The organism is Streptomyces sp. NPDC094448 (genome assembly GCF_044763775.1).
Classification (GTDB): Bacteria; Actinomycetota; Actinomycetes; order Streptomycetales; family Streptomycetaceae; genus Streptomyces.
The window spans coordinates 248,023-361,999 of record NZ_JBIWGU010000002.1 but is presented as its reverse complement, the minus strand read 5'-3'; the positions used below and the strand labels follow the sequence as shown (position 1 = coordinate 361,999).

Sequence of the window (113,977 nt, the reverse complement as noted above, 5' to 3'; positions counted from 1 at the left end):
CGTGGGGCGGGATTTGCACTGACCGGTCGGAACCCCGTAGAGTGAGGTCTACCGACGCGGGGTGGAGCAGCTCGGTAGCTCGCTGGGCTCATAACCCAGAGGTCGCAGGTTCAAATCCTGTCCCCGCTACTCAAGATCGAAGGCCCGGATCCCTTGGGATCCGGGCCTTCGGCGTTCCCGGACGCAAAGCGCATCCCGCGAAGCCGCCGGAAGTCCCCGAGGTTCCCGGAAGTCCGATGAAGCTGCGGGCCGCCGACGCCGCTCCGGACGGCCGGGCTGCGGCCATCGGCCGTCGCGCGGCACACACAGCAGTCGGCAGATGTGTCAGGCGGCGCAGTTCGGGCAGATGCCCCGGTACGTGACCTCGACATTGGAGACCGTGAAGCCGAAACGCTCGGAGTCCGGCAGATCCGCCAGGGGATTGCCCGCCGGGTGGACATCGCGGATGGCGCCGCAGCCGGCGCACACCAGATGGTGGTGGGGGCGGTGCGCATTGGGGTCGTACCGCTTGGCGCGGCGGTCCGTGGCGACCTCCAGCACCTCTCCCAGTGCGACCAGCTCGCCGAGGGTGTTGTACACCGTCGCCCGGGAGATCTCCGGGAGTCTCTCCACCGCCCGCGCGTGCACCTCGTCGGCGGTCAGATGGACATGGTCGCCGTCGAGGACCTCGGCCACGACACGCCGCTGCGCCGTCATGCGCCAGCCGCGTCCACGGAGTCGTTCCAACAGGTCACTCATAAGGGCCAGCCTAACAGTGGGGGGACCAGATCCCGAACGGGTGTGACTTTGGAAGTGGACTTGACTTAGACAAAGTCTATCGTAGGATCGGGTACCGGCGAACGCCAAGGGACAGGACAAGCAGGGATGACGCAGGAGGCGCACGTGACGCAGGGACCGCTCACCACGGAGGCCGGAGCCCCGGTCGCCGACAACCAGAACAGCGAGACCGCGGGCGTCGGCGGTCCTGTTCTCGTTCAGGACCAGCTGCTGCTGGAGAAGCTCGCGCACTTCAACCGCGAGCGGATCCCGGAGCGCGTCGTCCATGCGCGCGGCGCCGGCGCGTACGGCACGTTCACCCTCACCCGGGATGTGACGCAGTGGACCCGGGCGGCCTTCCTGTCCGAGGTCGGCAAGGAGACCGAGACCTTCCTGCGCTTCTCGACCGTCGCGGGCAACCTCGGTGCCGCCGACGCGGTGCGCGACCCCCGCGGTTTCGCGCTGAAGTTCTACACCGAGGAGGGCAACTACGACCTCGTCGGCAACAACACCCCGGTGTTCTTCATCAAGGACGCCATCAAGTTCCCGGACTTCATCCACACCCAGAAGCGTGACCCGTACACGGGCTCGCAGGAGCCGGACAACGTCTGGGACTTCTGGGGTCTGTCGCCGGAGTCGACCCACCAGGTGACGTGGCTGCACGGCGACCGCGGCATCCCCGCCTCGTACCGTCATATGAACGGCTACGGCTCCCACACCTACCAGTGGACCAACGAGGCCGGCGAGGTCTTCTGGGTCAAGTACCACTTCAAGACCGACCAGGGCATCAAGACCCTGACGGCGGCCGAGGCCGACCGGCTGGCCGGCCAGGACCCGGACAGCCACCAGCGGGATCTGCGCGAGGCCATCGAGCGCGGTGACTTCCCGAGCTGGACCGTGCAGGTGCAGATCATGCCCGCGGCGGAGGCGGACGGGTACCGCTTCAACCCCTTCGACCTGACCAAGGTCTGGCCGCACGAGGACTACCCGCCGATCGAGATCGGCAAGCTGGAGCTGAACCGCAACCCGGAGAACATCTTCGCCGAGGTCGAGCAGTCCATCTTCAGCCCCGCCCACTTCGTGCCGGGCATCGGCCCGTCCCCGGACAAGATGCTCCAGGGCCGGCTCTTCGCCTACGGCGACGCCCACCGCTACCGCGTCGGCATCAACGCCGACCATCTGCCGGTGAACCGTCCGCACGCCACCGAGGCCCGCACCAACAGCCGGGACGGCTTCCTCTACGACGGCCGTCACAAGGGCGCCAAGAACTACGAGCCCAACAGCTTCGGCGGTCCGCACCAGACCGACCGGCCGCTCTGGTCGGCCACCGCGGCCGGCGGCACGACCGGTACCCACCCGGCGGCGATCCACGCCGAGGACAACGACTTCGTGCAGGCGGGCAACCTCTACCGGCTGATGCCGGAGGACGAGAAGGCCCGGCTGATCGAGAACCTCGCCGGTGGTATCGCCGGGGTCTCCCGCGACGATATCGCCGAGCGGGCGATCAACAACTTCCGTCAGGCCGACGGAGACTTCGGCAAGCGGCTGGAAGCCGCGGTCCAGGCCCTGCGCGGCTGACGGACGCCTGCCGCAAGGCGGAGGGCCGGTCCGGCCGTCGATCACGACGGCCGGACCGGCCCTCCTGCATATCCACCGGTCATGTTTTGGCGTTCCCGGCGTTCCCGGCGTTCCCGGCGTCCCGCCGGTGGTGTGGGCGGCCGCGGTGTTACGGCCGTTCCGGTGTCCCTGCTCTGCTCAGCCGACCAGGGTCTCGCGGTGGCGGCGGGCCGGGGCCCAGCAGCGGACGATGTCCCGGACCGAGACGATGCCCACCGGGCCCGCCTCGTCGAGCACGACCAGATGCCGGAATCCGCCGCGGGACATGGCTTCCGCCGCTTCCTCCAGCGTCCAGGAGGGCGCGGCGAAGACGACTTCGGTGGTGGTGTGGGCGCCGGCGGTCTCCCGGTCGGGATCCTGGCCGGTGCCGACCGAGGTGAGGATGTCGCGCTCGGTGAGGATGCCGGGGCCCTCGGCGTCGCCGTCGAGGACGACGGCCGCGCCGACCCGGCGGGCGGCCATCAATCCGGCGGCCTGCCGGAGGGTGTGGGTGGGGCCGATGGTGAGGACCACCGTGCTCATGGCGTCACGGACGAGCATGGCCGGAGCCACCTCCTTGGGGAACCGGCCCTTTCGAGAACCGATTCACAAGTTCACAAACGGGGGCATCTTCAGAGTCGCAGCCCGGGGCGGTCGCATCAAGGGGCGCGGCAGGGCCTTGTTCCCGGGATCTTCGCCCGGCCCCCGGCCCCGGCCAGGTCCCCGCCCCCGGCCCGCAGCCCTCGGCGCGGTCCGCGGTCCGCGGTCGGTGGTCAGCCGTTCGCGGAGGGTGCGGGGGCCGGTCCCGGAGGGGGTGTCACGGCCGTGCGGACCAGTCCGGCCACGCCCTCGCGGTCGGGGGCGACGACGAAGGAGAGCGCCAGCCGGACCGTCAGTTCGCACCGATGGGCCAGGGCGGCCGCCTCGTCCGGGTGGGGCGGGCCGTTGCTCCTGGCGCGCTCCAGAGCGGCCAGGGAGCGCTCCCGTACCGCCGCGGCGACATCCGCCGGAGCCGGAGGCCCGGCGTCCGCCCGGCGCTGGGCGGGGGCCGCGGCGAAGGGCGCGCCCTGTTCGGCGGGCCGGGGTACGGGCAGCCGCTCGCCCCAGCAGCCGGTCAGCAGCGCCCGCAGCAGGGGCCGGGCCCGAGCGCGGGCGACGGTCCACTCGGCGAGGGCGACGAGCTGCTCCGCCGCGCTCGGCCCGGCGCGTTCGGCCAGCAGCTGGTCGACACCGTGGAAATAGGCGTCCGCTTCCCGGCGCACCAAGGCGCGGGCCATCCCGTCCTTGCTGCCGAACTCGTTGTAGAGGGTCTGCCGGGAGACGCCGGCCGAGGCCGCCACGTCCACCATGCGCACCGCGGACCAGGGCCGTTGGTCGAGCGCCCGCAGGGCGGCGCTCAGCAGGGACTCTCGGGCTGTGGGCACGGTCACCTCCGGGCCGCGGGGCTCGCTGCCAGAGTTGACGTGCCCCCCTCGGGTGTCAAGGGGCCGGGGCGGCGGCCCCGCGGCATGGCCGGATCCGGTGCGGGGGCGCACCGATAGGGTGAGGATCATGCCCGAGTACGACGATGATCTGCGCCTCGCCCATGTCCTCGCGGACGCCGCCGACGCGACCACCACGGCCCGGTTCAAGGCGCTCGACCTCCAGGTCGAGACCAAGCCCGATATGACCCCGGTGTCCGAGGCCGACCGGGCGGCCGAGGAGCTGATCCGCGGACAGCTGGCGCGGGCCCGGCCGCGGGACGCGATCCTCGGCGAGGAGTACGGCGTCGAGGGCACCGGCCCGCGCCGCTGGGTGATCGACCCGATCGACGGGACCAAGAACTACGTCCGCGGGGTGCCCGTCTGGGCGACCCTGATCTCCCTGATGGAGCAGGGCGAGGGCGGCTGGCGGCCGGTCGTGGGCGTCGTGTCCGCCCCGGCCCTGGGGCGGCGCTGGTGGGCGGCCGAGGGTTCGGGTGCCTTCACGGGCCGGTCGCTGACGTCCGCGACCCCTCTGCGGGTCTCCTCGGTCTCCCGTATCGAGGACGCGTCGTTCGCGTACTCCTCGCTGACCGGCTGGCGGGAGCGGGGAGGCCTTGACGGCTTCCTCCGGCTGAGCGACGACTGCTGGCGCACCCGCGGGTACGGCGATTTCTGGTCGTACATGATGGTGGCCGAGGGTTCGGTCGACATCTGCGCGGAGCCGGAGCTGTCGCTGTGGGACATGGCGGCGGTGGCGGTCGTCGTCCAGGAGGCGGGCGGTACGTTCACCGGCCTGGACGGCCGCCCGGGCCCGCACGGCGGAAACGCGGCGGCTTCGAACGGCCTGCTGCACGAGACGCTGCTGGGTTATCTGGGGGACTGACTGCCGTGACCTGCCCTGATGGGCCCTCCGGGGCCCCGGCGCACGATCCGCGGGGGCCCTCCGGGGCCCCGGCCCCTGATCCGCGGCCCGTTCAGTGCGCGGAGCCGGAGAGCTGGAGACCGATGACGCCCACGATCACCAGGCAGATGGAGACGATCTTCAGGGTGGACACCAGATCGCCCAGGAAGACCATGCCGTAGATCGCGGTCCCCGCGGCGCCGATGCCGGTCCAGACGGCGTACGCCGGGCCGACGTCCAGTTTCTTCAGGGCGAGCGTCAGCAGGCCGAAGCTGCCGAGGGCGAAGGCGGCGAAGGCGACCGTGGGCCAGAGACGGGTGAAGCCGTGGGACAGCTTCAGACAGACGGCGAATCCCGTTTCCAGGATTCCGGCGACCACCACGAGCAGCCACGCCATGTGAGTGCCTCCCCAACAGTCGGTGACTGCTTCGTCGGACTTGTTGCGATTATGCATGTGCCGACGGGGGTGCGCCGCAAACGTCATCACGGTGTCCGGCTGCGCGTCGCCCGACTGCGGGGGTGGGGGGCGAGGGCCGGGATCAGTCGCCTTCGCGGCGCTCCCGGGAGGCGAGGAGCCGGCGCAGGGAGTACAGCCGGGCGGGATCGGCGTGCCCTTCGGCGACCCAGTTGTCGAGGGCGCAGTCGGGTTCGTCGTGGCTGCAGCCGCGGGGGCAGTTCGCGGTGCCGGGTTCCAGATCGGGGAAGGCGAGGATGACGCGCGCCGGGTCGACGTGGTGCAGGCCGAAGGACCGTACCCCGGGGGTGTCGATGACCCAGCCGCCGCCCTTCCCGGCCAGCGGCAGCGCCAGCGCGGAGGTGGTGGTGTGGCGGCCGCGGCCGGTGACCGCGTTGACATGGCCGGTGCTGCGGCGCCGGTCGTCGGGGACGAGGGCGTTCACGAGGGTCGTCTTGCCGACGCCGGAGTGTCCGACGAAGGCGGTCGTCCGGCCGGTGAGGTGTTCCAGTACGAGGTCGGCGGCCCGGCCGTCGACGAATTCGTCGCGGGTGGTGACGATGTACGGGACGCCGAGGGCGCCGTACAGCTCCAGCAGTCCGTCCGCGGCCGCCAGATCGGATTTGGTGAGCACGAGGAGGGGTTCGAGTCCGCCGTCGTAGGCGGCGACCAGGCAGCGGTCGATGAGCCGGGGCCGGGGTTCGGGGTCGGCGAGTGCGGTGACGATGGCGAGTTGGTCGGCGTTGGCGACGACCACGCGCTCGTACGGATCGTCGTCGTCGGCGGTGCGGCGCAGGACCGAGGTCCGCGGTTCGATACGGACGATCCGGGCCAGGGTGTCCTTGCCCCCGGACAGATCGCCGACGATGGCGACCCGGTCCCCGACGACGGCCGCTTTCCGGCCGAGTTCGCGGGCCTTCATCGCGACGACGATCCGGTCTTCGACGAGGCAGGTCAGCCGGCCCCGGTCGACGGTGAGGACCATTCCTTCGGTGGCGTCTTCGTGTTTGGGCCGGATGTTGGTCCTGGGCCGGTTGCCCTTCCGGTTGGGCCGGACGCGGATGTCGTCCTCGTCGGGGTTCTTGCCGTAGCGCCGCATTGCCTCAGATCCCGTTCAGCTGTCCGCGCCCGTTGCGTCGGGCAGGCCGAGCATGGCGGCCCACATCGCCGGGAAGTCGGGGAGGGTTTTGGCGGTGGTCGCCACGTTCTCGATCTCGACGCCCTTGACGGCGAGACCGATGATGCTGCCCGCGGTGGCCATGCGGTGGTCGTCGTAGGTGTGGAAGACACCGCCGTGCAGGGTGCGGGGCCGGATGTGGAGGCCGTCCTCGGTTTCGGTGACGTCGCCGCCGAGACCGTTGATCTCGCGGGTGAGCGCGGCCAGCCGGTCCGTTTCGTGGAGCCGCAGATGGGCGACGCCCCGCAGGGTGGAGGGGGAGTCGGCGAGGGCGGCGACGGCGGCGATGCCGGGGGTCAGCTCGCCGACCTCGGAGAGGTCGACGTCGATGCCGTGGATCCGGCCGCTGCCGGTGAAGGTGAGTCCGAGGTCGGTCAGCTCGCAGGCGCCGCCCATCTCGGTGAAGATGCGGCGCAGCGCGTCACCGGGCTGGGTGGTGCGCTCGGGCCAGTCGCGGACGGTGACCCGGCCGCCGGTGATCAGCGCCGCCGCCAGGAACGGCTGGGCGTTGGAGAGGTCGGGCTCGATGACCAGATCGCGGCCGAGGAGCGCGGAGGAGGTGACCCGCCACACATTGGGCTCGCCGCCGGTTTCGGGCTCGTCGACCTGGGCGCCGACCGCGCGCAGCATATCGACGGTCATCCGGATATGGGGCATCGACGGCAGCCGGGAGCCCACATGCCGTACCTCGACGCCCTGGTTGAAGCGGGGGGCGGAGAGCAGCAGCGCGGAGACGAACTGGGACGAGGCGGAGGCGTCGATCTCCACGGAGCCGCCGTCGAGGGCGCCACCGCCGTGGACGGTCAGGGGGAGGGCGCCGCGGCCGTCGTCGTCGATGCGGGCGCCGAGGGTGCGCAGGGCGTCGATCACGCCGTGAAGCGGCCGTTCGTACGAGCGGGGGTCGCCGTCGAAGCGGACGGGACCGTCGGCGAGGGCGGCGACGGGCGGCAGGAAGCGCATGACGGTGCCCGCGTTGCCGACGTCGACGGTGGCGGGGCCGTGGAGTCCGGCGGGGATGACACGCCAGGCTTCGCCCTCGCCGTCGGGGCCGACGCCTTCTTCGATGCCGACGCCGAGGGAGCGCAGCGCCTCGGCCATCAGCAGGCTGTCGCGGGAGCGGAGGGGGCGGCGCAGCCAGCCCGGCTCGGCCGCCAGGGCGGCGAGGACGAGGGCGCGGTTGGTGACCGACTTGGATCCGGGCACGGTCACCGTCGCTTCGACGGCTCCGGTCGCGTAGGGGGCGGGCCAGAGGGCGGGGGCGGGGTGCGCCGGTGCTTCGGTCATGGCCATTACTTTAGTGGCTCGGCCAACACCCCGATCTTGATCAAATATGCCGGAACCTGGGCGTAATCGTTCTGTGGTACGTCTCCGAGCGCGGGCCGGGCGGGGAATCCGGGCCGTTCGGGCCCGGGGCCCGCCACCGGGTCAGCGGAGGCCGAGCAGCCACCGTCCGCCGCCGATCAGCGAGCAGAGCGACACCGCGTGGAAGAGGAGGAGCCACAGGGCGGCCGGTACGTGGGTGAGCCGGGAGAGCTGGTCGGCGTCGGAGCCGGGGGCACCGCCGCGGCGGCGCCCGGCCTGGAGTTCGAAGACCGGCCGGACCCCGCCGAGCAGCAGGAACCAGACCGCGGTGGTGGCGAAGCCCGCCTGGACGTCCGGTTCGGCCAGCCAGGAGATCAGCAGGAAGGCGGCGCCCGTCAGGACGACCGTGAGCACCCCGTACACGTTCCTGATCGTCACCAGCATCGCCAGCAGAAGGCCGGTGGCCAGCCACAGCAGCAGGGTGGTGCGCCCGGCCGAGAGCAGCGCGGCGCCGCCGAGGCCGAGCAGGGGCGGGGCGGTGTAGCCGGCGGCGAAGGTGAGGATCATGCCGATTCCGGTGGGCCGGCCCCGGCTCACGGTCAGTCCGCTGGTGTCGGAGTGGAGCCGGATGCCTTCCAGTGTGCGGCCGGTGAGCAGGGCGATCAGCCCGTGGCCGCCTTCGTGGGCGAGGGTCACGGCATTGCGGGAGAGCCGCCATATCGGGTTGGGGACGACCGCGATCAGGGCGAGGGCGCCGGTCAGCACGATGATCCACTGTTCCGGCGCGGGCTGGACGCCGGTGAGCCGGTCCCACAGGTCGGCGGGGGAGGCGCTGCTCAGGAGCAGGCCGGTCGTGGCGTCGGAGAGTCCGGCGACGGGGGTCCTGTCCATGGCGGGGCGGCTCCTGGGAGAGAGGGCGCGGGGGAGAGTGCAGTGTGGCATCCGAAGGTGCGCACCCGGGGAGACGCCCGGGCGGAGCGGATCGTTCCGCGGGTGCCCCGGGGCCGGTTTTCCGGCCGGCGGCCGCTCGGCCCGGCAGACTGCACGGCACCGCGGAATCACAGGGCACGGCCGCACGGTTGTGCAGAGCGAAGGGGTGGTTGGCAGATGTGTGGACGGTACGCGGCCGGTCGGGGGCCCGAGGAACTGGTCGGGCTCTTCGGCGTGCAGAAGTGGGAGCCCGAGGAGACCCTCGCCCCCGACTACAACGTCGCCCCGACCAAGCAGGTCCACGTCATAGTGGAGCGCCCTCTGAAGGACTCCGGCGATCCCGCCCCGGTCCGGCAGCTCCGGACGGTGAAGTGGGGGCTGGTGCCGTCCTGGGCGAAATCGCCGGAGGGCGCCGCCCGGATGATCAACGCCCGGGCGGAGACCGTCCACGAGAAGCCTTCGTTCCGCCGGGCCTTCGCCGCCCGCCGCTGCATCGTCCCCGCCGACGGCTACTTCGAGTGGGTCACCGGCGCCGAGGAGCGGGAGCTGGAGGAGAAGGGCCGGAAGAAGCGGCCCCGTAAACAGCCGTATTTCGTCACACCCGCCGACGGTTCGGTCTTCGCCATGGCCGGGCTGTACGAGTTCTGGCGCGACCGCACCCTGCCGGACGACCATCCGCAGGCCTGGTGGGCCACCTGCACGGTCATCACCACCGAGGCGGAGACGGGCCCGCTGGGCGTCGCGCCCGCCGGCGGACCGCGGACACTGGCGGAGATCCACCCCCGGATGCCGCTGATGCTCACCCCCGACCACTGGGACGACTGGCTGGACCCGGCGCATACGGACCCCGCCGGGCTCAGGTCGCTGCTCGCGCCGCCGCCGGAGGGGCTGATGCGCGCCTATCCGGTCGCCACGGCCGTCAGCAACGTCCGCAACAACGGCCCCGAGCTGCTGACCGAGCTGGAGGCCCCGGAGGAGGGCACGCTCTTCTGAGCCCGCCCGGCGGCCCCGGCCTCCGGGCCCGTCGGTGCCCCGGGCCCGGGGACCGGCGCGGCAGGATGGGCCCGTGACCCCGGTGCCCGGACCGGGGCCGGAACGGAGGACGTCGGGATGGAGCACGGCCACAGGGACGGCACCGGACGCGGGCCCGGCGGCACGAAAGCCCCCGCAGCAGCCGAGGCGGCAGAGGCCGAGGAGGTCGGGACGGCCGCCGGGCCCGCCCGGATCCACTGGCACCGGGCCCGCAGCCCCCGGCTCGTGCTCGCCCTCGGCCACGGCGCCGGCGGCGGTACGGGCGCCCGCGATCTCGCCGCCCTCGCCCGGACCCTGCCCGCCGACGGGGTGACCGTCGCCCTGGTGGAGCAGCCGTGGCGGGTGGCCGGAAAGAAGGTGGCCCCCGCCCCGAAAACCCTGGACACGGCCTGGCGCGGCCTCTGGCCCGCCCTCGCCCGCCCCGGGCTCCCCGTTGTCGCCGGTGGCCGCAGCGCGGGCGCCCGGGTCGCCTGCCGGACCGCCGGGGAGCTGGGCGCCGCCGCCGTGCTCGCCCTCGCCTTCCCGCTCCATCCGCCCGGCCGCCCCGAGCGTTCCCGGGCCGGCGAACTCCTCGGCACCGGCGTGCCCACCCTCGTCGTCCAGGGCGGCAACGACTCCTTCGGCCGCCCCGGGGAGTTCCCCGACGGCCCGTACACACGCGTCGAGGTGCCGTACGCCGACCACTCCTTCGCCGTACCGAAGCGCTCCGGCCGGACCGAGGAGGAGACCGTGACGATGATCACGGAGACGGTACGGGGGTGGCTGCGCACCGTACGGGAATGACCCGCGCCCGCGCTCTGTTGTGCGGAGTACCGAGGCCACTGCGGAGAGTCGGCGAGGCCGGTCGGGGAACGGCCGTCACGCCGACGGCACAGCCGCCACCAGAGCATGGAGTAGGGAGTCCGACGCATGGGATCGACCATCTGCCCCCGCCGTACGCACGGCGCTGACCTCGGCTGGACCGTGCTCAGGCCGGAGGCCGCGGCCCCCGGGCGGGCGAAGGCCGGGGTCGGTCACCGGGAGCCCGCCGCCGAAGGTCGACTATTCTCCGATTCGAGCGGGTCCGCATTCGGCCTCGCAGGAGCGTTGGAGGAGGTGGGTCCGGTCACTGGGACCGACGCAGGGACCGACGGCGGCCAGGCACCCAAGGCGGACGCGGCCGGACGGACGGCGGAGCGCGGCGCGGAGACCCCCGCCGAGCGCAACGCCCGATTCGAGCGCGACGCCCTGGCCTTCCTCGACCAGATGTATTCGGCGGCCCTGCGCATGACGCGCAATCCGGCGGACGCCGAGGACCTGGTCCAGGAGACGTACGCCAAGGCGTACGGGTCCTTCCACCAGTTCCGCGAGGGCACCAATCTCAAGGCGTGGCTGTACCGGATCCTCACCAACACCTTCATCAACTCGTACCGCAAGAAGCAGCGCGAGCCCCAGCGCAGTGCGGCCGAAGAGATCGAGGACTGGCAGCTGGCGCGCGCCGAGTCGCATATGTCGACCGGTCTGCGTTCCGCCGAGTCGCAGGCGCTGGACCATCTGCCCGACTCGGACGTGAAGTCCGCGCTCCAGGCCATCCCCGAGGAGTTCCGGATCGCCGTCTATCTCGCGGATGTCGAGGGCTTTGCGTACAAGGAGATCGCGGACATCATGGGAACACCCATCGGGACGGTGATGTCCCGCCTGCACCGGGGCCGGCGCCAGCTGCGCGGTCTCCTGGAGGACTACGCCCGCGAGCGCGGCCTGGTCCCCTCCGGTGCGGGGGAGTCGGACGAAGCGAAAGGCTCGGGCTCATGAGCTGCGGAGAGCCGCACGAGACGGACTGCTCGGAGGTGCTCGACCACCTCTATGAGCTTCTCGACGGCGAGATGCCCGACGCCGACTGCACCAAGTTCGAGGTGCACTTCGAGGAGTGCTCCCCCTGCCTGGAGATGTACGGGCTGGAGCAGGCGGTGAAGAAGCTGGTCAAGCGGTGCTGCGGATCCGACGACGTACCCTCCGATCTGCGCTCCAAGGTGATGGGCCGGATCGACCTGATCCGCGCCGGGCACCCCGTGCCCGACGAGGACGTCACCGTCGGCGGACCGGAGTCCCCGGACCGCGAGTGACGCCACCGGGCCGGACGCCCGGGGCCGCACCGGCTTCCGCTTCCCGGCCCTGAACGCGCTGACGGGCGCGCCGCGACGATTCAAGGCGGCGCGCCCTTCGTCTGCCCTCCACCACCCGTACGCCGCCCGGGATTCACCCGGATGCGGGAACCGTCGGGCGCCCCGTCACTCCTTCGCCCGCCGCTCGTTAGCGTGACACCCGGGTGCACCACCGGCGCGCGGAGCACGAAGGAGGGGTGGCGACGTGCGGTCCGTTCCGGCTGCGGCCTACGCCTATGTCCTGGGTGCCGTCCTCGGTACCGTCTGGTGCGTCCTGCCCGCCCTGCGTACGCATCTCTCCTGGACCACGCTCGGTCTGCTCGCCGCCCTGTACGCGCTCTGCGAACTGCCCGGCCACTGTCCGTACACCGGTGACGCGATCCCGGTCCGGCCCGGCTCCTTCTTCCCGGTCCTGCTGGCGGCCTCGTTCCTGCTGCCGCCCGCCGCGGCGGCGCTGGTCGCCGTGCCGGGCGCGCTGCTGTCCCGGGTGGACCGGCGGCCGGCCGCGGTACGGCGGATCTGGCGGGCCGCGCAGCTCGCGCTCGCGACCTGGGCGGCGGCCCGGACGTACGAGCTGCTCGGCGTCGACCACATCCCCGGACCGCCGGACTTCCCCTATGCGCTGCTGCCCGCGGCCGCCGGGGCGCTCACCTTCTGCCTCGTCCTCGGGCTGCTGGAGTGCGGTGTGCTGGCCACCGCGGAGCGGCTGCCCGCGCGGAGCGCCTGGCGCGCGGCGGGGTCCGCGGGCGCCGCCGGGTCCGCGAGTGCCGGACGGCCCGGGGGTCCGGGCGGCCCGCTGGGCGCGGCGGCCGTGCCGTACCTGGTCCACGGGCTGGCGGGGCTGATGATGGCGGTGCTCTGGCGCAGCCCGTACGGCCCGGTGTCGGCGGTCTTCGTCCTGCTGCCGATGTACATCTCCTGCTGGCTGTTCGCCCAGTACCAGCGCGAGTCCGCCGCCCATCGGGCCACCATCCGCTCCCTGGTCCAGGCCGTCGACATCAAGGACCGCTACACGCGCGGGCACGGCGAACGGGTCGGCCGCGCCTCCGTGCTGATCGCCCGGGAGCTGCGGATGGGCGAGGAGCGGCTCGAAGCGGTCCGGTTCGCCGGGATCCTGCACGATGTCGGCAAACTGGGCGTCCCCACCCGGATCCTCCGCAAGGACGGGCCGCTGACCCCGGAGGAGCGGCGGGTGATCGAACTGCATCCCGAGTACGGCCACGAGATCACCCGGGACATCGGCTTCCTCCGCGAGGCGCGGGACGCGATCCTCCACCACCACGAGCGGCTCGACGGCACCGGATACCCGCACGGGCTGGCCGGGGACGCGATTCCCGAGTTCGCACGGGTGGTCGCGGTGGCCGACGCGTTCGACGCGATGACCTCCACCCGCTCCTACAGCAGGGCCCGGCCGGTCCAGGTGGCGCTGAAGGAACTGGAGCGCTGCGCGGGCTCCCAGTTCGACCCGCGGATGGTGACGGCGCTGGTCAGGGCGCTCGCCCGGCACGGCTGGGAGACCGCGGTGACCTCTGACGAACCGTTGCTGCCGCCCCAGCGCGGCGCTGCTCCGGACACCGTCGCGGTCCGTCTGCCACCGAACGCGGGACCGAACGGGCCGGCGGACGCGGGACCACCGGGCGCCGACCGGAGCTCCGGCCCGCGGGACGGCCGGCGGTGATCCGCGGAGCCGCCCCCGGCGGATGGTTCCGCGGACACGGGCTGTCCGACGGCCGCCGCGCCGCCCCCGGCGTACCGGGCCGGAGCCGCCGTGCCCCCTCCGAGGCCCGGCCCCCGGAGCAGGGGCCTGTCCCGGGCCGCCGCACCGCTCCGGCGGCGCGGCTCCCGGACCGCGTGCCGTGGTGGAACCACCGCGGCTCCGGGGCACCGGCCCCGGACCGTATGCCGTTCTTCCGCGGCCGCCGCGCCGCCCCCGGCACCCGGCCGCCGGGCCGCGGCCCGTTCCGGATCCCGGCGGCGGTGGGGTACGGCGTCGCCGCGGTCCTCGGCTGTGCCGCGATCGTCCACTGCCTCGGCCACGGGATCGCCGAGCCCGGGATCGCCCTGGCCTTCGGGGCCCTCGTCGCCGTCGGCGAGGCCGCCCGCAGACCGGCCAATCCCGGGGCGCGCGAGCCCGCGCCCCTCGGAACGGCCGGTGTGCTGGCGTACGCCCTGCTGGGCGAATGCGCCGGGCGGGCGACCACCCACGGCACGCTCCAGGTCGTCTTCGTGGTCCTGGCCGCGACGCTCGCCGGAGCCGTGGCCCGGCCGGCCCGGGACCGCCGCGGCCTCCGGCGCGAACTGCCCGGCCATCTCGCCCGCCGTATCCTCGTCGCCGCCTTCGCGGCCGTCTGCTTCCAGCCGCTGCACGCGTCCGGCACCCCCGATGGCCCCGCCGCGGGCGCGGCGTACGCCCTGTTCCTGCTCCTTCTGCTGGCGCTGACGGCCCTCTGCGACACCGTGCTGCGCGCCGCCTTCCGCCGCTCCCGGACCGGTTTTCCGTACGGCCCCCTGCTCCGGGACGAACTGCGCGCCCTGCCCTCCATCGGCTCCGCGGTCTGCGCCACCGGGGTGGTGATGGCCCTCGCCGTCACCACCGCCGGACTCTGGGCGCTGCCGGTGTTCAGCCTGCCCCTGCTGCTCACCCAGCTCTCCCTGAGCCGCTACGAGGCCGTCCGCGCGACCTATCGGCAGACCATCGCCTCCCTCGCCCGCGCCACCGAGATCGCGGGATACACCCCGCCGGGCCATGCCCGCCGGGTCGCCGCTCTGGCGGTCGCCGTCGGCCGTGAGCTGGGCCTCGGCGGCGCCGATCTGACCGTGCTGGAGTACGCGGCCCTGATGCACGACATCGGGCAGCTCTCCCTCGTCGATCCGGTGCCCGACGGGGCCACCGCCCGGCTCCCGGCCGCCGAACAGCACCGGATCGCGCTGCTGGGCGGTGCGGTGGTCCGGCAGACGGGCGTACCGGCGGCCGTCGCCGTCGTCGTGGAGCGGCAGGCCGATCCGTACCGCGACCAGCCGCTCACGGCCCGTATTGTCCGTACCGCCAACGCATACGACGATCTGACCGGGGGAACCGCTAGGGAGAGCGGCGTCGGCGCGGACACGGACTCCGGCGTGCGATCCGGCGCACGGCGTGCGGTGACCGCGCCGGCCGCGCTCGAAGAGCTGCGGCTGGCCACCGGCCGGGACCATCAGCCCGAGGTCGTGGAAGCCCTCGCCCGGGTGCTGGCGCGGGGCGTCCGGGGCCGTGCGGTGCCGGACCAGGACCGCAGGGGTCACAGCCCCCGGGTCTCCCGGTAACCCCGGGTCCGCCTGGTGACCCATGGGTAATGAGCCGGTCCCCGGCGCGGCATGGTTGGATGCGAAGAGGAGCAGAAACAGAGGAGAGGCAATCGGACGGCAGCGTCCGCGACGGCTGCCGGGACCCGGGAGCCGCCGGGAAGGGCACGACGGCACAGGGCGGCACCGGGAGCGGCAGCGCCGCCGACGGCGGAACGAGACAGCGTCCGGGGGAACTGACCCGAGCGACCGGCAGGCGGGAATCGTGAGGATCTTCGGGAAGGTACGGCATCGGCCCTCCGCCTCGTGGCGGCAGGCCACCGACCGCGCGTTCACGCTGATCGGCGACGGCCGTTACGAGGACGCGGGCGCCCTGCTGACCAGGGCCGCGGACCTGGAGCCCTGGCTGGCCGAGTCCTGGTTCAATCTGGCCCTCCTGCACAAGTTCCGGCACGACTGGGAGCAGGCGCGGGCCGCCGGGCTGCGGGCGGTGGCCCTGCTGGACCGGGACGCCGGAGCCCCGGACTGGTGGAACGTCGGTATCGCGGCGACCGCGCTCCAGGACTGGCCGCTGGCCCGCCGCGCCTGGCAGGCGTACGGGCTGAAGGTGCCCGGCGCACCCGCCCGGACGGGCGCCGCCGGTACGGGCCTCGGGGCCGTCGGCGAGCCCCTCGACATGGACCTCGGCAGCGCGGCCGTACGCCTGTCGCCCGAGGGCGAGGCGGAAGTCGTCTGGGGCCGCAGGCTGGACCCGGCCCGGATGGAGGTCCTCTCCATTCCGCTGCCGTCCTCCGGCCGCCGCTGGGGCGAGGTCGTCCTCCACGACGGCGCCGCGAACGGCGAGCGCATCACCTCCGCGGGCCCCGCGTACCCCGTTTTCGACGAGATCGAGCTGTGGGCGCCGTCACCGGTGCCGACCTGGGTCGTCCTGCTGGAGGCCGCGACCGAGGACGACCGGGACGCCCTGGAGCGGCTCGCCTCCGACGCCGGATTCGCCGCCGAGGACTGGTCGTCGTCGGTACGGCTGCTCTGCCGCACCTGCTCCGAGGGGTCGATGCCGAGCGCGGAGGGCGAGGGCGAGCACCTCGACCCCCACGACCACAGCGAACCGGGCCATCCGGGGCCGCTGGGCCACCGGACCGCGGGCGAGCTGTGGTCACCGGAGCGGGAGTGCGGTATCGCGGCCCCGCCCGGACTGGTCCGCGGACTGCTCGACAGCTGGGTCGCGGACCGCCCGGACGGCCGGGAGTGGCGGGATCTCGAAGAGGTCTGCTGACCGCGCGGCCGGAAAGTGCCGCTGACCGCGGTCCGCGGAAGGGCCGTAGGCTGTATCCCCGCACGTTCCGTACGCCGCCCGGCGCAGGGAACGCTCCAGAACCGTCACCGGTCACCGACCATCACCCGGGGTATCGAGGAACACATGGCGTCGCAGCAGGGCATTGACGAACCGGCCGTCGAGGAGTTCATCAACGACACGGAGGACGCCGAAGAGCGCGAGCGGGCCCACCGCGAGCGCGGCACGTCCCGCCCCATCACGGTCGTCGGCAATCCGGTCCTGCACCGGGAGTGCCAGGACGTCACCGTCTTCGACGAGGAGCTGGCGGCGCTGATCGACGATATGTTCGCCAGCCAGCGCACGGCGGAGGGCGTGGGACTGGCCGCCAACCAGATCGGGGTCGACCGCAAGGTCTTCGTCTACGACTGCCCGGACGACGAGGGCGTCCGGCATGTGGGTGTCGTCTGCAACCCGGTGCTGGAGGAGCTGCCCGCGGAGCGCCGGGTGCTGGACGAGTCCAACGAGGGCTGCCTCTCCGTCCCCACGGCCTACGCCTCCCTGGCCCGCCCCGACTACGCGGTGGTCAGCGGGCAGGACGCCGAGGGCCATCCGATCCGGGTCCAGGGCACCGGCTACTTCGCCCGCTGCCTCCAGCACGAGACGGACCACCTCTACGGCCGGCTGTACATCGACCGTCTGTCCAAGCGCGACCGCAAGGACGCGTTGCAGCAGATGGCGGAGGGCACCCCGCGGTACGAGACCGTCCCGAACGAGTGACGTTCCGCCCGTCCGCAGACCGTGAGGCCGCCCTTCAGGGCGGCCTCACGGCGTTCCCGGCTCTGCCGCGGCGCTGCGTACGGCCCCGTCACGACGGTGCGGCCGGGCCCGGGAGATCCGGACCCGGCCGCACCGGGGCGCCTCTGCCGAGGCGGGCTCAGAAGTCGTCGTCGAAGCCGACCGAGCCCTCCACCGCCACCTGGTAGGCCGAGGGGCGGCGCTCGAAGAAGTTGGTCAGCTCCTGCACGCCCTGCAGCTCCATGAAGGAGAAGGGGTTCTCCGATCCGTACACCGGGGCGAAGCCCAGCCGGACCAGCCGCTGGTCGGCGACGCACTGGAGGTACTCGCGCATCGACTCCGTGTTCATGCCCGGCAGACCGTCGCCGCACAGGTCGCGGCCGAACTGCAGCTCCGCCTCCACGGCCTCCTTCAGCATGTCGGTGACCTGCTGCCGGAGTGCGTCGTCGAACAGCTCGGGCTCCTCCTTGCGGACCGTGTCGACGACCTCGAACGCGAAGTTCATATGCATGGTCTCGTCCCGGAACACCCAGTTGGTGCCGGTTGCCAGACCGTGCAGCAGACCGCGCGAGCGGAACCAGTACACGTACGCGAAGGCGCCGTAGAAGAACAGCCCCTCGATACAGGCCGCGAAGCAGATCAGATTGAGCAGGAAACGGCGGCGGTCGGCCTGTGTCTCCAGCTGGTCCAGCTTCTCGACGTGGTCCATCCACCGGAAGCAGAACTGGGCCTTCTCCCGGATGGAGGGGATGTTCTCGACCGCGGCGAAGGCGGCCGTACGGTCCTCCGGGTCGGGAAGGTAGGTGTCCAGCAGCGTCAGATAGAACTGGACGTGCACCGCCTCCTCGAAGAGCTGACGGCTCAGGTAGAGCCGCGCCTCCGGGGAGTTGATGTGCTTGTAGAGGGTGAGCACCAGATTGTTGGCGACGATGGAGTCACCGGTGGCGAAGAACGCCACCAGCCGGCCGATCAGATGCTGCTCGCCCGGGGTGAGCTTCGCCAGGTCGGCGACGTCGGAGTGGAGGTCTACCTCCTCCACCGTCCAGGTGTTCTTGATGGCGTCGCGGTACCGCTCGTAGAAGTCGGGGTAGCGCATCGGCCGCAGAGTGAGTTCGAAGCCCGGGTCCAGCAGATTCTGTACACGGGCGGGCGTTTCCGGGGTGGGCATTACTGGCAGGCCTCGCAGGACTCGGGGTTCTCCAGGGAGCAGGCGACCGCCTCTTCGGGGGTGACCTGCGCCGGAACGGGGACGGAGCCGGCGGTCGAACCGGTCGCGGCCCGGGCGATCCGGGTCGCGGGCCGGGACCGCAGGTAGTAGGTGGTCTTCAGCCCCTGCTTCCAGGCGTACGCGTACATCGAGCTGAGCTTCCCGATGGTCGGCGTCTCCAGGAACAGGTTCAGCGACTGCGACTGGTCGAGATAGGGAGTCCGGGCCGCCGCCATATCGATCAGACCGCGCTGCGGGATCTCCCACGCCGTCCGGTACAGCTCGCGGACATCGGCCGGGACCCAGGAGAAGCCCTGGACCGAACCGCTGGCGTCGCGCAGCGCCTCCCGGGTCTGCGCGTCCCAGACGCCGAGCTTCTTCAACTCCGCCACCAGGTAGGAGTTCACCTGGAGGAACTCTCCGGAGAGCGTCTCGCGCTTGAACAGGTTGGAGACCTGGGGCTCGATGCACTCGTACACGCCGGCGATGGACGCGATGGTCGCGGTCGGCGCGATTGCGAGCAGCAGGGAGTTCCGCATCCCGGTCCGGGCGATCCGGGCGCGCAGGGCCTCCCAGCGGTCCGGCCAGGCCGGCTCGGTGCCGTAGTGGTCGGGGTGCAGGACCCCGCGGGCGGCCCGGGTCTTCTCCCAGGCGGGGAAGGTGCCGTGGCGCTCGGCCAGATCGGCGGACGCCTCGTACGCGGCGAGCATGATCCGCTCGGCGATCCGGGTCGACAGGGCGCGGGCCTCGGGGGAGTCGAAGGGCAGCCGGAGCTGGAAGAAGACGTCCTGGAGGCCCATGGCGCCCAGGCCGACCGGCCGCCAGCGGGTGTTGGAGCGCCCGGCCTGCTCGGTCGGGTAGAAGTTGATGTCCACGACCCGGTCGAGGAAGGTCACGGCGGTACGGACGGTGGCGTCCAGCCGCTCCCAGTCGATATCGCCGCCGACGACGAAGGCGCCCAGATTGACCGAGCCCAGATTGCAGACCGCGGTCTCGCCGTCGTCGGTGACTTCGAGGATCTCGGTGCAGAGGTTCGACGAGTGGACCGTGTGGCCCTTCTCGGCGGTCTGGTTGGCGGTGCGGTTGGCGGCGTCCTTGAAGGTCATCCAGCCGTTGCCGGTCTGGGCGAGGGTCCGCATCATCCGGCCGTACAGATCACGCGCGGGCATGGTCTTGCGGGCCAGGCCCTTCGCCTCGGCGGCCCGGTAGGCGGCGTCGAACTCGTCGCCCCAGAGGTCGACCAGCTCGGGGGTGTCGGCGGGGGAGAAGAGCGACCACTCGGCGTCGTCCGCGACCCGGCGCATGAACTCGTCCGGGACCCAGTGCGCCAGATTGAGGTTGTGGGTGCGCCGGGCGTCCTCGCCGGTGTTGTCGCGCAGCTCCAGGAACTCCTCGATGTCCGCGTGCCAGGTCTCCAGGTAGACCGCGGCGGCGCCCTTGCGGCGGCCGCCCTGGTTCACCGCGGCGACCGAGGCGTCGAGGGTCTTCAGGAACGGGACGATGCCGTTGGAGTGCCCGTTGGTGCCGCGGATCAGGGAGCCGCGGGCCCGGATCCTGGAGTACGACAGCCCGATACCGCCGGCGTGCTTGGAGAGCCGGGCGACCTGGTGGTAGCGGTCGTAGATGGAGTCCAGCTCGTCGAGCGGGGAGTCCAGCAGATAGCAGGAGGACATCTGCGGGTGGCGGGTGCCGGAGTTGAAGAGCGTCGGCGACGAGGGCAGATAGTCCAGCCGGCTCATCAGCCCGTACAGCGCGACGACCTCGTCCAGGGCGCGTACCCCGTCGTCCTCCGCGAGCCCGCAGGCGACCCGGAGCATAAAGTGCTGCGGGGTCTCGATCACTTGGCGGGTGATGGGGTGGCGCAGCAGATAGCGGCTGTAGAGGGTGCGCAGCCCGAAGTAGCCGAAGCGGTCGTCGGCGGCCGGGTCGATCGTCGCGTCGAGCCGCTCCGCGTACCGCTCCACGAAGGCGGCGGTACGGTCCGCGATCAGGCCCTCGGCATGCCCCACCCGCACCGAGGCGGTGAAGGAGACGGAGCCCTGGCCCGCGGCCTCGGCGGCGATGGTCCGGGTCAGCAGCCGGGCGGCCAGCCGGGAGTAGGCGGGATCCTCGGAGATCAGGCCCGCGGCGGCGTCGGTGGCGAGCTGATGGAGTTCCGCCACGTCCGATCCGGGGTGCCGGCCGCGGAGCGCGGCGGCGGCCACCCTGCCGGGGTCGGTGTCCGGCAGATCGGCGGTGAGGTCGGTCAGGGTCCGCAGCAGGGCGGTCCCCGGCCCGTCCTCGGGCGTCGCGGCAGGGGTCCCGGGGGTCTGCCCGGGAAACTGCTGGGCGGTGCCTGAAGCCGGATCGGCTGGCGCGATGGTCACGTGGTGCTCTCCCTCGCTCGGCTCGCGGGCCGTCGGCGGGGGAGGGGTGGGCAGGCCGGGTGTACCCGGAAACGGGCAGCACGCACGGCGTCCACCGGCCCAACCGCGAGGCCCGGACGTCTCGGCACCCGGGTCGGACGATCCGGGTGCGCTGTCGGCAGACGGCCGGACTTGCCCTGGCATGACAAAGCACGCAGAAGCACACCGTTGCGGGACAGTTCCGGATTCGCACCGGATTCCTCTGCGGTGACAGCGAGATGAGCATACATGTGGGGGCACCGCCGAAGCGGTGCCCCCACATGTTGTGTCGCGCCTCTCATACTCCCGTACGGTTCGGGGCCGCCCGCGCCCGTGTCCGGGCGCCTGCGGGGACGGCCGGTCCCCTGCCCGGGACGGCCCGCCCGAGCCCCTCCAAGGGGCACGGTGCTCCTTCCCGGGCTGGGCGAGGTGAAGGTTCTAGGGGCAATGGGGGGACCCCCAGCGCCCCTGGGTACCCGGCCTTGCCCACCCCGGGAAGGGGACCGGCCCCGGAGCGGGAGGCTTCGGGGCCGGGCGGGTCGGAAAAGGAACTGCTCAGTCCTGGGGGCGGCGCAGACGGGCGACGAACTTGTAGCGGTCGCCGCGGTACACCGACCGCACCCACTCCACCGGCTCCCCCTGCGCGTCCAGCGAGTGCCGCGACAGCATCAGCATCGGCAGCCCGACGTCCGTACCGAGCAGCCCCGCCTCGCGCGGTGTCGCCAGGGACGTCTCGATGGTCTCCTCCGCCTCGGCGAGACGGACGTCGTAGACCTCGGCCAGTGCCGTATAGAGGGAGGTGTACTTGACCAGGCTGCGCCGGAGCGCCGGGAAGCGCTTGGCCGACAGATGGGTGGTCTCGATGGCCATCGGCTCACCGCTGGCCAGCCGGAGCCGTTCGATCCGCAGGACCCGGCCGCCGGTGGAGATGTCGAGCAGCCCCGCGAGGGTGTCGTCCGCGGTGACGTACCCGATGTCGAGGAGCTGGGAGGCGGGTTCCAGGCCCTGGGCCTTCATGTCCTCCGTGTACGAGGTCAGTTGAAGTGCCTGGGAGACCTTGGGCTTGGCGACGAACGTTCCCTTGCCCTGGATGCGTTCCAGCCGGCCTTCGACGACCAGCTCCTGGAGCGCCTGGCGCACGGTGGTGCGCGAGGTGTCGAATTCGGCCGCGAGCGTACGCTCCGGCGGTACCGGCGTGCCCGGGGGCAGGGTCTCCGTCATGTCCAGGAGGTGCCTCTTGAGGCGGTAGTACTTGGGTACGCGCGCGGTCCGGGTCGGTGTCCCGGTCTCGGTCTCCGTACCCACCCCGTCCGTCGTCATGGCCCGCCTTCCCGTTCCCGACTGCGCTGCTGCCGTCACCGGCTCCTCCGTCTGTAGCGGATCACATCGTGGCACGGGCCGGTCCCGGGGAGTGACCCTGTCCCTCCTGTTTTTCTGCCTTCAGGCTGGACACCACTGCTTCTTATACACCGAGGGGGCTAGGGTTGGTCTAGTCCAAGGGAAGGCCTCAAGCCTGCCCGGATCATGCCCTGATGTCGGTCCGATAACGGACTGGACAGGCATGTTTATCGAGCCTTGACAGCCCGAAAGGTCTAGGCCAAGCTCCGGGTACTGGTCTAAACCATTTAAGACCGGGTCCCAGCCCCAGGCAGTACTTTCGCGTATGGCTTCGTTTTGGGCGGGGTGGCAGGCATCCCTTAGGAGGGTGGCGTGAAGCGCAAGCTCATCGCGGCGATCGGTGTCGCGGGCATGTTGGTCAGTGTTGCCGCGTGTGGCTCGGACGACAAGAAGGACAGCGAGGGTTCCGGCAAGGACGGCTTCAAGGGTCAGACCCTGACGTTCTGGGCCATGGACGGCTCGACGCCGGACAAGTGGCTCGCTGATCTGACCGCCGAGTTCGAGGCCAAGACCGGCGCCAAGCTGAAGTACGAGAAGCAGGCGTGGAACGGTATTCAGCAGAAGCTGACGACCGCTCTCTCCGAGGACACCCCGCCGGACGTCTTCGAGATCGGCAACACCCAGACCCCCGCCTACGCCAAGACCGGCGGTCTGGCGGACCTGGGTGACCTGAAGAAGGAGATCGGCGCCGACTGGTCCGAGTCCCTCAACAAGGCCTCCGTCTTCGAGGGCAAGCAGTACGCCGCCCCCTGGTACTTCGCGAACCGCGTCGTCGTCTACAACAAGTCGGTCTTCGCCGAGGCCGGCATCACCGCGCCGCCGAAGACCCGCGCCGAGTTCTACGCCGCGCTCGACAAGATCAAGGCGAAGGGCAAGGAGCCGATCTACCTGCCCGGCCAGAACTGGTACCACTTCGTGGGCCTGGTGATCGGTCAGGGCGGCGAGCTGGTCAAGAAGGACGGCGACAAGTGGGTCTCCAACCTCGCTGACCCGAAGGTCCAGGCCGCGGCCGCGGAGTACAAGAAGCTCCAGGCCTACTCCAAGGCCCCCAAGGACAAGGACGAGGCCACCCCGCAGCAGGCCGACATCTTCGCCCAGGGCAAGACCGGTGCCTTCATCGGCATGGGCTGGGAGGGCGCCACCGCCATCAAGGCCAACCCGGCCATCGAGAAGGAGCTCGGCTACTTCACCATCCCCGGTGAGACCGCCGACAAGCCCGAGGGCGTCTTCCTCGGCGGCTCCAACCTCGCCGTCGCGCAGAACAGCAAGAAGCAGGCGCTCGCCAAGGAGTTCCTGAAGCTCGCGCTCTCCGACAAGTACGAGGGCGGCCTGGCCAAGGCCAGCGGCGTCATCCCGAACAAGGAGTCCCTGAACTCCAACCTGACGGGCAACCCGGTCGCCGAGGCCGCCGCCCCGTCCGCGAAGTTCGGCGGCACGACCCCGCTGATCGCCGAGTGGGCCGCCGTCGAGAACGCCCCCAACCCGATCAAGACCTACCTCACTGCCGTGGTGAGCGGTAAGTCTCCGGCGGACGCCGCCAAGCAGGTCGAGGGCGAGTTCAACAAGCGCCTGGCTCAGAAGCAGTAACTGTCACGGCGGCCGGGGCGGGGGCGAACGCCCCTGCTCCGGCCGCTGACTGCTGTCCCCAAAGCGCCTAGGAAGAGATGGCGAGCATGACCGTGCAGACCGAACGGGCGCCGTCCGGCCCCGCGGAGGCGCCCAAGCCTCCGGTCAAGGGCAAGGGCAGGCCCTCCGCACCGCGTAAGGCGGGCGATTTCGTTCCTTATCTGCTGCTGCTTCCCGCGGTGGCCGCCACCCTGGTCTTCCTGGGCTGGCCCCTGGTCAACAACGCGATTCTGTCGTTCCAGAACCTCAATATGAGACAGCTGATCCAGCGTCTCACCGAGTGGAACGGCATCGACAACTACCGGGATATCCTCACCGGTCCGGACTTCTGGCGGGTCACCGGCCGTTCGATCGTCTTCGCGGGCGTCAACGTCCTGCTGATCATGGTCCTGGGCACGCTCGTCGGTCTGCTTCTCGCCCGCATCGGCAAGAAGATGCGCGTCAGCCTCATGGTCGCGCTCGTTCTCGCCTGGGCCATGCCGGTCGTCGCCTCCAGCACCGTCTACCAGTGGCTCTTCGCCCAGCGGTTCGGTGTCATCAACTGGGTCCTCGTCCAGCTCGGCTTCGAGGGCATGGCCAGCCACAACTGGTTCGGCACCCAGTTCTCCACCTTCTTCGTGGTAACCCTGCTGATCGTCTGGCAGTCCATACCCTTCGTGGCCCTCAGCCTCTACGCGGCAACCACCACGATCCCGAAGGAACTGTACGAGGCCGCCGCACTGGACGGCGCCAACGCCTGGCGCAGCTTCACCTCGGTGACCATGCCGTTCCTGCGGCCGTTCCTCTACGCCACCACATTCCTGGAGATCATCTGGGTCTTCAAGGCGTTTGTCCAGGTCTACACGATCAACGCCGGCGGTCCGGACCGGCTCACCGAGATCCTCCCGGTGTACGCGTACATCGAGGGCATCGGCAACCAGCACTACGGCATGGGCTCCGCCATCGCGATGCTCACCATCGTCATCATGCTGCTGCTGACGGCCTACTACCTCCGGATCGTTCTCAAGCAAGAGGAGGACCAGCGATGAAGCGCTCCCTGTTCGGCCGCTTCTGGCCCAATGCCACCGCCGTATTCCTCGTGCTGGTCTTCATCTTCCCCGTCTACTGGATGTTCTCGACGGCGTTCAAGAAGACCACGGACATCGTCACGGACACCCCGGTCTGGTTCCCGACCAATCCGACGACGCAGCACTTCAAGACCGCGATCAACGCCGACAACTTCTGGAGCTTCGTCGGCAACTCGCTCACCGTCACCCTGCTCGCGGTGATCTTCTCGCTGATGATCGCCCTCGCGGCGTCCTTCGCCCTGGCCCGGATGCGCTTCAAGGGCCGGCGCGGCTTCATCATCGGCTTCATGGTCGCCCAGATGGCGCCCTGGGAAGTCATGGTCATCGCCATCTACTTCATCGTCCGCGACGCCGACATGCTCAACAGCCTGGTGCCGCTGACGCTCTTCTACATGGTGATGATCCTGCCCTTCACGCTCCTCACGCTCCGCGGCTTCGTCGCCGCCGTGCCGAAGGAGCTGGAAGAGGCCGCCATGGTGGACGGCTGCACCCGCCGCCAGGCCTTTGTCAAGGTGATCCTGCCGCTGCTCGCCCCCGGTCTGATGTCGACGTCGATGTTCGGCTTCATCACCGCCTGGAACGAGTTCCCGATGGTGCTGGTCCTCAACAAGCAGGTCGAGTACCAGACCCTGCCGGTGTGGCTCGCCAGCTTCCAGTCCGTCTTCGGCAACGACTGGGGCGCGACCATGGCGGCGTCGACCCTCTTCGCCATCCCGGTCCTGCTGCTCTTCCTCTACCTCCAGCGCAGAGCGGTCGGCGGGCTGAGCGACGGCGCTGTGAAGGGATAAGCAGGAATGACCTCCATGACCAACGACGTCCGGGCCACCGACCGGCTCAGCCGGGACGCCCTCGCCGTCCTCCAGCCCGGATTCGAGGGCACCACCGCCCCCGACTGGCTGCTCCGGCAGATCGCCGACGGGCTCGGCGCGGTCGGCCTCTTCGGGCGGAACATCACCACCCCCGAGCAGTTGACCGCGCTCACCGCGCAGCTCCGCGCCGTACGTGACGACCTCCTCGTCGCCATCGACGAAGAGAGCGGCGACGTCACCCGGCTGGAGGTCGTCGACGGCTCCTCCTTCCCCGGCAACTACGCGCTCGGCACCGTGGACGACACCGCGCTCACCCGCGACGTCGCCCATGAGCTGGGCCGGCGGCTCGCCGCCTGCGGGGTGGACTTCAACTGGGCGCCGTCCGCGGACGTCAACGCCAATCCGGACAACCCGGTCATCGGCGTGCGTTCCTTCGGCGACGACGCGGCCCTGACCGCGCGGCACACCGTCGCGTACCTCCAGGGCCTCCAGGACGCCGGTGTCGCGGCCTGCGTCAAGCACTTCCCCGGCCACGGGGACACCAACGTCGACTCGCACCATGCGATGCCCCGTATCGACGTCGGCCTGGAAACCCTCCACGCCCGGGACCTGCTGCCGTTCCGCGAGGCCATCGCGGCCGGCACCAAGGCCGTGATGAGCGCGCACATCCTGCTGCCCGCGCTCGACCCGGACCGTCCGGCGACCCTCAGCCCCCGGATCCTCACCGGGCTGCTCCGCGAGGAGCTCGGCTTCGACGGGCTGATCGTCACCGACGGTATGGAGATGCAGGCCATCGCGGCGACGTACGGAATCGAACGAGGTTCCGTCCTCGCGCTCGCCGCCGGTGCCGACGCGATCTGCGTCGGCGGCGGACTGGCGGACGAGGGGACCGTCCTGGCCCTGCGGGACGCGATCGTCACCGCGGTCCGGGAGGGCGACCTGCCCGAGGAGCGTCTGGCCGACGCGGCGGCGCGGGTCCGCGCCCTCGCCGACTGGACGCGCCGGGCACGGGGGGCCGCCGTGGCGCCGGGCGCGGAAACGCAGGAGGGGACCGCGCCCGGCGTCCGCGGCGGGGCTGCGAACGGTGTCGTACGCGATCTGTCCGGCATCGGCCTCGTCGCCGCCCGCCGGGCCGTCCAGATCACCGCCGGTGCGGAGCCGTACCGGCCGGTCACCGAACCGGCGTACGTCGCGGCCTTCGCCCCCCAGGCGAACATCGCCGTCGGTGACGAGACCCCCTGGGGTGTCGCCGGGGAGCTGGCCGCGCTGCTGCCGGGCACCGTCTCCGTGACCCGTACCGACGTGCCCGTCGACGAGGCCGCCGGTCTCGCCGGCGAGGTGCTGGCCGAGGCCGGGGACCGTAGGATCGTCGCAGTGGTACGCGATGCCCACCGCCACGACTGGATGGCGGCGGCCCTCGAAGCGCTCGTCGCCGCCCGGCCGGACACGGTCGTCGTGGAGATGGGCCTCAACGGGGCCGAGCCGAAGGGGGCGCTGTACATCGCGACCCACGGCGCCGCCCGCGTCTGCGGACGCGCCGCCGCGGAGGTCATCACCGGCGCGAGCGCGGGTGTCTGACCGAAGCTGACCGTTTGCCGTATCGGGGGGCCGCTCCGGGTGTTCGACGCCCGGGGCGGCCTTCGCGGTACCCGGACCGGCTGCTGGAGGCGCGAGATATGGCTGCGACGGACTCGGTGCCGGGGGACGGTGACCACCGGGAGCGGCCCGGACGCATCATGTCCGGCGAGATGGCGGAACAGCCCGCCGTACTGCGGCGCATCCTCGAACAGGGCGCGCCGCGCATCCGCGAGACCGCGGCCGCCGTCGCGGCCCGCGCACCGCGGTTCGTCCTGCTGACGGCCCGCGGCACCTCGGACAACGCGGCGCTCTACGCCAAATATCTGCTGGAGATCAAACTCGGCCTGCCCTGCGGGCTGACCTCGATGTCCACCACGACGGCATACGGGGCCAGGCCCGAGCTGCGGGACGTCCTCGTGATCACCGTCAGCCAGTCCGGCGGTTCACCCGACCTCGTCGCGTCGACCCGGGCCGCGCGGGACGCGGGCGCGGTGACGCTGGCCGTCACCAACAACCCCGACTCGCCGCTGGCCGCGGTCTCCGAGTTCCACATCGACATCCTCGCAGGCCCCGAGAAGGCGCTGCCCGCGACCAAGACGTACACCGCGTCCCTGCTCGCGCTCTACCTCTTCGTGGAGGGCCTGCGCGGCGCGGACGGGGCGGCCGCCGGGGCCCTGCCCGAACTGGCCGAACGGATCCTGGCGCGCGGCGACGAGGTGCGCCGGCTGGCGTCCCGCTACCGCTTCGCCGAACGGATGGTGATCACCTCCCGCGGGTACGGCTACCCGACGGCCAAGGAAGCCGCCCTCAAGCTCATGGAGACCAGCTACATCCCGGCCCTGTCGTACTCCGGCGCCGATCTGCTGCACGGTCCGCTGGCCATGGTCGACAACATCTCGCCGGTTATCGCCGTGGTGACCGCGGGCCGCGGCGGCGAAGCGCTCCAGCCGGTCCTGGACCGGCTCCGGGGCCGGGGCGCCGATCTGGTGGTCGTGGGCCCGGCGCCGCAGGTCGCGGCGGCGTCGGCGGGCTTCGTCCTGCCGGTGGACGGCCTCCCGGAGGAGCTCCAGCCGGTCCTGGAGATCCTGCCGCTGCAACTGCTGGCGTACGAGGTGACGCTGGCGAGGGGCCAGGACCCCGACGCGCCGAGGGCTCTCGCCAAGATCACGGAGACCCACTAGCCCCCGGGGCCCTGACCGCCGGAGAGGCCCGCACACCACGGGCAGGGCCAGGAACGAGAGGCACTGGAGAGCCCGCATCTTGAAAGGGAGCGCACCACGCGGAGCGGCCCGGCCTCAAGGGCCCTGGCACGCACCCCGCTGGGGACCCGCGGGCCGCGGCGCCTGGCGGGACCCTCAACCCGCCCGGCACCGCAGCCCGGAGTGCTCCGGCCGGGCGAGTGTGCGGGCCCGCTCGGCCGATGGGGAGGGTCGCGGTGCAGTCAGGGCAGAGAGCACGCGTCCCTCACTCCGCCCACCTGTGCGGGGAGGGCGGAAGTTCTTGATACATTCATTGTGGACTAGACCATTCGCGGATGTCCATGCGTCGGCACCGAGATGTTCGAAGTCTCATGCGGGCTCTCATCTTCCTCATCACCCGCGGGTACGCTCGCAGACGTGCCCTCCATGAACGACCTCGTACGCCAGCACACCGCCCTCAGCGATTCGGACCTCGAATGGCTCCATCTGCTGGTCTCGGAGTGGCAGCTGCTCTCCGACCTGTCCTTCGCCGATCTCGTCCTCTGGGTCCCTACCCGGGACGGGACCCGGTACGTCTCCGTCGCCCAGATGCGGCCCAACACCGGGCCCACGTCCTACCAGGACGATATGGTCGGCCATCTGGTGCCCCGCGGCCGGCGCCCCCTGCTGGACGCCGCCCTCGACGAGGGCCGGATCGTGCGCGAGGGCGACCCCGAGTGGCGCGAAGAGGTGCCGGTACGGGTCGAGTCCATCCCGGTACGCCGGGAGGGCCGGGTGCTCGGGGTGATCGCCCGCAACACCAATCTGCTGACCGTACGGACCCCCTCCCGTCTTGAGCTGACCTATCTCCAGTCGGCCTCCGACCTCGCCCAGATGATCGCCGCCGGTTCCTTCCCCTTCCCGGGGCAGCAGGTCGACATGGACGCCTCACCGCGCGTCGGTGACGGGCTGATCCGGCTCGATGCCGACGGTGTGGTCCAGTACGCGAGCCCCAACGCCCTCTCCGCGTACCACCGCCTCGGTCTCGCCTCCGATCTCGTCGGGCACCATCTCGGCCAGGTCACCGCCGAGCTGGCACCCTCCCGGGGTCCGGTGGACGAGGCGCTGGTCAAACTGGCCAGCGGTTACGCCCCCCGGGAGACCGAGGTCGAGGGCAACGGCGGGGTGATTCAGCTGAGGACGATCCCGCTGCGTCCGAAGGGCACCCGGATCGGCTCCCTGGTGCTGCTGCGCGACGTCACCGAACTCCGGCGGCGGGAGCGCGAGTTGATCACCAAGGACGCCACCATCCGGGAGATCCACCACCGGGTGAAGAACAACCTCCAGACGGTCGCCGCGCTGCTGCGGCTCCAGGCCCGCAGAATGGATTCGGTACGCGGCCGGGAGGCGCTCAACGAGGCGGTACGGCGCGTCGGGTCCATCGCCATCGTCCATGAGACCCTCTCCCAGAACCTCGACGAGCGCGTGGAGTTCGACGAGATCGCGGACCGGGTGATCGCGATGGTGGCGGAGATCTCGCCGGGGAAGGTGGAGTGCCGGCGGACCGGCCGCTTCGGTATTCTCGACGCCGAAGTCGCCACCCCGCTGTCGATGGTGCTGACCGAGATCCTCCAGAACGCGCTGGAGCACGCCTTCCCCGCGGGGGAGCGGGGCTCGGTCGAGGTGTCGGCGGTCCGCGGGCCGCGGCGCCCCGAATCCCGGCTGCTGATCACCGTCCAGGACGACGGCTCCGGGCTGCCCGAGGGCTTCGACGCCCATACGGCCGGGAATCTCGGGCTCCAGATCGTCCGTACGCTGGTCGAGGGCGAACTGGGCGGCAGTTTCGACATGCTTCCGGTCCCGGCGCCCGGACGCGGTACCCGGGTCGTCCTCGATATCCCGGTCCGGTCCCAGAAGTAGCGGAAGGCGCGCCCCCGGCCGCACCGCCCCCGGCCGCACCGGACACCACGGCCCCCGGCCGCCCCGCCCCGACGGGGCCCGCGGCCACAGAGCAGCGAGCCCCGGAAGCGAAGGCTTCCGGGGCTCGAATGCTGTGGGTTTGTCCTGCTGCTGCGCGCTGCGGCTCGGTGGCGGTGATTGCGTACGCTGCGTACGCGCCGCCGGTTGCCTCGGCTCGTCGCGGGGGCGATCAGGCGCTGGCGTTACGCGCCCGGTTGCGGGCGGCGCGGCGCTTCATCGCACGGCGCTCGTCCTCGCTGAGGCCACCCCAGACGCCGGAGTCCTGGCCGGACTCAAGCGCCCACTGCAGGCACTGCTCCATGACGGGGCAGCGACGGCAGACGGCCTTGGCTTCCTCGATCTGCAGCAGCGCAGGACCGGTGTTGCCGATGGGGAAGAACAGCTCGGGGTCTTCCTCGCGGCAAACGGCGTTGTGACGCCAGTCCATGGCTGCTACCTCTCTTGTGTGACATGCAGGTTGCTTGTGAATGTGAACGCTTTCACGAATCCCCCCGCAAGGGAAGGGCCGAACGCCGATGCCACACCGGCGTGGTCCAGGGTTTGAGGAGGGGTTCGACGATCCGTGGGGCCGCTGTTCCGCAGGCTGTCCCGATCGCCATGAAGAGACTCGCAAACCTCGGCGGCGGATACAACCCCTTCTGGAAAGTTTTTTTTGATTCCTCGGTGTCGACTAGGTCACAGCCGTACTTCCATGGGGTGGATCCTGGTCCGTACGTTCGAGATAAAGGCGGTACGGCCCTTCCACTCACACAATCACACGCAGTGCACGGCGTACGCCTGTGAACGTCACGCTGGTCCGCAGTCCGAGATGGTCACCGTCCATCTGAAAGGGGAGCGGAACCTTTGAATTCAAGGTGAACCCGTCCATGTCGTGGACTGTCACCGCATGCTTGCCGTCCGGACCGCGTTCGGGTGTCGAACGCAGCAGCTGGGTCGCGTAGCGCGCGACCGCCGGGGTCGACAGCTTGGAGAGTCCCAGCAGGTCGAGGCCGGTACCGAAGGACGCCTTCGGGGATGCGTACAGCGGACGGCTGCCCAGATAGGTCCAGGGCGAGGTGTTCGCGACTATGGCGACCACGAGATCACGGACGGTCTCGGCGCCGGGGCGTTCGAACGCGATCGTGCCGTGATGCCGGTGGGGGTACTGGAGGAACTGGCGGACCACCTGGCGCACATAGAGAGGATGCGTGGAACGCTTTCCCAGTTCCCGCTGTTGTTCGACCCGGCCGATCACACTGGCGTCGAATCCGTATCCCGCGCAGAACGTGAACCAGCGTCCGGGAACTCCCTCGTCCGGGGTGCCCGGGGTGCCGGCCGCCAGACCGAGTCCGACGGTCTTTTCACTCCGTGAAGAGAGCGCGTCGAGAATGGCGCCGGTCGCTTCCACGGCGTCGTTCGGCAGTCCGAGCGCACGGGCGAAGACATTCGTCGAGCCGCCGGGCACCACGGCCAGCTTCGGCAGCCGGTCGGGGTCGGGGCCGCTGTGCAGCAGCCCGTTCACGACCTCGTTGACCGTGCCGTCGCCGCCGAGGGCGACGACCAGGTCGATCTCGCCCGAGTCCGCCGCCCGGCGGGCCAGGTCCCGGCCGTGGCCCCGGTACTCGGTCGTGACGGCCTCCAGCTTCATCTCGCTGGCCAGCGCGTGGATCAGTACGTCACGGGTGCGGGCACTGGTGGTGGTTGCTGCCGGGTTGACCACGAGAAGTGCGCGCATGAAGTGCAGCGTACCCAGGCGGCGACGGCGGCGGTAATGGCGGTCCCCGGATCGGGACGCGGCGGGCCGGGCGCGGTCCGTGGGGCCGGCGGTGGCGGGGTACGGGAGGCGGGGCCCGCGCGGTCGTACGGCTCCGGATGCCGCGGCCCGGCCCGCGGTCGTACGGCCCCGGACGCCCGCCGTGCGGTACGGGCCCGCCGCGTGCGGGCCGTGCGGCCGGTGTCCGGGGCACCGGCCGCACGGACTACCCTGCTGGGGTGAGTGCTGAGCCGACCCCCCGCCCCAACCGCCTGACCGCCGCCGCGGCGGTCTCCGGAGTGGAGGGCGTGGTCCTGGCCGGGTACGGCGTCTACATGCTGGTGATGGGTCTGCTGGGCAGCCCGGAGAGCCCCACCCAGGCGGAGATGGGCGGGCTGACGCTGATCGCCCTGGGCGCGCTGCCCCTGATCGCGGCGCGCGGACTGCTGATGCGGAAGTCCTGGGCCCGCGGCCCGGCGCTGATCACCCATCTGATGGCGCTGATCCCCGCGTGGACGCTGCTGCGGTCGGAGTCGCAGGCCCTGATCCCGGTCGGGATCGCGGTGGCCGTGGTCGCCGTCGCCGGTCTGGTGCTGGTGGTCAGCCGGGAGACCACGGAGGCCCTCGGGATCCGGCCGCCCGGCAACGGCGGCTGACCCGGACGCGGCCGATGCGGAACGGACCCGGCCGGTACGGACCCGGGGCGCACTGCCACGGAGCCCGGGGCGCCGCGACGGCGCGCCCGTGCCCCGGGGCCGTGCCCCGGACAGGGGCTACTCCTCGACGAGGAGCTTGTCGCGCAGCTGGGCGAGGGTGCGGGCCAGCAGCCGGGAGACGTGCATCTGGGAGATGCCGACCTCCTGTGCGATCTGCGACTGGGTCATATTGCCGAAGAACCGCAGCAGCAGGATCCGCTTCTCCCGCGGCGGAAGGTCTTCCAGCAGCGGTTTGAGGGACTCCCGGTACTCGACACCCTCCAGCGCCTCGTCCTCCGCGCCCAGGGTGTCCGCGACGGCGGGCGACTCGTCGTCGGTGTCGGGGACGTCCAGGGAGAGCGTGGAGTAGGCGTTGGCCGACTCCAGCCCTTCGAGGACCTCCTCCTCCGAGATGCCGAGCCGCTCGGCCAGCTCGTGGACCGTGGGGGAGCGGCCGTGGAGCTGGGACAGCTCGGCCGTCGCGGTCGTCAGGGCGAGCCGCAGCTCCTGGAGCCGGCGGGGGACCCGGACCGCCCAGCCTTTGTCCCGGAAGTGGCGTTTGATCTCGCCGACGACCGTCGGTGTCGCATAGGTCGAGAATTCGACGCCGCGATCCGGGTCGAACCGGTCCACGGATTTGATCAGGCCGATCGTGGCGACCTGGGTGAGATCGTCCAGCGGCTCCCCGCGGTTGCGGAACCGCCGGGCGAGGTGCTCGACCAGCGGAAGGTGCATCCGGACGAGCCGGTTGCGCAGCTCGGCGCGTTCCGGTGAGCCGTCCGGCAGTTTCCGCAGCTCGATGAAGAGCGCCCGGGCGCCGCCGCGGTCCGGGGCTTCGCGCGAGGTCTCCCGCTGGGGTCCCGCCGCCCGTTCCGGCTTTCCGCCCGGCGCTTCGTGCGGGTCCCGGCCCGGGGTCCGGTCCGCTGCCCCGCCCGCTGTCTGGTCCGCCGCCTGGTCCGGTACTCCGTGCGGCGGCGCGGGCCGTTCCTCGTGCCCGTCCGCCGGCCGGTCCCGGAGCTGTTCGTTCCCGTGCTCGTGCTCGGTCATATGATCCGCCCTCGCCCCGGGCTCCGCCGCAGTGGCAGCCCCCGCCTGCTCAGCCGCGGCCCGGCGGCCGCCGGGTCCGTCGCCGTCGAATCCATGGAGTCCGTCGAGTCCGTGGGCCTGCTGTTCCGGGAAGCCGGGAGGCGCGGCGGGCTGCCCGTCCCGCTCGCCGTCCCGCACCGGACCGTTCCCGCTCCTCACGCCGGCCCGGGTCCCGCGCCGCGCTGTTTGTACAGGCTGATGGAGACCGTGCGGTCGTCGGCGACCGACGACTCGACCTTGCCCGCCAGCGCGGAGAGCACCGTCCAGGCGAAGGTGTCGCGCTCGGGGGCCCGGCCGTCGGTGGTCGGGGCCGAGACCGTGACCTCCAGGGAATCGTCGATGAGCCGGAAGACACAGCTCAGCACCGAACCCGGCACCGCCTGCTGCAAGAGGATCGCGCAGGCCTCGTCGACCGCGATCCGAAGGTCCTCGATCTCGTCGAGGGTGAAGTCCAAGCGTGCCGCGAGGCCGGCGGTGGCCGTACGCAGCACGGACAGATAGGCACCCGCAGCGGGCAGCCGGACTTCGACGAAGTCCTGGGTCCCGGGCTCGCCTGCGATCTGGGACACCCTCACCTCCAAGGTGACACATGCTCTTTCGGGGCCCGCGGGGCAGATCCCGGGGCCGTCGGGGACGCGGTCCGGTACGACGGGTCTGAGACGACAACCGCGCGCAGCCGGTACCGGCCCGGCGACGCTATCGCGATCCATGGTGCCCTGTCGCAGGGCCCCCTCAGGTCACTGTCACTCATGGTAGGCATATGAGTACGCACAGTGGCTAGGGGTATGCGGGACGCAATTGCGGGGAGCGGGCGGAGGGTTGACGTACCCACTGTTCGAACAGGCGAATCCCCCCGGGCGCCGCCGGCACCCGGGGCAGGACGGGCCGGCTCAGACCAGGGCGCCGTCCACGAAGCACCAGCGCCAGTCCTCGCCCGGCTCGAAACTGCGCATCACGGGGTGGCCCGACTCGTGGAAGTGCGCGGTCGCGTGCCGTAGCGGCGAGGAGTCGCAGCAGCCGACATGGCCGCAGTCGAGACAGAGCCGCAGATGCACCGGTGTCGTTCCGGCGATCACGCATTCCGGGCACGTTTCCGACCCGGGCGCAGGCTCCGGGCGGGGCAGAGCCGCTGTGTGCGGACACTCGCTCATGATGGCCAGGTTACGGCGTCGGCGCCGGAGCTTCCCGTCGAGGCGTCCGGCCCGGCGGGGAGCGACCGGACGGAGTGGGTGGGTATGGAGGCCTTGTCCCTGGTGGCGCTGATCGCGGTCAGCGCTGCGGTGGCGGGCGCGGCCCGCCGGACGCGCGTACCGGCGCCGCTGCTGCTGGTGGCGGCCGGGCTCGTGGCCTCGTACCTCCCGGGCGTCCCGGACTACACCCTCGACCCGCATACCGTGCTGCCGCTGGTGCTGCCGCCGCTGCTGCACACCGCGGCGCTGGACAGCTCCTATCTCGACCTGCGGGCCAATATCCGGCCGGTGGCGCTGCTCTCCTTCGGCTACACCCTGTTCGCCACGGTCGCCGTGGGGTGGCTGGCGTATCTGCTGATCCCGCAGCTTCCGCTGACGGCCGCGCTGGTGCTGGGCGCGGTGGTGGCGCCGCCGGACGCGGTCGCGGCGACCGCGATCGCCCGCCGGCTGGGCCTGCCGAACCGGATCACCACCATCCTCCAGGGCGAATCGCTGATCAACGACGCGACCGCGATCACCGCCTACCGGGTGGCCGTCGCCGCGGCCGTCGGCGAGGGCGCCAGCTGGCTCGGGGGGATCGGCGAGTTCGCCGTGGCGGCGCTCGGCGGGGTCGCCGTCGGGCTGGCGCTGATGGTGCCGATCCACTGGCTGCGGACCAGGCTGCGGGAGCCGCTGCTGCAGAACACGCTCTCGCTGCTCATCCCGTTCGTGGCGTACGCGGCGGCTGAGCAGCTCCATGCCTCCGGGGTGCTCGCCGTGGTCGTGGTGGCGCTCTATCTCGGCCACCGCTCGTGGCAGGTCGACTTCGCCACCCGGCTCCAGGAGGCCGCGGTCTGGAAGATGGTCGCCTTCGTGCTGGAGTCGGCCGTCTTCGCGCTGATCGGACTCCAGCTCTCGTACGTCCTCCGGGGGCTCGGCGACTACGGTGTGCCACAGGCGCTGGGGTACGCGGTCGGGGTCTTCGTCCTCGTGGTGGCGGTGCGGTTCGTCTGGGTCTTCCCGGCGACCTTCCTGCCGCGGATCTCGCCCCGGATCCGGGCCCGGGAACCGGAGGTCACCTGGAAGGCGCCGCTGGTGGTGGGCTGGGCCGGGATGCGGGGGGTGGTGTCCCTGGCGATCGCCTTCTCCATCCCGCTGACCACGGCCGCGGGCGAGCCCTTCCCGTCGCGGAACCTGGTGCTCTTCCTGACCTTCACCACGGTCATCGGCACCCTGGTGGTCCAGGGGCTGACCCTGCCCGCGCTGATCCGGGCGCTGAGGCTGCCGAGGCCCGACCCCTACGCAGAGACCCTGGCCGAGGCGGAGGCCCAGAACGCGGCATCCGAAGCGGCCGAGCGGAGACTGGACGCCCTGCTCGCCGACGAGCGCAACGCGCTGCCGGAGCCGCTGGAGGAGCGGCTGCGGACCGTGATGGAGCGCCGCCGGAACTCCGTCTGGGAGCGGCTGGGGGCAGTGAACGAGGCGACGGGCGAATCGGCCGACGAGACGTACCGGCGGCTGGCCCGGGAGATGATCGGCGCCGAGCGGGCGGTCTTCGTCCAGCTGCGCGACGCGCGCCGCATCGACGACGAGATGATGCGGACGCTGCTGTTCCGCCTGGATTTGGAGGAGGCCGCGGCCTACCGCGAGGAGGACGCCGACTGACGCCTCCCGCGGGGGGTAAGGGCCCCGGGCGGGCCGACCCGGAGTGGCCCCGGGGGGCAAGGCGCGGCCCTTGCGGCGGCCGGGACCGGGGCCGCCCGAAGTCCGGGGCCCCGGTCCCGTCCGATCCGGATGCCTCCGGGCCGGGGGAGCCGGGGCCTTCCGTACACCCGTGTCCCGGTCCCGAGGCCTGGTGTCCCGGCCCCGGGCGGGGTACGGGCGCGGCCTTTCGGGCCCTCGCGGGTGGCCTGCGGCCGGCGGGAGGCGTCGCGGGCGGGTCTCCGGGCGGGGCGGGATCGCCGGTGAGCCGGCCCGGGCGGGGGCCGGAAGGAGGGTGGGGCCTGCGGCCGGCCGCAGGGACCCCCGGGCGCGGGCCACCGCAAGGCGGTGGGGTCCTCGGCGCCAGGGTCCCCGTACACCTGCGGGCCCCGCCCGTGCCCGAGGGCACAGGGGGAGAGCGGGCGGGCCGGGGCTTTCCGGCCCCGGCCCGGGGCAGCAGGAGGGGGCCGGTGTGCCTCCGGGGCGGGGAGCCGGGGGCTCAAGGGTGTTGCGCCGGGCCCGGACGGGCGGCTACGCCGCCGGGGGCGGCGGGCCGGTGATCACGGCCGCGAGGGTGGTGCCCCGGCGAAAGGCGCCCTCCGCGGTCAGGGTGACCAGGGCCAGCAGCAGCTTCGCCACGTACAGCCGCTCGACGGCGAAACCGTGCCGGTCCTCGAAATCGTCCGCGAAGGCGAGCAGCTCGGGAGGGGTCCGGGCGTATCCGCCGCAGTGGAAGCGGTCGTCCAGCGACCAGTCGCCCCGCCGGGTCCCGAAGGCGGCCCGCTGGAGCCGCTCGACCTCGCCCGCCAGGAAGCCGCCCCTGAGCACCGGGACGCCGAGGGCGCGGCCGCCCGGCCCCAGCCCGGCCGCAAGGCCCGCGAGCGTACCGCCGGTGCCGCAGGCGACCGCCGCGATATCGGGGACGGCGCCGTCCGGGGTGCCCGCGCGCAGCTCCTCGCCCAGGGCGGCACAGCCGCGGGCCGCGAGGGCGTTGCTGCCGCCCTCGGGGACCACGAGGACCGGGCCGCCGCCGGGTATCAGTCCGGTGGCCGTGCCGGTGATCCGGGCGAGGACCGCGGGATCGTCCTTCGCGCGATACGTCGCCCGGTCGACGAAGAGCAGCCGCATCCCGTCCTCGACGCAGCGCGCCAGAGAGGCATTGAGCGGGCGTCCGGCCAGCTCGTCGCCCCGTACCACGCCGACCGTGGGCGTCCCGATGAGCCGGCCCGCGGCGGCGGTGGCCCGCAGATGGTTCGAATAGGCGCCGCCGAAGGTCAGCAGCGGGCGGCCCGCAGCGGCCCGCAGATTCGGGGCGAGCTTGCGCCATTTGTTGCCCGGCAGCTCGGGGTGGATCAGATCGTCCCGCTTGAGCAGCAGCCGGACGCCGAAGCGGTCGAAACGGTCGTCGGCCACGGCCACCAGCGGCGAGGGCAGCCGGGGCCGCAGGGCGGTGGTGGGATCCGGCGCTTCCGGGAACATGCCCCCATTGTCACCGGCGTCCCCGGCAGCGGCCCCACCCCTGTGGACAACCCCGCCGCCGCGGCGGGGCCGCGGCCACGGATCCGGGCGCATTCCTTCGGACCGTGCCGGGATCGCGGGCCTTCCCCGGTTAGCGCCGGAGTGTCCGCGGAGCGCCGCGCACCCCCCTTGGCCCGGCGCCCCGGTCGAGGGCCCTCCCCGGGGGCTACCGCCCGGGTACCCCACCGGGCGGTAGCCCCGGGGAGTGCGTCCCGCGCCGCGATGCCGTCACCCGCCGCCGGCCCCCTGCGTGCCGGAGGACACGGGCGGGGCCCGCCCCTGGGCCGCGGCTCAGCGGACCCGCCCCGGGGGCGGCGGATACCGGCCGCGCGGACTCGCCCCATGGGGGCCCGGCTGCCCGGCCGGACCGCCGTAGGGCCCGCCGACCCGAGGGGCCCCTGGCCCCGGCGGCCCGGGGGCCTCCATCCTCCGCCTTGCGGACCACGGCACCGGACCCTCCCCCTCCACCCCCAAAGGCCCGGGAGGGCCACGGGGCGGAGCCCGAGGCACGCGCCCCGACGCACTGATCCCGCCCGGTCCGCACGAAAGGACCCCGGACCCCGGGCCGCCCCCGGGGCGAGATCGGGTACGGAGAATTCCGTATGAACATACTTACTCGCATCGCCGGACGGAGCCCGTCCGTTCGGACCGTGTGCGAACGGATCCGGTCGCCTCCCCTCACCCCACCTGGTGGATTGCCGAATGCGCCGGCCTGTGCCCCGTACCCGCCGATTCAGTCCCACCAATTCGTGTGATGGCGCCGGAACTTCACCCGCTGGAAGCTTCTTGCCGCGCGGGCCGGGCGGATGTTCGGGCAGGACACCGGCCGTACCCGCCGCTCTCACGCACACCGAGGGGGAAGGACCGCACGTGACCATGGAGGAGACCGTCGAGGGCCGTGAGGCGCTCGCCCTGCTGGACCGCGCGCGTGCGGCCGTCGACCCCGGGCTGCGGGCGGCCCTCGGGTCGCTGCCCGGCCCGATGCGCCGGGTCGCCCTCTACCACTTCGGCTGGGAGAACGCCGACGGCAGCCCGGCCGCGGGCTCGCCGGGCAAAGCGATCCGCCCGGCGCTCGTCATGGCCGCGGCCGAGGCACTCGGCGGGGACCCGGCCGCCGTGACCGGCGCGGCCGCGGCCGTCGAGCTGGTGCACAACTTCACCCTGCTCCACGACGACGTCATCGACGAGGACCCCACCCGCCGGCACCGGCCCACCGCCTGGACCGTCTTCGGCACCCCCGACGCGATCATCGTCGGTGACGCGATGCTCGCCCTCGCCTACCGGCTGCTGGCCGACGACCCGCATCCGGCGGCCGGTGCCGCGGCCGGGCGGATCGCGCGGTGCGTGATCGAACTGTGCGCCGGGCAGCAGGCGGACTGCGCCTTCGAGGAGCGCCCGCCGGAGGACGTCTCCCTGGAGGAGTGCCTGGCCATGGCGGTCGCCAAGACCGGCGCGCTGCTCGGCTGCGCCTGCGCGGTCGGCGCACTGTACGCGGGGGCCGGGGAGGCGGAGACCGCCGCGATGGACGCCTTCGGCCGGGAGGCCGGTCTCGCGTTCCAGCTGATCGACGATCTGATCGGGATCTGGGGGGATCCGGGGCGTACGGGGAAGCCCGCCGGGGCCGATCTCGCCGCCCACAAGAAGTCCCTGCCGGTGGTCGCCGCCCTGGGGTCGGGTACCGCGGCAGCCGCCGAGCTGGCCCTGCTCTACCGGGGGCATATGTCACCCGTGGCGGTGGCGCGGGCGGCCGACGCGGTGGACCGGGCGGGCGGGCGCGACTGGGCGCAGCTCCAGGCCGCGGACCGGATGGCGCGGGCGGTGCACGAGCTGTCCCGGGCGGTGCCGGACCTGGGGGCGGCCGGGGATCTGCTGTCGCTGGCGGAGTTCGTGACCCGGCGGACGCGCTGAGCGGACGGATACGGGGTTGTACGGCTGCCCCGGCGGGCGGTGGGGACCCGGGGACGGCGGCAGCGGCTCCCGGGTGTGCGTCGGCAGGCGGGCAGTGGCTCCCGGGTGCGCCTCAGGGGGGGGCGGGGGCGTGCCGTGCCGGAGTCCGGCCGCGGTCCTATCCTGGGGACCATGGGCAGCGCAGCACGAGGCACCGCGCACAGCCCGCAGACCGCCTTCCGGTGTCCGGAGTGCGGGGAGCGGGTCGACACGGTGATGCGGCGGCACAAGACCCTTGGGGCGTTCGTACCCCTCTGGGGACCGGGTCCGTGCCATAACGCGGCCTGCCCCGCGTACACCGGACCCGCGGACGGCGAGGGCGCGGACGGCGCGCCAGGCCCCACCGTGGCCGGTACGGCCTGAGCCCCGGGCCCGTTCTCGTACCTCCGTCGCGGCACTCCGCTCCGACATCACTCCTTCGCCCCCTTCCGACCCGTCCCGGCGTGGGGCGCGTGGGGTGTTTTGCGCCCCCTGCGGCGGTCCGCTTGCGCAGGTCGGAGGGGTCCGTACGCGCCGTAGAGGTATCCCTGATGCACGCCCCCGGCCGCCGTAGCGCTACAGTCCGCGCCATGTCATCGGAGTCGACTGAGGTCTGGGCGGGCTGGTACCGCGATCGGCAGGGCGCGGAAGCGGTCTCCATCGCGTCGCGCGGACGCCAACTGTGCACGCGCATCAGGGGTGTTGAGTACGAAGGGGCGGCATTCGCCGCTCTGGAGGCCATAGGGGACGAGGGGTTGCTCTCGTCCTGCGTACTGGAGTGGGACATGCCGCTTCCCGTCCATGCGGACGGACTGGTCCATCGGGCCACACTGAGCTGTCTGCTGACGCTCGGAGAGCCGCGGCCGGACGGTTCGCTGGACCGGGCCGATCTGAATCTGACGCTCCATTACGGCGGTGCGGCGTTCGAGGCCGGGGTGGCCGGGGGTGACTTCGACGACGCGCTCGACCGGCTCCAGCGGCAGTTGCCGCCCGGGGCCGAACTGGGGGTCCGCGCGCCCGTCGACGCCTGAAACCCGCCGTGCGCAGGAGCCGGGGCGCCGGGAGCCGGGACGCCGGGAGCCGGGGCCGCGTGGACCCGGCGCGCGGGGGATCTGACGGCGCGCGGGGGCGGAGGTGCGGCGCGCGGGGGCGGAGGTGCGGCGCGCGGAGTGACCGGCCTGTGCGCCGGGATGCGAACCTCCGCGCACGGACGCCGGCCCGCGCCGGGACGACGAGGAGGCGCCCCCGCCGCTCGGCGGCGGGGGCGCCGACGCGCCCGGACCCGGGTTTCACCGGTACCCGGACCGGGCGCGGGCTCAGTAACCGGCCGGGGGAAACGGCCGGTGTCCCGCGGGCCCCGGGACGGACCGCTGGCCGCCCCGGAGCCGCTGGAACGGGACCGTCCGGTGGGCCGGAACGGTCAGGAGGTCCGGCCGAGGCCCGCCCAGATCTGGTTCACCCGGCTGCGCTCGGCGGAGTTGGGCACATCGTTCTGACAGGACGGGCCGGGGCCTCCGCCGGACATCAGCTCGCTGCACGGGCCGCTGTAGTTGTCCCGCAGTCCGAGCACGTGCCCGGTCTCGTGCGAGGTGACGCGGTTGGAGTTGTACTGCTGGTTCTGCCGGTAGTCGAGGAAGATGAAGCCCCGGCCGCGGCCGTCCGTGGAGGCGTACGAGCCCCGCGGGTCGTTGCCCTCACGGTAGGTGAAGCTGGGGCTGGGGCCCTCCTGGAGACGGACGTTGGTGACGGTGCTGTTCCACACCTGGGTGCTTCTGGCTATCTGACTGCGGAAGGACGGCGCACCGGAGGTGCCGTAGTTGACGGTGACGACACGGGCGCCGGGGTTGGCGGCCCGCTTCTCGGCCACCGACTTGACGACGGCCTGGAAGAACGCCTCGGTGGCGCGGGCATCGGCGGCCGAGCCCTCGTAGGCGGCCCAGGCGGCGGCCGCCGCCTGGGCGTTGAGGGCGGTGCTCGTGGTCGCGGCGGCGGGGACGCTCGCGGGGGAGGGGGCGGCGGATGCCGGGGTGGCACCGAGGGCCGCGGCGAGGCCGATGCCGATGGCGGCGGCGAGGACGGATCGGGGGTGACGCATGGGGGGACTCCTACTCGTCCGGTTGAACGGGTTCGGTACGGAGTTTCGAGGAACCACCCCTGCTTGGGATGATGCCAACCCCCGATAACACCGAGGCATCACCCTCCGGCGGAGCCCCTGCGGGCCGCCGTTCCGCAGACCGCTCGTTCTGCTGTCCGCCGTCGGCCGGCCGCCCGTCGGCCCCCTGTTCGTTCCGCGTTCGGCACGGACCCCGGCGAGGGGTTCGCGGCCCTGTTCACCCCGTGTCGGTGCCCCCGTCGGCTTCCGTACACCCGGGCGCGGCCGGGCGGTTACGGCACCGTCCGCTATCCGGTCCAGGGGATTCCGTTTGTTGTTTTCTTTGCCGGTCTTTGTGTCGGTGCGCCGGGACTGTGCGTCTGGTGGTGCCGGGCGTCGCGGTCCTAACGTCTAGTCATGGAGCTTGAGGTGAGACACCTCCGCGCGCTGTGCGCCATCGCGGATACGGGCAGTCTGCACAAGGCGGCCCGGCGATTGGGCGTCAGCCAGCCTTCCTTGACGACACAGTTGCGCCGGATCGAGAACTCCCTGGGGGCCGAGCTGTTCCTGAGGGAACGTTCCGGCTGCCGGCCGACACCGGTCGGGCGGGCGGTACTGAGCCGGGCCCGCCCGCTGCTGGCCGATATGGGTGCCCTGGTGGCCGAGGCGAAGGCCGCGGCGGCCCGGGAGTCGGGGCCCCGGCTGCGCATCGGGTCCACCGCGAGCCGGGCGCTGCCGGGCTGGCTGGGGCGGCTGCGGCGCCGGCTGCCCGGTACCGATATCTCCCTCCATATGGACGTCTCGCCCAATGCGCTGCTGCGGAAGGTCGCGGCGGGCGGGCTCGACGTCGCCTTCGTCCACGAGGTGGAGGGCTGCCCGCTGACCGTCCCGGACACGCTCGCGGTCCGGGTGCTGGTCGAGCGGGAGCCGCAGTTCGTCTCCATGGCCAGGGACCATCCCGCCGCCGCGGCGGCGGTCGTCGAACTGGCCGATCTGGCCGACGACCGGTGGATCGTCGACCCGACGGTCGACGGCGAGTGGGAGGGCGTCCTCAGGGTGCTGTCCGCCGCCGGGATCGTCCCGCAGCTCCTGCACGGTGACTACCACACCGCGGCCGCGCTGATCGCCGTCGGCGAGGCCGTCGCGCCCTGCCAGCCCACCTCGGACCCGCGCGGCGACATGGCCATCCGGCCGCTGCGCGGCGATCCGCTGGCGGTCCGGCTGCTGCTGGTCTCCCGGCCGGGGGAGCCGGAGCTGTACGGGTCGGTGTACGGGGATCTGGAGGCGGCCTACCGGGATGTGGCCGCGGGCTCGGTGGCGTACCGCCAGTGGCTGCGGAAGCAGAAGGCGGTGACCGTGCCGTAGCGCGGCCTGCCCGGAGGGCGTACGGCGCCGGACGGCCGCGGTCGGAAACGGCGCCGCGCCCGGCCCCCGGGGGTGCCGGGGGCCGGGCGCGGTGCGGGGACCGGTGCCTACTTCACGTACACCAGGCCGTCCGTGGTGATGGTGGGCCGCCCGGCGGTGCCGACGACCACGATCTTCACGGTGTGCTTGGCGCTGGTGGCCCAGGTCTGGGTCCAGATCGCGTCACGGTACTTGGTGGCGGTGGACTTCAGGTCGACCGTCTTGACCAGCTTGCCGTCGACGTAGATGTGCGCCTGTCCGGAGGTCGCGGCCCGCGACACCACCCAGGCGGCCGAGCGGCCGGTGAAGGTCCAGGTCAGGGAGGCGTTCTTGGCGGCGCTGCTGTACGACTTGCCGCCGAGGTAGCTGCTGGAGGACTTGGTCGACCAGGCTCCCGTCTTGACCGCGTGGGCCTCCTGGAGGATCACCGGGGTCGCGGCGACGGCCGCGGTGGCGGCGTTGCCCGCCTGGTCGTAGGCGGTCAGCGACCAGGTGGTGGCGGCCGGCTTGGAGGTGTGGGACGCGGCGGTCACCGTCGGGCCGTAGACCTTGGCGAGCGGCTGCGTCAGCCGGACGTCCCGCAGGGCGCGGGCGTCGGTGGCCTTCCAGCCAAGGGTGACCGGGACGGCGGCCGCGTCGACCGTGCCGGGGCGCAGGGCGACCGCCGGCCTGGTGGAGAAGACCGGCGGCGTGGTCTCGGCGATCACGGTCCGGGCGGCGGAGGTCACGGTCTTGCGGGAGATGTGCGTGGCCCGGACGGCGATCTGGTGGCTGCCCGCGGCGAGGGTGACCTTGGCGGAGGTCGCGGTGCCCGCGGTGGACGCCACGGCCCTGCCGTTGACCAGGACCTCGTACGTGGCGATCAGCTGGGCCGGGGTGGTGGCCTTCCAGTTCACGGTGGCGCTGTTCTTGACGTACGCCGTGGTGCCGACCGTGCCGCCGCCGGTGACGGAGCTGACGGCGAGTCCGGAGACCGAGCCGCCCGCCAGTTCCCGGATGTTGCTGAGCAGGGGGTACGTCTTGGTGCCGGGGCATTCGGTGGCGACTACGTGTGCGTGCCCGTGGATGGTGTTGCGGGTGACTTTGTCGCCCGCCTTCCACTTGAGGTTGCCGAGGGCCGGGATGGTGGCGCCCGGGACACCGGCGGTGAGCACCGTGGTGCCCATCGGGTCCACGCCGTACTGGCCGAGCTTCCACGCGGCCACCCGGGCGGCCGAGTTGAGCGCGGCCTGGGTGGGCGCCACGTCCATGAAGTTGCCCAACAGGGCGATACCGCTGGTCTCGTTGTTGAAGCCGTAGGCGTGGGCGCCGACCACCGGACGGTCCACACCGCCCTTGCGGCCCTCGTAGATCGTGCCGCACTTGTCGACCAGGAAGTGGTAGCCGATGTCCTTCCACTTGGTGTCCGCGCCCAGGACGTGGTAGGCGTACACGCCGCGGACCACGGCGGGGGCCTCGGCGCAGGTGTAGTTGTTGCTCAGCGCGGTGTGGTGGATGGTCACCGCCTTCACCTTGTTGCCCGGGAGGTACGTCGGACCCTCCGGGCTGATCGACTCGTCGGCCTTCCACCCGGCGCGGGTGACGATTTCGGGCCGCGGGGCCGTCGACGGCGGACCGGGCGCCGGCGCGGTCGTCGGGGCGGTGGTCGGCGGCTTGGTGGTGGGGCTGCCGGAGGGCGCCGGACCGGTCGTCGAGGCCGGCGAAGACTGCTGGGGCCCGGTCGGCTCGGTGACCGGCGGCGGCTCCGTCGAAGCGGACGGGGAGGCGACGGGCGGCTCCGTGGTCGCGGCGGGAGCCGTCGACGGGGTCCCGGCAGCCGGGGCGTCGGGATCGGTCGTCTCGGTGTCGGCGACCGGGCGCGCGAAGGCGGCGGGCTCCATCGCGGTGACGCCTCCGGTGCCCGGGTCGATCATGTCGACCCGGATCCCGGCGGGCAGCTCGGTGACCTCGCCGCCCGCCTTCACCCGTACTTCCACGCCGTTGGACGGGCCGACCCACATCGGGTCGGTGGCGCCGCGCCCGGTGCCGTCGCCGTGTCCGGTCTCATCACCGTCCAGGCTCTGCCAGCCGGTCCACTTCCCGGACCGCGTCGACTTGGTTCGCAGCTCGATGGTCCCGGTGATCCGGGCGGCCGGGTCGTTCCAGGTGACACCCAGCAGGCTGAACGGTTCCGTATCGCGCCGCGGCAGCTCGGCGGAGGTACGGTCGGCGGCGACCTTCAGCTCGCTGGCACGGGCCTCCGTCCGGGCGGACCCGGACTTCGCCCCGTCCTCGCCGCTGCCGCCGGACGGCCCGCCGGCCACCGACTGGAGGACGAGCACCCCGGCGACCCCGGCCGAGACCGCCGCCCCGCCTCCCCACCAACGACGAGCCCTGTTACCGCCCCGCACGATGAAACCCCCTCAGACTGGACCGGCGCGAAGTGAACACTGTGGCGCAAGTTACCTGAGTGGTTTAAGGCTTAAGCTCACGGGGCCGCTATCACGCGGTGAAGGGCGCCTTTTCCGTCGGTACGGAAGTCCCTTCGGCGGGTACGGAAGCGGGGGCGGCCCGACCTCCGGACCGCACGGCCGCAGCCTTCGGGTTCCGGTCCGACAGCTCGTCCAGCAGCAGTTTGAGCAGGCCGTTGAGGGTGGCGCCGCTGACGATCTCCCGCCGGTCGATCATCCCCGGGATCTCGGTCAGCGGAATCCACTCGATGCGGTCGGTCTCGTTCTTCTCCACCGGCGGTCCGGTGTACATCGCCCCGTCGGCGCGGAAGAGGAAATGTTCCGAGTCGGTGATTCCGTTCGCGGGCTGGGCGTACAGCAGCGGTCGGACGGACTCCACCCGCCAGCCGGTCTCCTCCTCCACCTCCCGGGCGGCGGTCTCCTCCGGCGTCTCACCCGCTTCGATCAGCCCCATGGGCAGCTCCCAGCCCCAGGTGTCGGTGACGAAGCGGTGCCGCCACATCATCAGCACCCGCTGCCGGTCGTCGACGACGGCGGCAACCGCGAGATGCCGTATCCGCACCACGTGGTGCTCGAAGCGGTGGCCGTCCGGCTGCTGGACGTCCGCCAGCCAGAGGTTGACCCAGGGGTTGGTGTAGATCTGCCGCTCGCCGTGAACGGTCCAGCGCATAGCTCCGACTTCCTTCCGGTGCCCGTTTCCGGTCCGATTTGACGACCGTGTGCCGATCCTCGCACCGGACCCGTACGGGCCCCGGCGGTTCGGCCGGGCTTCACCCGCAGGGGAGCCCCCGCCCCGCCCGCCCCCCCCGGGGACCGCGAACACGACCGCGCCCGGCCTGTACACCACCGGTGGGGGCGGAGTACGGGCCGGGCGCGGGAGACCGGGGCCGGGCGCCAGGCCTTCTTGGTCTCCTAGGAGAGGTCCTTTTCCGGGGGGAGGGTGAGTGTCAGATGATGGATAAAGATGTCGCCGGCTTCGGGGCGAGGTGAGGGCAAAAGGGCAGGCCGACGCGGTCGACAAGGGACGATGAGGACGTAGGCGTCCGTGGTGGTGGGGTATGTCAGTCATTGGCTGAGCCTCCGTGCCTCGATGGCGTCCAGCGCTTTGCGGACGGTGGTGACCCAGGCGTGGTCCTGCCCGAGCCGGTCTTCCAAAGTGGCCAGGACTGCTGCGTACGCCTCCGCAGCCTCCGCCGACGGCAGCAGGCCCAGGTCGTGACGGCACTGGGCGAGGCGGAAGCGCGTCATCAACGTCTCCTCGTGGTTGGCGCCGAGTGCGGTGCTCTCTCCCGCGAGGGCCTGCTCGTACCAGTGCAGCGCCTCGGTCCGACCTCCGTGCGCGTGCAGCATGCGGGCCAGGCAGTAGGCCGCCTTCCGGGCGTAGGCGTCGGCTGCTCCCAGGATGCCCGTGTATGACTCTGCGACTTCGCGCAGCTCGTCCTGCGCCTCCCCATGGCGTTCCAGCGCCTCCAGCGTATGGGCCAGGCAGTGGCGTTCGGACAGCACCTGCGAGTCCCGAGCGTCCACGGTGAGTAGCCGGTCCGCCAGTACGGCGCGGATCTCCTGCTCGGCTTCGGCCGGGCGGTCGCAGTGCCGGAGCATGTCGCCCCGTAGGTGTCGGACTCCGAGCGCCTCCGGGAGGGTGGGAGAACGTCTGTCCTCACTGCCGTCGAACCAGGGCAGTGACGCGTCGAGCAGAACCATGGCGTCCCGGCGACGGTCCTGGTGGGCGAGGTTGTCACACAGGCACTGGAGCATGCTCCAGTACAGCGTGTCCGCCATGCCCTCGGCGCCATACCCCTCCAGGTCGGTCAGCACCGAGCGGTACTCGGCTTCGGCCTCGGCCCACCGCTCCGCGGAGTCCAGTGCGTGCGCCAGCTGGTGTCGGTGGTGCAGCGGCAGAAAGCGGTGGTCCCCCGGCGTGCGGCTGTCAAGGTTCTCGGCCAGTGCCCGGTACTCGGCGCGCGACCCCTCTTCCCCGTGGTCTCGTGCCATCATGCGCTGGGCGACGGTGGCGTGGGTGAGAACGGTGAATGGGTCGTCGGGGCCCAGCTCCCGGCGGCGGGCTTCCAGGACAGCGCGTAGTTCCGCTTCCTCCTCGGCATCGGTGATCCGGCCGTACTTGTGACGGATGAGGGCGATGTTGTAGCGGGTGATCAGCGTCTCGGGATGGTCCGGACCCTGGACCGCCAGCTGGCCGGCCAGGATGTCCTCGTACTCACGCAGTTCCTCCTCGCCGTAGAGCAGGCTAAGGGTGGCGCGGTGACGGACGGACAGCCGCACCGGGTGGTCTTCGGGGAGGACGGCGGCCCGGCGGAGCAGCAGGCGGGCGAGTGCCGCGTCCATGTCCGATGCGGAGAGGTCGGAGAAGTTGAAGAAGGTGTAGGCGGCGAGCCCGGCCTGCAACAGCGGCAGCAGCAGCGCGTCGTCTCCTGTCCCGGCGTTCCTCTCCGGTGCGGCGTCCAGGGCGGCAGTGACATGGGGGGCCAGCAGACGCCACCAGGGCCAGTTGGCCGGCTGTTCGGGGGCGTGGGCCGCGCCCTGGGCGAGGAGTCGGGCTGCAGCATGCCACACTGCCAGACGCTCTTCAGGCGGGTCGTCGGCGAGCCGCAGAGCGTTGACCTCCCGTACCAGCCGGTGGCTGACGAGACAGGGGAACGGCTCCGTCTTGTCGGCCGGACTGTTCGGCCCGATGTCAACGACGTCGATCAGGTTCAGGCCGACCAAGGCCTCTAGGGCCCGGTCGATCCGGTCCGCCCGGTCCGCATCCGTGCTGGGCGGGCATGGCAGGACATCGGGGTCCAGCAGGTCGACGGGGAACGGAGCCGCGGCGCAGCAGGACAGCAGCCGCATAAGGGTGCGGGCCTCCGGCAGTTGCTGTTCCTCCAGCAGGTCCAGGGACAACTCCCAGGTCCGGCCGATCAGACGGCGGTGCGCGCGCTCGGCGTCGGATTCCTCGGGCCGCCAGTGCCCGCCCTGGTCGAGCAGTTCGGCGCCGACCTCGCCGAGCGCGTCGGCGTAGGCCGCGAAGCTTCGTAGCCGGCCGCCAGGCCGGTGGCCCCGGTTGCGCAGGAGTCCGGCGCCGCGCGCCGCGCGGGCAAGGTGGGAGCCGGCGAGTTTGAGCGCCAGGGGCAGTCCGTCGAGTCGTTCGGCGAGTGTCTGTGCCTCCGTCGGGCCGCCGGACTCCCCGGCGAGGTCCAGCAGGACATCCCGCCCGTCGGCGGGGCTGAGGACGCCGACCCGGTGGGTGTCGGCTTCCCGGCCCCAGACGTCGGGGTCGCCGTCCCGGGTGGTGACCACCGTCAGGCCGGAGAGGCTTGAGCGCAGCCAGCCGGTCCCGTCGCCGGGCGTGCCACCCGGCGCGGCGAGCCACGCGGGTTCGTCGGCGTTGTCCAGCACCAGCAGCCACGGGTGTTCGGCGCGGTCGAGCAGGCCCCACACCAGATCGGTGGCGCTGGTGCGACCAGACCAGGCCGCCTCGATGTCCCCTTCGTCGGCGCCCAGTTCGCGGGCCACCTCTCGCATACCGATGACGGGCCCTTCCGGGGAGGCCGCAGACAGCCAGAAGACACGGTACCCGCGATCCCGGGCCTGACGGGCCAGGTGCAGGGCCACGGCGGTCTTGCCGCAGCCACCGAGGCCGCACAGGACCTGCGGCCGACTCTCGCCCTCGGCCAGTCTGGTCTCCAGTTCAGCCAACAAGGCATCGCGGCCCCGCAGACGCGGCGGCAGCTCGCCGTAGGGCGGGCGGATGGAGAACGTTCCCGGGCCTGCCACAACGGGGGGCTGGTCCGCCCCAGGGGGCGTCTCGGCTGAGGGCTCAGAGCTGTCGGTGCGGGCGGCCCGCTTGTCCGCGTTCACCGCACGCTGGGCGGCTTCTCTGACTGCAGCCCAGTCCCGGTCGGGGGTGACGTCACAGCCGCGGAGCAGGGCGGCGAGGGTCTCCCAGGTGGGGACTCGCCGTGCGGTCAGCGCGTCGGAGACGGTGCTGCGGCCCACGCTGCTGCCGACGGCCAGTTCCCGTACCCCTGAGTACCCCGCCCCTCGGGCTACCTCTTGGAGCCGGCGCGCCAACTCCCTTGCCGGGCGGGGCGCGTTGCCGTCGACCTGTCCAAAGCCCGCTGCCACCCGTCCCCTCCCCGTGGTCACTGGTTTCGACCCGAGCTTAGGCATTGTCCGGCCGGACGTCCGCAGGACAGCGGACACCGGACGTTCCCGCAGGCACGCACCGTGCTACTCGCCAGCTGTCCGGCGGCTGTCCGATGGCCCTTCAGGACGATTCCACATCCGCCTAAACCAGGGGGCAGCGGCGGTCGACGCCGCGTCACCGAGTAGACAGGAGAACGGGAATGATCGCAGATCTGGTTTTGGCGGCGGCGGATTTCATGCGAGCGCACCACAGCGAGCTGCAGTTGGGGTTCACCGTGCTCAGGCTGGCCGTCGAGACTGCGCGGAGTGTCCGGTGGGGGATGCGGCGGCGGGACGGAAGGGCGGACATCGTCGTTGCTGAGGACACTATTCGGAGGGAAGGCGCAATGGATGTCGAACTGTTCGGCGGACGGGCGGACGAGCCATCGGAAGCGGTTGTCCCACTTGTTGTCATGGACGATGTGGACACACGGGCTCGTCGAGTTGGGTGGGATTCAACTTGTTGTCATGCCTCGTCCGACAAGTAGTACTCGTCTCATTCCAGCCGTCAAGTGACACCTGAGGAACGCCGTTGAGGTAACGATGGAGGGCGCAGGCCGTGGTGTCTACGAAGCCGACGGGGATGGAATCGGCGTCGACCCAGCAGACCTGGGCATGTTTGCGCGGTTCGCGGTTCGCGGGTTCGCCGGTCCATTCGTGAGCGGCGGCGACTTCACCACCCTCGACCACGCCTGGGCGGCGGAGCGCACCGCCCGCGGCATGGCGACCTTCCTGATTCAAGCCGACCCCGTGTTGGGCTCCACGCTGAGCACCTGGCCGAGACCCGGAAACGGGCGGCACGGCTGGTCTGCATTCGCCCTGATGAGGCGCGCTCATCGTGACAGCTCGGCCTGAAGGTGTCGGACGTCGACTTCAAGGCCGGCACCATCCGCGTCGAGCGGCAGCAGCTCCAGTCCGGGAGGATCGGCCCGCCGAAGACCTCCGAGTCCCGGCGTACGGTTCCGGTCGGCGAGGCCGTCACCGACGCACTCCTCGCGCATCTCGCCGCACGCCCCTCCAAGGAGTGGCTGTTCACTCTGGAGGAGGGCGAAACAGCCGAGAACGGGGCCGCCGAGCGTGAGGGCCGCAAGCCCGTCGAGCTGCCGCACATGGTCACCCACGACCTGCGGCACTTCTACGCCTCCGCGCTCATCGCCGGCGGCGCGAGCGTCAAGCAGGTGCTGCTCGTCCTCGGGCACGCGTCCGCCGTCATCACGCTGCGGATCTACGCGCACCTGCGGCCGGACGAAGAAGACCGCACCCGGGCCGTCATGGACGCCGTGCTCGACGGCCTGCGGACCGGGTGCGGACAGGTAGGCGACATGGCCAGCGAAACCGCAGGTCAGAACGCCTAACCAGAGATCAAGCCTTCTTGGTCTCCCAGAAGATCTTGTCGATCTGGGCGATGTAGTCCAGCGCCTTCTGGCCCGTCGCCGGGTCCGTGGACGCCTTGGCCGCCGAGAGCGCCTTCAGGGTGTCGTTCACGAGCTGGTGCAGCTCGGGGTACTTCTCGAAGTGCGGCGGCTTGAAGTAGTCGCTCCACAGCACCGAGATGTGGTGCTTGGCGAGCTCGGCGCGCTGCTCCTTGATGACGGTGGCGCGGGCCCGGAAGTGCGGGTCCTCGTTGGCCTGGTACTTCTCCTGGACGGCCTTGACCGACTCGGCCTCGATACGGGCCTGGGCCGGGTCGTAGACACCGCAGGGGAGGTCGCAGTGGGCGCTGACCTTCACCGTGGGTGCGAACAGGCGGGAGAGCATGGAGCTGTCCTTCCTCGTGATCGTCTTCTCAAGAGGGGACATTACTCCGTGGGGGGCGGGTTTTCGCGGCTGGCCCCGGGGCTTACGACAAAAGTCCGGTGCCGTCCGGGACCCGCGGCGGACCGTACCGTAGGAGTGCCGGGCAGGAAGGACGCGGAGGTGGCGGATGAGTGAGCCGGAGCGGGCGGCGGCGCCGTTCGGGCTGGCCGAGGTGGTGGGGCCGTCGATGTATCCGACGCTCCGGCACGGGGACCGGCTGCTGGTGCGGTACGGGGCGGCGGTGCGGCCGGGGTGTGTGGCCGTGCTGCGCCATCCGCTCCAGCAGGATCTGCTCATCGTCAAGCGGCTGGTCGAGCGGCGCGACGGCGGCTGGTGGGTGCTCGGGGACAATCCGGGCGCGGAGGGCGACAGCCGGGTGTTCGGCACGGTGCCGCCCGAGCTGCTGCTCGGGCGGGTGCTGCTGCGCTACCGGCCGCCGGAGTCCGGCCGGAAGCCGCCGTGGTCGACGCTCTCCTGGGCGGTGTCCGCGGTGCGTCCCGTCTCCTCCGACCGCTCGGTCTCCCGGCGTTTGCGGGCCCGGTAGGCGGCCACGTTGGCGCGGGTCGCGCAGCGGTCCGAGCAGTAGCGCCGGGAGCGGTTGGTCGAGGTGTCGAGGTAGGCGTTGCGGCAGGGGGCCGCCTGGCAGAGGCCGAGGCGGTCGACGCCGTGCTCGGTGAGATGGATGGCCAGGCCCATGGCGGCGATGGCCGCGTATCCGGCCGTGGCGTTCGACGGATGCTCGGCCAGGTGCATATGCCATTTGGGGCGGCCGTCCTCGTCCCGGAAGTCGTGGCCGGAGATCTGCGGGCTGACCGGGAACTCCAGCAGCAGGGAGTTGAGCAGATCGACGGCCCGGGTCTCGTCGCCCTCGTCCGCCGCGGTGAAGACCGCCCGCAGTTTGGCCCGTACGGTACGGAACCGGGTCACGTCCGCCTCGCCCGCCCGGCGCGCGGCCTGCGATGCCGGGCCGAACAGCTCCCGGATGGTGTCGACCGAGGTGAGAGTGTCCTTGTTACGGGCCGGCTCCTCGGTGTTGACCAGGCGCACGGCATACTCCGAGTAATAGGCCAGTTCCACTTGTAGTCCTTACCGTGGTGGTCTAGGGTCGAGTTCGATCGGGTTTAGTAATGGTCGACTCTGTATTTAGGGTATTACGTAGCTGCTGTGAGGGGAGAACGCCGTGCCGGAGTTCGGAACGGGAACAGGGGTGGCAGCGGGCACCGACTGGCGGGCCTGGCAGCAGAGCTGGGACCGTCAGCAGGAGTGGTACATGCCTGATCGCGAGGAACGCTTCCGGGTGATGCTCGACATGGTCGAGGCCACCGTCGGCCGCGCACCCCGCGTGCTGGATCTCGCATGCGGTACGGGAAGTATTACGGACCGGCTGCTGCGACGGTTCCCGGACGCCACGAGTACCGGGGTCGATCTGGACCCCGCCCTGTTGACCATCGCCCGCGGCACCTTCGACGGCGACGACCGCACCGGCTTCGTCACCGCCGATCTCAAGGACCCCGACTGGACCGCGGCGCTGCCCCACCCGACGTACGACGCCGTTCTGACCGCCACCGCGCTGCACTGGCTGCGCTCCGGACCGCTCGCGACCCTGTACGGACAGCTCGCCGGGCTCCTCCGTGACGGCGGTGTCCTGATGAACGCCGACCGCATGATCGACCGCACCACCCCCAGGATCAACGCCGCCGAACGCGCCCACCGGCACACCCTGATGGACCGGGCCAAGGGCACCGGCGCCGTCGACTGGGCCGAATGGTGGGCCCTCGCCGCGCAGGATCCCGTACTCGCCGAACCCACCGCCCGCCGCTTCGAGATCTACGGCGACCACGCCGACGGCGAGACGCCCTCCCTCCACTGGCATGCCGAGACCCTGCTCGCGGCCGGGTTCGGCGAGGCGCGGGCCGTCTGGGCCTCCCCCTCGGACGCGCTGGTCCTGGCCGTGAAGTAGCAGCCAGGACCCGTACGGACAAACGCCCGGAGAGAGCCTCCGGAAAACTTCCGGAAAAAACGCCGGGCCGCTGCAACCCCGGCAGCGGCCCGGCGCACTGACTGAAGGGGGACCGGAACCACAGGACCAGGAGGAGGGGCAGGGGGATGACGCGGACCGAGACCGATACCGCGCTGCGCGAGTTCGTCGAGGGGCGGCGCACCGCGCTGCTCCGGAGTGCGTTTCTGCTCTGCGGCGACCGCGACGAGGCGGACGATCTCGTCCAGACCACTCTGGTGAAGGTGGTGCTCGGCGGCCGGCGGCACGGCCGGATCGACAATCTCGAAGCCTTTGCGCGCAAGACGCTGGTGAATACCTTCATCGCCTCACGACGGCGTTTCTGGCGGCGTGAGCATGCCTACGAGACACTGCCGGAACACCCGCTACCGGTGACCGACCCCGACAACGGGCTGGTGATCAGGGCGGCCCTCGGGCGACTGACGGCCAAACAGCGGGCCGTGGTGGTACTGCGGTACTGGGAGGACCTGAGCGTCGCGGAGACCGCGCGTTTGCTCAATATGCGGGAGAACACCGTGAAGAGCCACGCGGCCCGGGGGCTGGCCGCACTCCGCGCCGAGGTGCACGAGGAGTACGCATGAAAGAGGACATCAGGGACCTGCTGGAACGCGCCGAGAGCACCGCAGACGGACGCGGTCGCTCCGCTGTGACGACCGAGTCGGTCTACGCGGAGGTCGCCGGGGTCCGCCGCAGACGGCGCAGGGGCCTGGCCGGGGCGGTGGCCGCGCTGGTCCTCGCGGGCGCCGCGGTCGTCCCCGTCCTGGACCGGGACCGGGACCGGGGCGGCACTCCGGCGATCGCCGCCGAGGGGCAGCACGCAGGCGACTCCGCGGGGGCGGCCCGTGCGAAGCAGGTCGCCGGGCTGCTCGCCGGGGATACGGACGGGATCGTGAGCGTGACCCGGATCCGCGACGCGCCGATTCCGACCGGCTACCGCGAGAACTCCGGCGACGAACTGGACTGGGGGGACGTCAGCACCGGACCGCTCGACGGCCACTATCTGATCCTCCGCCAGGTGGAGCGGAAGACCGTGGCGACCGGGCTGAGCCTGTCCACCATGTCGGCCACGACGGCGAGGAAGGTGAACGGCCGGATCAAGGGTGTGGAGGGCTGCGCCGCCGTCTCCGGCTGCAGCCGCGCACCCGGCCCCGCCGCGAGCACGGTCTACTCCTGGAAGACCACGAACTTCTTCGCCCTCGGCGGCGCGCCCTGGCGGAAGTTCGGTGACCAGCGGCTGGTCACCTATCCGGACGGCAGTGTGCTGCTGGCGGCGGACGGAGTCGACCTGGGGCCCTTCCTCTCGATGAAGGAGTACACCGCCAGGGGCGGGGTGAAGGACTTCACCGAGTCACGTGATCTGGCGCTCTCCGCCGAGCTGACGCCCCTCGGGGCGAAGCGGCTGACGGCGCTCGCCGGGAGTGCGGCCCTGGTGCCCCGCCCGGCTGCTCCCTGACCGCGCCTCCGGCGGCCCCGGGGGGCGCCGGGACGGGGCGGTGGAGGCGTCGGGGCCGGGCCGGGGAGGGCCCGCCCCGCGCCCCGCGCCCCGCGCCCCGCGCCCCGCGCCGCGGGTCCGGGGACGGCGACGGGGGCGGTACGGAAACCATCCGTACCGCCCCCGTCGTATCACCGCACCGCCGCGGTCAGAGCACCTTCGACAGGAAGGACTTGGTCCGCTCGTGCCGGGGGTCCGTCAGGACGTCCCGCGGATGGCCGGACTCGACCACCCTGCCGTCGTCCATGAACACCAGCGCGTCGCCGACCTCCCGCGCGAAGCCCATCTCGTGGGTGACCACGATCATCGTCATGCCGTCCTCGGCGAGACCGCGCATCACGTCCAGGACATCGCCCACCAGCTCCGGGTCGAGCGCCGACGTCGGCTCGTCGAAGAGCATCAGCTTGGGCTCCATGGCCAGGGCCCGCGCGATCGCCACCCGCTGCTGCTGGCCGCCCGAGAGCTGCGAGGGATAGTGGTCGGCGCGGTCCCCGAGACCGACCCGGTCCAGCAGCTTCAGCGCCCGCTCCCGGGCCACCGCCCGGGACTCGCCCTTGACCTGCATCGGCGCTTCCATGACGTTCTCCACCGCCCGCATATGGGGGAAGAGATTGAACCGCTGGAACACCATGCCGATATCCCGGCGCTTCAGGGCGACCTCGCGCTCCTTCAGCTCGTAGAGCTTGTCGCCCTTCTGCCGGTAGCCGACCAGCTCGCCGTCGACGGAGAGCCGGCCCGCGCTGATCTTCTCCAGGTGGTTGATGCACCGCAGGAAGGTCGACTTGCCGGAACCCGAGGGCCCGATCAGACAGAAGACCTCCCGGGGCGCGACCTCCAGGTCGATGCCCTTGAGGATATGGGCGCTGCCGAAGGACTTGTGGACGCCCTCGGCCTTCACCATGGCGTTCATCGGGTGCCTCCCGCGGGGGTGGTGCGCCGGCCGGAGCCGGAGAACAGATTGACCTTGACGCGCTGCCAGGGGGTGGGCGGCAGATCGCGCTGGGAGCCGCGGGCGTACCGCCGCTCCAGGTAGTACTGGCCGACGCTGAAGACACTGGTCATCACGATGTACCAGAGCGAGGCGACGAACAGCATCTCCATCACCGCATAGGAGGTGGAGCCGATCTGCGAGGTGGTGCGCATCAGTTCGCCGTAGGTGACCACGTAGACCAGCGACGAGGTCTTCAGCAGATTGATGAACTCGTTGCCGGTCGGCGGGATGATCACCCGCAGGGCCTGCGGGAGCACCACCCGGCGCATCGTCTTCGACTGGGTCATACCGAGCGCCTGGGACGCCTCGGTCTGGCCCTGGTCGACCGAGACGATGCCCGCCCGGCAGATCTCCGCCATATACGCGGCCTCGTTGAGGGCGAGGCCCAGCAGGGCGCACATGAACGGGGTCATCACATCGGTCATCTCGTCCTTGTAGATGCCCGGGATGTTCAGATACTCGAAGATCAGCGCCAGGTTGAACCAGAGCAGCAGCTGGACGTAGACCGGGGTGCCGCGGAAGAACCAGATGTACAGCCAGGCGACCGAGCTGGTCACCGGGTTCTTCGAGAGCCGCATCACGGCGAGCAGCACACCGAGGACCACACCCAGCGCCATGGCCAGGACACTGATCCACAGGGTCTTGCCCGCGCTTTCGACCACCTGCCGGTCGAAGGCCATATCGCCGACGGTGCCCCATTTGATGTCGCCCTGGGCGAACGCGTAGACCACGGCGGCCAGCAGGCCGATCACGATCGCGCCGCTGACCCAGCGGCCGGGATGCCGGACGGGTATCGCCTTGATGGCCTCGGGCGGGATGTACGCGGCCTCGGCCGGGGCCGCCTCCGGCGCGCCGTCCCGCCGGTCGGTCTTGTCGAACATGCCGGGTCGCGAGCTGTCGGTACTGTCAGTCACGGTGACTGCCCTTCGGGGGAGTCTCTTCTACAGAGGTACGAGATACGGGCCTGGGCCGTGGGCGTCACTTGCCGCCGTTGACGGCGGCCTTGTCGATCGCCCCGCTCTCGGCGCCCCACTTCTGCAGCACCTTCAGGTACGAACCATCCGCGATGATCGCGTCCACGGCCTCCTTCAGGGCGTCCCGCAGCGCGGTGTTGTCCTTGTTGACGGCGATACCGAAGGGGCCGGCGTCGATCTGCTCGCCGACGACCTCGAAGGCGTTGCCGCCGTCGGCCTTGCGGGACAGGTCCAGGGCGACCGGGTAGTCGTTGACCCCGGCGACCGCGCCAGCGGACTTCACCCGGGTCTGGGCCTCGGTGTCGTTCTCGAAGGGTTCGATCTTCACGGCGGGCTTGCCCGTGTCCTTGCAGGCCTTCGACTGGGTCTGGAGGGCCTTCTCGTACGTCGTGCCGCGCTGCACCGCCGCGGTCTTGCCGCACAGGTCGGCGATGGACTTGATGCCCTCCGGGTTGCCCTTCTTGGTGTAGACGGCGGTCCCGGCGAGGAAGTAGTCGACGAAGTCGACGCCCTTGCCGAGCTTCTTGCCGTTCTCGTCCAGGCCCTCCTGGCGCTGCTTGTTGTCGGTGATGGAGGACATGGCTATGTCGTGGCGGCCCGTGTTCAGCGCGGTGATCAGGCCGTCGAAGGAGCCGGAGGTGAACTCGAACTTCACCCCGAGCTTCTTGCCCAGCTCGGCGGCGATATCGGGGTCGACACCGACGATCTTGCCGTTCTCGACGGACTCCATCGGTGCGTACTCGGCGTTGGTGCCGACCTTGATGACACCGGACTTCTGGTACTTCTCGGGCAGCTTGTCGAAGAGGGGCGCGCTGTTGGACGTCTTGTCGCCGCTGCCCTTCTCCTTGGAGCCGCTGTCGGTCTGGTCGCCGCAGGCGGTCAGCAGCAGGGAACCGGCGACCGCGAGGGCGCCGACCGCGGCGAACCGGGAGGAGCGGGACTTCCGGAACTTCGGGGCGGTCGAGGTGCGCATCGTGCGTGCGGTCATGTCGGGGATCCTCCGGCGTGTCAGGGGGCAGCCATTTCTGGTCGCGTCCGATCGCGTTCCGGTCGCGTCCACGATCCCACCCGTCGCCCTTCTCCGGCCGTCTCCGCAGGTCGGGGACGTGCCATCGAGCGGGCCTTCGGGCGGCTTTCCGACCGCCGCGACCTTGTGCGTTTTCGGCATCTTGCCATTCGGGCGGGCTCCTTCAGGGGCCCGCGCATGTCAAAATCGGATAACGGGACGCTCCCGACCCCCGCAGGCCGGTACCGAACGACCGGACCATCAGCGGAAAACCTTCCTCCGGGCCGGAAGATCTGCGGCCGCCATCCGGCCATGGCCGGTATTCACTGCGTGAAACCGTCGTGTCATGATTTTTCCGAGTGAGGGACGACGTGTCGTAGTGATTCGGGTCGCCTGGCGCGATATGGACTCGTCGTCGACGGTCACGTTCCGGTAAGAAGGACTCTTACACCCCTCATCCGGGGCTCAGGGCGCGTGTGCGGCGCGCCCGCGCGTACGCAACGGCTCGGCCGGGCGGTCAGACCGCCGGGGCCGGGCGCGGACGCGGTGCCCGCTCAACCCTCCTCACCAGGAGCGGAAACCCTCAACCGATGAAGATTTAAGGGGTCAACCCAATGGCAGCGGAGATTGTCAATCCTCGCAGCGACAGCGCAACCACGGCCGCGGACGGTACGGGGACGGGGGCCGGCACCGGCTCCGGCACCCTCGTCGGCGGAGTGGCGGAGGCCGGTGCGGCGGCCGCCGAGGAGCCTTTCGATCCGGCGTTCGCCCTGCATCGCGGCGGAAAGCTGGCGGTCGCGGCCACGGTGCCGCTGCGGGACAAGGACGATCTGTCCCTCGCGTACACGCCCGGAGTCGCCAAGGTCTGCACCGCCATCGCCGAGCAGCCCGAGCTGGTCCACGACTACACCTGGAAGTCGGGCGTCGTCGCCGTCGTCACCGACGGCACCGCGGTGCTGGGACTCGGTGACATCGGCCCCGAGGCCTCGCTGCCGGTGATGGAGGGCAAGGCGATCCTCTTCAAGCAGTTCGGCGGCGTCGACTCGGTGCCGATCGCGCTCGCCACCAAGGACACCGACGAGATCATCGACACCATCGTCCGGATGGCCCCGTCGTTCGGCGGGATCAACCTGGAAGACATCTCCGCGCCGCGCTGCTTCGAGATCGAGCGCAGGCTCCAGGAGCGGATCGACATCCCCGTCTTCCACGACGACCAGCACGGCACCGCCATCGTCACCCTGGCGGCCCTGCGCAATGCGGCGAAGCTGACCGGGCGCGAGCTGGGCGAGCTGCGCGCCGTCATCTCCGGTGCGGGCGCCGCGGGTGTCGCCATCGCGAAGTTCCTGCTGGAGGCCGGGCTCGGGGACGTCGCCGTCGCCGACCGCAAGGGCATCGTCAGCCGCGACCGGGACGATCTGACGCCGGTCAAGCAGGAGCTGGCCGAGCTGACCAACAGGGCCGGGCTGACCGGGTCGCTGGAGAGCGCACTGGCCGGCGCGGACGTCTTCATCGGAGTCTCCGGCGGTACGGTCCCGGAGGCCGCCGTCGCCTCCATGGCCCCGGGCGCGTTCGTGTTCGCCATGGCCAACCCCAACCCGGAGATCCACCCCGATATCGCGCACAAGTACGCGGCGGTCGTGGCGACGGGCCGCAGCGACTTCCCGAACCAGATCAACAACGTGCTGGCATTCCCCGGCATCTTCGCCGGGGCGCTCCAGGTGCGGGCGTCCCGGATCACCGAGGGCATGAAGATCGCGGCGGCGAATGCGCTGGCGGACGTCGTGGGCGACGCGCTCGCGGCCGACTGCGTGATCCCCTCGCCGTTCGACGAGCGGGTGGCACCGGCGGTGACGGCCGCGGTGGCCGCGGCGGCACGGGCGGAGGGCGTGGCCCGCGCGTAGCCCCTCCGCGGGGCCTGGCGTTCCACGGCCCCGGGCGCGGGCCTCCCTGTCAGGGGGCCCGCGCCCGGGGCCGTTCTGCGTCTGCTGGTGCTGGTGCGGGTCCGGCTGCCGGCCGGTGGGGGCTGGTCGCACAGTCCTCCCCCTGTGCCTGGCGGTGTGGGAGGTGCCTCCACCCCTGTGCCTGGCGGTGTGGGAGGTGCACCCGGCGAACCCGGGGGAGTACCCCCAGCGCCCCTGACCGGCCTTGCCGGTCCTCGTTGGCGCGGGGAGGGCGGTGTCACACTCCGGGGTGGTTTCTCCGCGGGGGCGGGGAGCCTAGGGTCGGGCGCATGTTCGCCGCCTATGCCGCACGTATCGACCGCGACCATCCGCTCGACGGCCTCGTCCTCGGGGAGCGGCCCGCACCCGCCGCCCGGGACGGGTGGACCACCGTCACCGTCAGAGCCGCCTCCCTCAACCATCACGACCTGTGGTCCCTGCGGGGCGTCGGGCTCTCCCCGGGGAAGCTGCCGATGATCCTCGGCTGCGACGCGGCCGGGATCGACCCCGACGGCAACGAGGTCGTCCTGCACTCCGTGATCGGCCAGAGCGGCCACGGGGTCGGCCCCGCCGAGCCCCGGTCCCTGCTGACCGAGCATTACCAGGGCACCTTCGCCGAGCAGGTCGCCGTCCCCACCTGGAACGTACTGCGCAAGCCGAAGGAGCTGAGCTTCGCCGAGGCCGCCTGTCTGCCGACGGCCTGGCTCACCGCCTACCGGATGCTCTTCACCAACGCGGGGGTACGGCCGGGTGACACCGTCCTCGTCCAGGGCGCCGGTGGCGGGGTCGCCACCGCCGCGATCGTCCTCGGGAAGGCCGCCGGGCTGCGGATGTACGCCACCAGCCGGGACGCCGCGAAACGCGCACGGGCCGTCGAGCTGGGCGCCGAGGAGGCGTACGAACCGGGCGCGAGGCTGCCCCGGCGGGTCGACGCCGTGATCGAGACGGTGGGCGCCGCGACCTGGTCCCACTCCGTGAAATGCCTGCGGCCCGGCGGGACCCTGGTGATCTCCGGGGCGACCAGCGGCGACCGGCCGTCCCATGCGGAGCTGACCCGGATCTTCTTCCTGGAGCTGAAGGTCGTGGGCTCCACGATGGGCTCCAAGGACGAACTGGAGGATCTGCTCTCCTTCTGCGCCGCCACCGGCGTCCGGCCCGTGATCGACGAGGTACTGCCCCTCGACCGGGCCCGCGAGGGCTTCGAGCGGATGGCGGCCGGCGACCTCTTCGGGAAGATCGTGCTCACCCCCTGAGCGGCGGAGACCCGTACCGGATTGTCAACGAAGGCTGACGCGACCCGGTCGGCGCCGGATCGGCGGCCCACGCGGGCGGCTCGGGCTCCGGGCGGTCCGGCTTCCGGGGGACGGGGTCCGGCTCCGGGGTCCGGGCGGTCGCGGGCTCGGGCTCGGGCCGTCCGGCGGGGTCAGGGCGCTCCGGCCCCCGGCCCCCGGGTCCCGGCGGGTGCGGACGGTGAAGCGGGCGGGGCGGAAGGCGCGGGAGGTGCAGGAGGTGCGGGCCGGGAGGGGTGGGCCGGACCGCCGGGCCGGGTCGGCAACGACCGAGCTGAACCGCGCAACGCAATGTATCGGGTCTCCCGGTGAAGGCGATATATCGCGAGTCCAGGGGGCCGGGGCTGCGCATTCCCTGCCCCCGGCCGTCCCTCCGCTCGCCCAACTGCCGGTCAAAACCGGTCATAGATGGTCAGGGTGGCCTAGCGTGAGAGATATGAACGCGACTGCCGTGGGCGCCCTCCTCCTGGTACGGGCCGAGCCCTCCGCCGTACGCTCTCCCGCCCAGCTGCTGCGCGAGCCGCAACTGCTCCTCCCGGCGGGCGAGGAGTGGAGCGCCTTGGTCCCGGAGGGCGCGGCCTGGCAGGACGGTGAGCCCGTCGACCGGGTCGTCGCGGGCTGGGCCGTCGCCCTCGCCGTCGCGGTGGGCGTCGGCAGATCCGTACTCGCGCTGTGGTGGGACGCCGACCGGGTCGGATTCACCCTGGCCTCGGGTTTCCGGCGCCCGGTCGGCTATGTCTGGCTGACCGACGGGACACCGGCCGGCGAGGACGAGGCGATGTTGACGTTCGCCGCCCGCCTCGGGCTGGACCCGGTGATCGACGTTCAGGCGCTTGCCCCGCTGACCAGGGAGAACCGCGAGATCAGCGGTGCGGACCGGCTGCGCGGACTGGTCGCGGTGCTCTCCCGCGCCGGGCTGGAACTGCCCCCGGGACTCACCCCCGGACGGGCCCCGGCCGAGCTGTACGCGGTCGCCGAGGCGAGGGATGCGCAGACCGTGGAGTGGGCGGGCTGGCGGGACGCGGTCAGGACCGAGCTGCACGCGGTGGAGGAGAGCTTCGACCACTGGCTGCGCGAGCCGCGGGAGCGGCAGGGGCTGAAGGCGCTGGGGGCGGCGCAGCTCGCAGTGGGGGTGCCGCTGACCGTCTGGGGCCTGCGCCGCCGGTCCGCAGGCGGTTCCGGCGGCCGGGCGGGTGGTGGCTGGGCCGTGGCGGGGGCGGTACTGGCCGCGCAAGGTGCGCTGCTCCTGGCCTACGAGCGCAGACGGGTACGCGAGGGCTGAACCGGGGCGCGCCCGTGCCCCCGGCGGGGCGGGGCTGCCCGGGGCGGTGTGCCCCCGGCAGCCGCCGGATCAGCCGGATCAGCCGGATCAGCTGTCTCAGTCGTCGTCGTCCTCGTCGTCGAGCCGCGCCAGCCAGGTCGCGAGCCGCTCCACCGGCACCTCGAAGTCGGGGTTGAGATCGACGAAGGTACGCAGCTGCTCGGCGAGCCACTCGAAGGTGACCTCTTCCTCGCCGCGCCGCTTCGCCAGCTCCTCGATGCCGCGATCGGTGAAGTACAAGACATGCTCCCGGGACGGATGGGGGACTACCCCATCAGGTTAAGGCCGCGCCCGCGCAACCGTACGGGGTGCTCCGGTCTTCGCCGTACCCACACCGTCCGGATATGCGTCGCGGGCCGGCTGCGCCCCTTCGCCGGGCCGGTCGGGCGGTCCGGGCCCGGTGGCCCGGCCCCGTCCTCGGCCCTGCCCCTCCGCGCTCCGCTCCCCGTCACCCGTCCGGCCCGGTGTCGTTGCTGATCGTGTCGTCGTCCGCGCACGCGGCGGACACGCGCCGGCTTCTCGGGGAAGGGACCGTACAGGATGCGGATCATGGTGTGTACGGAGCGGGACGTGGTGACGTGCACGGCGCTCAACCGGCTTCTGCCGGGGCTTGCCGGGCACACGGTCATGGTGGCGTTCCTGGACCCGGGGCCGGTGGACCTCTCGTCCGGGTCGCCGCTGCGGGCGAGTGACCGGGTCGAGCGGGAGGTGTTCCCCCAGCGGGTGCTGGATCCGCTGGACCGGCTCCCCGCCCCACCGGGTGCCCTCCTGTCCTTCGGCCACCTGCTGCGCCGGTACGGCGTCCCGTTCCATGCCCTCGACCGGGCCGACGCAGGCGACCTGCACCGGACGGCTGCCGCCTTCGCGCCCGACGTGATCCTCTCCCTGCGCTTCGGCCGGCTCTTCCGGGAGCCCACTCTGTCGCTGCCGCCGCTGGGGATCCTCAACACCCACTCCGGCGCCCTGCCCGCCTATCCCGGACTGTCCGCCCACGCCCACGCCCTGCTCGACGGCGCGACCGGCCTCACCTGCACCCTGCACCGGGTCGACGCCGGAATCGACACCGGCCCGGTCGTCGCCGAGCGCCGGCTGCCCTTCGACCGGACCCGGTCCATCCTGTGGCACCTGCCCGCCCTCTACACCCTGGGTGCCGAAATGTTCCTGGAAGCCCTCCCCGGCCTGGCCGCGGGCCGTTTGCCGGCCGCACGGCCCCAGGAGCGGGCAGCGCGCCGGTACCGCAGCGAGCTGAGCGCCGAACAGGCCCTGGAGCTTGAGCGGCTGGGGTTCCGGTTCGTGGCCGGCCGCGATGTGGACGAACTGGCCGCCCGGTTCACGGGTACGGCGACCGGAGGGACGTCCGCGGCCTGCGGCATCCGGACGTTCGACCGGGCCGTCCCCGGGCCCGTGCCGCGGACCTCGGCCGGTGCGGGCGCGTTGGAAGGGCACCGGCCGTGATCACCTCATGGCCGCTCTGCCGACGAGGAGCGTCCGTGTCCCATCCGTCCATGCCGTACCGGCCCGCCCTTCTGGTGGGTACGGCTGTGCTCACCGCCCTGACGCCCGCCCCGGCATCCGCAGCCGGGGCCCGGCTGCCACGGGCCGGGCGCCCGCTCCGAAGGAGCGGAAAGCGGGACGGGCCCGGGTGGGCCGACCCCGTTCAGGGGGTGGTCCACCCGGGCCCGTCGGGCCCTCGGCGGGAGGCGGCTACGCGTCGAAGACGTCCGCGACCAGCTTCGCCTGCTCCGCCTGGTGGCGCTTCGCCGAGCCCACCGCGGGCGACGAGCTGTGCGGCCGCGAGATGCGGCGCAGGCGCTCGCCGTGCGGCACGTCCGCGCCGACCGCCAGGTCCAGGTGGTCGATCAGGTTCAGCGCGATGAACGGCCACGCACCCTGGTTCGCCGGCTCCTCCTGCGCCCACAGGTACTTCTCGGCGTTCGGGAACTTGGCGATCTCGGCCTGGAGCTCCGCGCCCGGCAGCGGGTAGAGCCGCTCAAGGCGGAGGATCGCGGTGTCCGTGATGCCGCGCTTCTTCCGCTCCGCGTCGAGGTCGTAGTAGACCTTGCCGGAGGTGAAGACCACCTTGCGGACCGCGTTCGGGTCGACGGAGTCGTCGCCGATGACCGGGCGGAAGCCGCCGTTGAGGAACTCCTCCGTCTTCGACTGCGCGGCCTTGAGCCGGAGCATCGACTTCGGGGTGAAGACGATCAGCGGCTTGTGGTGCGGGTTGTGCACCTGCCAGCGCAGCAGATGGAAGTAGTTCGACGGCAGCGTCGGCATGGCGACCGTCATATTGTCCTGCGCGCACATCTGGAGGAAGCGTTCGGGGCGGGCGGACGAGTGGTCCGGGCCCTGGCCCTCGTAACCGTGCGGCAGCAGCAGGGTGACGCCGGAGGTCTGGCCCCACTTCTGTTCGGCGGAGGAGATGAACTCGTCGACGACGGTCTGCGCGCCGTTGACGAAGTCGCCGAACTGCGCCTCCCACATGACCAGCGCGTCGGGGCGGGCCAGCGAGTAGCCGTACTCGAAGCCCATCGCCGCGTACTCGCTGAGCAGGGAGTCGTAGACGTTGTACCGGGCCTGCTCGTCGGTCAGGTAGAGCAGCGGCGTGTAGTCCTCGCCGGTCTCCTGGTCCACCAGGACCGCGTGGCGCTGGCCGAAGGTGCCGCGCCGGGTGTCCTGGCCGGAGAGCCGGACCGGGGTGCCCTCCATCAGCAGGGAGCCGATGGCGAGGGTCTCGCCCATGCCCCAGTCGATGGTGCCGTCCTCGACGGAGGCGGCCCGGCGCTGGAGCTGCGGCAGCAGCCGCGGGTGGACGGCGACGTTGTCCGGGATGTTCACCTGGGACTCGGCGATCCGCTTGACGACCTCCTGGGAGACCGCGGTGGTCACCGCGACCGGGAAGTCCGCCTGCGGGTCCGGGACCAGGGTCGGCGCCGGCTGGCTGGTGGCCTCGCGGACCTCCGCGAAGACCTTCTCCAGCTGGCCCTGGAAGTCCTGGAGCGCCTGCTCGGCCTCTTCGAGGGTGATGTCCCCGCGCCCGATCAGCGATTCGGTGTAGAGCTTGCGCACCGAACGCTTCTTGTCGATCAGGTTGTACATCTGCGGGTTGGTGAACTGCGGGTTGTCGCCCTCGTTGTGGCCGCGGCGGCGGTAGCAGATGAGGTCGATCACGACGTCCTTGTTGAACGTCTGGCGGAACTCGAAGGCCAGCCGGGCGACCCGGACGCAGGCCTCGGGGTCGTCGCCGTTGACGTGGAAGATCGGCGCTTCGATCATCCGGGCGACGTCCGTGGCGTACATCGAGGAGCGCGAGGACTCCGGGGCGGCGGTGAAGCCGACCTGGTTGTTGATGACCAGGTGGACGGTGCCGCCGGTGCGGTAGCCGCGGAGCTGCGACATGTTCAGCGTCTCGGCGACGACGCCCTGGCCCGCGAAGGCCGCGTCGCCGTGGAGGGCGACGGGCAGCACGGTGAAGTCGGTGCCGCCCTTGTTGATCACGTCCTGCTTGGCGCGGGCGACGCCTTCGAGGACCGGGTCGACGGCCTCCAGATGGGAGGGGTTGGCGACCAGGGAGACCTTGATCTGCTCGCCGTCGAGACCGGTGAAGGTGCCCTCGGCGCCCAGGTGGTACTTGACGTCGCCGGAGCCGTGCATCGACTTCGGGTCGAGGTTGCCCTCGAACTCGCGGAAGATCTGGGCGTACGACTTGCCCACGATGTTGGCGAGGACATTGAGCCGGCCGCGGTGGGCCATGCCGATGACGACCTCGTCGAGGCGGGCCTCGGCGGCGGAGTCGATGACCGCGTCGAGCAGCGGGATGACGGACTCGCCGCCCTCCAGCGAGAACCGCTTCTGGCCGACGTACTTCGTCTGGAGGAAGGTCTCGAAGGCCTCGGCGGCGTTCAGCCGGCGCAGGATCCGCAGCTGCTCCTCGCGCTCCGGCTTGGAGTGCGGGCGCTCGACCCGGTCCTGGATCCACTTGCGCTGCTTGGGGTCCTGGATGTGCATGAACTCGATGCCGGTGGTGCGGCAGTACGAGTCGCGGAGCACGCCGAGGACATCGCGGAGCTTCATCAGGGACTTGCCCGCGAAACCGCCGACGGCGAATTCGCGCTCCAGGTCCCAGAGGGTCAGCCCGTGCTCGGTGATATCGAGGTCGGGGTGCTTGCGCTGGCGGTACTCCAGCGGGTCGGTGTCGGCCATGACATGGCCGCGGACCCGGTAGGAGTGGATCAGCTCGAAGACCCGGGCGGCCTTGGTGACGTCGTCGTCGTGGGACGCGTCGATGTCCTTGAGCCAGCGGACCGGCTCGTAGGGGATCCGCAGGGCCTCGAAGATCTGGTCGTAGAAGCCCTCCTCGCCGAGGAGGAAGTTGGCCACGACGCGCAGGAACTCGCCGGACGCCGCACCCTGGATGACCCGGTGGTCGTAGGTCGAGGTCAGGGTCATGACCTTGGAGATGCCCAGCTTGTTCAGGGTGTCCTGGGAAGTGCCCTGGAACTCGGCGGGGTAGTCCATGGAGCCGACGCCCATGATCACCGACTGGCCGGGCATCAGCCGGGGCACGGAGTGGACCGTGCCGAGGCCGCCGGGGTTGGTCAGCGAGACGGTGACGCCGGTGAAGTCGTCCATCGTCAGCTTGTTGCTGCGGGCGCGCCGGACGATGTCCTCGTACGCCTGCCAGAACTCGAAGAAGTTGAGGGTCTCGGCCTTCTTGATGGCCGCGACGACGAGCTGGCGGTCGCCGTTCGGCTTCACCAGGTCGATGGCGAGGCCGAAGTTGACGTGCTCCGGCTTGACCAGGGTGGGCTTGCCGTCCTTCTCCGTGAACGACCAGTTCATCGACGGCATGGCCCGCAGGGCCTGCACCATGGCGAAGCCGATGAGGTGGGTGAAGGAGACCTTCCCGCCCCGGGCGCGCTTCAGATGGTTGTTGATGACGATGCGGTTGTCGAAGAGCAGCTTCACCGGGACGGCGCGCACGGACGTGGCCGTGGGCACCTCCAGGGAGGCGTTCATGTTCTTCGCGACGGCGGCGGAGGGGCCGCGCAGGGTGATCAGCTCGGGCCCGGCCGGAGCGGCGGCCTCGGCCGCGGCCGGCTTCACCGCCGGAGCTGCCGGAGCGGCGGGCGCCTTCGCCGCCGGAGCCACGGGCGCTGCGGGAGCCTTCGCCGCGGGTGCGGCCGGGGCCGCCGGAGCGGGCTGTGCGGCCGGTGCCGGAGCGGACACCGGGGCCGGCTGCTGCGGAGCCGGAGCGGGGACGGTCGCCGGAGCCGGGGCGGGGGATGCCACGGCGGCCCGGGCGGCGGCAGCGCCCTCGGCCGGAGCCTCGGCGGTGTTCTTCCCGCCGGGCTTGTAGTCGGCAAAGAAGTCCCACCAGGCGCGGTCTACCGAATCGCGATCCTGGAGGTACTGCTGGTAGATCTCGTCGACGAGCCACTCATTGGCACCGAAGGCGGCGGCAGGGCCCTGGCCCGGCGTGCCTCGGTCGGCCGTGGGGGCCCCACCCGGCCGAAGGCTGGGGGAATTGGCGTTACTGGGGGACTGAGACGACACGGCGGCAACCGCCCTCTTCCGCTTCACAAGGTGATGGACAGCGGAAATAAAGGCTACGCCCCCTGGGGCCCCAGATGCAGGCCGGACCGGTCATCGTCATGTAAGTCACATCGAAAGCCGGGTTTCATTGCAAGGAATGGCGGGAAACAAGCACAGTTTGCCCGAACCTGGGGCGGGACGTACCGACCTGCGGCGCTGCCCGCCGGAGCGGCGGAACGTGCCTTCTCGCCGGTCCGGCCGGGTGTCGACCGGCTTCCCGCGGGGGGCAGCGGCCCCGGTCGTCCGGAGTGTCCCGTGCCGGATACACGCACCACGGCCGCCGACGGTTCGAACCCTACGTCAACTGACGCTCGGCCGGGATTCCCGGAAGGGTGACCCGGATCCGGCAGCCCCGGGTGGATTCGGCCACTCCGATCCGCCCGCCGTGCAGATCGACCGCCCAGCGGGCGATGGCCAGGCCGAGCCCCGTACCGCCGTCGCTGCCCTTGCCGTGCGGGAAGGCCACCTGTCCCCGGTTGAACCGTTCGAAGACCCGGTGCCGCTCCTGCTCCGGGATGCCCGGACCCTCGTCGAGGATCTCCAGGTCCAGGGACTCCGGCTGCGGGCCCCGGCGGGCCAGGACGGTGACCCGGCCGTGCGGCGGGGAATGCTTGACCGCGTTGTCGACCAGATTGGCCACCACCTGGTGCAGCCGCTCGGTGTCCGCGTAGGCGGTCAGGCCCGGCGGTGACACGTCGAGGTGCAGATGGACGTCGGTCCGGGTGTGCCGCCCGGAACCGGAGGCCAGCTTCCGGTGCGAGTCCGCCAGATTCGCCTCCTTCAGCACCCCGGACAGATAGGGCCACACCTCGAAGCGGTGCGCCCGCAGCGGTACGACACCGTTGTCCAGCCGGGAGAGGTCGAGCAGCGTCTCCACCAGCCGGCCCAGCCGCTCGGTCTGGGTCAGCGCGGTCCGCATCGTCTCCGGATCGGCCGCGGACACCCCGTCCACGACGTTCTCCAGCACCGCCCGCAGCGCGGCGATCGGGGTGCGCAGCTCGTGCGACACATTGGCCACCAGCTCCTTGCGGTGCCGGTCCACGGCCTCCAGATCGTCCGCCATGCGGTTGATGGTGGCGGCCAGGTCGCCCAGCTCGTCACGGCGGTCGGCGCCCAGCACGCGATGGGTGTAGTCCCCGTGGGAGATGCCCTTGGCGACCCGGTTCATCTCGTCCAGCGGCGCGGTCAGGCCATGGGCGAAGAACTGGGTGATCAGCAGGGTGGCGATGATGGAGAAGACCGTGATGAAGCGCAGCTCGGTGGAGGTCTTCAGGGCGACCAGGAGCAGTCCGGTGGTGATGAAGACCGAGACGACGACGAGGATGCCGAGCTTGGTCTTGATGGAGACGGGCACCGTGGTGCGCCGCCGGTCGGGACGCGGCCCCGGCCGCCCGTTGCAGGCCGGGGGCCACGGGTCGCTCCGGCGCTCCGCCCCGGGCCCGGGCCCGGACGGATGGCCGGCCGCCGTTCCCGGACCGGCCCCGGAAACGGCGCCGCGGCCGTCCTTCGTGCCACGGACCCGCCTCATGTCGCGGGCGTCTCCAGCGCGTAGCCGACCCCGTGGACCGTACGGATCCGCTCCGCCCCGATCTTCCGGCGGAGCGCCTTGATATGGCTGTCCACGGTCCGGGTCCCGGAGGCGTCGGCCCAGTCCCAGACCTCGGCGAGGAGCTGCTCGCGGGAGAGCACCGCGCGCGGGGTGTTCGCCAGACAGACCAGCAGATCGAACTCGGTCGGCGTCAGATGAACGTCGTCGGCGCGGACCCGGACCCGCCGCTGGGCGTGGTCGATCTCCAGCTCGCCGAGGCGGAGGATCCCGCTGCGCGGGGTCACCGCGGCCAGCGCGGCACGCTCCACCCGGCGCAGCAGGACGTGCACCCGGGCCGCCAGTTCGCGCATGGAGAACGGCTTCGTCATGTAGTCGTCGGCGCCGACGCCCAGTCCGACCAGCATATCGGTCTCGTCGTCACGCGCCGTGAGCATCAGGACCGGAACCGGCCGCTGGGCCTGGACCCGGCGGCAGACCTCCAGTCCGTCGAAGCCGGGCAGCATCACGTCCAGCACCATCAGGTCGGGCTGCCAGGCGTCGGCGGCGTCCACGGCGGCCGGCCCGTCGGCGGCGGTCTGCACCAGGAAGCCCTCGGCCCGGAGCCGGGCTGCGATGGCGTCCACGATCGTCGAGTCGTCCTCGACGACCAGCACCCGCCGCTGCGCGCCCGGTGTGGCCGCGACGCCGGTCTGGGTGGTGGTCTGTGTCTGTTCCATCGCCCGCCCCTGTAAGCGCTCTCGGGAGATTCACGCTTGGTTGTCGATCCGGTGTGTGGTTCAGCAGACTAAAGGCACTTCGCGCATCCCGGCTACGCAGGGCTAACGGCGAGGTGGACCACGTCCGGTACGCCTCGGGCAACCAGGATCTCTTCGGTTCTTACCCCGCTGAACCCGGCATTCCGCAATGCTTGTTCGAACTCCGGGGACGGTTGTGCGGACCAGATGGCGAGGGCTCCGCCCGGCCTCAGGGCGGCCCGGCACAGGGCGAGTCCGGCGGGGGCGTAGAGACCGGCGTTGTCGTCGGTGACGGTCCAGCCGGGGCCGTTGTCGATATCCAGACATAGGGCGTCGTAGCGGTGTGCCGCGGCCCGGAGATGGGTCAGGAGATCCATACGGAGGATCACGTTCCGGGGGTCGGCGACGGCCGCGGCCGAGATGTCCGCGAGCGGCCCCGTCCGATGCCAGTCGACGATCGCCTGCTCCCGTTCGACGACGGTGATCCCGCCCCAGCGGGGGTCCGCGGCGGCGTGGGCGAGGGAGAAGCCGACGCCCAGACCGCCGATCAGCAGCGCGGGGCCGCCGGGGCGCTTTTCGGTCGTTCTCGCCGGTCCGGGGCCGGCCGTCGCGGTAAGGGTCTCGAACGCCGCGTCGATCAGCCGCCGTTCGGACCGTCCGTCCGAGGTGTCCATCAGGAAGCAGCCGTTGGCGATGATCTCGTGGTGATCGCCCCGGCGCCTCAGGACGACTTCTCCGTAGGGGCCCTCGCGGCGGTCCAGTGTGACGGGTGCGGACATGGTGCCTCCGGTGACCTGAGGGGCGGCGGACGGGGTCATGCTCGCGCCGTACGCCGCGGTGTACGAACGAATTCGGCCAGAGTGGGCACTTCGGTACGGAGCGGGAACGATCACCCCGCCGACCGGTCCGTGGAGTCGGTCCGCCGGGTCGTCCCGCGGATCCGATCGGCCCGGCCGGTCTGCCGGGTCGGTCCGCCCGGTCGGTCTGCGGTCCGACTCGCCCGGCCGGTCCGCCAGGGCCGTCCCGCAGCGTCGGTCCGTCCGGCCGGTCCGCCGCGGCGGCCGTCCCCGTTCAGCCGCCGCCCCGCCGCGGGCCCCGCCGGAGCCAGGCCGCCGCCCCCGCCGCGTACAGCGCCACCGCCGCGGCCCACGCCCCCGCCTCCGGCCCCGGCCGTACCGCCCAGCCGACGGGGCCGGACCCGGGATCCCGGAACAGCAGATAGGCCAGCGCCCCGTAGCAGACGGTCGGCAGCCAGCCGACCCCCGCCCCGGCGGTCACCGCCGCCAGCAGGGTGATTCCGGTACAGCCCAGCAGATTGCGGATCGCCGCGGGGGAGCCGTACACCTCCGGACTGCCGGTCACGGCCAGCGCGAACGAACCGGCGGCGAGCCCGGTGAGACCGAGGAGGTGCAGCAGTCTCGGCCGCCACCAGGCGCGCGACGCCGCCCGGTCCAGCTCGTCGCTCGGTGTGTGCAGACCGGTCCCGATGGCCACGGCCGCCACCAGCGGTGCCACCAGGACCAGCGGCAGCCGGTTCGCCGGGTCCGCGAACCCGTCGGCCCGGACGATCCGGGGCGCCATCCAGGCGGTGGCCAGCGCCGTCACCACCAGGACGGCGACGGTGCCGGGCAGCCCGCGGGAGCGGCCGTACAGAACGACGGGACCGAGCGGGGTACGGCCGGAAGGGGGCGAGGGGGTCACGGCGCGGGCACCGCCTCGGGCGCCTCGCACCGGTCCGCGGCCAGCAGGCGGGTCAGATAGGCACGGGACTCGGCGGGCGTCATGGCCTTCAGCCGGTCCAGATGGCGCTGCGTTCCCGGTGCCGGGGCGTACCAGTTGTGGGTGTACGGCGCCAGCCAGTCCGATACGGCCTGGGTGATGTCGAGGGCCCGCTCCCAGCCCGGCCGCTCGGTCCTGCACAGGCCGAACAGCTCGGTGACCGACCCGTACGCATACCTCTCCGGCTCGATGAGCCGGCCGCGGAAGGCCTCCCAGCCGAGGGGCGGCAGCTGCGCCTCGCCGGGCATCAGCGCGGCCCTGGGCAGCTCCACCCAGCGGTCGGGCGCGCCGGGTACGCCCCGCAGCTTGCCGTGCACCCCGCTCAGCGCCGCCGTGAGGTCCGGCAGCAGCCGGCGGTTCTGCGCCTCCACACAGATCTCCGGGTCCTTCCCCGCGCAGACCTGCCCGGTCAGGGCCGGGCTTTCGCGCCACAGGCCGTTCCCGGTGTCCATCAGGACGGCGGCGCCGAGGACGGCGGCGGCCAGCGGCACCAGGGCGAGGGCCCGGCGCCGGGCCGCGTACAGCAGCAGGACGGTCCCGCCGACCCCGCCCGTCCACAGCAGGGCAGCCGGGGCGGACCACCGGACCGGGACCCGGCCGTAGAGGTCGAGCTGGTCGGCCGGGTTCAGCAGGGCCAGGACCGCGGCGCCCCCGCCGCCGTGGTACTGGAAACCGACCAGTGCCAGCCAGGCCGCGATGCCCAGCAGCGGCGGGGCGAGCCGCCACGGCACCAGCCTCCCGGCGACGAAACCCAGAACGCCGAAGGACGCCAGCGCGACGGCGTCGATGACGACGACGGAACCGTAGGGGCCCCCGGCGCTCGCGTACGGCCGGATCGCCAGAACCATCGCCAGCGCCCCGAGCAGATGCGCCGCGAGGGGCCACAGCACGACGGGCGCGACGGCGACCAGGGTCTGGCGCAGGGTGCCGCGGGCGGCGCCCGCCCGCAGCTCCAGGGTGCCCCGCCGCCGCTCCCGGCCGCCCTGCCAGACCCCGGCGGCCAGCACGATCGGCCCGCCGAACTGGACCGATCCGGTGCGCAGCAGTTCGGCGCCCGCCGACCAGCGGCTCTGCCAGTCGGTGGTCGGATCGGCCTTCTCGTACAGCGTGAGCGCGACGGCCAGCGCGACGGCCGCGCCCGCCCAGGGCCCGATACCGCGCAGCAGCTCGGCGCGGAGCGGGTGGCTGCGCGGGGCGCGTGGCCCGGCGGGCGGGGGTGCCGCGGCGCGGGGCGGCGCGGGGGACTTCAGGGTGGACACGGAGGGGCTCCAGCGGGTGCGGGTGAGCGGGTGCGGGACGGTGGCGTTCAGTGGTGTACGGGCACGGCGGCGCGAGCCCCTGCCGGGGCGCGGGCCCGAGGGGACGCGGGGAGGGGAGTGGCGGTGTGCGGCTCCGGTGGTGTGCCGTGGCCGCCGTCAGAGCGTTCCGGCGGAGGCGGACGTGGAGGCGGTGGCGCGGTGGGCGCGCAGGGCCGCCGTATAGCCGCGTTCGATGGCGCTCCCCTCCCCGTCCGCGCCTTCGCCGGTGTCGGTGCCGAGTGCCGACAGCTCCTGGGTCGTACCCCGCCAGGCGACCCGGCCGGATTCGACGACGGCGACCCGGGGGCAGGCGGCGGCCACGTCCTCCACCAGATGGGTGGAGACGATCACCGTCGACGTCCGGCCGATCTCCCGCAGCAGCGCCCGGAAGTCGACCCGCTGCTCCGGGTCGAGACCGGCGGTCGGCTCGTCCAGCAGCAGCAGTTCGGGTTCGTTCACGATCGCCTGCGCCACGCCGACCCGGCGCACCATGCCGCCCGACAGGGTCCGCATCTTCGCGTCGGCCCGGTCGGCGAGACCGACGCGCTCCACCGCGTACCGGACCGCTTCCGGGACCCGGGCCGCGGGCATCTCCTTCAGCCAGGCCACGTACGCGACGAACTCGCGGACCGTGAAGCCCGGGTAGTAGCCGAACTCCTGCGGGAGATAGCCGAGCCTGCGCCGGACCTCGGAACGGCCGCGGTGCGCGGACACGTCGTGGCCCAGCAGGGTGATCCGCCCCGCCGAGGGCGCGGCGACCGTCGCCAGGACCCGGATCAGGGAGGTCTTCCCGGCGCCGTTGGGCCCGAGCAGCCCGTGGACCCCGGTGCCGAAGTCGAGGTCGACCGAGTCCAGGGCTACCGTGCGCCGGTGGCGGACCGTCAGCCCCGCGACGTCGACGGCGGGGACGTGGGGGTGCGGGCCGGTGCTCATGCTTTCTCCAGTTGGTCGAAGGTGGTACGGCGCAGGACCAGCAGCCCGGTGCAGAGCGCGGCGGCGGCGGCCCAGCCCGTCTGGGCCGCGGTGCCGGAGAGCAGCGGCGCCAGCCGGGCGCCGAACCCTCCGGGGGAGCTGCCCGCGGCCGGGTACAGGGCGACGGCGAGCCAACCGCCCGCCAGCGCGGCTGCGGCGGTCCGCAGACCGGTCCAGGTGCCGAGCGCGAGGGCCCCGGCGGTGAGCGCCAGCGCGGGCAGCAGCCAGGTCGCGGCACCGGGTGCGCCCCCGTCGGCGGGCAGCAGGGCGCCCGCCGCCGTCAGCAGCGTCACGCTCAGCGCGAGGACGGCCGCCGAACGGGTCAGCAGCAGCCGCAGCCCGCCGGAGGGGGTGGCGGCGGCGATCTCGTGCAGGGGGTCGGCGTGCCGCCCGTACGAGAGGGCGACCCCGGCGGGCGGCAGAGCGGGCGCGAGGGCGAGCAGCAGCGGGCGGGCGGCCTCGGATCCGGTGCCGTACGAGACGGCGAACGCGCCCGCGACGACCGCGGCCAGCGCCCCGAGCCAACCGCGGCTGAGCGCGGGCCCGACGGTCCGGAGCAGCCCGGTCCTGATCGCGCCGGGGCGTGGCAGGCGCGCCGGACGGCCGTGCGCGGGGCCCGCTGGTGATCCGTGCGGGCTGCGTCCCGCCGCCGGGTGGGAGCGGTGGTCGCGGTTCCGGAGCCGGCCGAGGCTCACGGCGGGCCGGGCGTCTGCGGTGCCGGTTGTCTGGACGGCGCCGGATGTGCGGACGGTGCCGGATGTCTGGACAGTGCCGGTTGTGCCGACGGCGCCGAGGACGGACGCGCGGACGTCCGCGACGACGGTGCCGGCGGCCGTCTCCCGGACGGCGGCGGAGACAACACCGGCGCAAGCGCCGCAGCTTTCGAGGTGCTTCTCCAGGGACCAGGCGTCGGGTTCCCGGACGGTGCCGCGGGCGTAGGCGGCGGCGAGGGCCTGCCCGATGTGCCGGCCGCCGCGGGCGCCGGATCCCGGCGCCGCGCCGGGACCGGATGCCCGGTCGGGGCGGGGCCCGGTGCCCCGGGCCGTCTCCGGGCCGGGGCAGGTGCCGGGGGCCGTGGCTGCTGCCGGGGCGCGGTCCGGGGTCCGGGCCGCTTCCGGGCGCGGGTGGCCGCGGGTGGGTTCGGCGGGGGTGGTGGCCGCCGTCCGGGGGTGGTGGTCCGTGGGGCCGCGGCGGTCCGGGGGCCGGGCCGCGTCCGGTCCGGGGCCGGTGTCCGCGGGCGGTGTGCCCTCCAGGGGCGCCGGGTCCGGAGCCTCGCCCCCCTGCGGCTGCGGGGTTCTGTCGTTCATGCCATGCCTCCCAGGGGGTGGATATCGGGGGCGATGCTCTCCAGCGCGGCGCGCAGCTCCGCACGGGCCCGGCGCGCCCGGGTCTTGACCGTGCCCTCCGGAATGCCCAGCAGCCGGGCCGCCTCACGGGTCGTCAGCCCGTCGACGACGGTGGCCCTCAGCACCGCGCTCAGCTCGGGCGGGATCCGGTCCAGCGCGGCGCCCACATCCCCGTACTCCAGACCGGACAGCACCCGGTCCTCGGCGGACGGCACGGCCGGGGGCGGTGGTACGGCGACGGCCGCCGGGCGCTCCTCACGGGCCCGGGCCCGGCCCGCGTCCACCAGACGACGGGCGGCGATCACCCACAGCCAGCCGCCCGCCTCGCCACCGCGGTGCGAGGCGGCGGAGCGCCAGACGGCGACGAAGGTGTCCTGGAGGACTTCCCGTACGGTCTCCGGATCCCGGCAGCGGCGGGTCAGCCGGGCGTGCAGCCAGCCGGCGTGCCGGTCGTAGAGCGCGGCGAGCGCGTCGGCGTCGCCACGGGCGACCGCGCGCAGCAGTGCCGCGTCGTCCGCATCCGGTCCGACGCTCTCCTCCTCGCGGCCCCTGGGGCGTTTCAGTCTCACGTACGGTCTATCGTGCGCCGCGGGCCGTTCGGTTCTCGACACCGGGGGAGACCCCGGCCGGCAGTGATGTCAGGGACGTCAGGCGATCCACATCAGCAGGGCGTGGCCGCGCAGCGACGTCGAGCGGACGTAGGCGGCGAGCGGCTGGACGCAGGCCGTCACCAGGCCCAGGGAGTACTCGTCCGTCCACTGGGATACGGGATACACCTCCGCCGCCGAGAGGTCCGCGGCGGTCACCCCGGCCACCAGCGCCCCGGGGCTCAGCCCGGCGAAGGCGTCGGCCGCGGCCCGGACCCGCTCGGGCGACAGGAAGCGCGGCGGCCCGTACCCCCACTCCTCCGCGTCCGGTATCTCCTCCTCGCCGTGGACCACGTCGACGGGGAACCCGTGGCGGCGCAGCAGGAAGTCGAGGCCGTGCCAGGCGGTCCCGGTGCGGTGGCTGCGGGCCGTCGACGCCGGCCGCCCGCGGTCGGACTCGGCCTCCAGCAGCTCTTCGGCGAACTCCTGGGCCCAGTGGGGTTCGCGGAGCGCCCGGTCCAGTTCGGCGGGGGTGAGACGGAGGTGGATGCCATTCATGCTCATGCCCGGAGCGTAGGGCGGAGCCCCGACAGTCCTGACGGCCCCGACACCACCCACGCCCCTGGCCCGGGGGCGGGCTGCGGCGTCCGCACAGGAAGGCGCCCCGGAGCGGGCGTCCTCCTCCCGCCCTCGACCGCGGATGGGCATCCCGCCGACGGCGAAGGGTTCCCGGGACTTCCTGGGATTTCCCGGTATTGGCCGGATGAGGGCACCTATCACAAGGGGGATTTCGAACATGAAACTCTATCAACTTTATCCTCGGCATGGACCGTCTCCCCACGTCACGGTTGGGCCCGTCAGGGGTCCGCTGTTCGGAAGGGATCATTCCTCGACAGGGTGTAAGGGCCATTCCGGCCACCCGTCCCGCTAAATCGTCGACAGCGTTCGGCGCATTTGGTTAGGTTCCAACTGTCCGGCGAGCCTCAAGCGACACAAAGGCTGCCTGGACCGGCGGAGAGGGGGCTCCAGCCGAATCAGGACAATCCCTTCCCCTTTCCGTATCACCCTGCGCTGTCTTGCGCAGGTACTTCGACGGAAGGTCAAGAATCATGCTCAAACGCAAGATCGCCGCAGCCGCGCTGGGTACGGCCGCTCTGTTCGGCGGCACCCTGGCGACCGCGGCACCGGCGAACGCCGCGACGGTCGTCGGAATCTTCCACTGGAACAGCAACCACACCGGTTCCACGTTCACGGTTTCGGCTCCCGGCACGACCTCGTGCACCACCACCTTGAGCGACTCCGACTTCACCTCGGGCTTCACCTCGGCCTGGAACGACGAGGCGTCGTCGCACCGCGGCTATGCCAACTGCGCCATCAAGGTGTACGAGAACGCCGGCCAGGGCGGTGCGTCGCTCCCCTACTACGTGAGCGCGAGCAGTTACGGCGTTCTCAACGACCAGATCAGCTCCGCCAGGTATTCCTGAACGACCATCTCGGACAGCGGTTCGGTGACGGTCCGGGAAACCGCCGGACGATAGCCGTGTCCGAATCCGAGTGACGCGTGGTGAGGCCGGAACCGTTTCCGGCCTCACTGTCGTGTTCGGAGATACGAACAGCACAGAGGAGATGCGGTGAGAACGCTTCGAAAAAAGGCAGTGGCTGTCACGGCGTTGGTGGGAGCCATCACGCTCGCCGGATGCGGGGGAAGCGGCGGAGGCAGCGACGAACCGGAACTCGGTCCGACCCCGAAGGTGATGCGCCCGGCCGATGTGCCGTCCCTTCCCATGAATCAGTACGTGCTCAGCGAGAAGGAGATGCGCGCCTACACCCAGGCGCAGGCCGTGCTCTCACGCCGCTGCATGGAACGGTTCGGCATGTCCTGGCTCACCGACGCCCAGACCACGGCCGATCTGCCGAACCTCGTCGCGGACCCGGCACGCTACTTCACCATCATCGACGCCGACGCGGCCCGGCTCCACGGCTACGGAGACCCCGAAGGCCAGGACACGAAGGAGAAGGCCCCCAAGTCCGGATACGAGCCCACCGCCGCGGAACGGGCTGTGTACGACGGGTCCGCGAAGGGGGTCACCGACACCGCGGGCAAGCCGCTGCGGAAGGGCGGCTGCGCGGCGGAGGTCAAGGCGGAGATGGACAAGGGCGGGGTCCAGGGCATCAACCCCCTCACCGTCGGGAACGAGTTCTACAGCCTCTACGCCACGGTCCAGCGGGACAGCCGGGTGAGCGGAGCCTTCTCGAAGTGGTCCGGGTGCATGAAGGGCAAGGGCTTCACCTACCGGACCCCCATCGACGCGGCGAACGACTCCGAATGGAAGTCCGGAGCGTCGACCCGCGCTGCGATCGCCGTCGCCACCGCCGATGTCGCCTGCAAGCAGCAGCACAACACCGTGGGCATCTGGTCCGCCGCCATGACGGCGCACCAGAAGGCCTACATCGACCGGAAGGCCGAGCACTTCTCCGAGATCATCGCCAACAAGAAGGCGCTGGTCGAGAAGTCCGCACGCATCATGCAGGGAGCGTAATGAAGGCTGTGACAGGAACCCGCGCCCTGGTGGCGGCCCTTCTTCTCGCCGGTACGGCGCTGACCGGCTGCTCCGACGGGGACGGCGACGGGGGCGGCGGTGACGGGAGCACCGCCGCCGATGCCGGGGGCCGCAGCATCGCCGCGTACACGAACTGCATGGACGGGCGCGGTGTGAAGGTCGTCGACGGCAGGACGCGTACCGAGGGAGTGGACGCCACGACCCTGGCCAAGGCCTACCGGGCCTGCCGCCCGTCCGCGCCCGCCGGCTTATCCGTCCCGGTCACGCAGTGGGAGACGGCCCTCCTCACCGACTTCGTCAACTGTCTGAGGCAGAAGGGGCACCAAGGCTACGGCGATCCCGACCCCCGGACCGGGAAGTACACCACGCCGAAGGACTCCGAGATCAACAAGGCCGACGAGATCGCCTGTCTCACCTCGGCGGAGCAGAAGGCCGGACTGTGACCACGGAGCACTCCGCCCCGGGCGGCGGGCCGCCCGGGGCCGGCCCTCCCGGCGATGTGGACACCGCCGGGCTGCCCCGCAAGGGCCGGCACAGCGGCACCGCGCCGCGCCGCAGCCGCCGCGCCCTGATGGGTGTCGTGGCCACCGCGACCCTCTTCTCGGCGGCCGGGGTCGGCGCGGGCATGTGGATCAAATCGCCCGCCCAGCGGGCCGCCGACGCCGCGGCGCCCGAGGAGTCGGTGCTCACCCGGCCCGTGGAGAAACGCGTCCTCACCAGCGATGTGGTCACCCGCGGCAGAGTCGTGGCGGGGCAGACGGTCACCATCGCCCCGCAGGCGGGCCCGGGTGCCGAAGGCGGTGCCCCGGTGGTCAGCAGACTGCCCAAGAAGGCCGGGGAGGCGATCCGGCCCGGCGAGGTACTGGTCGAGATATCCGGCCGGCCGGTGTTCGCGCTGGAAGGCCGGGTGCCCGCCTACCGCGATCTGAAACCGGGAGCCCGGGGCCAGGACGTCCGCCAGCTCCAGACAGCCCTGCGGAAACTGGGCTTCGCCACCGGATCGGACGAACGCGACGTGTTCGGCGCCGGGACGAAGAAGGCGCTGCGGGACTTCTACGCCTCCATCGGATACGAACCGTCCCCGGCGACCGACGACGACGGGGCGGCCGCCGAGGCCGCGGCCGCCACCGCCCTCACCGCGTCCCGCGCCGTCGAGGACGCCCAGACCGCCCTCAGCGACGCCTACTACGCCCTCGGCAAGATCCCGGAGGGCACCGACCGCACCGAAGCGGCGAACGCCGTGAAAGCCGCACGCCGGACCCTGGAACGGGCCATCGACGACCGGCGGACCGCGCGGGCCGCACTCGCCGAGGCACGGGCCGCGGACGGACCGAAACTGCCCGCGTCCGAAGTCGTCTACCTGAACGGATTCCCGGCCCGTGTCGACTCCGTCGGGGCCCGCGTCGGCAGCCCCGTGGGCGATTCGGTGATGACCGTGTCCGCCGGGGCGCTCGTCGTCCACGCGTACGTCAACGCCCTCCAGGTGAAACTGCTGAAGGACGGCCGGCCCGCCGAGATCTACGCCGAACTCGACCGGAAGAAGACGGCCGCGCGGCTGGTGTCCGTGGCCACCACCCCCACCACGGCCCGCCGCGACGAGGGCGGCGAAGAGCAGCAGCAACAGCAGCCGGCCGGCGGCGAGGGATATCTCGTCGTCCTGCACCCCGGCACCCCGCTCGCGGCGAACCTGTCGGGCCAGGACGTACGCGTCACCGTCCAGGCCGCCTCCACCGGCGCCGCGGAACTGGTCGTCCCCGTCACTGCGGTGACCGCCGGACGCCAAGGCACGCTGCACGTCACCGTGGTGGCTCCGGAAGGCCGCCAGCGCCGGGTCGGGGTACGCGAACTGGCAGGCGGCGGCGGGTACGTCGCCGTCGCCCCGCTCGAAGCAGGCGCGCTGAACCCCGGCGACCAGGTCGTCACGGGCGTCACCACCCGGGAGCCCGCGGCCGGTTCCGGAACCCCGGAAGGGGAGGTGAACCCGTCGTGACCGACGGCCCCGCACCACCTGTCATCGACTTCCGGCAGGTCGGACTGGTCTATCCCGGCCGGCCCCCGGTCGTCGGTCTGCACCCGGGCGATCTCACGGTGCGCCGCGGCGAGTTCGTCACAGTCGTCGGTCCCTCCGGATCCGGCAAGTCGACGCTCCTCAACGTGATCGGACTGCTCGACCGGCCGACGACCGGCGGCTACTTCCTGGACGGCCTCGACACCGGCGGCCTCGGTGACGCCGAACGGACGGCGCTGCGCGGACACCGCATCGGATTCGTCTTCCAGGCCTTCCACCTCCTGTCCCACCGCACCGCCCTGGAGAACGTGATGCTGGGCATGGTCTACAACAGCACGGTCCCCCGGGGGGACCGAAGGGAAAGAGCCCGGCAGGCCCTGCTCAGAGTCGGGCTCGGGCACCGGCTGGACGCCCTGCCCACCCGGATGTCCGGCGGCGAGCGGCAGCGCGTGGCCATCGCCCGGGCCCTGGTGCACGCCCCGTCGCTGCTGCTGTGCGACGAACCGACCGGCAACCTCGACTCGGTGAACTCGGGGCGGGTACTCGACCTGCTCGAAGCGCTCCACGAGGACGGCATGACGGTTCTGGTGATCACACACGACCAGGAGGTCGCCGCCCGGGGCACCCGGACGGTCGCGGTGCAGGACGGCGTTCTCGTCCCGGTCGTCCCCGCGTCGGCCGTTTCCGCGTCGGCTGTCCCCGCCCCGGCCGTTCCCGCCGCGGCGGAGACGCTCCGCGACGGCGCCGGGCCCACCGCCCGCGATCTGCCGGGCGGGAGGGCCGGGTGAGGCTCCGCGCGAACGCCCGCACCCGGCCGGCGGCCCGCGCCGGGGTGCCGGTCTCCCGGCTGTCCTGGCGCGATCTGTTCTCCGAGGCACTCTCCGGGGTCCTGCAACGCCCCGCCCGATCCGTACTGACATCCCTCGGCACGGTCCTCGGCGTGGGAGCCTTCGTGGCGGTCCTCGGGCTGACCGCCACCACGTCCGCACAGATCGACGACCGCTTCAACGCCCTGACCGCCACCGAGGTGACACTGGAGGACGCCGCCGCGGAGCACGACCCGGCCGCCCCTCCGGCGTTCGGGCCGGACGCCGAACAACTGATCAAACGGGTCAACGGCGTCCGTGCGGGAGGCGTCCTCTGGCAGGTCAAGCTCCCCAAGGGGCAGCAGGTCACCAGCTCCCCGCTGGTCGACGGGGTCCACTCCGACACCGCTGTCTACGCGGCATCCCCCGAGGCGCTCGACGCCGCGCAGCTCACCCTCGCCCAAGGCCGCCTCTACGACCGCCGGCTCAGTGAGCGGCGCGAACCCGTCGTGGTCATCGGCAGGACGGTCGCCCAGCGCCTCGGCATCAGCAGCCTCGACACCGACCCGGCCGTCTTCATCGGCGACCAGTCGTTCACCGTCATGGGCATCGTCTCCGACGCCGAGCGCCGGCCGGAACTCCTGCTCGCCGTGATGGTGCCGCGCACCACGGCCGAGGCCCTCTGGGGGCCGCCCGCCGCGGGCGCCGCCGGCATGCTCGTCGCCACCGAACTGGGCGCCGCACCCCAGGTCGCACGCGAGGCCCCGGTCGCCGTGCGGGCGGACCATCCCGAGTACGTACGCGCCCAGGCGCCCCCGGACCCCCGGACCCTCCGCTCGTCGGTCGGCGACGACCTCTCGCAGCTCTTTCTCGCCCTGGCGGGGATCTGTCTGGTGATCGGTGCCGTCGGCATCGCGAACACCACCCTGGTCGCCGTGCTGGAGCGCACGGGCGAGATCGGGCTGCGGCGGGCACTGGGCGCCCGGAAACACCATGTGACCTTCCAGTTCCTCACCGAATCCGGCGCTCTCGGCATCCTCGGCGGGCTGGTCGGGACGAGCGTCGGGGTGCTGGTGGTCGTGATCGTCTCGATCGCCAAGGAGTGGTCCCCGGTCGTCCACCCCGCGGTCGTCGCATCGGCGCCCCTGATCGGCCTGCTCACCGGTGTCGCGGCCGGTCTCTACCCGGCCCGCCGCGCCGCCGGGGTCGAGCCGGTGGAGGCTCTGCGGCGCTGATGCTCCGCGGCCCCGCACCGCCCCGGACGGCCCCGGAGACCTCGGGGGCCGCCGGGGCCGCGGACTCTCCGGCCCGCCGGGAGGCCCGCCGGGAGGCGCGGCGGACCGACGCGTACCGACCCGTTCGCTCACAGTGAACACAGTCCGGGGAACAAGCGCGGGCTCCAGCGCATTGAGTCGATACAGCTCAAGTTCACTGCCAAAGGGGAGATCATGGCTGCTGAGTCCGGCACGTTCACACCGTTCACCCTGCCCGTGCTGCCGCTCGACGACGAGGTCGTGCTGCCCGGGATGGTGGTGCCGCTCGACCTCACCGACGCCGAGGTACGGGCCGCGGTGGAGGCGGCACAGGCCGCCGCCCGCTCATCAGGGGGCAGCAAGCCCGAAGTGCTGCTTGTTCCCCGGGTCGACGGGCAGTACGCGGCGACCGGTGTGCTCGGGACCGTCGAGCAGGTCGGACGGCTCTCGGACGGCGATCCCGGCGCGCTGATCAAGGGGCAGCGCCGGGTGCGGATCGGCGCCGGGACGACCGGGCCGGGGGCCGCGCTCTGGGTCGAGGGCACCTCGGTCGACGAATCGCTGCCCGATCCGCTGCCGGGACAGGTGCTGGAGCTGGCCAAGGAGTACAAGGCCCTGGTCACCGACTGGCTGAAGAAGCGCGGCGCCTGGCAGGTCGTCGACCGGGTCCAGCAGATCGACGGTATCGCGCAGCTCGCCGACAACGCCGGGTACTCGCCGTTCCTCTCCACCGCCCAGAAGATCGAACTGCTCGACACCGCCGATCCGGTCGCCCGGCTGCGGCTCGCCACCGAGCAGGTCCGCGAACACCTCGCCGAACAGGACGTGGCCGAGTCCATCGCCAAGGACGTCCAGGAGGGCGTGGACAAGCAGCAGCGCGAGTTCCTGCTCCGCCGCCAGCTCGACGCCGTCCGCAAGGAGCTGCGCGAGCTGAACGGCGGGAACGCCAAGGACTCCGTCGAGGAGTCCGACGACTACCGCGCCCGGGTCGAGGCCGCCGACCTGCCGGAGAAGGTGCGCGAGGCCGCCCTCAAGGAGGTCGACAAGCTGGAGCGGGCCAGCGACCAGAGCCCCGAGGGCTCCTGGATCCGGACGTGGCTCGACACCGTCCTGGAACTCCCGTGGAACGAGCGGACCGAGGACGCGTACGACATCCGGGGCGCCAGGACCGTCCTGGACGCCGAGCACGCGGGCCTGGAGGACGTGAAGGAGCGGATCACCGAGTACCTGGCGGTACGGAAGCGGCGCACCGACCGCGGCCTCGGGGTCGTCGGCGGGCGGCGCGGCGGCGCGGTGCTCGCCCTGGTCGGCCCGCCCGGTGTCGGCAAGACGTCCATCGCCGAATCCGTCGCCCACGCGATGGGCCGGAAGTTCGTCCGGGTCGCCCTCGGCGGTGTCCGGGACGAGGCCGAGATCCGGGGCCACCGGCGGACGTACGTGGGCGCCCTGCCCGGCCGGATCGTCCGGGCGGTCAAGGAGGCCGGGTCCATGAACCCCGTCGTCCTCCTCGACGAGATCGACAAGGTGGGCTCCGACTTCCGCGGCGATCCGGCCGCGGCACTCCTCGAAGTCCTCGACCCCGCGCAGAACCACACCTTCCGCGACCACTACCTGGAGGTCGAACTCGACCTCAGCGACGTCGTCTTCCTGGCCACGGCGAATGTGCTGGAGGCCATTCCGGAGGCGCTGCTCGACCGGATGGAACTGGTCCGGCTCGACGGGTACACCGAGGACGAGAAGATCGTCATCGCCCGGGACCATCTGCTGCCGCGCCAGTTGGAGCGGGCTGGTCTGGAGCCCGGCGAGGTCGTCGTCGAGGAGGCGGCGCTGCGGAAGCTGGCGGGCGAGTACACCCGGGAGGCGGGCGTACGGAATCTGGAGCGGTCGGTCGCCCGGCTGCTGCGGAAGGTTGCCGCACAGCACGAGCTGGGCGAGCGCGAACTGCCGTACACCGTCGGGCCCGACGGGCTCCGCGGACTGATCGGCCGGCCGCACCATGTGCCCGAGTCCGCGCAGGACCCGGCCGAGCGGCGGACCGCCGTACCCGGGGTCGCGACGGGCCTCGCGGTCACCGGCGCCGGCGGCGACGTCCTCTATGTGGAGGCTTCGCTCGCCGATCCGGAGACCGGTGCCGCGGGGCTGACGCTCACCGGTCAGCTCGGTGACGTGATGAAGGAGTCCGCGCAGATCGCGCTCTCCTACCTGCGGTCGCACGGCGCCGAGACGGAGCTGCCGGTCGCGGACCTCAAGGATCGCGGGATCCATATCCACTTCCCGGCGGGCGCGGTGCCCAAGGACGGGCCGAGTGCCGGTATCACGATGACCACGGCGCTGGCGTCGCTGCTGTCGGGACGGCTGGTGCGGACCGATGTCGCGATGACCGGCGAGGTGTCCCTGACGGGACGCGTGCTGCCGATCGGCGGCGTCAAGCAAAAGCTGCTGGCGGCGCACCGGGCCGGGGTCACCACGGTGATCATCCCCAAGCGGAACGAGCCGGACCTGGACGATGTGCCCGCGGAGATCCTGGACACGCTGGACGTCCACGCGGTGACGGACGTCCGCGAGGTGCTGGCGCTGGCCCTGACCCCGGCGTCGGTCCCGGTGGCAGCCGCGGCGTAACCCCTCCGGGACGGTCGGCCGTACTCGGGGCCCGCCCCGGAGGGAGTACCCCTCCGGGACGGGCCCCTTTTCCGGTTTTCCGGGCTGCGCCCGGCCCGACGGCGGCCGCGCTCCGTGAAGGCATCTCGCGCAGTTCCTTCGGGAGCGGCCATGGGACGCGTCCAGCGTGGCGTGGGTTGTCAGCCGACCCCAGGCCGGTTGTGGCTGAACCGCCAACGGTCCGCGGCCGGAAGGCGGTCCCGGCCACGCCGGGCGCCGGCCGCACAGGCGGAGTGCCGGGTCTCCGGGAACGGCAACGGCCCCCGGCCTCAGGGACTCGTACCCCCGCCGGACGCGATCCCCCACAATGGGCGGATGCGCACGCCTCCGTCCCCGGACCATCCGCCCCGCCCCGCCCCCGGCGGGCCCGGCGCGCTCCGGGCCGACTGCGCGAGCTGCTTCGGGCTCTGCTGCGTCGCCCTGCCCTTCATCGCCTCCGCGGACTTCGCGCGGGACAAGGCCGCCGGCGAGGCCTGCGGGAACCTCGACGCGGACTTCCGCTGCGGGATCCACGCCCGGCTCCGGAGCAGCGGCTACCGGGGCTGCACGGTCTACGACTGCTTCGGCGCCGGTCAGCAGGTGTCCCGGGAGACCTTCGGCGGCCGCGACTGGCGGCAGGCCCCGGACACGGCCCGTGCCATGTTCGACGCATTCCCCGTCGTACGGCATCTGCGCGAGCTGCTCTGGTATCTCACCGACGCCCTCGGGCACGAGGCCGCCCGCCCGCTCCACTCCGGACTGCGGGCCCTGCTCGACGAGACCGATGCCCTGACCCGGCGCGGGCCCGCCGAGCTGGCGCGGCTGGATGTGGCGGCCCACCGCGGGAAGGTCAACGCGCTGCTGCTGCGGACCAGTGAGCTGGTACGGGCGCCCGTGCGGGGGCGGAAGAAGGACCGGCGCGGCGCCGATCTGATGGGGGCCCGGCTGTCCGGTGCGGATCTGCGCGGGGTGAGCCTGCGCGGCGCGTACCTGATCGCGGCCGATCTGTCCGGCGCGGACCTGAGGCAGGCCGATCTCATCGGGGCGGACCTGAGGGACGCCGATCTGTCCGGTGCTGATCTGCGCGGCAGTCTCTTCCTCACCCGGACGCAGGTCAACGCGGCACGGGGCGATACCGCGACCGGGCTCCCCCCGGCTCTCGACCGCCCTGCGCACTGGTCCTGACCCGGCGAGGCGCCGGTAGTGCGGAGGCGGACGGGCTCCCGGGCCCGGACGCGGCGGGGCTACGACGGCCCGCCGGAAGGTACGCGGACCGGACGGCGCGCGGACCGGACGGTTCTACCCGTTGGCCAGTGCCACGACCCGGTCGTAGGCCCCGTTGAACTTGTTGTGGTCACCGACGATCGGGCCCGACGACGTGTACTGCCACATCGTCTGGAAGTCCCAGCCGGCCGGCAGCTCCCCCGGGGTGGTGTTGTACCGGGCGATCCACAGCGGAGTGTTCGCGCCGAAGCCGCTGTAGTTGCCCGTGCACTGCTTCCACCAGCTCGTCGACGTGTAGATCACCGCGTCCCGTCCGGTCCGCGCCTTGTAGCGGGCAAGGAAGTCCCGGATCCAGGTGACCATCCCCGACGCCGTTCTGCCGTAGCAGGCGGCGCCGTACGGATTCCACTCGATGTCGAGGGCGCCGGGCAGCGTCCGGCCGTCGCCCGACCAGCCGCCGCCGTTGTTGACGAAGTAGTCCGCCTGGGCCGCCCCCGACGCGGTGTCGGGGGTCGCGAAATGGTAGGCGCCGCGGACCATGCCGATGTCGTAGGAGCCGTTGTACTGCTGGGCGAAGTAGGGGTTCTTGTAGTACGTGCCCTCCGTCGCCTTCACATAGGCCCAGCGCACTCCGCTGGTCCGGAGCCCGGACCAGTCGACGTTGCCCTGGTGGCTGGAGACGTCGACGCCCTCGGTCTGGGCGGCGCGCACCGGCACCGGCAGGCCGCCCTGCCCGTCGTGCCGGACGACCCCCATGCCCAGATACGCGGAGCCGCGCGGCGGCGGTTCGGTACCGCCCGTGGGCCCGGGGGCGGCGGCTGCGGGGAGGGCGGTGGCGGGGAACAGGACGGCGAGGAGTGCGCCCGCCGCGGTGCTGCGGGGACGGTGGGAACGGCGGGATCTCTTGGGTTCGGGGTGGGGAACGGTCGTTCCGGATCTCTGCACGGGCATAAGCGTGCCTCCGACGGACCTCGTGGGGGAGTTGGGCGATACGACGGCATGGCACCGCAATGGAGCAACATGGTGTGGACATGCCACGAATAACGCTACGCACGTAGACCTGGCCGCGGAAGGGGCGGAAGGTGATGCCGTTGGTCTAAGCCTGCGAAATACTGACCGAACTGCGGAGACGGTCGCCTTCGGCAGAAACTTTCAGGATTCGGAAAGCGTACGAGGGGTGCTGACGTGCACGGAAGCGGTACGGGGAGTGAAGCAGCCCCCAACGGTGCGAGTGGTGTGGACCAGGTGTTCCTCGCCCTGGAGCGGGAGTTGGCGGTCTTTCTGCGCCGTGCGCGGGCCCAGTCGGGGGAGATGGCGCGCGAGGTCCACCCCGGACTGGATTCCTCGGCCTATGGATTGCTGGTCCGGCTGGAGGACGCGGGCGCGCAGCGGGCCACCGACCTCGCCGCGTACTTCGGCGTCGGCAAGGCCACGATGAGCCGTCAGCTCCGGGCGCTGGAAGGCGTCGGGGTGGTGGTCCGGGAGCCGGATCCGGCGGACGGCCGCGCCTCACTCGTCCGGCTCACCGAAGAAGGCCTGGAGCGGTTCCGCCGAGTGAGGGACGCCCGCCGGGAGCGGTACGTACGGAAGCTGGCGGGCTGGGACCGCGGAGAGGTCGCCGAGCTGGGCCGGCTGCTCCGCCAGCTCAACGACCGGGCGGCCGACTGACGTACCTCCGCGGGGGTGTCGGGACGGGCGGACCGGCCCCGGCGCACCCCCGCCCGGCCCCCGCACCCGGACGGGCCCCCGCCCCCTGACCCGGCCTACGGCTCCACGAAGACCGCCGTCGCATCGTCGTGGAGCTTCCAGCGGAACGGCTCGCCCTGCTCCCGCGTCGCCGTCTCGACCGCCCTGACCCGGTCGATCAGCGTCTGCGGACCCGAGGCGCGCAACAGGGCGACACAGTCCGTCCAGTCACCCTCCTTGAACAGGTCGGTCCAGCGCGAGGCGCCGTCCGTGAGCGCGGTCAGGGAGCGCACCCCGGCGCGCGGGACCCGGCCCGTCACCGCGCGGGAGGCGACCGAAGGGTCTGCCGCCGCCGTGAAGAAACCGCCCTCCGCATTGCGCAGGGCGTCCGCCGACGCATGGGTACGCAGCGCCTCGCGCGGCAGCCGGTCGATGCGGTCGTCGAGTACCGCGCGTACCTCCCCGGACGGGGACTCCAGCAGCAGGGTGGAGTCGGAGAGCACCAGATACTCCACCTCCCCGTCCGGTCCGCCCCACCGGGCGACGACCACGGTCGCCTGCGGAGTTCGCACGTGAGAAAGGTCACAGGTTTGGCGGTGGGCGTCGGCGGTGCGGCGAATGGCCGTGGAGAGAATTCCGGTCAATTCGAGATCGCGCCTCGATGTGGTGAGTTCGAGCAGCGCACCGCCCAGTCGCGCGGTGAACCAGGGGACTCCGTGCACACAACCGTCGTCGCCCCGCGGCGGGGTCACCCCGTCGAGCAGTACCAGCGATCCCCCCTGGCCCGACGCGGGCAGGGCCACCGAAGCCCAGTCCTCGCCGGGCTGTTCGGAAAGGCCGGCCGAGGTGGCGAGTTCCATACGCATGGGCCCCAGTCTGCATCACCTGTTCACGGACCCCGCACACCTGCGGATTTCGTACGTACAGGCTGGTCAGACCGGTTGCCAGGGGATATGTGAGCCTGCTGCGGCCCGGTTCTGCCTCACTTGTGGTCATCGCGTGATTGCGGGCGGGCATCCTGCCAAAGCCGGACCGGAAGATCCAATCAGTGGCCGGTGGGCCATGGCCGCCGTCGCTCCGAGGAGTTGTTTGCCAACTCATGGGTGATGTTCACTCGTTCAGGTGGCGGAGCGGCCGAACGGCGTCTCCCTCCCAAACGCACTGGAATCGTCTGAAGCCGTGCCCGTGCCGGGGTGGGAACGTTCCGGGTGACCGGTCGTCACCTCTGCTACATGGGTCAACGGCTGGACGAGTCGAGCAGGATTGCGAGCACCGGTGCAGAACAAGCGGCCTTCCGGGGCCCCGACGGCCGCCCCAGGGGCCCCCGGAACGTTCTCGGCGCAGGACGCCCACCTTTCCATGCCCCTGCCTCCCCCCGACGTACCCGTCGCGCGCGGACGCAGCAGGAAACTGCGCAGCAGACTGGTCGTCGGAGTGGCCGTCGTCGCGCTGATCGTCACCGGCGCCGGAGCCCCCGGGCTGCTGGACAGCTCCTCGGAACTCCACGACTCCCAGCGTCTGGTGACCCTCGCCGAACTCAACCGGCAGGCCGTCACCCTCGCCCACGCCCTCGCCGACGAACGCGACGAGGTCACCGCGTACATCGCCGCGGGCCGCGACGGCGGGCCCGGCGACCGGCAGAAGGCCGTGACCGCCCCCGCCGCCCGGGTCGACCGGCAGATAGAGGAGATCCGCGGCTCCATCCCGGACGAACGGGCCGCCCTGCGCCGCGATCTGGCGACCGTACCGACCGTCCGCCGCAGCGCTCTCGGCGGCAAGGGCACGGCACTGGAAGCGCACAACGCGTACACGACCGTCATCAACGGTCTGCACGCGCTCGCCGGGGAGCTGGCCGAGAAGACCCCGCCCCGGGCCGCCGACGGCGCCCGCGCCCACGCCGACCTCGGCCTCGCCGTCGAACAGGCCTCCGCGACCCGCGGACTCCTGCTCGCCGCCCTCGCCGTGCCCACCGCCGAACCGGACGGGTCCGGGGGCACTACGGACGGCTCCGGACAGCAGGACCAGTCGGGACAGCAGGACCAGTCGGGGCAGCACGGGCAGTCCGGGGACGAGGAGAGCGAGGAGCAGAAGGCCGCCGCCCGCGTCCGCGACGCCCTCAGCGCCCTCGCCCAGCAGGCCCGGGTCCGGGAGGAGGCGGCGCTCGCCGACTTCGACCAGGACGCGGCCACATCGGCCCGGGAGTCCCTGCTCACCACCGTCACCGGCGCCGAGGTCGAGGCGGCCGAGACCTACCTCAGCCGCCTCACCGACGAACCACAGCTCTCCGCCCGGGACCGGGAGACCGATCCCCGGAAGCTCGCCGCCGCCCTGACCGCCCGGATCGAGCAGATGCGCGGCGTCGAGTCCGCGCTGGCCGCCCAGCGGATCACCGCCTTCGAGCAGCTCCGCGACGACGACGTCACCGAACTGGAACTGCGGATCGCCGTCCTCGGCGGACTGCTGCTGCTCGCCGTCGCCGTACTCGCCGCGCTGCTCCGCACCATCACCCGGCCGCTCTCCGTGCTCCGGCGCGGTGCCGCCCGGCTCGCGGGCGCGCCCGAGACGGAGGAGCCCGTCGGATTCACCGGCCGCAACGACGAGTTCGCCCAGACCGTACGTTCCCTGAACACACTCCACGGCAAGGTCCGCGAACTCACCGGACGGGCCCGCGCCCTCGACGGCGCCCGCGGCGGACTCGCCGCCGAACGGGACGCCCTCGCCGCCGAGCTGGCCACGGCCCGTGCCGACGCCCACCGGCGTACGGAGGAGCTGACCGCCGACGTCGAACGGCTCCGCCACAGCGTCGAGCACACCTTCGTCAATCTCTCCCTGCGCAACCTCGGTCTCGTCGACCGCCAGCTCTCGGTCATCGAGAAGCTGGAGGAGCGCGAGCAGGACCCGGAGCGGCTGGCCACCCTGTTCAAACTGGACCATATGGCCACCGTGATGCGCCGCCACAGCGAGAACCTCCTGGTCCTCGCCGGGGCGGAGCACAGCCACGGCCATCCGGGCGCCGTACCGCTGGTGGATGTGCTGCGGGCCGCGGTCAGCGAGATCGAACGGTACGAACGGATCGTCATCCAGTCGCTGCCGCCGCAGACCCAGGTCGCCGGATTCGCCGCGGACGACCTCAGCCACCTGGTCGCCGAACTGCTGGAGAACGCCACCGCGTTCTCCCCGCCGGAGGCCCGGGTCGAGCTGTCCGGCTGGCTCCTGGAGAACGGGGAAGTCATGCTCTCCGTCCAGGACACCGGCATAGGGATGACCGCGGGGCGGCTCGCCGAACTCAACGAGAAGCTGGAGAACCCGCTCTCGTTCGAGGAACCGGCCGAGTCCGCGGACCCCGGTACGGACGGCCGGGCCGCGGGGGCCGAAGGGAACGGCCACGACGCGACGGGCGTCCGGAGCGGGCGGACCGCCCGGAAGAACGGAAAGAGCGCGAAGAACGGGAAGGGCCCGAAGGGCGGCAGGGCCGGGAAGAACGGCAGGGCGTCCGAGCCCGAGGGGCTCGGGCTGCGCGTCACCGCGCTGCTCGCCGCCCGCCACGGGGTCCGCGTCCAGCTCCGCGACCAGAAGCAGGGCGGGATCACCGCGGTCGTGGTGCTGCCGATGGCCCTGCTGCCGCAGGGTGCCCGCACCGAGCTGCGCGATCCGCTGACGGACTCGGGCTCCATGCCCGCCGTCCGGCTGCCGGGCTCGGTCGCCGAAGCCAACTCCAACGCGCTGCCCGCCGGTTCCCGTCAGCCCACCGTCCGTACCGGTACGGATCCGGACAGCGGTACGGTCCAGGAGCCGGGCACCGCGCCCGCCGCGGGGAGCGTCTCCGTACCCGCCCCCGCCGCGCCCGCCGACGACGCCCCGCCCGCCCTGCCCGTGCGGCCCGGCGGGCAGCACCCCACCGGCGCGTACGACAGCGGTCCCGCGGGACCCGCCCCCGTACCGCAGCCGCCCTTCGCCGAACCCCTGACCGACCCGCTCGTCGAGGCCGCGGAAGCGGCCGTACGCGCGGCGGAGCCCGAGGCGCACGGCCGGACCGCCGACGGCGACCCGGTGGTCGCGGGAATCGACGAACCCACCTTCGAAATGCGGCTTCCGGACCCCGGAGCCGATCCGGCGGACCGCACCGCGCCCGCCGATCCGGCCGCCGCCGCGGCCCCGGCCGAAACCGCCGCGCCGGTCTGGGACCGGGTCACCGACAAGGGCCTGCCCAAGCGCACACCCAAAGTCGTGCGGCCCGCCACCGATCCGGGGGAGCGCAGGAGTGGCGGCGTCGACCCGGCCGAACTGAGGCGTAGGCTCGGTGGGTTCCAGAAGGCCGCGGAGGACGGCCGCCGCGAGGCACAGGCCGAGATCGCCCGTACCGCGGCACCAGAAGAAGCGGGGGACACAGTCGAGGAGGCACGCAGTTGACTGCGACCGGGACGTTCGGCCTGAGCAGTGAGGCCCGCAATCTGCACTGGCTGCTGAGCAATCTGGTGGAGGAGGTGCCCGGACTGCGCTCGGTCGCCGTCGTCTCGTCCGACGGACTGCTGCTGCTCTCCTCCGACCCGGCGCGGAACGCCGCGGCCACCGGCGGCACCACGGCGTCGGAGGGCCCCAGGGGCTCCAGCGCCGACCTCGCCACCATCGTGTCCGGTATCGGCAGCCTGACCATCGGCGCCGCCCGGCTGATGGACGGCGGCGGGGTGAAACAGACCGTGGTGGCGATGGAGGACGGCTGTGTCTTCATCATGTCCATCAGCGACGGTTCACTCCTCGGAGTGCATGCCGAAGCCGACTGCGATATGAGCGTGATCGCCTACCACATGGGCCTGTTCGTGGGCCGGGCCGGACATGTGCTCACCCCCGAACTCCGCAGCGAGCTGCGGCAGTCCCTGGAGGGGGCCCGGTGAACGCCGCCGCCGCGGGACCCGCCGGCGCCGGACCGGCGAAGCTGCCCGTACGCGGCGAGAACCGCCGCCCCGCCCGGGTCCGCCCCTATTCGCTCACCGGCGGACGCACCCGCTTCGGGCACGTCCTGCTCGTCGAGACCTTCGTCGCCGCGCTGGATGCCCCCGCCGACCGCCGGGAGCTGCCCAAGGGCGATCTGTCGTCCCGGGTCATGCCCGAGCTTCAGGCCATCGTCGAACTCTGCCGCCGGATGCGGACCGTCGCCGAGATCTCGGCGATCCTCAAGATGCCCCTGGGCGTCGTCAGGGTGCTGCTGAGCGACCTGGCCGACCAGGGCAGAATTCGTGTATACGGCACCGGGCAGGGCCCGGGCCGCCCCGAACGCGCACTGCTCGAAAGGGTGCTGAGTGGACTCCGCCGCCTCTGACACGCTCTCCGGTCCACTCCACGACGGAGCGGGCACCGGTCGGATCGCGCAGCCCCGCCCGCCGGACCGGACGGCCGCCCCCGGCTTCTTCGGACTGCCCGCCGGTGACGAGGAGCCCGAAGAGGGCCTCCAGTCCTGGCAGCTCGACCACACCCGCGCGCCGACCGTCGCCAAGGTCGTCGTCGCGGGCGGCTTCGGCGTGGGCAAGACCACCTTCGTCGGCGCGGTCTCGGAGATCACCCCGCTCCAGACCGAGGCGCTGATGACGGAGGCCAGCGAGGAGACCGACGACCTCTCCGCGACCCCGGGGAAGCTCACCACCACCGTCGCCATGGACTTCGGGCGGATCACGCTCTACGACGATCTGGTGATGTACGTCTTCGGCACCCCCGGCCAGCAGCGGTTCTGGTTCATGTGGGACGACCTGGTGCGCGGTGCGGTCGGCGCGATCGTCCTCGCCGACACCCGGCGGCTCTCCGACTGCTTCCCCGCCCTCGACTACTTCGAGGGCAGCGGCCTGCCGTACCTCGTGGCCGTCAACCACTTCGAGGGTTCGGAACTCTTCGAGACGGAAGACGTGCGCGAGGCCTTGACCATAGCCCCGCATGTACCCATCGTGATCATTGACGCACGGAAACGGTACAGCGTCGTCGAGGCGCTGTCGGCGCTCGTCGCCCGCGCCCTGGACGAGACACCCGAATGACACCGGGGCAGCGGAGCCCCGGTGCCGTCCGGCTCCCGGTCCCGGCCGGCGCCTGTCCGTACGCCGCCCGTGCCCGGTCCCGGCTCACGAGCCGGCCGAACCGGGCCCCCGCCCCAGACACCTGAGAGAAGAGCCTCCCGGATGCGGAAGATACTCATAGTCGGAGCCGGACAGTCCGGGCTCCAGCTCGCCCTCGGCCTCCAGTCCCGGGGCTACGAGGTCACGCTGATGTCCAACCGCACCCCCGACGAGATCCGGTCCGGCCGGGTCATGTCGACGCAGTGCATGTTCCACACCGCGCTCCAGCACGAGCGCGATCTGGACATCAACTTCTGGGAGTCCCAGGCCCCCAGGATCGAAGGCCTCGGCGTCTCCGTCGCCGGCCCGCCGGCCGCGGACGCCCCCGACGGCCCGTCGCCGCGGATCGTCGACTGGGTGGGGAAGCTGGACGGATACGCCCAGTCCGTGGACCAGCGGGTCAAGATGGCCGGCTGGATGGAGACCTTCGCCCAGCGCGGCGGACAGCTCGTCATCCATGGCGCGGCCGTTTCCGACCTGGACTTCTTCGCCCGGACCTACGATCTGGTGCTGGTCTCGGCGGGCAAGGGCGAGCTGGTGTCGATGTTCGGGCGGGACGTGTCCCGTTCGCCGTACGACAGCCCGCAGCGCGCCCTGGCCGTCACCTATGTCCACGGGCTCGGGCCGCGCCCCGAACACCCGGACTACGACGCGGTCCGCTGCAATCTGGTGCCCGGTGTCGGCGAGCTGTTCGTGATGCCGACGCTCACCACCTCGGGGCGCGCGGACATCCTCTTCTGGGAGGGCGTCCCCGGCGGCCCCGTCGACGTCTTCGCGGGCGTCAAGGACCCGGTGCGGCATCTGGAGCTGACGCTGGAGCTGATGAAGCGCTTCACCCCCTGGGAGTACGCGCGGGCCGGCAAGGCCGAACTGACCGACGGCGGCGGCACGCTCGCGGGCCGGTACGCGCCGGTGGTCCGGGGCCCGGTCGGCCGGCTGCCCTCCGGCGGTGTGGTCCTCGGGGTCGCGGATGTGGTCGTCGCCAACGACCCCATCACGGGGCAGGGTTCCAACTCGGCGTCCAAATGCGCCGCGTCCTATCTGGACTCCATCGTGGAACACGGCGACCGGGCGTTCGACGAGACCTGGATGCGGAACACCTTCGAGCGGTACTGGACCACCGCCCAGCACGTCACCAAGTGGACGAACGCGATGCTGGCGCCGCCGCCGGAGCACGTATTGAACCTGATCGGGGCCGCGGGACAGCTCCAGCCGGTCGCCGACCGGTTCGCGAACGGCTTCGACGACCCCGCCGACTTCGAAAACTTCTTCTACGACCCGGAGAAGGCGGGAGCGTATCTGTCGACCTTCGGCGGATAGCGGGGCAGTTCGGGCAGGGGGCGGCCGTGAGACCGGCCGCCCCCGCTCCGTCAGGGTGCCTCCGCGGAGGAGTAGCCCGCGTCCGGGCCGTCCGTCGCGGCCTCCGGCAGCTCCGGCGGGGTGTACTCCGGCAGCGGGGCGCTTCCGGGGTCGGGACGGACCGCGCCCAGCACCGGATTGGCCGCGAGCGGGGACACCTTGACCGGGGCGCCGGGGCGCGGGGCGTGGACCACCCGCCCGTCCCCGAGATACAGGCCCACATGCGTGGCCCCGGCGAAGTACACCACCAGATCACCGGGCCGCAACCGGCCGACCGGCACCCGCGGCAGCTCCCGCCACTGCTCCTGACTGGTCCGCGGGATCGCCCGCCCGGCCGACGACCAGGCCTCGGAGGTCAGTCCGGAGCAGTCGTACGCGTCCGGACCCCGGGCACCCCACTCGTACGGCTTCCCGATCTGCTCCACCGCGTAGCGCACCGCCCGCTCGCCCTCCGCCGTCGGCAGCGGGGTACTGCCGCCGTTCGCACCGTCGGTGCCGTCGGTGCTGCCGGGGTCGTGGGAGGGCGCGCCCAGTGCCCCCGGACCGGCGAGCAGGGCCTGCGATGCCGGCGAGGTGATGCCTTCGAGCTGCTCGGGGGTGAGCGCGGAGAGGGCCTGCTCGACGGCGGCGAGCCGCTCGTCGGCGGTCTCCCGGGCCCGCTGCTGCTCGGCCGCGAGGGCGCGCTCCGCATCGAGCGCGGCCTTGGCAGACGCGGCCAGCTGCTCCGCCCGCCGGGTCCGGGCCGCGAGCCGGTCCAGCGAGGCCAGCCGGTCCGCCGCCGCCCGCCGCAGCAGATGCCCCTGGTCCAGGGCGGCCTGCGGATCCCGGGCGAGCAGCAGCCGCAGGGACGACGACAGATTCGAATGACCCCGGTACTGCTCCCGGGCCAGCCGGCCCGCCGCGTCCCGGCCCGTCGCGAGCGCATCCCGGGCGGCGGTCAGCTCCCGCCCCAGCCGTGCGGTCTCGGCGCGCTGCGCGGTGAGCCTGCTCTCGGCGGCGGTGTACGCGGCGGCCGCGGCCTCGGCCTCGCGGTAGAGGGCGCCGAGGCGGGTGAGCAGCTCCGGGACGGTGGCCGCGGGGGCCTCCGGTTCCGGAACGGCCGGGAGGGCGGGCGCGGCCCCGGTCCGGAGGAACGTTCCGGCGGATGCGGCGGACACCGGTACGGCCGCGACCGTCGTGACCGCCGCGAGCGCGGCCGTGCACACCGCGCGGAGCATCCTGCCTGACACGTGATCACCTCCGGTCCGGGGGCGGCGGGTTCCGTCCCGTGCTCCGGAGCGTGCGGGCGCCCGCGCCCGCGCGCCTCCCGGGTGACCGCTTCGGGCGCACCTCTTCACTCCTTGCGGCGGTGCGCGCGGCGGCTGCGGCGTGTCGCCTCGCGGGGGCCGCTGGATCGGGCCCTCAGCCCCGCGGTCCGGACCAGGGCCACTTCAGCTCGCGCCGCTCCCGGCCCTCCGGGGCGTAGACGTACTTCCAGCCGCGGGGGAGCCCGAGGCGTTTGCCGTACCCGGCGGGCTCGCGACGGTAGGCGTGGACGACGGGCGGGTCGCCCCCGTCCTGCGGTACGGGCACTTCGTACCACTTCGGCGGATGCCCGGTCGGCCCGGTGAGCACGTCCAGCACCTGCCCGTCCAGCGGTCCCCCGGTGAACGGGGTCTTCTCACTTCTCACGCACCCAGTCTCTCCCACGGCCCCCGCGCGGACCGCGGCGCCCGCGTGTCCGGGACGGTGCCGTTCCCGGCCGCGGGAAGCGCTTCCCCCGGGAGCCGGCCGGGCCCGGCCCGGTCAGGGCGCCCGTTCACCCGCCCCGAGCAGGGGTCCCAGCCGGTGGGCGAGGGCGCCGACCCGGCCGTCCGGCGGTTCCTGCGCCACCAGGGCGCCGACCAGCCGCCCGGTCTCGGCGTCCCGGGCCCCGGTGGCGGCCAGCAGCGCCAGCAACTGGTCCACCAGCCAGTCGCGCAGCTCCGGTGCGGGCGGCCGCTTCTGTCCGTCCAGCCACATCAGGGACGCCGCCTCCACGGCCGCGATCCACATGCGGACGGTCATCCGCAGCCTCGGGCCCGGCCGCTCGGCGCCGAGATCGCGCAGGATCCGTTCGGCCGCCGCCCGGCGGACCTCGTCGACGATCGCGGTCGTCCGGGAGGACTCCGTGGCGCTGCCGCCGCGCAGCAGTGCGCTGAACCCGGCGTCGTGCGAGTCGACGAAGGCCAGATAGCGGTCCAGCACCCGGGCCATCCGCTCGCCGGGCGGGCCCGGGTGCGCTTCGGCGAAGCAGGACTCCAGCTCGTCGGCGGCCGAACGCAGCGCGGCCTCGTACAACTGCTGCTTTCCACCGGGGAAGTAACGGTAGACGAGCGGGCGGGAGACCCCGGCGGCCTCGGCGACGTCGTCGAGGGACACATCCTCGGGCGGGCGGTGGGCGAAGAGGGCCAGGGCCGCCGTGAGCAGTTGCGCACGGCGCTGTTCGACGCTGAGCCGCCGGTAGGCGCGGGTCACCGGCGCGGAACTGGTCATGACGGCAGGGTAGCCCCGGCCGCGGGCCCGCCGACCTGCCGCTCCCCCCGGCGGGCGGCCGCCCTGCCCCCCGGCCCGCCCTCATGCCAGCAGACCGGACGCCTGCCAGATCCGGCGCCCGGGGCCGTGCAGCAGCCCGATGTCGTCGAAGAACTCCGTCAGCCGCCGGGCGCCCGACTGCATCACCTCACGGCGGTGCCCGCTCGCTCTGACCTGGGCGACCGCCTCGTGCGGGTCGAGTCCGGCGTTCGCGTACGCCGCCGGGCTGATGAAGCAGACGGAGAAGACGAGGGCGGTCTCCGCGGCGCTGACCCGGCTCACCGCGCGCTCCCAGCGCGGCGCGCTCACCATCCGCCGCCGCAGCTCCTCACGGGCGTACCGGACATGCCGGGCCTCCTCGACGACATGGATCCGGGCGACCCCCCGGACCAGCGGCTGCACCCGCTCGTCGGGGAAGGCCAGCCGCTGCATCCAGTCGAGGATCTCCTCGCCGATGAGCGTGGCGGCGAAGGTCCCGGACGGCGTCGAGACGGTCTTCAGGACGCGGGCGAGTTGGTGGTAGCGGCGCGGTACCGGGTAGTCGGGGGTGCTCAGCTTCCCGATGAGCCGGGCGAACATCATCGAGTGCCGTGCCTCGTCGGCGATCTCGGTCAGGGCGTACCGGACGTGATGGCTGGTCAGCGGCTTGTCGTAGATATGCCGGGCGAGCAGCTGGGTGAGGATGATCTCGAACCAGATCCCCAGCGAACAGAGCGACGCCACCTCGTGCCGGGAGAGTTCGCGCCGCTGCTCCCCGGACATGCGCCGCCACAGCGGGGTGTCGTAGAGCGATACCAGCTCGGGCGGCCAGTACCAGCCGTCCGCCGTGAGCGGGGCGTCCCAGTCCAGATCCCGGTCGGGGTCGAAGGAATGCCTGGCGGAGGCGGCGAGCAGCTTCCGGGCGACCTCTTCGCGGTCCCGCAGGGGACCGAGCGCGTCATGGGTCGGCCGCGCGGGGCGGCCGGTCACGGTCGTCATGGCGATGGACACCTCGTGGTCTCCGGTACCGGCGTGGTCCCCCTTATCAGACTGTGTGTCAGCAGGCGCGTCAAGGGGGCGAGTGGGGAGAGGTGTGTTGTGGTGTAGGGAATGTCAATCAGGAGTGGCTATTCGCTCGTTCGGGCGATGACGACGGGACAAGTCAACTGAGTACCCTGATCGGGACAGGCAGACTCCGCCCCATGGGAGCACCTATGAGCGCCGCACCCGATGATGCGCAGGACGACGGGTACGAATGGCCTCGTCCGCCGGTCGACGGGTGGACGGCGGACGATCTCGACAGGCTTCCTGACCTTCCTCCGCATACGGAGCTGATCGACGGGGTGCTTGTCTTTATGAGTGCGCAGGCCAACTTCCATATGTTCGTCTTACGTGCGCTGGAGAATGGGCTTGTGGCCTGTGCACCTCAGGATCTCCTTGTCATCAGAGAGATGACGATCCGCTTGGAGCGACGCACCAGGCTTGAGCCGGATCTCATGGTGGTGCCCGAGGATTCGTACCTGAGTACGGCTCAGACTTGTTATCAGCCGGAGGATCTTCTGCTGGCAGTGGAGATCACCTCGCCCGAGTCGCAAGAACGTGATCGGGACGTCAAACCCATGAAGTATGCCCGTGCGGGCATTCCACACTTCTGGCGGGTGGAGAACGTCAACGAAGCCCCCGTGGTCTACGTCTACGAACTCGACCCCGCCAGCCGTTCCTACGCGGTGACCGGCATCCATCACAAGCAGCTCAAGTTGGACCGACCATTCGATGTCGACATCGACCTGACCTGCTTTCCCAAGGCAGGCAGCGCATCGGTCGGGCGTTAGGCGCCTTCCTCCCCCGGTGCAGGGAACACCCGGCCCAGGGTGAACGCCTGCGCCGTCGGGCCCTCCGTGCGGAGCCGGGTCAGCCGCTCCTCCGCCTCGGCGATCGTGGGGCGGTGGCCCGCCGGGACCCACCACAGCGTCGTCATCGCCTCGGCGACCCGCTCGAACCACTCGTGGCGGCGGGTCAGCAGCTCGCGGTGGGTGCCGCGGTACATGAAGTCCTTCAGCGCGTCCACGCCCTGCCAGACGGACATATTCACGATCAGCCACTCGTCGTCGAAGATCCGGATGCCGGTGGCATCACCGACGGTTTCGTCAGTGCCGGCAGCTTCGTCTTTCAACCGCCAGACGAATCCGGCCGAGGCCTCGGCCGCCGCGTTCACCGGGTCCAGGTTGTCGACGAAGTACTTCAGCTCGGGGGAGTCGAGGGGGAATTTGAGGCGGGCTATGTTCACCTGGGCGAGTTCGTGCGATGTCATGATCCGCACCCTAGGCGGGTCGAGCCCCCGGCGGCAGCACCCTTTTCCGCGCAACCGCGGGCTCAGTCCCGCAGCACCGCCTCCATCACCGCCCGGGCGATCGGCGCCGCGCTGCCGTTGCCGCTGATCCGGCCGCGGATCGCCTCCGCGTCCTCCACGACCACCGCGACCGCCACTCCCGGCTGGACCGCGTCGTCCGCCTGGGCCCAGGCGATGAACCAGGCGTACGGGGTGCCGGTGTTGTCCGGGCCGTGCTGGGCCGTGCCCGTTTTGCCGCCCACGCGGGCGCCGCGGATCGCCGCGTTCCGGCCGGTGCCGTCCTCCACCACCCGGACCATCAGCCGCTGGAGCTTCTGCGCGGTCACCGGGTTCATCGCCCGCCGGTACACGCGCTGGTGGTAGCGGCGGACCGGGCGTCCACCGGAGGTGGTGACCCGGTCCACCAGATAGGGCCGCTTCAGCGTGCCGCCGTTGGCGACCGCCGCCGACACCATCGCCATCTGGAGCGGCGTCGCGGTGGTGTTGAACTGGCCGATCGACGACAGCGCGAGCTGGTCCACCGACATCCGCCGGTCGAAGGCGGAGGGCGCCACCGGGGACGGGATCCGCAGCGACCGGTCGTTGAAGCCGAAGTTCTCGGCCGTCCCGAGCACCGCGGGGAGCCCCGCCTCCGCCCCCAGCTCGGCCAGCACCGAATTGCACGACCACTGGATCGCATAGGCCAGTGACGCGCCGCCGCAGCCCTCGGCGGCGTCCGGGAGCCGGGTCCTGGTGCCCGGCAGCACGTACGGGTCGGGGGTGTCGGTGGGCGCGTCCACATCCCGTACCAGCCCCGCGTCCAGCACCGCCGCTGCGGTGACGATCTTGAAGGCGGAGCCGGGCGGATACGTCTGCCGGATCGCCCGGTTCAGCATCGGCTCGGCGTCCGAACCGTTCAGCTCGGCCCAGGCCCTGCGGGTCGCGGGACCGGTGCCCGACAGCACCCCCGGATCGTACGAAGGGCTGCTGACCAGCGCCAGCACCCGGCCCGTCGACGGTTCGAGCGCTGCGACCGCGCCGCGCCGGCCCGCCAGCCCCCGGAACGCCGCCTTCTGCGCCGCCGGTTCGATCGTGGTGTGCACCCGGCCGCCGGAGCGGCGGGACCGGCTCAGGTCGTTCCAGAGCGGGAAGACGGAGAGCAGCGGGTCCGCGCCCGACAGCGCCGCGTCCTCGGCGTGTTCGACCAGGGAGGTGCCGTACGTCTGGGACGCGTAGCCGGTCACCGGGGCGTACATCGGCCCGTCGGTGTACGTGCGCTCGTAGCGGAGCTGCTCGCGGGTGTCGCGGGATCCGGTGACCGTCCGCCCCCCGGCGAGGATCTCGCCGCGGGGCTCCGCGTACCGGGCGATCGGGCCGCGCCGGTTGGCCGGGTTGCCGTCCAGGGCCGGGGATTCGACGATCTGCACCCGGGCGGCGTTGACCAGCAGCGACGCGAGGAGGACGAGGCAGAGCGCGGCCGCGCGCCGGATGGTCCGGGTCATCGGACGGCCTTCCGCGGTCCGTCGAGATTGCCCGCGAGCAGCGGCGACTGCTCTTCCGGTGCCGGATCCCCGTCCGGTCCGCCGGGCAGCGGGTCGCGGGCCGCGTCGCTCAGTCTGATCAGCAGCGCCACGATGATCCAGTTGGCGACCGTCGACGAACCGCCCTGGGCGAGGAACGGCATCGCCATACCGGTCAGCGGGATCAGACCGGTGACTCCGCCGGTGATGACGAAGACCTGGAGGGCGACGATGGACGCGAGGCCGACCGCGAGGAGGCGGCCGAAATCGTCGCGCAGGCCCAGCCCGGCGCGGAAGCCGCGGGACACCAGCAGGGCGTACAGCAGGACGATCCCGGTCAGCCCGGCCAGCCCCAGCTCCTCGCCCGCCGTCGCCAGGATGAAGTCGGATTTGGTGGCGAAGCCGATCAGAGTGGAGTGCCCGAGGCCCAGTCCGGTGCCGAGGAGTCCGCCCGCGCCGAAGGAGAACAGCGACTGGGCGAGCTGGCCGGGCCCCCGGCCCGCCCGTACCGAAGCGAAGGGGTCCAGCCAGTCGTCGACCCGGCCGTGCACATGGGGTTCGATGGTGCCCACCGCGTACGCGCCCGCCGCGGCCAGCGCCAGACCGGCCAGGATCCACCCGGTGCGGCCGGTGGCCACGTACAGCATCAGCACGAACAGGCCGAAGAACAGCAGGGACGAACCGAGGTCCCGCTCCAGGACGAGGACGCCCACACTGATCAGCCAGACGGTGACCACCGGACTCAGCACCCGCGCGGGCGGCAGCCGGAACCGCCGCAGCCCGCGGCCCCGGAACGCCAGGGTGCGGCGGTTGGCGGCCAGATAGGCGGCGAAGAACACCGCCAGCAGGATCTTCGCGAACTCCCCGGGCTGGAAGGAGAGGTCGCCCACCCGGATCCAGATCCGGGCGCCGTTCACCGGCGGGAAGAGGACGGGCGCGACCATCAGCACCAGGGCGGCGACCACCGAGACGTACGCGTAGCGGGCGAGCAGCCGGTGGTCCGGGAGCAGTGCCACCACCACGATGAACAGGCCCACGCCCAGCGTCGACCAGACGAGCTGGGCGGGGGCGGCGGCACGGTCCGCGGTCTCCAGGTCGAGGCGGTAGATCAGCACCAGGCCCAGGCCGTTGAGGAGGACCGCGATCGGCAGGACCAGGGGGTCGGCGGCGGGGGCGCGCAGCCGGACCGCGAGATACGCGAGCAGGGCGAGGGTGCCGAGCCCGGCACCGTATCCGAGGACATCGGGCGGTACGGCTCCGCCGCGGGCGAGGCCCACGGAGGCGTATCCGTACACCGGGATCAGTACCGCACCGGCGAGCAGCAGCAGTTCGATACCGCGCCGGCGCCAGGCGGCCGCCCGGGGCACCGGTTGGGTGGCCGTGCCCGTACCGGAACCGATATCGGTGCCTGCGCTTGCGGTCATGCGGGGCAACGTAGCAAGCGTGGGGTGTTATGTCCGTTATGCAGGCCCGCGGCGTGGGGTGGCCACCCACGTTGGCGCCCTGCCGTACGGAGCTCCGTTACGGCAGCGTGAGGCGGGCCAGGGCGCCGCCCTCCGGGGAGTTGTGGAACGTCAGCGCCGCCCCCAGGACCGACGCCTGGCCCACCGCGATCGTCAGGCCGAGGCCGTGGCCCTTGGTGGTGCCCTCGGTACGGAACCGCTCCGGGCCGTGGGCGAGGAGGTAGCCGGGATAGCCGGGACCGCCGTCCGAGACCGTCACCGCCGGGCCGTCCACGGTCAGCACCACGGGCGGCGCCCCGTGCCGGTGCGCGTTGGCCACCAGATTGCCCAGCACCCGTTCCAGCCGCCGCCGGTCCGTCTCCACGGTTGCGTCGCGCACCACCCGTACCTCCGTGCCCGGTCCGGCCGCGCGGGCCACCCGCGCGGCCAGTTCGCCCAGCTCGTACACGGCCAGATCGACCGTCTCCCGGCCGGCGTCCAGCCGGGAGATCTCCAGCAGATCCTCGGTGAGCGCCCGCATCGCCCGCACCCGGTCGCGCACCAGCTCCGCCGGGCGGCCCTCCGGGAGCAGTTCGGCCGCCGCGGACAGCCCGGTCAGCGGGGTCCGCAGCTCATGCGCCACATCCGCGGTGAACCGCTGCTCGCTGAGGAGTTTGTGCTGGAGCGACGAGGCCATGGTGTCCAGCGCCCCGGAGACCGTGGCGACCTCGTCCTGGGGGCGGGAGGGGTCCGCGGCCCGCGGGTCGCCGACCCGGGCGTCGAGATCACCGGCGCTGATCCGGCGGGCGACCTGGGCGGTCAGATGGAGCCGCCGGGTGACCCGGGTCACCGCGAACGCCCCCACCAGCAGGGTCACCCCGATCGCCAGCCCGGCGGAGCCGAGGATCGCGCGGTCCAGGGCCGAGATCGTCCGGGCGCTCTGGGTGTAGTCGATCCGGACGGCGATCGCCCGGCCGTCCGCGGGGCCCGCCGCCCACATCGTGGGGCGCTCCCGGTAGCTGCCGACCATCGTGCCGCGTTCACCGCGCAGCGCCAGTTCGCGCAGCCGGTCCGGCAGCCCGGCCGGGTCGACGCCGCCGAACTTCGGCAGCGGATGCCCCGCCTCGTACGCCTCGGTGACCTCCTCCAGCCGGCCCAGCGCCTTCTCGCGGGAGGCGTCCACGGTCTGCCGGGTCACCCCGACGTGCACCAGCACGCCGAGCAGGGCGGCGAGGGTGCAGCACATGACCGTGATGAAAAGGGCGGCCTTCCAGGTGAGGGTCGCGGTCCAGCGGGGGCGGCGGGCCCAGCAGCGGAGTCCGCGGGCGGTGCGGTTCCGCGGGCGGCGCGGCAGGGGCGCCGGGCGGTCGGCGGTGACCGGGCCGGGGCGGCCGTCCCCGGCGGCCGCGGGAGGCGGTACGGGGGAGGGGCCGTGCCCGGTCGGGGCGGAGGGCGGTACGGGTGACGAGGGTGACGGTACGCGGGACCGGGGGCGTCTGATCGGGAGTCTCACGGCCGGTCCGCCTCCGTGCCGCCGTTCCCGCCGGGATCCGCTCCGGTGCCGGTGCCGTCACCCGTGCCCTCGCCGGAGCCCGTGGTTCGCGCCGAAGCGCCCGGCACCGGTTTGCCGGAGCGGGGCTTCACCCGCACGATCTCGTCGCGCGTCGGCAGCATGGCCTGGTGCTGTTCGTCCCAGGACCAGGCCGTCCGGTACTCGTACCCCGGAATACCGGCCGAAACGGACCGCAGGATGATGTCGCGGCCCGCCAGCTCCACGCTGACGAGCTGGTCGGACGTCGCCATGATCCGGGTCAGCACGCCGGGGTCCTGCTGCGCGCCGGGCGTGAAGACCCGGACCTCGGTCAGCTGCCGGCCCAGCCGCACTCCGACGATCAGCTCCTCCCGGCGGTCGCCGGTCAGATCGCGGTAGTACGGGGTGAGGACCGGGCAGTCGCCCGGCTGCTGCGGTGTGCCCGCGGCGCCCTTCCCGCCCCGGGTTGCGCAGGCCGCCAGCCGGTCGCCCAGCGGCTCGGGCGGGCCCTTCGGGTGGTAGTAGGACATGGGGTACGTCCGGGCCTCGGCCCGGACCACGGCGACCGGGTCCAGCGCCCGGACCCCGCCCGACGGCACCCGGACGCCCGGTATCGGCACGGTGTCGATCTCGCCGTAGTCGTACGGGGGTGCGGTCACCGGCGGCAGATCGGGCCAGAGCCGTACCGGCCCGGTGGCCGTCGGCGTCGGCCCGGCGCTGCGCAGATCGCCCGCCGTACCGCAGCCCGACAGCAGCCCCGCCAGGACGGCCGCCGCCCCGGCCAGCAGGGCCGGGACGGTCGGTGGACGACGGGCGCGCGGGCGCAAGGATCTCCTCGCCGGGCGGGGACGGGCGGTGGTTTCCCGTCAGAGTACGAATGGTTTCCCGTCAACCATATGAGATGTCCGGGACCGCTCCGGCGGGCGTCCGGACGGAGCCCGGCGCCGATGCGGTCAGCGCTGGTACGGATGGCCCGGGGCGCCGGGCTGCTGTCCCGGCTGTCCCGGCTGTCCCTGCGGGAACGGGTTGCCCTGGGCGAAGGGGTTGGCCTGCTGCGGACCGTGACCCGGCGCGGGCGCCGTCGCAGCCTGGACCTGGAGCTGCTCGGCCTGCTCCCCGGAGAGCTGCGATTCCGCCCCGCAGAAGGTGCACTGCGTGCCGTACTTCGTCGAGACCGGGAACAGCGGAACGAAGAACAGCGTGAACTTCGTGACGCGCTTGCGCAGGGTGTGCGCGGCCGGGTTGCCGCAGCGGCCGCAGACCAGCGTCACTATCGCGAGCTGGTACAGATACCCCTTGGTGCCAAAGATGATCATGGACTGGTCCTCCCGTTCAGCGCCTGCCGGCACCGGGCCAGCAGCCTCTCGTCCCTCACGATGTCATGACTCCCGTACCCCCCGTCTATGGCGTTGTGGCGGCGTACCTGCACCAGCTCGGAGCGGAGCAGCCCCGCCGCGCCCCCGGGCCCGGCCGCACTTCCGTCGGCAACCGCCCTGCCCGCCAGCCGCTCGGCGGTCGGGATCCGGGTGCTCGGCAGCGAGTCCCACGCCGCCCGCAGCACCGGCCACGACAGCCCCGGGCCGCCCGTCACGCTCCACAGCGCATGGGCCGCGTCCACCCGGGTCCACGGGTCGGCGGCCGTCAGCAGCGGGGCGAGTACGGACGCGGCCCCGGCCCCCGCCGGGCCCATCGCGCCGACCGTCTCCGCCGCCACCCGCCGGGCCCCCTGGTCCGGCCCGGCCAGCGCCGCGCAGAGCACCGGCAGCACCGCGTCCGCATCGCCCTCGACCGCCCACAGGGCCGCCGCGGCCTTGGCCCCGAAGGCCGGCGACGATCCGTCCCGGCGGGCGCCGTCCCGCAGCAGGGCCCGCAACCCGGGCACCGCGTCGGCGGCCGCGGGACCGAAGGCCGCCAGGGCCCGCAGCACCAGCTCGACCACCCACTCCCTGCGGTACTCGGGCGCCCCGCGCAGCAGCCGCAGCACCTCGGGCAGCGCCTCGGACGCCCGCAGCGCCTTCACCGCCCACAGCAGCGAACCGGCGGTGTCGTACAGCCGGTCGTCGAGAGGGAGCGCGCCGAGCCGCTCGCGCAGCGCCGGGACCAGCGGCGCGGCTGCCGCGCCCAGATGTCCCACCGCGAAGCCCAGGTCCCGGGGCAGCGGATCCCGCTCCAGCAGCCGCGCCAGCACCGGTACCGCCCGGACGTCGCCGGTACGGGACAGGGCCACCAGCGCCCGGCCCAGCGCATCCGGCTCCTCCGCCCACCGCCGCACCCACCGGCCGGGACCCCCGGCGATCACATGGTCCGCCAGTGCGTCGGCCGCGGGCAGCGCCAGCCCGTGCAGGTCCTCCAGCGCGGTGACGGCGGCGTCCGCGAGACCGGGCTCACCGTCGTGGAGCTGCTCGCCGATCAGGCCGACCAGCTCCCCGTACCCCCCGCGCCAGGTGCGCATCAGCCGGGCGCTCATCCGGACGGCGTCGATCCGCTGACCCCAGTCGGGGCTGCACAACTGGTCCGCGAGGAGCGCGATCCGGTCGTCGACCCGGTCGCCGAGACCGTCGTGGAGGGTGCGCAGCAGATCGCCCGTCCACGGCGCGGTACGGGTGGTGGCCCGCTCCGCATCCCGCTGGTCGAGCAGTCTGCCCAGCAGCGTCGCCGGGCCCGGTGGCGGTACCGGGCGCGGCGGCCCGGCGGGTGCCCGGTGGAAGCGTTCGGGCCCGCGGCCCGTCCGCAGCTCGCGCAGCAGCCCGGTGACGTCCGGCACCACGTCGGCGGGGAGGGTGTGCGGGGCGCAGCGGGCGAGCTGGGCGATGGCGGAGAGCCGCAGACCGGGGTCGTACGGCCGGCCGGGGGCCGGTGGTCCGGACCGGGTGCCGTCCGTGCTCCGGCCGGTCCGGTCCCGACCCTTCGCGCGGTTCCGCCGGTCCGCGCGCTGCGCGCCGCCGGGACCGCTCGTGCCCCCCTGACTTCCCGGCCCGTTCGGACCGTTCACGCCGTCCGCATGCGGCCGGGTGCGGACCGGCGGTTCGGGCGGCAGCCCCACCGCGTACGCGTCCGGGTCGTACACCGAAGGCTTGCCGTCGTGCGGGCCGTGCGTCAGCGCGGTCAGCCACTCGACGACCTCCGGCGCCAGCCCGTCGTGCCGCAGCGCGATCCGGCCGCCGGCCTCCACATACGCCAGCCGGACCTCCGGATCCTGCTCCACCTTCAGCCGCTCCCGCAGCAGCGCCAGCACCAGGGCCGGTTCGTCGTGGAACGCGGCCAGGGCCAGCGGCACCGTCAGCCGCACCCCGCGGTCCTCGCAGCCCACCAGCGACAGGAACGCGTCGGCCCCCGCGGTCACCGCCGATGCGGCCATGGCGTAGTTCGCCGCGGACTCGAACTCCTCGCACTCCGGGTCCAGCTCGTCGTCCCCGTCGAGTTCGATACCGCCGATGCTGGTCAGCAGCTCGATGATGCCGCCGCGGTCCGGCACCGCCGGATCCACCACCAGTTCCAGCAGGAACGGTATGCAGGCGAGCGTCGAATCGTAGACGTCGCCCTGGTGGTGGACCGCCCCGTACATCGCGTCCAGCGCGGACTCCCGCACCACCGGATCGGGTGAAGCGAGCCCGCGCAGCAGCCCCGGCACATCACCGGCGGATCCGTAGGCGTGCTCCAGTCCGGCCCACTCGACCTCGTCGATCCCCCCGAACACGTGTGCCTCCTCCCCGGGCCCCGTCCTCACGGAGCACCACAGGCATACGCCCGCAAGGGGTGCGTTCACCACCCCGTTCGAACCATTCGTTCGGTGGAAGTGTGCACCACCGAGCCGACATGGAGTCGGCAACGAACGCACATGGCGAGGTTATTGCTCCCCAGGGCCGGGGACTGGTCCCATGGGCCGGAGCGCCACGCCGGGTGGCCGGGGGCCGGAGGTGAGGGCATGGCGGGGTTACTGCGCGTCACACCGGCAGGCGACCGGCTGTTCGTACGGGCGCGGGACGGCCGGATCGTCGGCTGGTACGACCCGGAGGACGGCCCACCGGGCCCCGGCGGGCCCGGTGAGGGTGGCCGGATCCGTATCGCACACGAACCACTCCGCGCCGAAGTGCTGGCCGCACTCGCGCCGTTTGTGACGGGTGAGGTCACCGTGGGCCCGCCGCCCGTGCCGACCCCCGCCCGGCTCGCCCGGCTGGCGCTGCACCCTGACGACGATCTCGCCCCCAACCGGCCCGGCGAGACCCTGCACGCCCGGCTCGACCACCTCCCGGCCCGCGGCCGGACGGCCCGCGTACTGCGCGATCCGCACCGGGCTGACCGCGCCCTGCTGGCCGCCGAGCAGACGGTGGGAGCCGCGCTCGACGGCTGGGAGGGCACGGGCTGGCGGCTGCTGCACTCCGTACCGCTGCCCGGGGACGACCGGATCCCCCATCTGGCCGTGGGTCCCGGCGGGGTGTTCGCGGTGCACACCGTGCCCGCGCGGTCGCTGCCGGGCCGCGCCGGGGCCGCCCTGCTGCACCCGAGGGGCGGCGGACGGGACGCCGCGGTGCCGCCGCTGAGGCTTGCCCGCCGCCGGGCCGAACGCGCCTCCTGCGCCCTGGCGACGGCGGTCCGCCCGATGCTGGTGCTGGTGGGCCCGGCCGGGCGGGCCGATGTGCCGACGGGCCCGGGGGAGGTACGGATCCTGTCGGCGGCGGACGTCCCGGCGCTGGCCGCACTCGGGGGCGTACTCAAACCGGCGGACATCGAGACGGTGTACGCGACGGCGCGCGACCGCCGCACCTGGACGAGGACCTGACCCCCGGCTACCCCTCCGCGCCCGCGCCTCCGTCCGCCGCTGTGTCCGTGTCCTGCGGTAGCCGCAGCCTGGCCACCGTCACCGTCGCATGGCGGGTGGTGCGGACCTCCACCTCCGCCACCAGCCCCGGCTCCAGCGGCCGGTAGCCGATCTCGCCCAGCCCCGCGGCCGTCGCCCGCCCCTCCGGTCCGGCCGTGCCCGGCGGCAGTGCGGCCGCCGCCTGTGCCCTCAGGGCCGGGCTCAGCGGGGCCGAGACGACCGGGGTGCCGTCGCCGTCCCGGAGGACGACCACCAGGGCGCGCGGACCGGTCGCCGGGCCGGTGTGACCGGTCACGGCCGCGTCCCGCAGCGTGGTGTGCCGCAGCTTCTGCCAGGTCCGGGCGCCGCTCCGGTAGGTCCGGCCGAGATGCTTGGCCACCAGCCCCTCGACGCCGATCGCCGGGAGCGCCTCGTACCAGTCGGCGGCCTCGTCGGCGTCGAGCGTCATCGGCACCGCCTGGAGCGGCGGCCCCAGCGGTGCGAGCAGTGCCACCAGCCGCTCCCTCCGGTACCGGTAGGCCCGCGCCCGCAGATCGGTGCCCGCCTCCGCGATCACGTCGAAGGCGGCGTACGAAGCCGGAAGCGCCCGCGCCAGCTCCGGCGCGTGCTGCGCGGTGGCCATGGCCCGCTTCTGCACCGCCGCGAAGTCGGTACGGCCGTCCCGCCAGACGACGACCTCGCCGTCGAGCACGGTCCCCGGCGGCAGCCGCCGGGCCGCCGCCGCCAGATCGGGGAAGGCGCCGGTGACGATCCGGCCGGAGCGGGCCTGGAGCAGCACCTCCGGAGCGCCGCCGGGGCCGGAGTCGCGGAAGACCAGCATCCGATGGCCGTCGAACTTGGGTTCGTACGCCAGATCGGCGCCGCGCGGCAGGCTGCTCACGGACACCGCGAGCGCGGGCCGCAGGGGTGGCCGGAGCGCGGGCGGCAGCCGACGGTGCGGCGCGTTCACGGCAGGGGCCGGGCGGCGGCCGGGTCGAGGAGCGGCGCCAGCAGGTCCCCGTACCGCTCAAGACGGGGGGGGGCCGATCTCCTCGAAACCGAAGGCCAGCTCCCGCCGCTCGGCGACCTCCTCCCAGGTCACCGGCGCCGAAACGGCCGGTTCGGGGCGGGCGCGCAGCGTGTACGGCGCGGCCGTGGTCTTCGCGGCGGCGTTCTGGCTGTGGTCGACGAAGACCCTGCCGGGCCGCAGGGCGCGGGCCATCCGGTGCACCACCAGCTCGGGCAGCGCTTCCGCCCCCTCCACGGCGAGCTGTTTCGCATAGGCGGACACCCGGGAGGACGGGGTCGGGGCCAGCGGTACGAGCAGATGCAGCCCCTTGGACCCGGAGGTCTTGACCCCGGCCGTCAGTCCGTCCGCCGCCAGCCGCCCGCGCAGCCAGAGAGCGACCTCGCAGCACTCCGTCACGGTCGCCGGGGCCCCGGGGTCGAGGTCGAACACCAGCCGGTCGGCGATCCCGGGCGCCGCGGCCCGCCACTGGGGGGTGTGGAACTCCACGACCAGGTTCGCGGCCCAGACCAGCGACGGCAGATCGTCGACGACGATCTGCCGGGCCCCGGGGTCGTCGGAGTGCGGTACGGCTGCCGTCCGTACCCACGACGGCGTACCGGGCGGCGGATTCTTGGTGAAGAAGCGCTGGCCCGCCGGTCCGTCCGGATAGCGCAGGAAGGAGACGGGCCGGTCCCGCAGATGCGGCAGCATCGCGTCCGCCGTGACCGCGTAGTAGTGCAGCAGCTCGCCCTTGGTGGTGCCGGTGGCCGGGTGGATGACCTTGTCGAGGTTGCTGAGCGTGATCCGTCGCCCGGCCACCTCCGTGATCGGCGTCATACGATGAGAATCACATGTTTATCGGGCAGAAGGGATCAAAAGTGCGATCCATTTGGAATGGTGCGATCTCCTTCGGGCTGGTCAGCATCCCGATCAAGCTGGTGAACGCCACCGAGAACCATTCGGTCTCCTTCCGGCAGATCCACACCGCCGACGGCGGCCGGATCCGCTACCGCAAGGTGTGCGAGCTGGACGACGAGGAGGTCCCGGCGGCCGAGATCGGCAAGGGGTACGAGGAGGCGGACGGTTCGATCATCCCGATCACCGACGAGGATCTGGCCGCGCTGCCCCTGCCGACGGCCAAGACCATCGAGATCGTCGCCTTCGTCCCGGCCTCGTCGATCGACCCCCTCCAGATGGACGCGGCGTACTACCTGTCGGCGAACGGAGTGCCCGCGGCCAAGCCGTACACCCTGCTGCGGGAGGCCCTGAAGCGGAGCCGGAAGGTCGCCCTGGCCAAATTCGCCCTGCGGGGCCGTGAGCGGCTCGGGATGCTGCGGGTGGTGGACGATGTGATCGCCATGCACGGGCTGCTGTGGCCGGACGAGATCCGGCAGCCGGAGGGGGTGGCGCCGCAGACCGAGGTGACGGTGCGGGAGGCCGAACTCGATCTGGCGGACGCGCTGATGGACACGCTCGGAACGGTCTCGATGGACTCGCTGCACGACGACTACCGGGAGGCGGTCGAGCGGATGATCGCGGCGAAGTCGGAGGGCGGACGGGCGCTGCCCGAGGCCGCGCCCGCGGAGACCGGCGGGCAGGTCATCGACCTGATGGCGGCGCTGGAGAGCAGTGTGCGGGCGGCGAAGGAGGCCCGGGAGGAGGGGACGGAGGCCGCCGGGGTCACGCCGATCGCGGGCCGGAAGCGTACGGCCGCAAAGAGGCCGGCGGCCGGGAAGGGGCCGGCCGGGAAGGGGCCGACTGCGAAGAGGACGGCCGGGAAGGCGACGGCGAAGTCCGCGGCCAAGGGGGACGCCAAGGCGGGGGCCAGGAAGTCCACCGCAGCCGGGAAGGGCGCGGAGTCGGCGAAGACGGCGGCGAAGAGCGTGAAGTCCACGGCCCGGACGGCCGGGACGGCGAAGAAGACGGCCAAGGCGGCGCCGAAGAAACGGGCGTCGGCCTGAGCGGAGCCGTACCGAAGGGCCGGAACTGCACGGGGAGGCCCGCGCACATCCGCGACACGGCACTGTCAACACCCCGGGAGGGTGACGTTCTTGAAGGCCTTGAGACGGTGAAGGCCGCGGACGGGGGGGGGGCCCCCCCCCCCCCCCCGGGGGGGGGGGCGGGGGGCCCGCGGGGGGGGGGGGGGGGGGGGGCGCGCGGCGAAGCCGCTAACGCGAGCAGGTGCGAAATGTGAGAAATTGGGA

96 protein-coding genes, 1 tRNA gene, 4 pseudogenes and 1 riboswitch are annotated in these 113,977 nt (G+C 72.4%); of the genes and pseudogenes, 49 read left to right on the top strand and 52 right to left on the bottom strand.

What is annotated here, in order from left to right; all coding sequences use genetic code 11:
• Nucleotides 1–55: 55 nt before the first annotated feature.
• A tRNA-Met gene (locus ACIQ9E_RS05040) sits at nt 56–129 on the top strand.
• Between the two features lie 195 nt (nt 130–324).
• Here ACIQ9E_RS05040 and ACIQ9E_RS05035 read toward each other — a convergent pair.
• Nucleotides 325–738, bottom strand: a complete 414-nt coding sequence (locus ACIQ9E_RS05035; RefSeq protein WP_006346735.1) for a Fur family transcriptional regulator — start codon at nt 736–738, stop codon at nt 325–327.
• A gap of 144 nt (nt 739–882) precedes the next feature.
• Between ACIQ9E_RS05035 and ACIQ9E_RS05030 the strand changes: the two genes are divergently transcribed.
• Complete coding sequence (locus tag ACIQ9E_RS05030) at nt 883–2,334, top strand: catalase (protein ID WP_403702091.1); 1,452 nt, start codon at nt 883–885, stop codon at nt 2,332–2,334.
• A gap of 177 nt (nt 2,335–2,511) precedes the next feature.
• Here the strand turns inward: ACIQ9E_RS05030 and ACIQ9E_RS05025 are convergent, their stop codons facing one another.
• Together ACIQ9E_RS05025 and ACIQ9E_RS05020 are read right to left on the bottom strand one after the other, a co-directional pair.
• Nucleotides 2,512–2,913, bottom strand: coding sequence for a cyclic nucleotide-binding/CBS domain-containing protein (locus ACIQ9E_RS05025; protein ID WP_403702088.1), 402 nt, complete (start codon nt 2,911–2,913; stop codon nt 2,512–2,514).
• 212 nt (nt 2,914–3,125) lie between these two features.
• Nucleotides 3,126–3,776 (bottom strand): TetR/AcrR family transcriptional regulator, encoded by a 651-nt coding sequence (locus ACIQ9E_RS05020; protein ID WP_403702085.1) that lies wholly within the window; start codon nt 3,774–3,776, stop codon nt 3,126–3,128.
• A 127-nt stretch (nt 3,777–3,903) separates the two neighbouring features.
• Between ACIQ9E_RS05020 and hisN the strand changes: the two genes are divergently transcribed.
• On the top strand, nt 3,904–4,698 hold the full coding sequence (hisN, locus tag ACIQ9E_RS05015; protein ID WP_403702083.1) for a histidinol-phosphatase: 795 nt from the start codon (nt 3,904–3,906) through the stop codon (nt 4,696–4,698).
• A gap of 91 nt (nt 4,699–4,789) precedes the next feature.
• On the opposite strand, the gene ACIQ9E_RS05010 is transcribed toward hisN, so the two are convergent.
• From ACIQ9E_RS05010 to ACIQ9E_RS04995, 4 genes are all read right to left on the bottom strand, one after another.
• Complete coding sequence (locus tag ACIQ9E_RS05010) at nt 4,790–5,113, bottom strand: DMT family transporter (protein WP_403702081.1); 324 nt, start codon at nt 5,111–5,113, stop codon at nt 4,790–4,792.
• A gap of 142 nt (nt 5,114–5,255) precedes the next feature.
• Nucleotides 5,256–6,269: a ribosome small subunit-dependent GTPase A gene (rsgA, locus tag ACIQ9E_RS05005; RefSeq protein WP_403702078.1), complete on the bottom strand. Its 1,014-nt coding sequence runs from the start codon at nt 6,267–6,269 to the stop codon at nt 5,256–5,258.
• Between the two features lie 15 nt (nt 6,270–6,284).
• Complete coding sequence (gene aroA, locus ACIQ9E_RS05000; RefSeq protein WP_403702076.1) at nt 6,285–7,631, bottom strand: 3-phosphoshikimate 1-carboxyvinyltransferase; 1,347 nt, start codon at nt 7,629–7,631, stop codon at nt 6,285–6,287.
• A gap of 141 nt (nt 7,632–7,772) precedes the next feature.
• Nucleotides 7,773–8,540 (bottom strand): M50 family metallopeptidase, encoded by a 768-nt coding sequence (locus ACIQ9E_RS04995; protein ID WP_403702073.1) that lies wholly within the window; start codon nt 8,538–8,540, stop codon nt 7,773–7,775.
• A gap of 216 nt (nt 8,541–8,756) precedes the next feature.
• Between ACIQ9E_RS04995 and ACIQ9E_RS04990 the strand changes: the two genes are divergently transcribed.
• The 8 genes from ACIQ9E_RS04990 (at nt 8,757) to def (ending at nt 17,087) form a co-directional block, all read left to right on the top strand.
• Entirely contained in the window at nt 8,757–9,572 is an 816-nt protein-coding gene (locus ACIQ9E_RS04990; protein ID WP_403702070.1) for an SOS response-associated peptidase, read from the top strand.
• A gap of 117 nt (nt 9,573–9,689) precedes the next feature.
• Nucleotides 9,690–10,394 (top strand): alpha/beta family hydrolase, encoded by a 705-nt coding sequence (locus ACIQ9E_RS04985; RefSeq protein ID WP_403702067.1) that lies wholly within the window; start codon nt 9,690–9,692, stop codon nt 10,392–10,394.
• A 312-nt stretch (nt 10,395–10,706) separates the two neighbouring features.
• Complete coding sequence (locus tag ACIQ9E_RS04980) at nt 10,707–11,402, top strand: sigma-70 family RNA polymerase sigma factor (protein ID WP_403702064.1); 696 nt, start codon at nt 10,707–10,709, stop codon at nt 11,400–11,402.
• Nucleotides 11,399–11,713 carry a mycothiol system anti-sigma-R factor gene (gene rsrA / locus ACIQ9E_RS04975; protein ID WP_006346723.1) on the top strand — a complete coding sequence of 105 codons (315 nt, stop codon included), beginning with the start codon at nt 11,399–11,401 and terminating at the stop codon, nt 11,711–11,713. The genes ACIQ9E_RS04980 and rsrA overlap by 4 nt, the downstream gene beginning before the upstream one ends.
• A gap of 244 nt (nt 11,714–11,957) precedes the next feature.
• A complete protein-coding gene (locus ACIQ9E_RS04970; protein WP_403702061.1) occupies nt 11,958–13,430 on the top strand; it encodes an HD-GYP domain-containing protein in 1,473 nt (490 codons plus the stop codon).
• Between the two features lie 221 nt (nt 13,431–13,651).
• A complete protein-coding gene (locus ACIQ9E_RS04965; RefSeq protein ID WP_403702058.1) occupies nt 13,652–15,055 on the top strand; it encodes an HD domain-containing protein in 1,404 nt (467 codons plus the stop codon).
• Between the two features lie 244 nt (nt 15,056–15,299).
• On the top strand, nt 15,300–16,310 hold the full coding sequence (locus tag ACIQ9E_RS04960) for a tetratricopeptide repeat protein (protein ID WP_403702055.1): 1,011 nt from the start codon (nt 15,300–15,302) through the stop codon (nt 16,308–16,310).
• Between the two features lie 144 nt (nt 16,311–16,454).
• Nucleotides 16,455–17,087, top strand: coding sequence for a peptide deformylase (gene def, locus ACIQ9E_RS04955; protein ID WP_403702052.1), 633 nt, complete (start codon nt 16,455–16,457; stop codon nt 17,085–17,087).
• Between the two features lie 157 nt (nt 17,088–17,244).
• Here the strand turns inward: def and ACIQ9E_RS04950 are convergent, their stop codons facing one another.
• The 3 genes from ACIQ9E_RS04950 to ACIQ9E_RS04940 form a co-directional block, all read right to left on the bottom strand.
• Entirely contained in the window at nt 17,245–18,273 is a 1,029-nt protein-coding gene (locus ACIQ9E_RS04950) for a ribonucleotide-diphosphate reductase subunit beta (RefSeq protein ID WP_403702049.1), read from the bottom strand.
• A complete protein-coding gene (locus tag ACIQ9E_RS04945) occupies nt 18,273–20,678 on the bottom strand; it encodes a ribonucleoside-diphosphate reductase subunit alpha (protein WP_403702047.1) in 2,406 nt (801 codons plus the stop codon). Before ACIQ9E_RS04945 ends, ACIQ9E_RS04950 begins: the two co-directional genes overlap by 1 nt.
• Before the next feature lie 138 nt (nt 20,679–20,816).
• Nucleotides 20,817–20,979: riboswitch (cobalamin riboswitch) on the bottom strand.
• Between the two features lie 272 nt (nt 20,980–21,251).
• Complete coding sequence (locus ACIQ9E_RS04940) at nt 21,252–22,016, bottom strand: GntR family transcriptional regulator (RefSeq protein ID WP_403702044.1); 765 nt, start codon at nt 22,014–22,016, stop codon at nt 21,252–21,254.
• Between the two features lie 390 nt (nt 22,017–22,406).
• Here ACIQ9E_RS04940 and ACIQ9E_RS04935 point away from each other — a divergent pair, with 390 nt between their 5' ends.
• The 6 genes from ACIQ9E_RS04935 to ACIQ9E_RS04910 all read left to right on the top strand — a co-directional run bounded on the left by ACIQ9E_RS04935 (nt 22,407) and on the right by ACIQ9E_RS04910 (nt 30,272).
• Nucleotides 22,407–23,681, top strand: a complete 1,275-nt coding sequence (locus tag ACIQ9E_RS04935; protein ID WP_403702042.1) for an extracellular solute-binding protein — start codon at nt 22,407–22,409, stop codon at nt 23,679–23,681.
• 86 nt (nt 23,682–23,767) lie between these two features.
• The gene (locus ACIQ9E_RS04930) at nt 23,768–24,748 is read left to right on the top strand and encodes a carbohydrate ABC transporter permease (RefSeq protein ID WP_403702039.1); all 981 of its coding nucleotides are present in this window, start codon (nt 23,768–23,770) and stop codon (nt 24,746–24,748) included.
• Nucleotides 24,745–25,575 carry a carbohydrate ABC transporter permease gene (locus ACIQ9E_RS04925; RefSeq protein WP_403702036.1) on the top strand — a complete coding sequence of 277 codons (831 nt, stop codon included), beginning with the start codon at nt 24,745–24,747 and terminating at the stop codon, nt 25,573–25,575. Before ACIQ9E_RS04930 ends, ACIQ9E_RS04925 begins: the two co-directional genes overlap by 4 nt.
• Before the next feature lie 15 nt (nt 25,576–25,590).
• Nucleotides 25,591–27,174 carry a glycoside hydrolase family 3 protein gene (locus ACIQ9E_RS04920; RefSeq protein WP_403702033.1) on the top strand — a complete coding sequence of 528 codons (1,584 nt, stop codon included), beginning with the start codon at nt 25,591–25,593 and terminating at the stop codon, nt 27,172–27,174.
• Between the two features lie 98 nt (nt 27,175–27,272).
• The gene (locus ACIQ9E_RS04915; RefSeq protein WP_403702030.1) at nt 27,273–28,355 is read left to right on the top strand and encodes an SIS domain-containing protein; all 1,083 of its coding nucleotides are present in this window, start codon (nt 27,273–27,275) and stop codon (nt 28,353–28,355) included.
• A 444-nt stretch (nt 28,356–28,799) separates the two neighbouring features.
• Nucleotides 28,800–30,272: a PAS domain-containing sensor histidine kinase gene (locus ACIQ9E_RS04910; protein WP_403702908.1), complete on the top strand. Its 1,473-nt coding sequence runs from the start codon at nt 28,800–28,802 to the stop codon at nt 30,270–30,272.
• A 229-nt stretch (nt 30,273–30,501) separates the two neighbouring features.
• Here the strand turns inward: ACIQ9E_RS04910 and ACIQ9E_RS04905 are convergent, their stop codons facing one another.
• Both ACIQ9E_RS04905 and ACIQ9E_RS04900 read right to left on the bottom strand, forming a co-directional pair.
• Nucleotides 30,502–30,759 carry a WhiB family transcriptional regulator gene (locus ACIQ9E_RS04905; RefSeq protein ID WP_003953983.1) on the bottom strand — a complete coding sequence of 86 codons (258 nt, stop codon included), beginning with the start codon at nt 30,757–30,759 and terminating at the stop codon, nt 30,502–30,504.
• A 318-nt stretch (nt 30,760–31,077) separates the two neighbouring features.
• Complete coding sequence (locus ACIQ9E_RS04900; RefSeq protein WP_403702027.1) at nt 31,078–32,046, bottom strand: diacylglycerol/lipid kinase family protein; 969 nt, start codon at nt 32,044–32,046, stop codon at nt 31,078–31,080.
• Between the two features lie 257 nt (nt 32,047–32,303).
• Between ACIQ9E_RS04900 and ACIQ9E_RS04895 the strand changes: the two genes are divergently transcribed.
• On the top strand, nt 32,304–32,720 hold the full coding sequence (locus tag ACIQ9E_RS04895) for a hypothetical protein (RefSeq protein WP_403702024.1): 417 nt from the start codon (nt 32,304–32,306) through the stop codon (nt 32,718–32,720).
• Nucleotides 32,721–32,837: 117 nt separating this feature from the next.
• Here the strand turns inward: ACIQ9E_RS04895 and ACIQ9E_RS04890 are convergent, their stop codons facing one another.
• From ACIQ9E_RS04890 to ACIQ9E_RS04880, 3 genes are all read right to left on the bottom strand, one after another.
• On the bottom strand, nt 32,838–34,004 hold the full coding sequence (locus ACIQ9E_RS04890) for an RNA polymerase sigma factor SigF (protein ID WP_403702021.1): 1,167 nt from the start codon (nt 34,002–34,004) through the stop codon (nt 32,838–32,840).
• Entirely contained in the window at nt 34,001–34,414 is a 414-nt protein-coding gene (locus tag ACIQ9E_RS04885; protein ID WP_040914318.1) for an anti-sigma regulatory factor, read from the bottom strand. Before ACIQ9E_RS04885 ends, ACIQ9E_RS04890 begins: the two co-directional genes overlap by 4 nt.
• 321 nt (nt 34,415–34,735) lie before the next feature.
• A complete protein-coding gene (locus ACIQ9E_RS04880; RefSeq protein WP_403702018.1) occupies nt 34,736–34,996 on the bottom strand; it encodes a UBP-type zinc finger domain-containing protein in 261 nt (86 codons plus the stop codon).
• Between the two features lie 84 nt (nt 34,997–35,080).
• On the opposite strand from ACIQ9E_RS04880, the gene ACIQ9E_RS04875 reads away from it, so the two are divergent.
• A complete protein-coding gene (locus ACIQ9E_RS04875) occupies nt 35,081–36,679 on the top strand; it encodes a Na+/H+ antiporter (protein ID WP_403702015.1) in 1,599 nt (532 codons plus the stop codon).
• Between the two features lie 567 nt (nt 36,680–37,246).
• On the opposite strand, the gene ACIQ9E_RS04870 is transcribed toward ACIQ9E_RS04875, so the two are convergent.
• Complete coding sequence (locus tag ACIQ9E_RS04870) at nt 37,247–38,194, bottom strand: 1-aminocyclopropane-1-carboxylate deaminase/D-cysteine desulfhydrase (protein WP_403702012.1); 948 nt, start codon at nt 38,192–38,194, stop codon at nt 37,247–37,249.
• 915 nt (nt 38,195–39,109) lie between these two features.
• On the opposite strand from ACIQ9E_RS04870, the gene ACIQ9E_RS04865 reads away from it, so the two are divergent.
• From ACIQ9E_RS04865 to ACIQ9E_RS04855, 3 genes are all read left to right on the top strand, one after another.
• Complete coding sequence (locus tag ACIQ9E_RS04865; RefSeq protein ID WP_403702905.1) at nt 39,110–40,141, top strand: family 2 encapsulin nanocompartment cargo protein polyprenyl transferase; 1,032 nt, start codon at nt 39,110–39,112, stop codon at nt 40,139–40,141.
• A 171-nt stretch (nt 40,142–40,312) separates the two neighbouring features.
• On the top strand, nt 40,313–40,543 hold the full coding sequence (locus ACIQ9E_RS04860; RefSeq protein ID WP_403702009.1) for a hypothetical protein: 231 nt from the start codon (nt 40,313–40,315) through the stop codon (nt 40,541–40,543).
• Between the two features lie 206 nt (nt 40,544–40,749).
• Nucleotides 40,750–41,190 (top strand): DUF6304 family protein, encoded by a 441-nt coding sequence (locus tag ACIQ9E_RS04855; protein WP_403702007.1) that lies wholly within the window; start codon nt 40,750–40,752, stop codon nt 41,188–41,190.
• Nucleotides 41,191–41,579: 389 nt separating this feature from the next.
• On the opposite strand, the gene snpA is transcribed toward ACIQ9E_RS04855, so the two are convergent.
• A complete protein-coding gene (gene snpA / locus ACIQ9E_RS04850; RefSeq protein ID WP_403702004.1) occupies nt 41,580–42,254 on the bottom strand; it encodes a snapalysin in 675 nt (224 codons plus the stop codon).
• Between the two features lie 414 nt (nt 42,255–42,668).
• Between snpA and ACIQ9E_RS04845 the strand changes: the two genes are divergently transcribed.
• On the top strand, nt 42,669–43,616 hold the full coding sequence (locus tag ACIQ9E_RS04845) for a LysR substrate-binding domain-containing protein (protein ID WP_403702001.1): 948 nt from the start codon (nt 42,669–42,671) through the stop codon (nt 43,614–43,616).
• Between the two features lie 107 nt (nt 43,617–43,723).
• Here ACIQ9E_RS04845 and ACIQ9E_RS04840 read toward each other — a convergent pair whose 3' ends face one another.
• The 4 genes and pseudogenes from ACIQ9E_RS04840 to ACIQ9E_RS04825 form a co-directional block, all read right to left on the bottom strand.
• Nucleotides 43,724–46,045 (bottom strand): N-acetylmuramoyl-L-alanine amidase, encoded by a 2,322-nt coding sequence (locus ACIQ9E_RS04840; RefSeq protein WP_403701998.1) that lies wholly within the window; start codon nt 46,043–46,045, stop codon nt 43,724–43,726.
• A 208-nt stretch (nt 46,046–46,253) separates the two neighbouring features.
• Nucleotides 46,254–46,775 (bottom strand): annotated as a pseudogene (locus ACIQ9E_RS04835) (NUDIX hydrolase); the annotation flags it as partial.
• A gap of 395 nt (nt 46,776–47,170) precedes the next feature.
• Nucleotides 47,171–50,233 carry a hypothetical protein gene (locus tag ACIQ9E_RS04830; RefSeq protein WP_403701995.1) on the bottom strand — a complete coding sequence of 1,021 codons (3,063 nt, stop codon included), beginning with the start codon at nt 50,231–50,233 and terminating at the stop codon, nt 47,171–47,173.
• 561 nt (nt 50,234–50,794) lie between these two features.
• Nucleotides 50,795–50,965 (bottom strand): annotated as a pseudogene (locus tag ACIQ9E_RS04825) (DNA mismatch repair protein MutT); the annotation flags it as partial.
• 173 nt (nt 50,966–51,138) lie between these two features.
• On the opposite strand from ACIQ9E_RS04825, the pseudogene ACIQ9E_RS04820 reads away from it, so the two are divergent.
• Nucleotides 51,139–51,648: pseudogene (locus tag ACIQ9E_RS04820) on the top strand (site-specific integrase); the annotation flags it as partial.
• 7 nt (nt 51,649–51,655) lie between these two features.
• Here the strand turns inward: ACIQ9E_RS04820 and sodN are convergent.
• Complete coding sequence (gene sodN / locus ACIQ9E_RS04815; RefSeq protein WP_366255333.1) at nt 51,656–52,051, bottom strand: superoxide dismutase, Ni; 396 nt, start codon at nt 52,049–52,051, stop codon at nt 51,656–51,658.
• A gap of 166 nt (nt 52,052–52,217) precedes the next feature.
• Here sodN and sodX point away from each other — a divergent pair, with 166 nt between their 5' ends.
• Nucleotides 52,218–52,634 (top strand): nickel-type superoxide dismutase maturation protease, encoded by a 417-nt coding sequence (sodX, locus tag ACIQ9E_RS04810; RefSeq protein ID WP_403701992.1) that lies wholly within the window; start codon nt 52,218–52,220, stop codon nt 52,632–52,634.
• On the opposite strand, the gene ACIQ9E_RS04805 is transcribed toward sodX, so the two are convergent.
• On the bottom strand, nt 52,517–53,167 hold the full coding sequence (locus ACIQ9E_RS04805) for a CGNR zinc finger domain-containing protein (RefSeq protein ID WP_403701991.1): 651 nt from the start codon (nt 53,165–53,167) through the stop codon (nt 52,517–52,519). The genes sodX and ACIQ9E_RS04805 overlap by 118 nt on opposite strands.
• Before the next feature lie 103 nt (nt 53,168–53,270).
• Between ACIQ9E_RS04805 and ACIQ9E_RS04800 the strand changes: the two genes are divergently transcribed.
• From ACIQ9E_RS04800 to ACIQ9E_RS04790, 3 genes are all read left to right on the top strand, one after another.
• A complete protein-coding gene (locus ACIQ9E_RS04800) occupies nt 53,271–54,050 on the top strand; it encodes a class I SAM-dependent methyltransferase (RefSeq protein ID WP_403701989.1) in 780 nt (259 codons plus the stop codon).
• A 146-nt stretch (nt 54,051–54,196) separates the two neighbouring features.
• Nucleotides 54,197–54,688, top strand: coding sequence for a SigE family RNA polymerase sigma factor (locus tag ACIQ9E_RS04795; RefSeq protein WP_403701986.1), 492 nt, complete (start codon nt 54,197–54,199; stop codon nt 54,686–54,688).
• On the top strand, nt 54,685–55,560 hold the full coding sequence (locus tag ACIQ9E_RS04790; protein ID WP_403701983.1) for a hypothetical protein: 876 nt from the start codon (nt 54,685–54,687) through the stop codon (nt 55,558–55,560). The genes ACIQ9E_RS04795 and ACIQ9E_RS04790 overlap by 4 nt, the downstream gene beginning before the upstream one ends.
• Nucleotides 55,561–55,747: 187 nt before the next feature.
• On the opposite strand, the gene ACIQ9E_RS04785 is transcribed toward ACIQ9E_RS04790, so the two are convergent.
• The 3 genes from ACIQ9E_RS04785 to ACIQ9E_RS04775 all read right to left on the bottom strand — a co-directional run bounded on the left by ACIQ9E_RS04785 (nt 55,748) and on the right by ACIQ9E_RS04775 (nt 58,552).
• Complete coding sequence (locus ACIQ9E_RS04785; protein ID WP_040914299.1) at nt 55,748–56,500, bottom strand: amino acid ABC transporter ATP-binding protein; 753 nt, start codon at nt 56,498–56,500, stop codon at nt 55,748–55,750.
• Nucleotides 56,501–56,505: 5 nt separating this feature from the next.
• Entirely contained in the window at nt 56,506–57,471 is a 966-nt protein-coding gene (locus ACIQ9E_RS04780) for an amino acid ABC transporter permease (RefSeq protein WP_403702902.1), read from the bottom strand.
• Nucleotides 57,472–57,568: 97 nt separating this feature from the next.
• Nucleotides 57,569–58,552, bottom strand: coding sequence for an ABC transporter substrate-binding protein (locus ACIQ9E_RS04775; protein WP_403701980.1), 984 nt, complete (start codon nt 58,550–58,552; stop codon nt 57,569–57,571).
• Between the two features lie 632 nt (nt 58,553–59,184).
• On the opposite strand from ACIQ9E_RS04775, the gene ACIQ9E_RS04770 reads away from it, so the two are divergent.
• The 3 genes from ACIQ9E_RS04770 to ACIQ9E_RS04760 all read left to right on the top strand — a co-directional run bounded on the left by ACIQ9E_RS04770 (nt 59,185) and on the right by ACIQ9E_RS04760 (nt 63,081).
• Nucleotides 59,185–60,471, top strand: a complete 1,287-nt coding sequence (locus ACIQ9E_RS04770) for an NADP-dependent malic enzyme (RefSeq protein ID WP_403701978.1) — start codon at nt 59,185–59,187, stop codon at nt 60,469–60,471.
• A gap of 329 nt (nt 60,472–60,800) precedes the next feature.
• Nucleotides 60,801–61,763 carry a zinc-binding dehydrogenase gene (locus ACIQ9E_RS04765; protein ID WP_403701976.1) on the top strand — a complete coding sequence of 321 codons (963 nt, stop codon included), beginning with the start codon at nt 60,801–60,803 and terminating at the stop codon, nt 61,761–61,763.
• Nucleotides 61,764–62,235: 472 nt separating this feature from the next.
• Nucleotides 62,236–63,081 carry a hypothetical protein gene (locus ACIQ9E_RS04760; RefSeq protein WP_403701974.1) on the top strand — a complete coding sequence of 282 codons (846 nt, stop codon included), beginning with the start codon at nt 62,236–62,238 and terminating at the stop codon, nt 63,079–63,081.
• 96 nt (nt 63,082–63,177) lie between these two features.
• Here ACIQ9E_RS04760 and ACIQ9E_RS04755 read toward each other — a convergent pair whose 3' ends face one another.
• Nucleotides 63,178–63,360, bottom strand: a complete 183-nt coding sequence (locus tag ACIQ9E_RS04755) for a DUF6104 family protein (RefSeq protein WP_403701971.1) — start codon at nt 63,358–63,360, stop codon at nt 63,178–63,180.
• A gap of 300 nt (nt 63,361–63,660) precedes the next feature.
• Between ACIQ9E_RS04755 and ACIQ9E_RS04750 the strand changes: the two genes are divergently transcribed.
• The gene (locus ACIQ9E_RS04750) at nt 63,661–64,575 is read left to right on the top strand and encodes a formyltransferase family protein (RefSeq protein ID WP_403701968.1); all 915 of its coding nucleotides are present in this window, start codon (nt 63,661–63,663) and stop codon (nt 64,573–64,575) included.
• A 249-nt stretch (nt 64,576–64,824) separates the two neighbouring features.
• Here ACIQ9E_RS04750 and ACIQ9E_RS04745 read toward each other — a convergent pair whose 3' ends face one another.
• From ACIQ9E_RS04745 to ACIQ9E_RS04700, 10 genes are all read right to left on the bottom strand, one after another.
• Nucleotides 64,825–68,676, bottom strand: coding sequence for a multifunctional oxoglutarate decarboxylase/oxoglutarate dehydrogenase thiamine pyrophosphate-binding subunit/dihydrolipoyllysine-residue succinyltransferase subunit (locus ACIQ9E_RS04745; protein WP_403701965.1), 3,852 nt, complete (start codon nt 68,674–68,676; stop codon nt 64,825–64,827).
• 334 nt (nt 68,677–69,010) lie between these two features.
• Nucleotides 69,011–70,069: an ATP-binding protein gene (locus tag ACIQ9E_RS04740; protein ID WP_403701962.1), complete on the bottom strand. Its 1,059-nt coding sequence runs from the start codon at nt 70,067–70,069 to the stop codon at nt 69,011–69,013.
• A 170-nt stretch (nt 70,070–70,239) separates the two neighbouring features.
• Nucleotides 70,240–70,980 carry a response regulator transcription factor gene (locus ACIQ9E_RS04735; RefSeq protein ID WP_403701959.1) on the bottom strand — a complete coding sequence of 247 codons (741 nt, stop codon included), beginning with the start codon at nt 70,978–70,980 and terminating at the stop codon, nt 70,240–70,242.
• A gap of 92 nt (nt 70,981–71,072) precedes the next feature.
• Entirely contained in the window at nt 71,073–71,777 is a 705-nt protein-coding gene (locus ACIQ9E_RS04730; RefSeq protein WP_403702899.1) for a spermidine synthase, read from the bottom strand.
• Between the two features lie 292 nt (nt 71,778–72,069).
• Nucleotides 72,070–72,699 (bottom strand): hypothetical protein, encoded by a 630-nt coding sequence (locus ACIQ9E_RS04725; protein ID WP_403701956.1) that lies wholly within the window; start codon nt 72,697–72,699, stop codon nt 72,070–72,072.
• Entirely contained in the window at nt 72,696–74,036 is a 1,341-nt protein-coding gene (locus tag ACIQ9E_RS04720; RefSeq protein WP_403701954.1) for a hypothetical protein, read from the bottom strand. The genes ACIQ9E_RS04725 and ACIQ9E_RS04720 overlap by 4 nt, the downstream gene beginning before the upstream one ends.
• A gap of 156 nt (nt 74,037–74,192) precedes the next feature.
• Nucleotides 74,193–75,008, bottom strand: a complete 816-nt coding sequence (locus ACIQ9E_RS04715; RefSeq protein ID WP_403701951.1) for an ABC transporter ATP-binding protein — start codon at nt 75,006–75,008, stop codon at nt 74,193–74,195.
• Nucleotides 75,005–76,354, bottom strand: coding sequence for a zf-HC2 domain-containing protein (locus tag ACIQ9E_RS04710; protein WP_403701949.1), 1,350 nt, complete (start codon nt 76,352–76,354; stop codon nt 75,005–75,007). Before ACIQ9E_RS04710 ends, ACIQ9E_RS04715 begins: the two co-directional genes overlap by 4 nt.
• Entirely contained in the window at nt 76,351–76,962 is a 612-nt protein-coding gene (locus ACIQ9E_RS04705) for an RNA polymerase sigma factor (RefSeq protein WP_403701946.1), read from the bottom strand. The genes ACIQ9E_RS04710 and ACIQ9E_RS04705 overlap by 4 nt, the downstream gene beginning before the upstream one ends.
• Before the next feature lie 78 nt (nt 76,963–77,040).
• The gene (locus ACIQ9E_RS04700; protein ID WP_403701943.1) at nt 77,041–77,544 is read right to left on the bottom strand and encodes a DUF1877 family protein; all 504 of its coding nucleotides are present in this window, start codon (nt 77,542–77,544) and stop codon (nt 77,041–77,043) included.
• Between the two features lie 545 nt (nt 77,545–78,089).
• On the opposite strand from ACIQ9E_RS04700, the gene ACIQ9E_RS04695 reads away from it, so the two are divergent.
• The 8 genes from ACIQ9E_RS04695 (at nt 78,090) to ACIQ9E_RS04660 (ending at nt 87,430) form a co-directional block, all read left to right on the top strand.
• Complete coding sequence (locus ACIQ9E_RS04695; protein WP_403701940.1) at nt 78,090–78,464, top strand: hypothetical protein; 375 nt, start codon at nt 78,090–78,092, stop codon at nt 78,462–78,464.
• 300 nt (nt 78,465–78,764) lie between these two features.
• Nucleotides 78,765–79,520, top strand: coding sequence for a hypothetical protein (locus tag ACIQ9E_RS04690; RefSeq protein ID WP_403701937.1), 756 nt, complete (start codon nt 78,765–78,767; stop codon nt 79,518–79,520).
• Nucleotides 79,520–79,984, top strand: a complete 465-nt coding sequence (locus ACIQ9E_RS04685; protein WP_403701934.1) for a hypothetical protein — start codon at nt 79,520–79,522, stop codon at nt 79,982–79,984. Before ACIQ9E_RS04690 ends, ACIQ9E_RS04685 begins: the two co-directional genes overlap by 1 nt.
• Complete coding sequence (locus ACIQ9E_RS04680; protein ID WP_403701931.1) at nt 79,981–81,531, top strand: peptidoglycan-binding protein; 1,551 nt, start codon at nt 79,981–79,983, stop codon at nt 81,529–81,531. Before ACIQ9E_RS04685 ends, ACIQ9E_RS04680 begins: the two co-directional genes overlap by 4 nt.
• Complete coding sequence (locus ACIQ9E_RS04675; RefSeq protein WP_403701928.1) at nt 81,528–82,337, top strand: ABC transporter ATP-binding protein; 810 nt, start codon at nt 81,528–81,530, stop codon at nt 82,335–82,337. Before ACIQ9E_RS04680 ends, ACIQ9E_RS04675 begins: the two co-directional genes overlap by 4 nt.
• Nucleotides 82,334–83,590: an ABC transporter permease gene (locus tag ACIQ9E_RS04670; RefSeq protein ID WP_403701925.1), complete on the top strand. Its 1,257-nt coding sequence runs from the start codon at nt 82,334–82,336 to the stop codon at nt 83,588–83,590. The genes ACIQ9E_RS04675 and ACIQ9E_RS04670 overlap by 4 nt, the downstream gene beginning before the upstream one ends.
• A 213-nt stretch (nt 83,591–83,803) precedes the next feature.
• On the top strand, nt 83,804–86,227 hold the full coding sequence (gene lon / locus ACIQ9E_RS04665) for an endopeptidase La (protein ID WP_403701923.1): 2,424 nt from the start codon (nt 83,804–83,806) through the stop codon (nt 86,225–86,227).
• A gap of 354 nt (nt 86,228–86,581) precedes the next feature.
• On the top strand, nt 86,582–87,430 hold the full coding sequence (locus ACIQ9E_RS04660; RefSeq protein ID WP_403701920.1) for a pentapeptide repeat-containing protein: 849 nt from the start codon (nt 86,582–86,584) through the stop codon (nt 87,428–87,430).
• 114 nt (nt 87,431–87,544) lie between these two features.
• On the opposite strand, the gene ACIQ9E_RS04655 is transcribed toward ACIQ9E_RS04660, so the two are convergent.
• A complete protein-coding gene (locus tag ACIQ9E_RS04655; RefSeq protein ID WP_403701917.1) occupies nt 87,545–88,420 on the bottom strand; it encodes a lysozyme in 876 nt (291 codons plus the stop codon).
• A 234-nt stretch (nt 88,421–88,654) separates the two neighbouring features.
• On the opposite strand from ACIQ9E_RS04655, the gene ACIQ9E_RS04650 reads away from it, so the two are divergent.
• Nucleotides 88,655–89,137: a MarR family winged helix-turn-helix transcriptional regulator gene (locus ACIQ9E_RS04650; protein ID WP_403701914.1), complete on the top strand. Its 483-nt coding sequence runs from the start codon at nt 88,655–88,657 to the stop codon at nt 89,135–89,137.
• 95 nt (nt 89,138–89,232) lie between these two features.
• Here the strand turns inward: ACIQ9E_RS04650 and ACIQ9E_RS04645 are convergent, their stop codons facing one another.
• Nucleotides 89,233–90,021 carry a hypothetical protein gene (locus tag ACIQ9E_RS04645; RefSeq protein WP_403701911.1) on the bottom strand — a complete coding sequence of 263 codons (789 nt, stop codon included), beginning with the start codon at nt 90,019–90,021 and terminating at the stop codon, nt 89,233–89,235.
• Nucleotides 90,022–90,430: 409 nt separating this feature from the next.
• Between ACIQ9E_RS04645 and ACIQ9E_RS04640 the strand changes: the two genes are divergently transcribed.
• From ACIQ9E_RS04640 to ACIQ9E_RS04620, 5 genes are all read left to right on the top strand, one after another.
• A complete protein-coding gene (locus ACIQ9E_RS04640) occupies nt 90,431–93,565 on the top strand; it encodes a nitrate- and nitrite sensing domain-containing protein (protein WP_403701908.1) in 3,135 nt (1,044 codons plus the stop codon).
• Complete coding sequence (locus ACIQ9E_RS04635; RefSeq protein WP_403701905.1) at nt 93,562–94,047, top strand: roadblock/LC7 domain-containing protein; 486 nt, start codon at nt 93,562–93,564, stop codon at nt 94,045–94,047. The genes ACIQ9E_RS04640 and ACIQ9E_RS04635 overlap by 4 nt, the downstream gene beginning before the upstream one ends.
• A complete protein-coding gene (locus tag ACIQ9E_RS04630; RefSeq protein ID WP_403701902.1) occupies nt 94,044–94,472 on the top strand; it encodes a DUF742 domain-containing protein in 429 nt (142 codons plus the stop codon). The genes ACIQ9E_RS04635 and ACIQ9E_RS04630 overlap by 4 nt, the downstream gene beginning before the upstream one ends.
• Entirely contained in the window at nt 94,453–95,175 is a 723-nt protein-coding gene (locus tag ACIQ9E_RS04625) for a GTP-binding protein (RefSeq protein ID WP_403701900.1), read from the top strand. Before ACIQ9E_RS04630 ends, ACIQ9E_RS04625 begins: the two co-directional genes overlap by 20 nt.
• A gap of 141 nt (nt 95,176–95,316) precedes the next feature.
• Nucleotides 95,317–96,573 carry a styrene monooxygenase/indole monooxygenase family protein gene (locus tag ACIQ9E_RS04620; protein ID WP_403701897.1) on the top strand — a complete coding sequence of 419 codons (1,257 nt, stop codon included), beginning with the start codon at nt 95,317–95,319 and terminating at the stop codon, nt 96,571–96,573.
• 50 nt (nt 96,574–96,623) lie between these two features.
• Here the strand turns inward: ACIQ9E_RS04620 and ACIQ9E_RS04615 are convergent, their stop codons facing one another.
• The 4 genes from ACIQ9E_RS04615 to ACIQ9E_RS04600 form a co-directional block, all read right to left on the bottom strand.
• The gene (locus tag ACIQ9E_RS04615) at nt 96,624–97,841 is read right to left on the bottom strand and encodes a C40 family peptidase (protein ID WP_403701894.1); all 1,218 of its coding nucleotides are present in this window, start codon (nt 97,839–97,841) and stop codon (nt 96,624–96,626) included.
• A gap of 172 nt (nt 97,842–98,013) precedes the next feature.
• Entirely contained in the window at nt 98,014–98,283 is a 270-nt protein-coding gene (locus tag ACIQ9E_RS04610; RefSeq protein ID WP_403701891.1) for a hypothetical protein, read from the bottom strand.
• Between the two features lie 114 nt (nt 98,284–98,397).
• Entirely contained in the window at nt 98,398–99,126 is a 729-nt protein-coding gene (locus ACIQ9E_RS04605) for a TetR/AcrR family transcriptional regulator (protein WP_403701889.1), read from the bottom strand.
• Nucleotides 99,127–99,207: 81 nt separating this feature from the next.
• A complete protein-coding gene (locus ACIQ9E_RS04600) occupies nt 99,208–100,143 on the bottom strand; it encodes a diiron oxygenase (protein WP_403701886.1) in 936 nt (311 codons plus the stop codon).
• Nucleotides 100,144–100,358: 215 nt separating this feature from the next.
• Between ACIQ9E_RS04600 and ACIQ9E_RS04595 the strand changes: the two genes are divergently transcribed.
• A complete protein-coding gene (locus tag ACIQ9E_RS04595) occupies nt 100,359–100,976 on the top strand; it encodes a Uma2 family endonuclease (RefSeq protein ID WP_403701883.1) in 618 nt (205 codons plus the stop codon).
• On the opposite strand, the gene ACIQ9E_RS04590 is transcribed toward ACIQ9E_RS04595, so the two are convergent.
• The 7 genes from ACIQ9E_RS04590 to ACIQ9E_RS04560 form a co-directional block, all read right to left on the bottom strand.
• Nucleotides 100,973–101,455 (bottom strand): DUF3291 domain-containing protein, encoded by a 483-nt coding sequence (locus tag ACIQ9E_RS04590; protein WP_403701880.1) that lies wholly within the window; start codon nt 101,453–101,455, stop codon nt 100,973–100,975. The genes ACIQ9E_RS04595 and ACIQ9E_RS04590 overlap by 4 nt on opposite strands.
• 62 nt (nt 101,456–101,517) lie before the next feature.
• A complete protein-coding gene (locus ACIQ9E_RS04585; RefSeq protein WP_403701877.1) occupies nt 101,518–102,975 on the bottom strand; it encodes a penicillin-binding transpeptidase domain-containing protein in 1,458 nt (485 codons plus the stop codon).
• The gene (locus ACIQ9E_RS04580; RefSeq protein WP_403701874.1) at nt 102,972–104,417 is read right to left on the bottom strand and encodes an FtsW/RodA/SpoVE family cell cycle protein; all 1,446 of its coding nucleotides are present in this window, start codon (nt 104,415–104,417) and stop codon (nt 102,972–102,974) included. The genes ACIQ9E_RS04585 and ACIQ9E_RS04580 overlap by 4 nt, the downstream gene beginning before the upstream one ends.
• 97 nt (nt 104,418–104,514) lie before the next feature.
• The gene (locus ACIQ9E_RS04575; RefSeq protein WP_403702895.1) at nt 104,515–105,681 is read right to left on the bottom strand and encodes a histidine kinase dimerization/phospho-acceptor domain-containing protein; all 1,167 of its coding nucleotides are present in this window, start codon (nt 105,679–105,681) and stop codon (nt 104,515–104,517) included.
• A gap of 263 nt (nt 105,682–105,944) precedes the next feature.
• Nucleotides 105,945–106,793, bottom strand: coding sequence for a hypothetical protein (locus ACIQ9E_RS04570; RefSeq protein ID WP_403701872.1), 849 nt, complete (start codon nt 106,791–106,793; stop codon nt 105,945–105,947).
• Between the two features lie 126 nt (nt 106,794–106,919).
• Nucleotides 106,920–107,282: a zinc-ribbon domain-containing protein gene (locus ACIQ9E_RS04565; RefSeq protein WP_403701870.1), complete on the bottom strand. Its 363-nt coding sequence runs from the start codon at nt 107,280–107,282 to the stop codon at nt 106,920–106,922.
• Nucleotides 107,279–109,663 (bottom strand): PBS lyase, encoded by a 2,385-nt coding sequence (locus ACIQ9E_RS04560; RefSeq protein WP_403701867.1) that lies wholly within the window; start codon nt 109,661–109,663, stop codon nt 107,279–107,281. The genes ACIQ9E_RS04565 and ACIQ9E_RS04560 overlap by 4 nt, the downstream gene beginning before the upstream one ends.
• Nucleotides 109,664–109,891: 228 nt before the next feature.
• On the opposite strand from ACIQ9E_RS04560, the gene ACIQ9E_RS04555 reads away from it, so the two are divergent.
• Nucleotides 109,892–110,746 (top strand): nuclease-related domain-containing protein, encoded by an 855-nt coding sequence (locus tag ACIQ9E_RS04555; protein WP_403701864.1) that lies wholly within the window; start codon nt 109,892–109,894, stop codon nt 110,744–110,746.
• A gap of 7 nt (nt 110,747–110,753) precedes the next feature.
• On the opposite strand, the gene ACIQ9E_RS04550 is transcribed toward ACIQ9E_RS04555, so the two are convergent.
• Nucleotides 110,754–111,665 (bottom strand): ATP-dependent DNA ligase, encoded by a 912-nt coding sequence (locus tag ACIQ9E_RS04550; protein ID WP_403701861.1) that lies wholly within the window; start codon nt 111,663–111,665, stop codon nt 110,754–110,756.
• 65 nt (nt 111,666–111,730) lie between these two features.
• A pseudogene (ligD, locus tag ACIQ9E_RS04545) lies at nt 111,731–112,610 on the bottom strand (non-homologous end-joining DNA ligase).
• A gap of 41 nt (nt 112,611–112,651) precedes the next feature.
• On the opposite strand from ligD, the gene ACIQ9E_RS04540 reads away from it, so the two are divergent.
• Entirely contained in the window at nt 112,652–113,734 is a 1,083-nt protein-coding gene (locus ACIQ9E_RS04540; protein ID WP_403701858.1) for a Ku protein, read from the top strand.
• Nucleotides 113,735–113,977: the final 243 nt, after the last annotated feature.

Bases quoted from the DNA above. Each gene is read 5' to 3' on its own strand.
- ACIQ9E_RS04905 (WP_003953983.1), bottom strand. From the start codon at position 30,759: ATGGACTGGCGTCACAACGCCGTTTGCCGCGAGGAAGACCCCGAGCTG.
- ACIQ9E_RS04645 (WP_403701911.1), bottom strand. From the start codon at position 90,021: ATGCGTATGGAACTCGCCACCTCGGCCGGCCTTTCCGAACAGCCCGGC.
- ACIQ9E_RS04915 (WP_403702030.1), top strand. From the start codon at position 27,273: ATGGCTGCGACGGACTCGGTGCCGGGGGACGGTGACCACCGGGAGCGG.
- ACIQ9E_RS04750 (WP_403701968.1), top strand. From the start codon at position 63,661: ATGCGGATCATGGTGTGTACGGAGCGGGACGTGGTGACGTGCACGGCG.
- ACIQ9E_RS04605 (WP_403701889.1), bottom strand. From the start codon at position 99,126: ATGACCAGTTCCGCGCCGGTGACCCGCGCCTACCGGCGGCTCAGCGTC.
- ACIQ9E_RS04900 (WP_403702027.1), bottom strand. From the start codon at position 32,046: ATGCGCGCACTTCTCGTGGTCAACCCGGCAGCAACCACCACCAGTGCC.
- ACIQ9E_RS04555 (WP_403701864.1), top strand. From the start codon at position 109,892: ATGGCGGGGTTACTGCGCGTCACACCGGCAGGCGACCGGCTGTTCGTA.
- ACIQ9E_RS04880 (WP_403702018.1), bottom strand. From the start codon at position 34,996: ATGAGCGAGTGTCCGCACACAGCGGCTCTGCCCCGCCCGGAGCCTGCG.
- ACIQ9E_RS04765 (WP_403701976.1), top strand. From the start codon at position 60,801: ATGTTCGCCGCCTATGCCGCACGTATCGACCGCGACCATCCGCTCGAC.
- ACIQ9E_RS04965 (WP_403702058.1), top strand. From the start codon at position 13,652: ATGCCGTTCTTCCGCGGCCGCCGCGCCGCCCCCGGCACCCGGCCGCCG.
- ACIQ9E_RS04685 (WP_403701934.1), top strand. From the start codon at position 79,520: ATGAAGGCTGTGACAGGAACCCGCGCCCTGGTGGCGGCCCTTCTTCTC.
- ACIQ9E_RS04735 (WP_403701959.1), bottom strand. From the start codon at position 70,980: ATGGAACAGACACAGACCACCACCCAGACCGGCGTCGCGGCCACACCG.
- ACIQ9E_RS04565 (WP_403701870.1), bottom strand. From the start codon at position 107,282: ATGATCATCTTTGGCACCAAGGGGTATCTGTACCAGCTCGCGATAGTG.
- ACIQ9E_RS04590 (WP_403701880.1), bottom strand. From the start codon at position 101,455: ATGACATCGCACGAACTCGCCCAGGTGAACATAGCCCGCCTCAAATTC.
- ACIQ9E_RS04770 (WP_403701978.1), top strand. From the start codon at position 59,185: ATGGCAGCGGAGATTGTCAATCCTCGCAGCGACAGCGCAACCACGGCC.
- snpA (WP_403702004.1), bottom strand. From the start codon at position 42,254: ATGCGTCACCCCCGATCCGTCCTCGCCGCCGCCATCGGCATCGGCCTC.
- ACIQ9E_RS04950 (WP_403702049.1), bottom strand. From the start codon at position 18,273: ATGCCCACCCCGGAAACGCCCGCCCGTGTACAGAATCTGCTGGACCCG.
- ACIQ9E_RS04690 (WP_403701937.1), top strand. From the start codon at position 78,765: ATGAATCAGTACGTGCTCAGCGAGAAGGAGATGCGCGCCTACACCCAG.
- ACIQ9E_RS04865 (WP_403702905.1), top strand. From the start codon at position 39,110: ATGGAGGAGACCGTCGAGGGCCGTGAGGCGCTCGCCCTGCTGGACCGC.
- ACIQ9E_RS04730 (WP_403702899.1), bottom strand. From the start codon at position 71,777: ATGTCCGCACCCGTCACACTGGACCGCCGCGAGGGCCCCTACGGAGAA.
- ACIQ9E_RS04875 (WP_403702015.1), top strand. From the start codon at position 35,081: ATGGAGGCCTTGTCCCTGGTGGCGCTGATCGCGGTCAGCGCTGCGGTG.
- ACIQ9E_RS04595 (WP_403701883.1), top strand. From the start codon at position 100,359: ATGAGCGCCGCACCCGATGATGCGCAGGACGACGGGTACGAATGGCCT.
- ACIQ9E_RS04715 (WP_403701951.1), bottom strand. From the start codon at position 75,008: ATGAGCACCGGCCCGCACCCCCACGTCCCCGCCGTCGACGTCGCGGGG.
- ACIQ9E_RS04660 (WP_403701920.1), top strand. From the start codon at position 86,582: ATGCGCACGCCTCCGTCCCCGGACCATCCGCCCCGCCCCGCCCCCGGC.
- ACIQ9E_RS04580 (WP_403701874.1), bottom strand. From the start codon at position 104,417: ATGACCGCAAGCGCAGGCACCGATATCGGTTCCGGTACGGGCACGGCC.
- ACIQ9E_RS04695 (WP_403701940.1), top strand. From the start codon at position 78,090: ATGCTCAAACGCAAGATCGCCGCAGCCGCGCTGGGTACGGCCGCTCTG.
- ACIQ9E_RS04910 (WP_403702908.1), top strand. From the start codon at position 28,800: ATGAACGACCTCGTACGCCAGCACACCGCCCTCAGCGATTCGGACCTC.
- ACIQ9E_RS04710 (WP_403701949.1), bottom strand. From the start codon at position 76,354: ATGAACGACAGAACCCCGCAGCCGCAGGGGGGCGAGGCTCCGGACCCG.
- hisN (WP_403702083.1), top strand. From the start codon at position 3,904: ATGCCCGAGTACGACGATGATCTGCGCCTCGCCCATGTCCTCGCGGAC.
- ACIQ9E_RS04860 (WP_403702009.1), top strand. From the start codon at position 40,313: ATGGGCAGCGCAGCACGAGGCACCGCGCACAGCCCGCAGACCGCCTTC.
- ACIQ9E_RS04585 (WP_403701877.1), bottom strand. From the start codon at position 102,975: ATGACCCGGACCATCCGGCGCGCGGCCGCGCTCTGCCTCGTCCTCCTC.
- ACIQ9E_RS04930 (WP_403702039.1), top strand. From the start codon at position 23,768: ATGACCGTGCAGACCGAACGGGCGCCGTCCGGCCCCGCGGAGGCGCCC.
- def (WP_403702052.1), top strand. From the start codon at position 16,455: ATGGCGTCGCAGCAGGGCATTGACGAACCGGCCGTCGAGGAGTTCATC.
- ACIQ9E_RS04925 (WP_403702036.1), top strand. From the start codon at position 24,745: ATGAAGCGCTCCCTGTTCGGCCGCTTCTGGCCCAATGCCACCGCCGTA.
- ACIQ9E_RS04995 (WP_403702073.1), bottom strand. From the start codon at position 8,540: ATGGACAGGACCCCCGTCGCCGGACTCTCCGACGCCACGACCGGCCTG.
- ACIQ9E_RS04775 (WP_403701980.1), bottom strand. From the start codon at position 58,552: ATGACCGCACGCACGATGCGCACCTCGACCGCCCCGAAGTTCCGGAAG.
- rsgA (WP_403702078.1), bottom strand. From the start codon at position 6,269: ATGCGGCGCTACGGCAAGAACCCCGACGAGGACGACATCCGCGTCCGG.
- rsrA (WP_006346723.1), top strand. From the start codon at position 11,399: ATGAGCTGCGGAGAGCCGCACGAGACGGACTGCTCGGAGGTGCTCGAC.
- ACIQ9E_RS04795 (WP_403701986.1), top strand. From the start codon at position 54,197: ATGACGCGGACCGAGACCGATACCGCGCTGCGCGAGTTCGTCGAGGGG.
- ACIQ9E_RS05025 (WP_403702088.1), bottom strand. From the start codon at position 2,913: ATGCTCGTCCGTGACGCCATGAGCACGGTGGTCCTCACCATCGGCCCC.
- ACIQ9E_RS04655 (WP_403701917.1), bottom strand. From the start codon at position 88,420: ATGCCCGTGCAGAGATCCGGAACGACCGTTCCCCACCCCGAACCCAAG.
- ACIQ9E_RS04620 (WP_403701897.1), top strand. From the start codon at position 95,317: ATGCGGAAGATACTCATAGTCGGAGCCGGACAGTCCGGGCTCCAGCTC.
- ACIQ9E_RS04760 (WP_403701974.1), top strand. From the start codon at position 62,236: ATGAACGCGACTGCCGTGGGCGCCCTCCTCCTGGTACGGGCCGAGCCC.
- aroA (WP_403702076.1), bottom strand. From the start codon at position 7,631: ATGACCGAAGCACCGGCGCACCCCGCCCCCGCCCTCTGGCCCGCCCCC.
- ACIQ9E_RS04855 (WP_403702007.1), top strand. From the start codon at position 40,750: ATGTCATCGGAGTCGACTGAGGTCTGGGCGGGCTGGTACCGCGATCGG.
- ACIQ9E_RS05035 (WP_006346735.1), bottom strand. From the start codon at position 738: ATGAGTGACCTGTTGGAACGACTCCGTGGACGCGGCTGGCGCATGACG.
- ACIQ9E_RS04985 (WP_403702067.1), top strand. From the start codon at position 9,690: ATGGAGCACGGCCACAGGGACGGCACCGGACGCGGGCCCGGCGGCACG.
- sodX (WP_403701992.1), top strand. From the start codon at position 52,218: ATGAGTGAGCCGGAGCGGGCGGCGGCGCCGTTCGGGCTGGCCGAGGTG.
- ACIQ9E_RS04920 (WP_403702033.1), top strand. From the start codon at position 25,591: ATGACCAACGACGTCCGGGCCACCGACCGGCTCAGCCGGGACGCCCTC.
- ACIQ9E_RS04575 (WP_403702895.1), bottom strand. From the start codon at position 105,681: ATGTGCTGCACCCTCGCCGCCCTGCTCGGCGTGCTGGTGCACGTCGGG.
- ACIQ9E_RS04785 (WP_040914299.1), bottom strand. From the start codon at position 56,500: ATGGTGAAGGCCGAGGGCGTCCACAAGTCCTTCGGCAGCGCCCATATC.
- ACIQ9E_RS04700 (WP_403701943.1), bottom strand. From the start codon at position 77,544: ATGAGCATGAATGGCATCCACCTCCGTCTCACCCCCGCCGAACTGGAC.
- ACIQ9E_RS04600 (WP_403701886.1), bottom strand. From the start codon at position 100,143: ATGACGACCGTGACCGGCCGCCCCGCGCGGCCGACCCATGACGCGCTC.
- sodN (WP_366255333.1), bottom strand. From the start codon at position 52,051: ATGCTCTCCCGCCTGTTCGCACCCACGGTGAAGGTCAGCGCCCACTGC.
- ACIQ9E_RS04790 (WP_403701983.1), top strand. From the start codon at position 54,685: ATGAAAGAGGACATCAGGGACCTGCTGGAACGCGCCGAGAGCACCGCA.
- ACIQ9E_RS04780 (WP_403702902.1), bottom strand. From the start codon at position 57,471: ATGTTCGACAAGACCGACCGGCGGGACGGCGCGCCGGAGGCGGCCCCG.
- ACIQ9E_RS04870 (WP_403702012.1), bottom strand. From the start codon at position 38,194: ATGTTCCCGGAAGCGCCGGATCCCACCACCGCCCTGCGGCCCCGGCTG.
- ACIQ9E_RS04845 (WP_403702001.1), top strand. From the start codon at position 42,669: ATGGAGCTTGAGGTGAGACACCTCCGCGCGCTGTGCGCCATCGCGGAT.
- ACIQ9E_RS05010 (WP_403702081.1), bottom strand. From the start codon at position 5,113: ATGGCGTGGCTGCTCGTGGTGGTCGCCGGAATCCTGGAAACGGGATTC.
- ACIQ9E_RS04940 (WP_403702044.1), bottom strand. From the start codon at position 22,016: ATGACGACGGACGGGGTGGGTACGGAGACCGAGACCGGGACACCGACC.
- ACIQ9E_RS04990 (WP_403702070.1), top strand. From the start codon at position 8,757: ATGTGTGGACGGTACGCGGCCGGTCGGGGGCCCGAGGAACTGGTCGGG.
- lon (WP_403701923.1), top strand. From the start codon at position 83,804: ATGGCTGCTGAGTCCGGCACGTTCACACCGTTCACCCTGCCCGTGCTG.